Here is a 115,343-nt window from a genome sequence, read left to right on the forward strand (position 1 = left end):
CCTTTTCTTCCTCTCCCGGGATAGTAGCGAAAAAACCCGCGTTGTCCGTTCATTGACGGTGCGGGTTGTGCTCTCAATCTCATTGATTCTGTTGTTGGTCATCGGCTACTACACTGGAGCTATCACCCCAAACGCCGTCATGTAGTCTTTTTACGCCGCCTACAGCCAATAGACAAAGACGTACAGTCCAAGCCATACAAAGTCCACAAAGTGCCAATACCAGGCGACCCCCTCAAAGCCAAAGTGGTCTTTAGGGGTAAAGTGCCCCTTCATACTGCGTAGCAGAATCACTATCAGCATAATGGTCCCCATGGTTACATGGAGCCCGTGGAAACCGGTCAGCATATAGAAAGTGGACCCGTACACTCCCGCCTTGAGGGTGAGACCCAGCTCTTCATAGGCGTGAACATACTCATAGGCCTGGAACCCCAGGAACACCACCCCCAGCAAAACCGTCAGCGCAAGGCCGACCACCAGGTGCCCGCGTCGGTTCGCTTTCAGGCCCCAATGCGCCCAGGTGATGGTTGCACCGCTGGTCAGCAGGATGACGGTGTTTAGCAAGGGGATCCCCAACGGGCCCATCGCTTCCCTGGCGGGGACATAGGATTCATTGTCGGGCAGGTTTAATAGTGGCCAGGCATCCTTGAACCCTTCCCACAACAGGTGTGAAGATGCCAGGTGTCCTTCACCCGCCAACGACGGTATAGCTATGGTGCGTATATAAAATAGCGAGCCGAAAAAGGCGGCAAAGAAGAAAACCTCCGAGGCGATAAACCAGGCCATCGCCTGCCGAAACGATACGCTGACCTGGTCGTTATAACTCCCCGAGCGACCCTCACGAATAACATCACCAAACCAACCCGTAAACAAATAGACCAGTACCGCCAGACCCAACAGGGAGAGTATGGGGCCTGATGACACATCGTTAACGGTTAACACCACTCCAAACAGGGTGACAAAAATCCCAACCACCGCGATGATGGGCCAACGGCTCGGCTCGGGTACAAAGTAATGTTGGTCGCCTGTTGTCATACCGATCTCCTCCCGATTAGCTGCCTTCCGCTCTGGGCTCCAGCGCCGAAGCCTGCTTCAGTTGTGTGCGATCCGTATCCATCAAGGTATAGGATAGGGTAATCACCTTGTACTCTTGGGGTATGTTACGGTCGATGCTGAACCTTAGCCGCATGCGTTTGCTCTCACCGGCATCCAGGGGCTGTTGAGCAAAACAAAAACACTCCACTTTTTTCAGGTACTCACCGGCCTGCCAGGGTGTGACACTGGGGACCGACTGGGTAATCGCATGCTGGTCGCTTAGGTTCGTCACCAGATACTCCATCTCCATCACCTGCCCCGGAAACAGTTGAAGTTTACGGGTCAGTGGCCTGAGCTCGAAGGGGGCTCCGGCATTAACGGTGGCATCAAACTCCATGGTGACCCGGTGCGAGCTATCTACGCCCCCTCTCGTAATCGTCTCTTCGGATACCTGGTTGCTGGCGTTACCCAGGCTATTGATCCCCAGGGCACCGCAAATCAACTGGTACAGGGGAGCCAGGGCAAACCCGAAACCAAACATCCCCACTACTAGCGCTGACAGAAGGGACGCCATCCGAATACGAGGATTGCTTATTAATGAGCGCATAGCCCGTCCACTAGGGTGCCGCTTGACGCAACATAAGCATCAAGGTTGCCAGAGAGATGGAGAGCGCCAGCCCACCCAGCAGTAATGCCAGATGGCGGTTACTTCTCTGCTTGCTTGCGCTCACTTTCCTTGGCTCCATCTACTTGACCTCCGGCGGTGTTTCGAAACTGTGGAAGGGAGGAGGGGAGCTCAGTGTCCACTCTAGGCCTGCCGTGCCAACCCGGGCTCCATCCCAGGGCATGTCACCCGCTGGCTCTCCACCCCGGATAGTCTTGATGATGATATAGAGAAACAACAGGTGCGAGAGGCCAAAGACAAAGGCGCCAATACTGGAGATCATATTAAAGTCAGTAAACTGGATACTGTAGTCGATGATCCGCCTCGGCATCCCCGCCAGACCAGAGAAATGCTGTGGGAAGAAGGTCAGGTTAAAGCCTATGGTGGTCCACCAGAAAAATATCTTGCCCAGCCGTTCGTCATACCGGTGACCCGTCCACTTGGGAAGCCAGTAAAACACACCGGCATAGAGCCCAAACAGTGCTCCCGGTATGAGTGCATAGTGGAAGTGTGCCACCACGAAGTAGGTATCGTGGTACTGCATATCCGCTGGTACCACCGCCAGCATGACGCCAGTTACCCCCGCAAACGAGAACATCACGATAATCGCGATAGCAAACAGCATGGGAGTCTCAAAGGTAAGAGACCCTCGCCACATGGTAAAAATAAAGTTAAACAGCATCAGTCCCACCGGTATGGAGATCAAAATGGTGCCGATCATAAAGTAGGTGGTGACCGCCAACGACATGCCGATGGTGTACTGGTGGTGAGCCCAGACTACCAATCCCAACAGGGTAAGGATGATCATAAAGATCACCAGGGGCTTGTAACCAAACAGCGGTTTGCGGGAGAAGGTAGGGACTATCATCCCCAGCACCCCGATGGAGGGCAGCAGCAGAACATAAACCTCAGGGTGCCCGAAAAACCAGAACAGGTGCTGGAACAGAACCGGGTCCCCCCCCCCTGCGGCATCGAAAAAGCTGGTACCAAAATGGCGATCAAACAGCAGCATGGTGACACCACCGGCCAGTACCGGCATCACCAACACCAGCAGAAAGGCGGTGAGCAGCCAGGCCCAGACAAAGATGGGCATTTTCATCAGGGTCATGCCCGGCGCACGCATATTGAGGATGGTGGTGATGATATTGATCGAGGCCAGGATCGACGAAATCCCGAGAATGTGCAGGGTAAAGATGGCGAGATCCATCGACATACCCGCCTGAATCGACAGGGGAGGGTAGAGCGTCCAGCCGGTATTCACAGGTCCCCCGGTACCGAAGTAAGGCGCCAGCATCGACATGATCAACATCAAGGCCCCGGCCGGAAGCAACCAAAAACTGAGGTTGTTCAACCGGGGCAATGCCATATCAGGTGCACCTATCTGCAAGGGTATCATCCAGTTTGCCATGCCCGCCGCGGCGGGCATCACCAGACCAAATACCATGATCAGGGCGTGGTTGGTCACCAGGTTATTGTAGAGATCAGGATTGAGAATCTGCAGCCCGGGCATAAACAGTTCGGCGCGGATCATCATCGCCATGCCCCCACCGAGAAACAGCATCACCAGCGAAAATATAAGGTACATGGTACCTATATCCTTGTGGTTGGTGCTGAACAACCAGCGCTGAATGCCCGTGGGGACATGGTGGTCCTTGTGGCCTTCCTGCTCCAGTGCAACAGTGCTCATGCTCTTCTCCTCTAACGTGCGGCCTTGACATCGGCCGGCTGTACCAGGTCGCCGCTGTCATTACCCCAGGAGTTACGTTCGTAAGTGATTACCGCGGCGATCTCCAGGTCATTGAGCTGGCTGCCCCAGGCAGACATCGCTGTGCCGGGTTTACCGTTGATAACAATGTCCAGGTGAGGGGCCGGATCACCGGTCGCGATGGGGCTTCCCTGCAGTGCCGGGAAAACACCGGGGATACCGGTACCCGTAGGCTGATGACAAGCGGCACAGGCGCGGTTGTAAATACTCTCGCCACGCGCCATCAGCTCAGCCTTGCTCCACTCTTTTTCTGCGCTGGCTTCGGCCAGCTGCTGAGCCTTTTGCTGCTTTTGCTTGTCTACCCACTGGGTAAACTCCTGCTCACTCACCGCCTTTACCACTATCGGCATGTAGGCGTGACGGGTCCCGCACAGCTCAGCACACTGCCCATAATAGGTTCCCTCCTTCTCTATGATCGCCCAGGTCTCATTGATATAACCGGGTATCGCGTCCTTTTTGGGGGCAACAGAGGGAACCCACCAGTTATGCAGTACATCACTGGAAGTGTGCAAAAAACGTATCCGCTTGTGTGTTGGCAGTACGACCGGGTTATCCACCTCCCGAAGATAACCAGGACTTGATAGATCTTCATTATTGAGGTTGCTGACAAAGCTGATCTCCTGATCCAGGTAGTCGTAAGTCCATTTCCACTGTGACCCGATAATCTTGAGGGTAAGGTCGGCCTCTTCAAAGGTTTCGACATTTTTCAGGGTTTTCGCCCCAGGCCCGGCAATACTCAGATCGATTGCCAGCACCACGATCGGTACCAGCATCCATCCCCAGGTGCCGAAACGGCTGTCATTAAAGGACTGATCCGCAACCGCCCCTTTTGAGCGCCTGAATCGAAAGATGATGATCGCTACCAAGGCTATAACCACCACCATAATGATGGTCGCCACGGTAGTGGTCAGCATGTGAAGATCGAAAATTTCGGCGGTTAAGGGAGAGACCGGCTCAGGAAGATTCATCTTCAGCTCGGCTGATGCATTAAGTGCAACCCCCCCGATGCCTGCCGTCGACAGACGCCAGCGCCAAAGTGCCAGGTTGGGCATATTACCTCGCCTCTTGTTGTCTCCTGCACAATGCGGTCTGCTCTTCCCTGGACGGTGCAGGTGGTTGAGTCCTTGTCGTTATTTTTGTTGTCCACGCCCCCGTGGCAGGTGCCAGATTCCATTGGCACGCCAACTAAGTGAGAACCATTACGCTCGATCCAGTATAGGTACAGGATTTCTGGCAATGCAAAGAATTGGCTAAATTTTACCCCCTTACCCCTATTCTCCCTGTTTCATCTCATTTACAGCACGCTGCACTTCTGTACAGGCGTCGTCTTTTTCGATCCTTTTTTTAATAGTGCGCCGCCTTTTTTGACCCTCGGGTTCAACCTTTTGCCCTTCGTCAATTAAATAGCGGAATCGTCTAAACAGCTCCTTTTCCGCCCCCCCCATTCAGCTACACTCAGGGCTATAACGGCTGGCAACCATGAATTGCCAGCCACCTTGGTGGGTACTGTTGACCGGTAGTAAGACATGGGTGCACTGCGCGCAACGTGCGTACACCGGACAGCAACAGGATCCCGAACATTATTCGCACCGCGACAGCGTCGCCCGAGGGCGATTTAGCTGCCGCCTGTTAAACGGTGAACCTAACCTGGCATCCGTTCACCCTGGGGTATCTGTATGAGTGTTAATGCAATACGAGATCTCATTGCCAACGCATCAAAGCAGGAGGAAGCGAACCACTACCTACAATCCCACCTGGCTTCGCTCAAGAACGGCCTGCACCCGCTATTGGGGCTGGACCATAAAACCGCCAATGAGCACCTACTCGAGTTTTGCACCCGCTACATCAACTATGTTCCTAATTTTATTGAGGTCATGGAACAGGGTGCAAAACGATCCAGGATTGAGTCGGTTATCCTCCCCTTTGTTGATATCGCCAAGGAGTATTTCCTTAACCCATCGCCCGCCATTGCCGGTCATCAGGGGCTGATTGGCCTGATGGATGAAGCCTACCTATGCCACCGCCTGTTTGAAGAAGTTAACGATATGGTATGGAACCGGGGCGGATACCCCATGCTCCCCCTCGACACCAGTCAAGCCAATGTTATCGCGCATGCGATCGTGGGTGAGCCCTTTGCCAATGAGCTTGACGCCCTGGTGATGCAAGCGGTGTCCGGGTTGGCCAGCCGTTTTGAGACGCTGGAACAGGAGCCTCTGGCTGCCTTTTTTGAGGAGAACGCTCGCCAGTGGGAGACCGGGGGGCAGGAGTGGCCCTGCCTTGCCAGTGAGATGGGGCTGGACTTCAAATTGCGCCAGCGCTATTTGAAAGCGATCTAGCCTTTATCCTCGTCGGGTTTGGTACTGGGCACAAAGCGAAGCGGTTGCAGCTCTGCATCCGCTTCCTGTTTGGGGATAACCCGAGTGGGTATTTCGCTGGGCGTCAGGGTCTCCTGTGTGTCGCTGAATCCGCACGCGACACACTCCCTGCGCTCGGGCCGTCCCTCCTCCATAATAACCACCAGGCGATCGACCGCATTACAGGCAGGGCAGGTGGCGCCGGCAATAAAACGCTTTTTAATGGCCATCCTTTACCCCACGATTCCGCTGTGACGCAGCAGTGCATCCACGCTGGGCTCCCGACCTCGAAAGCGCTTGAACAGCTCCATCGGTTCCGCTGAGCCCCCTTGCTGCAGTATTTCCCTCAGGAACGAGCGCCCGGTTTCCGGGTTAAAAATTCCCTCCTCCTCAAAGCGGGAAAAGGCATCCGCCGACAACACTTCCGCCCACTTGTAGCTGTAGTACCCCGCCGCGTAGCCGCCGGCAAAGATATGGCTAAAGCTGTGCTGAAAGCGGTTAAAGGCCGGTGGTACGATCACTGCCACTTCGGCCCGTACCTGGTCAATCACCTGTTGCACATCCAGCCCCGGCTGGTACTGGTGGTGTATCAGGAAGTCGAACAGGGAGAACTCCAACTGGCGCACCATCATCAGCCCCTGCTGGAAGTTACGAGCTGCCAACAGCTTCTCCAGCATTTCGGCTGGCAGCGGCTGACCGGTTTCATAGTGCCCCGAGATCAGCGCCAGTCCCTCTGTTTCCCAGCACCAGTTTTCCATAAACTGACTCGGCAGCTCCACAGCATCCCAGGGTACGCCATTGATGCCCGCCACTGGGGCATAATCTATCCGGGTAAGCAGGTGGTGCAAGCCGTGGCCGAACTCATGGAACAGGGTCGTTACCTCATCATGGGTCAGTAACGCCGGCTTATCGCCAACCGGTCCGTTGAAGTTGCAAACCAAGTAGGCAACCGGGCGCTGCAACTCCCCACTTTCGAGGCGACGTCGCACGCGACACTCATCCATCCAGGCCCCGCCACGTTTATTCTCGCGGGCATAAGGATCGAGATAAAAGTGGCCCACGACTCCGCTCTCATCACTGACCTCATAGAAGCGAACATCCCCATGCCAGGTAGCCACTCCTTGCTGTTGCCTGATCTCTATCCCATAGAGGCGCTTGACCACCTCGAACATCCCCGCAATCACTTGCTCGGCGGGAAAGTAGGGTCTCAGCTCCTCCTGCGAGATCGAATAGGTATGCTGCTTCAGCTTTTCGCTGTAGTAGCTAATATCCCAGGCTTCGAGCTCCGACTGGCCGTGGTGCTCCCTGGCAAACGCCCTTAGTGCCTCCAGCTCCTGCTGCGCTACCGGCCTGGTGCGCCCCGCAAGATCCCTTAGGAAGTCGATCACCTGTTGGGGATGCTGGGCCATTTTGGTGGCCAATGAGAGCTCCGCGTAGTCCTTAAACTCAAGCAACTCTGCCAGTTCATGACGTAATGCCAAAATCTCGTTGATCAGCTCGCTATTATCCCACTGCCCGGCATGGGGGCCCTGCTCCGAGGCACGGGTCGCATAGGCGGTGTACACCTCTTTGCGCAGTTCGCGGTTATCACAATAGGTCATCACCGGCAGGTAAGAGGGGAACTCCAGGTTTAGCAGGTAACCGTCAAACCCCTTAGCCTTGGCTGCCTGGGCTGCGGCCTGCAGTGCAGATTCAGGCATGCCCGCCAGCGCCTCAGCGGAGTCAACCTGCTTGCTCCAGGCCTGGGTCGCATCCAGAACGTTCTCGGAAAACTTACTGGTCAACTCCGAGAGCCGCTTTTTCAACTCTCCGTACCGCTTCTGCTTGGCCGGTTCCAGGGCGATTCCCGACAGGCGAAAATCACGCAAGGCATTGTTGATCACCTTTTGCTGTGCGCCGTCCAATGCTCCAAAGTCCGCCCGCTGGGACAGGTTGTAGTAGGCCTCATAGAGCGCTCTGTTTTGTCCCATCTCCGTAGAGTATTCCGACAGGAGGGGTAAGCAGGCGTTATAAGCCTCCCGCAACTCAGGGGAGTTGACGACCGAGTTCATGTGGCTCACCGGAGACCAGGCCTGGCCCAGCCGATCGTCGATCGACTCCAGGGGAGCCACCAGATTGGTCCAATCGGGCTCAGGGTTGTTCTGCAGCAGGGCGTTTATCGCGCTGCGGCTCTCCTCCAGCAATTGGCGAATCGCTGGCTCAGCATGATGCGCTTCAATACGGTCAAATGGGGGCAGGGTATGCGACTGCAGCAGAGGATTGCTCATCAAAGGTTCCTGATCAGGTGAGAGGGTGCTGCCCCTGAAGGCGGCTCACTATACAATGGGTTTCCCAACCTCTCTTTTCAATGGGTACTAGCGACATGAGTTCATCCATCCGCTCCTTCCAGCAATCGACTCCACAACTCGGGGAAGCGGTCTATGTTGACCCCACCGCCGTGGTACTGGGAGATGTCACCCTGGGCGACGACTGTTCGGTATGGCCCATGGTGGTTATCCGCGGTGACATGCACCGTATCCGGGTCGGCCAACGCTGCAGCATCCAGGATGGTTCGGTACTTCACATTACCCATGCCGGCCCCTTCGATCCGGAAGGCTTCCCCCTGACTCTGGGCAATGACGTTACCGTGGGCCATCAAGCTACCCTGCACGGCTGCACCATCGGCGACGAGGTGCTGATCGGCATGGGGGCGATGGTGATGGATGGCGCCGTGGTCGAGTCCCGGGTGGTGGTCGGCGCCGGCAGCCTGGTGCCGCCGGGAAAACGACTGCAAAGCGGCTACCTCTATGTGGGCCGTCCTGCCAAAGCGGTACGGCCTCTCAGTGAGAAGGAGCTGGCCTACTTTTGTTACACCGCGGCTAACTACGTCAAGCTCAAGAATAGCTATCTGGAAGAGCTGGCACCCTAGCCAAGAGGGGACTGGCCGATGCCCTTAGGCGACCGGCCAGATGCGGCATCAGGGCATCAACACCAGGCGAGTGTCGGTGCGGGATAGCGCTTTTACTGACTTACCTTCATTACCGATACCGCGCAGGATGCGTACGCCATCGTCGACCACCGCCATCAGGCGCTGCAGGCTGTCTGCTTCCACGTAGAAGATGGTGTCCTGTGCGCCCAGCACCGTATGGGCGCAGATAATCTCAGGGTTCTTGGACAGCAGCCGCTCGCTGATATCCAGTGCGCTGGCAATATTGATATCAGCAAAGATCCAGGCGGCAGTCTTGGTCGGGTGACCGTGCTTCTCGGCCGTCAGCTGCTGCCCGTGGCACTGCAGGGAGAGGCAGGTTTGGGTGTGAGAGATGGGGTTGAACTTCGCTTCGATCAGCTCCGATGCCTTTTGGGTAATCACCTCCCGCATCGCATCAATATTGTCCGCTTCGCCGTAACAGATCAGGTCGGTGGGGCCAATCAGGCAGTGAACCAACTTGATCTCATCGATCTTCAGCAACTCTTCACGAATCTTATGGACGTCGTTGTCACCGGCATCTACCAGAATGAAAAAACCCAGTTTGGAATCCACAACCATGCTCCTGTTGTCTATGGAGAGTAAAATGGAGGGGCTTAGAGACCCCACCTGAGGAGCACCTGCCCTGTGGCCCATAATAGCAGGATGCCCCTCGAATTTATTGTCTTTTATCATGTCCTGCGCCCATCTACAGGGCACAAAACTGCCTAGGTTTGACCCATCTCTGCCCGTAGGGCGGCCAGCACCGGTTGGGTATCTGGGCGGACACCGCGCCACAGGTAGAAGGCCTCGGCCGCCTGCTCCACCAGCATACCCAGCCCATCGATGCAGTCTTTGGCCCCCTTCGATTTAGCCCACCGGTTAAAGGCGGTGGGCTCGGCACCGTACATCATGTCGTAACAGTGGGTATGGCCTGCGACGACCCCAGGCGGCAGCGGAGGCACCTCGCCCTCCAGGCTTGCGGACGTCGCATTAATAATCAGGTCAAAGGCTCCCCTGAGCGCCTCGAAGGAGGAGGCCTCCACCACACCAAAAGGGGAAAAGAGCTCCACCAGCTCCTGTGCCCTGGCCAGTGTTCGATTGGCAACCACCAATTTCGCCGGCCCCTCGGCGAGCAGGGGTTGAAGCACCCCCCGTGCCGCGCCACCGGCCCCCAGCAACAGCACCCGCTTGGCGTTGATAAGGAGCCGCTGGTTCTGCACCAGGTCGGTCACCAGGCCGCAACCATCGGTGTTATCCCCCACCAGTACGCCGCCTTCCATCCACAGCGTATTCACCGCGCCCGCCAACTGGGCACGCTCGCTTAAGCGACCGGACAGCTGCCAGGCGCGCTGTTTAAAGGGAACCGTAATATTGAGCCCCTTACCCTGCTTGAAAAAGTGCTCCAGGGCCTGCTCGAAATCCCCCTCATCCACTCGCAGGGCACGGTATTCGATCTGCTGCCCGGTCTGCTCGGCAAACTGGCGATGAATCCTGGGGGATTTGCTATGGGCAATGGGGTTGCCCATGACCGCGTACTGGTCCGGACTATCCATCATTGACCCCCAGCCAATCCCTGGGCTGGATGAAATCGGCGATCTCTGATTCCCGGCTACCGGGCTCGGGGGCCCAGTTATAGTCCCATCGTACCTGTGGCGGCATCGACATCAGTATCGATTCGGTGCGCCCGCCCGACTGCAGTCCAAACAGGGTGCCTCGATCAAATACCAGGTTGAACTCAACGTAGCGGCCCCGCCGATAACACTGGAACGCCTTTTGTTGATCGTCGAAGGCTAGCCCGCGTCGCCGTTCGACGATCGGCAGGTAAGCCGGCAAATAAGCATCTCCAACCGCTTGCATCAGGGCAAAGCTGTGGTCAAATCCCCGCTCGTTGTAGTCATCGAAGAACAGGCCTCCCACCCCGCGGTGCTCATCACGATGCCGCAGGTAGAAGTAGTCATCGCACTGCTGTTTGAAACGCGGGTAGATCTCCGAGCCAAAGGGTTCACAGGCTGCGCGCGCGGTTCGATGCCAATGCACACAGTCCTCTTCGAAAGGGTAGTAGGGGGTCAAGTCAAACCCGCCACCGAACCACCAGAGCGGCTCCATACCCGGTTTCTCGGCGATGAAAAACCGAACATTCGCATGGGAGGTGGGCACAAAAGGGTTATCAGGGTGCATCACCAGCGAGACCCCCATCGCCTGAAAGCCGGAGCCTGCCAGATCGGGGCGCAGCGCGGTTGCTGAGGGGGGAAGGCGATCGCCAAACACGTGGGAAAAATTGACCCCGCCTTTTTCAAACAGCGAGCCACCGGCAATGACCCGGGTTCGGCCTCCGCCCCCGGCTTCACGCTGCCAGCTCTCCTCAACAAAAGTGGCATCGGGTTCCAGGGCCTGCAACTGGTTGCAGATACGGTCCTGTAGCCCCATCAGGTACTGCTTTACCTGCTGAGTGTGGTCGGCTTGGCTCACCCTAATCTCCTTAGTCGTCAGGCGGGCCGCAACTCTCGCCCGCTGATTAGCTCGCGGATCCGCGAGGGTCCTCGCTGACCTCCCAGCGGCCCAGGCACCACCGCACCCAACTGATCCGCAAACTGGTAGCGCACTTGCCAGTCGTAACGCATGGGGGGGCAGCCTGCCCGATTGGCTGATGTCGACACCAGAGGCCCACCAAAGGCTTCGCAGAGCGCCGCCACTACCGGATGGGCACTGACCCGAACAGCAACACTGCTGTGCTCCCCCCGGACCCAGGCGGGCACCCACTGCTCGGGGTCTTCGATGACCCAGGTATTTGGGCCCGGCCAGCTGCTCTCGAGCTGTGCCCGTTGCTCTCGGGTCAGCGATCGCAACAGGGGTTCTATCTGCTCACAGCTGCAAGCCACCAGAATCAGCCCCTTTTGCCAGGGCCGCTGTTTCAGGCGCAGCACCCGCCCCACAGCCTGGGGGTTCCAGGGGTCACATCCGAACCCCCATACCCCTTCGGTGGGGTAGGCAATGACCTCCCCTGCCTGCAGCGCTGCCACGGCAGGCGCCCAGCGCCACCTCATTTAGGCGAGCGTTTCCTGCAGGGCCTCATTCTTTGCAAGCACCTCGTCGGCGTTGGCTTTGCGATCCCCTCGAAGGCGCTCCGCCAGATCGGGGTCCTGCAGGGCGATGATCTGCGCGGCCAGGTAACCGGCGTTCTTGGCACCCGCTTTACCAATGGCAACGGTCGCTACCGGAATTCCGCCAGGCATCTGCGCGGTCGACAGCAGCGCATCCATGCCGTTGAGGGGGCCAGCATCGATGGGAACACCAATCACCGGCTTGATGGTCAAAGAGGCAACAACCCCCGCCAGGTGAGCCGCCATGCCTGCGCACGCAATAAAGGCGGCACAACCACGCTGGTCGGCACCCTTAACGTACTCGTGGGTGGCATCGGGGGTACGGTGGGCCGAGTGCACACGCACCTCAACACCAACGTTAAGTTTTTTCAGTACATCGATTGCGGCCTGTACCTTGGGCAGATCCGAGTCGGATCCCATCAAAATAGCGACAAAGGGCTTGCTCATAGGAGGGTCTCAGTCAGGTGGAGGAAAGTGGGCGAAAATTAACCCAGACCCCGTCCAGTTGCAAGCTGGTTTAACCCCGCCGTCGTTGATAGCCGCCGGCAACCCTCTCGACCCAGCCCTCGAGCTCCAACTGCTGAAGTGAGGTCATTAACTCCGTCACTGTTCTACAGCTGCGTACCACCAGCAGGTCAAGGCAACAGGGTTCGAAGTCCAGCAACTCAATCAATGACCGCTGCTCCGGGGCCAGGGCCGCCTTCAACTGCACACCGCCCCCTGGTGCAGCCGAAGATTCTCCCTTTCGGTATTTATCCGCCAGTGGCTGCAAAAATTGCGGGGCCAATGCCGCCACCACCTCTTCGCTACTTTCAACCAAACAGGCGCCGTCCCGTATCAGGCGATGGCAGCCTGCGCTTTTACCTTGCCGAATGGACCCTGGCACTGCAAACACTTCACGCCCCTGTTCCAGGGCGAGTTGGGCCGTCAGCAATGAGCCGCTCGGCACGGCCGCCTCCACCACCAACACCCCCAGGCTAAGTCCGCTGATGATACGGTTGCGGCGGGGAAAATTCCCCGGCCGCGGTGCCATCCCCAAAGGAAATTCCGACACCAGTGCTCCTCCCCCCGCCAACACAGTCTCCCTGAGTTGGCGATTTTGGGCCGGGTAGCAGCGATCTATGCCCGTACCCAACACAGCCAGCGTTGGCTGCTGGGCACGCACAGAGCCTTCGTGGGCCTGACTATCGATTCCCCTGGCAAAACCGCTGGTCACTGTTAAGCCACTGAGCGCTAACTGATAGGCCATTTCGTACGCCATCTCTCCGCCCTGGCGGGTGCAGTGCCGGGAGCCCACGAGCGCTATCTGAGGGCTTTGCAGCAAGCTGGCATCTCCTTCCACATAAAGCAGGGGAGGCGGATCATGGAGTTCGGCGAGTAACGGGGGGTAGGCTTCATCCTCAGCACTGAGCAGATGGCATCCTGCCTGCTCGCTCCACCCCTCTATACGACACAGCTGGCGGTTGGCATAGTCCCAAAACGCCCCCCTGCCTCTATGCCACTGGCTGAGTGCAGTTTGGGTTGGCTCAGGCAGCCACCTAAGGGTTCCAATGCTGTCTGGCTTCAGGAGCGCGTCGGGGTGCTTAATTTGATCCAGCAGCTGCCGGCTCCTAATCGGACCCAGCGCCGGTAGTAGATGAAGTAAGAGCCAGGGACGCAGTTGCTCCCAGCGGGGCAGGCAAGTTTCCATTGATCATCCTTGATCGTTGGCCAGCTAATAAAAAAGGCTGCCGAAGCAGCCTTTTCAGTTTAGCCGGTATCAAGGATTTTCCAACCGGTCCCCTACCATCAGCGGCTCATTGGTTTCCAGAATAATGCCGAAGCTGACCTTTTCAAAACTGCGGTACACCATTAATAAACCTACCCTGTGCTCAGGAAGGGTCAACTGCTGTTTGCGCTTTTCGTCGACAACGGTCAGGTTGCGGTTGATGGCCAGTACATTACCAGGCTGGATACCGTCGCGCTCACCGAGGTTGACCAGCACGTTATCGTACAGCCCGATCTGGCTAATGCCTCCCGATACCGCCAGGATCTCACCCTCCACACGCTGTCCGGGAGCGCTGGGGAAGAAGGTGGAGTCAATACGACGCTCCTCGCTCTCGAGCAACCGGTCGCCAGAACGAATCTCTCTATCACTGCGCGTCACCCGCAAAGTGGCGATATCGCCCTCTATCTGCTTCACATCGACGGCACCCAAATCAACAGCCATCACCCCCAGAACCTCGCGGGTGGAAGGGTCAACAATGACATCACCCTGGCGGTATACGCCGTAGGCGGGGGCGTTAGCCTCAAAACTGCCCCGCGCATAGATCTGGTCATCCACTCCACTGATTACCTTATCCTGGGCAGCTGCCACAATGTAGGGAGCACGCTCCAGCTCTTCGAGTGAACTGACCACCCGGCTGCGCTTAAGCAGGCTGTTGATCTTGTCGAGTGGAATCGCGGGGATCACGGAATCGATCGGCGTCGAGCGTACCTTGGGGCTCAACTTAATGGTACGGCTGGCCTCTCCCCTGGAGGAGAGGGTCAAACGTGGCCGGCCATCGATATAGACTAGGCTGATCACATCACCGGGGTAGATCAGGTGAGGGTTATCGATCTGTGGGTTGGCGTGCCAGATTTCCGGCCACAACCAGGGAGTATTAAGGAAGGTGTTGGAGATATCCCAGAGGGTGTCTCCCTTGACGACGGTGTAGGTGTCTGGGTGCCCGTTTTTGATCGGACCCTCAGCGGCGATCGCAGACCAGCTCATCAGGCAGAGCAGGGCAGCCCCCAGCAGCGATTTCCTCATGGTATACCTTCCCTATATGGTGTCTTGCGTACGCACAATAATCATTTATTCAGTAGCCGACTATAGCCCAAGCGGCCTGTTTTTGCAGTTAATGGGCCGCGAATCAAGTCACAGACCTAAACATTAATCCCATATTGTTCATAATCTTAGCAGCACCTTTTACATTATTACTACAACAAACTGGTGTTTTTCTGTGCGCAGCTATTGAACCCCTCTAGCAATTGTCAAGCCGACAGCATGGGCATAAAATTGCGTACCAAGCCTCTCTCGCCGGTGCAGCCTCCCCCCACCGGTGCCCACCCAACTACTGAACCTGACGATTCTATGGCACTACTCGACATTCTTGAATTCCCGGATCCGCGCCTGCGCACCGAAGCCAAGCCGGTCACCAGCGTTGACTCCAGCATCAAAAAGCTCGCCGCCGACATGCTTGAAACCATGTACGCGGCTCCCGGCATCGGCCTCGCCGCCACCCAGGTCAACGTTCACCTGCGGGTGATCGTAGTGGATGTCAGCGAGGAGGGTAATGCCCCCCACATACTGATCAATCCGGTCATCACCCCCATCGGTGATGAGCTGGAGGAGAGCCAGGAAGGGTGCCTCTCCGTGCCCGGGTATTATGAAACGGTCCAGCGACCGGAACGGATTCGGGTCGAGGCCCTGGATGGAGAAGGTGTCCCCTTCACACTGGAGTGCGATGGCCTGATGGCGGTCTGCATCCAGCACGAAGTTGACCACCTCAACGGAAAGCTGTTTGTGGATTACATCTCTCCCCTCAAGCGCAACCGAATCCGCAAGAAGCTTGAAAAATCCCACCGTACAGCTACCCGCTAAGGCCTGCCACTCATGAGTCGATCCCCCCTCCGCATCCTGTTTGCCGGCACGCCGGACTTTGCCGCCCATCACCTGCAGGTCCTGATCGACAGCCCCCATGAGGTGGTTGGAGCTTACACCCAGCCTGACCGACCCGCCGGGCGCGGGCGCAAGCTGACCCCCAGCCCGGTCAAAGCGCTGGCCATTCAGCACGGGATTCCAGTGGAGCAGCCCCTGAGCCTGAAGTCCACAGAGGCTCAGGCCACCCTCTCCGCCTTCAATGCCGACCTGATGGTGGTGGTGGCCTATGGCCTGCTGCTTCCCCAGGCGGTGCTGGATGCTCCACGTCTCGGCTGCATCAATGTTCACGCCTCCCTGCTGCCTCGCTGGCGTGGCGCCGCTCCGATCCAGCGCGCCATCGCCGCCGGCGACCTGGAAAGCGGTGTGACTATCATGCAGATGGATGCCGGGCTCGACACCGGCGATATGCTGGTTACCGTTGCCTGTCCAATACTCCCCACCGACACTGCCAGCGACCTCCACGATCGCCTTCAGGAGATCGGGGGACCCGCCCTGCTGGAGGCGATTGATGAGCTGTCCAGTGGATCAACCCGCCCACAACCGCAAGATAGCCAGCTCGCCAATTACGCCCATAAACTCCACAAAAGCGAAGCCGAACTGGATTTCACCCAACCAGCCGAGCTGCTGGCCCGGCAGGTACGCGCCTTCAACCCCTGGCCGGTCAGCTACTGCTTGCTTGACGGGGAGCGGGTACGAATCTGGGAGGCCCAGCCCCTGGGGCTGGTCCCCTCGGCAGCCCCAGGCACGATTCTGGCGAGCAGTGCCGGTGGTATCGATGTGGCCTGTGGTGAAGGGGCACTGCGCCTTCTAACCCTTCAGTTTCCCGGAGCCAAATCGATGGCGGCCAGGGACCTGTTGAACAGCCGCGCCACCCAGCTCGCCCCCCAGCGACGATTCGGCTGATTCATGAGCCGCCCCGTCCGCGCCCAGGCCGCGCTCGCCCTGCAACAGGTCCTCACCCACGGGCGCTCCTTGAGCCAGGTACTCCCCGAGGCATTGTCCGAGGTTGACCCTGGCCAGCAGCCGCTTCTCAGCGAGCTCTGTTACGGGACCTGCCGCTGGTTTTTTACCCTCCGCTCCAGCCTCTCAATCCTCCTCGACACCCCACTGCGGGAAAAGGATTCCGATATTGAGGCGCTCCTGCTGCTGGGCCTTTACCAACTCCGCAGCCTCAAGATTCCGGCCCATGCCGTATTGAGCGAAACCGTAGCGGCCTGTACACAGCTCGACAAAGCCTGGGCCCGCAAATTGGTCAATGCGGTATTGCGACGTTACCAGCGTGAGTCAGCGATCATCGAGGAGCAGCTTACGGGCAGCGAGGTTCCCGCTACCGCTCACCCCAAATGGATGATCAAGCAGTGGCAGCGGGACTGGGCCGAGCAGTGGCGGGCTATCGCTGACGCCAATAACCAGCGCCCCCCAATGACCCTGCGGGTTAACGCCCTGCGTGGATCCTGCACTGATTACCTTAAGCAACTCGACCAGATGGGTATCGGGGCCCACAGCTGTCTCTTCAGCCCCAGCGCCATTACCCTCGATGCCCCCTGCGATCCGCTGGGACTGCCTGGTTTTACCGAGGGCGCATCGAGCGTACAGGACGAGGCGGCTCAACTATCGGGTTTTTTACTGCACCTATCCCCAGGCCATAAGGTGCTGGACGCCTGCGCGGCGCCCGGTGGCAAAAGCGGCCACCTGCTTGAAACTGAGCCGGCTATCCAGCTGACCAGTCTTGAGGTTGACCCGACTCGCGCCCAACGCATCACACAGAATCTGGAGCGCCTTCAACTCAACGCCAGGCTGATCGTGGGCGATGCAACCCGGCCCGATCAATGGTGGGATGGACAGCTTTATGATCGCATCCTGCTCGATGCCCCCTGCAGCGGAACCGGTGTTATACGCCGCCACCCGGATATCAAGGTGCTACGCCGGCGAGAGGATATCCCCCAACTGGTCGCGCTCCAGCAGCAGATCATAGAAGCGGTATGGCCGCTGCTGAAGGAGGGGGGGCTGCTGCTCTACGCGACCTGCTCCACCTTCAAGGCCGAAAACAGCGATCAGGTGGAAGGGTTCCTGCAGCGGTACAGGGAGGCTGAGGAGATCACCATCGAGGCCCCCTGGGGCATCGCCTGCCAGCGGGGGCGGCAACTGCTACCCCAGCCCGGTGGGCACGATGGTTTTTACTACGCGTTGCTGCGCAAGGGGCCAGCCCTGAGTTAGCGATTGCTTACTCTTCTTGCATACCACCAAGCAGTTGTTATGCTTGCGGCAGTGGATCGATCAGCTAGATACGGACAACAACAAGGTTACAGACGGCAGCATGAAGATCATTATTCTGGGCGCGGGTCAGGTCGGTGGTACCCTGGCGGAGAATCTGGCCAGTGAAGAGAATGACATCACAGTGGTCGACACCGACCCGGATCGCTTGCGGGAGCTACAGGATCGACTCGATATCCGCACCATCGAAGGCAAGGCCTCCTTCCCTTCGGTTTTACGCCGCGCTGGGGCGGATGATGCCGATATGCTGGTCGCAGTCACCAACAGCGATGAAGTCAACATGATCGCCTGCCAGGTGGGATTCTCGCTGTTTCGTACCCCCACCAAAATTGCCCGTATCCGCCAGCCCGACTACCTCAAACGCCCGGAGCTGTTCGAGAAGGACGCCTGTCCGGTGGATGTGATCATCAGCCCCGAGCAAGTGGTTACCCACTATGTTAAACGGCTTATCGAGCAGCCCGGGGCGCTGCAGGTTCTCGACTTTGCCGAGGGCAGGGTACAGCTGGTCGCCGTCAGGGCCTACTATGGAGGCCCACTGGTGGGTCAGGAGCTGCGCTATATTCGCGAGCACATGCCCTCGGTGGATACCCGGGTAGCGGCCATATTCCGTCGCGGCAAATCGATCACCCCTGAAGGCTCCACCGTGATTGAGGCGGACGACGAAGTTTTCTTCATCGCCGCCAGTCGGCATATTCGGGATGTAATGAGTGAACTTCGCCGCCTCGATAACGTCTACAGCCGCATCATTATCGCTGGCGGTGGCAACATCGGTGAACGTCTGGCCCGCTCCATCGAGGATCGCTACAACGTCAAGCTGATTGAACGCAATATGGAGCGTTGCCATCAACTGGCGCAAACCCTCAATAACACCCTGGTATTCCACGGCAGTGCCTCCGACAAGGAGCTGCTGGTCTCAGAAAACATTGAAGAAACCGATGTGTTCTGTGCGCTGACCAATGACGACGAAGCCAATGTCATGTCTGCCATGCTCGCCAAGCGACTCGGTGCCCGCAAGGTAATGGCGTTGATCAGTAACCCCGCTTACGTCGATCTGGTCCAGGGTGGCGAGATCGACATCGCCATCTCCCCCCAACAGGCCACCATCGGTAGCCTGTTAACCCATGTTCGCCGCGGTGATGTGGTCAATGTTCACTCCCTGCGCCGGGGGGCCGCCGAGGCCATTGAGGCGATCGCCCATGGCGACCAAAACTCCTCCAAGGTGGTTGGGCGTACGATTGGCGAGGTCAAGCTCCCCCTGGGAACCACTATAGGTGCTATTGTGCGCAACGAAGAGGTTCTCATCGCCCACGATCACATCCGCATCGAATCCGAGGATCACGTTATCCTGTTTCTGGTGGACAAAAAACGGATTCGTGAGGTCGAGCAGCTGTTCCAGGTCGGCTTGACCTTCTTCTAACGGACTTCCGCATGCATTTTTCCGTCATCCTGCGCATCCTTGGTTTACTGCTCATGCTGTTCAGTTTGAGCATGCTCCCGCCCCTGTTTATTGGCTGGATCTATAACGACAGTCACCTCGAGGCCTTCGGCTACGCCTTTGTGATTACTCTGGTCACCGGCTTCCTCATCTGGGCGCCGGTGTTTCGTGTCCGCCAGGAGCTGCGGACCCGAGACGGTTTTCTGGTGACCGTGCTCTTCTGGGCTGTACTGAGCGGGTTTGGGGCCCTGCCATTTATGCTGCACGAGCATCCGGCCATCAATGTGGTCGACGCGGTTTTCGAGTCGATGTCGGGACTCACTACCACAGGAGCCACCATCCTCACCAACATTGACGAGCTCCCCAAATCGATTCTGTTCTACCGCCAGCAGCTGCAGTGGCTGGGGGGAATGGGGATCATCGTACTGGCGGTTGCCGTGCTGCCGATGCTGGGCATTGGTGGCATGCAGCTTTACCGCGCGGAAACCCCGGGACCGGTCAAGGACGCCAAGCTCACCCCACGCATTACCGAAACCGCCAAGGCCCTCTGGTACATCTACCTCAGCCTCACCGTCACCTGTGCCCTGGCGTACTGGGCAGCAGGGATGGATCTGTTTGACGCCGTCGGCCACAGTTTTTCCACCATCGCGATCGGGGGGTTTTCTACCCATGATGACAGTATTGGTTACTTTAACAGCCCGCTGATTGACGCCATTGCCGTCGTATTTATGCTGATCGCAGGCATCAACTTCTCCCTCCACTTCTTCGCCTGGCGGCACCGCCAGCTGGGGCACTACTTCAAGGACCCCGAGGTCCAGGCTTACTTCATCATTCTCGGGGGGGTCTCCCTTATTGCCATGCTGGTGCTCAGTGTGACGGGTACCTACAGCCTGGGCAAGTCGGTTCAATATGGCGTATTCGAGGTGGTCTCCATCGCTACCACAACCGGTTTTAGCACCAGTAATTTTTCGGTCTGGCCCACCTTTCTTGCGTACCTGCTGTTCCTGACCAGTTTCGCCGGTGCCTGTGCCGGCTCCACCGGGGGAGGGATGAAGGTGATCCGGGTGCTACTGATCTACCGCCAGGCGATCCGTGAGGTGACCCGCCTGCTTCATCCCAACGCCATCATTCCGATCAAGCTGGGACGCAAAGCGGTCCCTGATCGGGTGGGTGAAGCGGTCTGGGGATTCTTCTCCGCCTACGTATTCATTTTTATCCTGCTGTTTCTTGCCCTGATCGCGACCGGGCTCGATCTGCCAACCGCCTTCTCCACAGTGGCCTCCTGTATGAACAACCTCGGCCCCGCCCTGGGCGATGCCTCACTGACCTATGCCGAGCTACCCGACAGCTCCAAATGGATCCTCAGCTTCGCCATGCTACTGGGCCGCCTTGAAATATTCACCCTTCTGGTACTATTTACCCCGATGTTCTGGCGTCGATAGGAGTGCCGCACCATGGATAAGTGGGACCAAAAATACCAGCAGGCTCAGTCGGCGGGGGAGGCCTGCGAACTGCTGGCCAACAACCTGCATCTTTTGCCGCCTCAGGGGAGCGCCCTGGACCTGGCCTGCGGCCTCGGTGCCAATGCCCTGTTACTGCATCAGCAGGGCTTGAGTGTAGAGGCCTGGGACCTTTCGGCTGTTGCCCTTGGCCGCCTCGATGAGTTTTCCGCCGGCCTTATCAGCACACGCCGGATTGACCTTGAAGTGGATACCCCACCGCTTCTCAATTTTGACGTGATAGTGGTTGCTCACTATCTATATCGGCCTGTATGCCACTGGATTCAGTCAGCCCTTAACCCCGGGGGTGTACTTTTTTTTCAAACCTGGCACCAGCATAAGCGTTCCCCCAAGGGCCCATCCAACCCGGAGTACCTGTTGGCTCCCGGTGAGTTGCTTCGCCTGTTTCCACAGCTTGAGGTCAGATTCTACCGAGAGGAGGACCGCTGTGGTGATCTCAGTCGCGGCCAGCGCGACTTCGCTCAACTGATTGCGCAGAAACCCGCCGTTTAAATCTGTCGCCTTTTACGCGTCCCTCGTTTCATCATGCAAGGGTTTCCCCGCTGGCCTTGCAACTGACGCCCATTGCTCTATGATTTTCCACTCACTTCTCCCCCAAGGACCTGTCATGGAATATATTGTTTACCTTTCTGGCGAGATTCATACCGATTGGCGCGAGCAGATTCGAGAAGGGGTCGCTGAAGCCAACCTTCCAATCACTTTCTACTCACCGGTGACTCACCACGAGTCCAGCGATGAGGTGGGCGTGGAGATTCTCGGAGAGGAGGATAAGCCCTTCTGGAAGGATCACAAATCCAGCAAAATCAACGCAATTCGCACCAATAGCATGCTGCAACAGGCCGATATCGTGGTGGTCCGCTTTGGCGACAAGTACAAGCAGTGGAACGCCGCTTTCGATGCCGGCCAGGCAGTGGCCATGGGCAAGCAGCTGATCGTTATGCACGCTCCCGAGCTGACCCACCCCCTGAAAGAGGTCGACGCCCAGGCCATGGCCGTGACCGAAACCCCACAGCAGGTGGTTGAGATACTCAAGTACATCAGCCAACCCTGAACCCCCTTGCGGGATCGCCAGCGATCCCGCTCTCCCCTGAAATGCCCACTGCGCCTGTATTTCCCCTGAGGTAACAGGGTATAATTCGCCCCATTTTTCGCCACTCTTACCCCGCTGGGTGAAGAGTTCCAAGAGCTGATTGGGGAACTACCGTGTCCAACCAAACGACACCCGATGCACGTACCTTTCAGGGGTTGATCCTGACCCTGCAAAACTACTGGGCTAAACAGGGCTGTGTTGTCCTGCAGCCCCTCGATATGGAGGTGGGTGCCGGCACCTTCCATCCTGCCACTTTCCTGCGCGCGATTGGTCCCGAGCGCTGGAGTGCCGCGTACGTTCAGCCAAGTCGTCGTCCTACGGACGGGCGCTACGGTGAAAACCCCAACCGTCTTCAGCACTACTACCAGTTCCAGGTGGTGATCAAGCCCTCTCCCGATGCGATCCAGGAGCTCTACCTCGGCTCGTTGCGAGAGCTGGGCATCGACCCGCTTGTACACGACATCCGCTTTGTCGAGGACAACTGGGAGTCTCCCACCCTTGGTGCCTGGGGGCTTGGCTGGGAGGTCTGGCTCAACGGCATGGAGGTCACCCAGTTTACCTACTTCCAGCAAGCCGGTGGCCTGGAGTGCTACCCGGTCACCGGTGAGATCACCTACGGTCTCGAGCGGATCGCGATGTACCTGCAGGGCGTAGACAGCGTCTACGACCTGGTTTGGACCGATGGCCCTCTGGGTAAGGTGACCTACGGTGATGTGTTTCACCAGAACGAGGTGGAGATGTCCACCTTCAACTTTGAGCACGCCAATACCGACGAGCTGTTCCGCCAGTTTGACTTTTTTGAGCAGCAGAGTGAAAAGCTGGTTGGTGACAACCTGCCGCTGCCCGCCTACGAATACGTGCTAAAAGCCTCTCATACCTTCAACCTCCTGGATGCCCGTCACGCCATATCCGTTACTGAACGCCAGCGCTTTATCCTGCGTGTACGTACTCTGGCACGTGCGGTGGCCCAGAGCTATTTTGAGACCCGCCACAAACTCGGTTTCCCCCTCGCCGATGAGGTGCTGCGTGATGAAGTGATGTCCAAGCTTGCCAGTGCGCAGGAGGAGAAGTAATGATGTCTGCACAGGATTTTCTGGTTGAGCTGGGTACCGAAGAGCTTCCTCCCAAGTCCCTGAAAGCGTTATCCACCGCCTTTAGCAGTGGAATTTTAGAGGGCCTAAAACAGGCCGGTCTCAGCTTTGACAGCAGCCAGAGCTACGCGGCTCCCCGTCGTCTTGCACTCCTGGTTCGCGGCCTTAGCAGCCAACAGCCAGACCAGTCGGTAGAGCGCAAGGGCCCGGCCCTGCAGGCTGCCTTTGACCAGCAGGGTAATCCTACCCCTGCTGCACAGGGTTTCGCTCGCTCCTGTGGGGTTGAGGTTACCGATCTCCAGACTCTCGAGCAGGGCAAGGGAGCCTGGCTGGTTTACCGCTCTGTCACACCCGGCCAGCAAACCCGCAACCTGTTACCCGGCATTATCGATCAATCGCTGGCTCAGCTCCCCATCCCCAAGCGCATGCGCTGGGGTAGCCGTCGTACCGAGTTTGTTCGACCTGCCCACTGGCTTGTCATGCTGTACGGTGACGAAGTGGTTGATTGCGAGTTGCTTGGGATTACCGCTGGCCGACACAGCCGGGGTCACCGTTTCCACTATAACGACTCCATCGCCATCGAGTCTCCCAGCCGTTACGCAGAGCAACTTCACACCCCAGGCTATGTCATCGCTGATTTCGAGCAGCGCCAACAGCTGGTCGCCCAGCAGGTTGAGTCCACTGCCCAACAAGTAGGGGGAGTAGCGGTCATTGGTGCCGATTTACTCGATGAGGTCACTGCGCTGGTTGAGTGGCCAGTCGCGCTGATGGGGCGCTTCGATGAAGACTTCCTCAAGGTTCCCGCTGAGTCCCTGATCTCCTCCATGAAGGAACACCAGAAATATTTCCATCTGCTTGATGCTGAGGGCAATCTTATGCCCCACTTCATTACCCTCAGCAATATTGAGAGCAAGGATCCGTCACAGGTAATCAGCGGTAACGAAAAAGTGATCCGCCCACGCCTATCCGACGCCAAGTTTTTCTACGATACCGACCTCAAGAGCAGCCTTGCCAGCAAGCGCGATCGCCTCAAGCCGGTGGTTTTCCAGGCCAAGCTTGGGAGTCTTTACGACAAAACCGTGCGTATCGGCTCTATCGCTGCCCAGATCGCGCACCTGATTGGTGCCGATGCCCACCATGCCCGTCGCGCAGGCGAACTGAGTAAAGCCGACCTCAACTCGGAGATGGTGCTGGAATTTGCGGACCTGCAAGGCACCATGGGTCAGTACTATGCGCGCCATGATGGCGAGCACGCCGATGTTTGCGCTGCCCAGTTTGAGCAGTACCTTCCCCGTTTCTCCGGCGACCAGTTGCCCTCCACACTCACAGGCTGCTGTGTTTCTCTGGCTGACAAGCTGGACAGTCTGGTGGGTATCTTTGGCATCGGCCAACCCCCGTCAGGTAATCGCGACCCTTTTGCACTGCGTCGTGCGACCCTCGGTGTATTGCGCATCCTCGTCGAGAAGCAACTGCCCATCGACCTGCGCCCCGTTCTCTACCACTGCGTCGAAGCGTATCAGCAAACCGGAGTCCAGCTACCGCTCGACTCCACTGTGGATAACACTGTCGATAAACTTGTGGACAGCATTCTTGAGTTTATGCTCGAGCGCTTCCGTGCCTGGTATCAGGACCAGAATATAGGGGTCGAGGTTTTTCTTGCCGTACGTGCCCTCTCACCCTCCAGCCCTTTGGAGTTCGATCAACGGGTCCAGGCGGTGAACCACTTCCGTTCACTGGATGCCGCTGAAGCTCTGGCGGCAGCCAACAAGCGGGTTTCCAACCTGTTGGCTAAGGCCGACAGCAACCACTTGCAGGCCGATGTCGACCCGGATCTGTTGGAGGAGGGGGCCGAGAGAGCACTTTACGACGCTTTGTTGGCCAAGCAGGCTGGCGTTGCTCCGCTCTTGCGTGAGAGTAATTATCAACAGGTTCTTGTCAGCTTGTCTGAACTCAAGGAGCCTGTGGACTCTTTCTTTGACGCGGTGCTGGTTAATGCCGAAGATCCTGCTGTCCGTAGCAATCGCCACAGCCTCTTGCGACAACTCCGAAACCTCTTCCTGGAGGTTGCGGATATCTCTCTCCTCTGAACACAGAGCTCCCGTCCAAGGCGTTTCCATGGCACTGATAATTCTGGATCGAGATGGCGTCATCAATGAGGATTCTGACGCCTACGTCAAATCCCTGGAGGAGTGGATTCCCATTCCCGGTAGCATTGATGCCATTGCCCGCCTCAGCCAGGCAGGTCATCAAGTCGCCATAGCCACCAATCAGTCAGGCCTCGGACGCGGGCTGTTTCCTCAATCCGCACTGGATGCGATGCACCAACGGCTTAACCAGTTAGTTACCTCTGCCGGCGGTTGCATCGCCTATATCGCCTATTGCCCCCATGCTCCTGAAGCAGGCTGCCAATGCCGCAAACCCGCAACCGGACTGATCGAACAGATCGAGGAGGTCCTCGGTGTCAGCGCCAGGGGTAGCTATCTTGTTGGGGACTCCCTGAGGGACCTCCAAGCCGGCGTTAGTAAGGGCGCACTTCCTGTCCTGGTTCGAACCGGTAAGGGGGAGAGGACTTTGGGCAAAGGGGATCCCCTGTTGGAACAGGCCCTGGTTTACGATAGCCTAGATGCTTTTACCACGGACCTGTTAGCAAAGGAGCGCCTCTGAATATGGTCGCCGTCGTACGTACCGGTCTCTTCTATCTCTTACTGGCCCTTTGGACCCTGTTTATCTCCTGCGTTGTCATCCTATTTGCCTGGATGGTTACCCGAGATAAACGTCACCATCGCTTTGTCCAGCCTTATGGACGCGGCGTAATGCGTTTGTGCTCCTGGATCTGTGGTGTCCACTACCGGGTCCGTGGTCGCGAACACATACCCGCGGTATCCGCCGTGGTGGCTGCCAATCACCAGAGTACCTGGGAGACCTTCTTCCTGCAGACCCTGCTGACCCCCCAGGCCCAGGTGGTTAAGAAGGAGCTGATGTCGATCCCTTTTTTCGGTTGGGCCTTCCACCTGCTCTGTGCGATCCCCATTGATCGTAGCAACCCCAAGAAAGCGCTGATCAAGATCATACAGGAGAGCAGCCAGTACCTGACCCAGGGCTTTTGGGTGCTGGTGTTTCCCGAAGGAACCCGTCGCCCGGTTGGCTCACCAGGTCGCTTTACACAAGGCGCTGCGGCCATGGCCACGCGAGCCAATAAGCCCATTCTGCCAATTGCCCACAATGCGGGTCGCTGCTGGCCGGGGAGGGCGTGGATTAAGCACCCGGGCATCATCGATGTTGTGATCGGTCCACTCATCTCCATCGAAGGTAAAAGCAGCAAGCAGATTACCACCGAAGCCGAACATTGGATCCATACCACCCTGGCTGAAATTGACCCCCCTTCGGTGTCCATGGTTGAACCCACCAGCGAGACGACCGCCTCTTAACTGAGTATTTACATCACATCTCTTCTAGCTAATCAGGTTAGTTGTCGCACACTTACCTCTAATACTGCGATATATAGATGTGAATAAAAAAAGAGCCGCACTCTTAACAAGAGGCGGCTCTTTTTGTTGCGGGGCTGTAATAGCCCCTGTTTACCTTGTAAATAACCAAGATAAGTGGAAAAAGTTGGCGTTGTTTTTTATCCGCTTTTCCAAAATTGATGACGAATTTATGTACAGAATTTGTCAGTAAAAATGGTTTATTCCAGACAAAATCTCAACTCTTTGGTAATTTTAAGGAAAAACATCGCTTTAGGTAGTGCTCCCCTTAAGACCCTGCGCAGGTCACGTAGCAGGTGGTACTTAAAATGGGTGCCCCTCAGTTAGTTGAAAATCTCATCAAGGTCATGGCTCTAATTTGGGGGGAAAGGTCAATAGCTGTAATCTTTTTTGATCAGGGTGAATATTGTGCAACTATTGACCTTTGTACCGCCTTTTTATCAAAATAGTGGTAGGCCAAATCAGGGATAAGACATGTACGACCAAGACAAGAGCCGAGCGATAAAAAACCTCTTACAAGAGAAAGAAGAAATTAATGCGCACATAAAAAACAACTCTCTAGAAGTACATGAACTAAAAAATGAGTTTGCGCGGCTAATCGATCTAGAGCTCAGCCTGTCTGAGCTAGGTTATAAACCTCCGCAAGGTGAACCGCTGGACTTAGATATACCAATAGATTCGATACTCAGACTGAGACCATTTCCACGCAGCTGGGAAAAGCCAGAGCACCGTGAGCTACTCCGGGCTGAGCACCCATACCCAGCTCACTTGCTTGATCTTAAAGATGTGTTGAATGAGGTTGAAGGCGAATACCCTGAAGCTAAGGCAGAGCTAGATGACCTGTATGCAGCAGCGCTTGGACACGAATCCAGGGGGAGGGAACCTTTGGAAATTGGGAAGTATCCATCATCTTGGTATAGGCCGGAGAACCGAAAGTTATTACAGAAGTTCTCTCCAAGCATGCACGACTTACTAAACCTACTCGAAGAGAGTAGGCTAACTAATGATGAATAATAAATATTTGTTCATGGCCGTGCTTTAAAACTTATATTAGTCTATTTAACTTCTTATTCAGTGCGCATAATGTTCAGATCAAGGTTACATTATATACTTACGAGACAATTATCATCACTTGTATGATATTGACGGTACCATAAGGATTTTAAAGCTAATATTATTTACTTGTCATGTCAAAAAACATATAACCAGATAAACTTAGACTAACCGCTAGGATAATAAGCACTGCTACTATCAGCTTCGTGAGTTTGGCATCGCTCCTATCTATACTCTCCTTGATCAATTCAGATTTTTCTTCTATTTGGCTTGAGATTGATGATAGGTTTGCGTTAAAACTCTCAGTAGATTTCGTGAATAAATCTACTGATCTTTCTAGATCTCTTTGAAGAGCCCCCTTCAAGGATGCCATTTGCTCCTTTGTACCATCATATGAAGACTTAACAATCTTATCTAGCTCGAGATTCTTATCTACAATTTCATAGAGGGGGCCATTAAGCTTTACAAAGGCATTTAATGCTTCTGTAAGACCATCCGCTGATTCGTGAATCTTGGTTTTTGACTCTTTCAGGTTTTCTAATATTTTATTAATATCAGACAAAGCCTTCTCGGATTCGTCATATAAGCTCATACAAACTCCTACTAACTTTTTTCAGCTTTTTATCTACGTTATTCAATAGCATAAGCGTTAATTCATCACTACCTATGGATCGAATATAAGCATCTAGCTCTTTATCTGATTTTATTTTCATAGCAATTGACTTTGAAATAAAATCCCATTTTTTTGAATTAAACAGCATTGATAGCTCTTTAAGGCATACGTAGTAATCATTGCCTGGTAACTTAATCTTTCTATAACTCTCTAAACACTCGATTAATTTTTCAGGATTACTTTCTTTATCTACATGAAATAAAAGAATTTCATTTATGAGCCTTAACCCCATATCATTAGGATAGGACTCGATATAACGTCTTAGAGAAAATATTCGTTTCTTTATCTTTTCGGATGACATCTTTAGCAAAGAGCTACCTGCGCCGGAAAGGTAACTTAGTATTGATGTGTAGTCGCTACCAGAACTTACCACATCGGAAAGTGAGTCGTTTATAGAGTCTATAGCGAAATAAGATTCCAGATTTTCTCTAAAAGCATCAGAGCTTTTTTCTTTGTATTCATTACAGGCTATTAAAAGTGTTTTAAGTGACTCAATCCTACTCCTAACACGTGTATCAAGATGGTACTCTATAACAAAATTCGCCAGCCTATATATCCCTTCAATCCAATCATCCATGGAGTTTGTATTATCAATTTCCTCTTGCGTTAAACCATAGCCATTTGGCCTTTTATCTGACGCAGTAAGTCTTCGTACAATCTCATTATGATCGGCTATTGAGTACATCTTGTAATCAACAAGATAAATACCCTTAGCAAAATCTTCTACTGTCCAGTCCTCTATGATTCCTATCTGGTATAGCCTATATAAAGCCAATTCAACTATTTCTGGCTTAGCATAAAATTTTTCAGACACGATTTCACTTTGCCCATCATCTTTATAAGCCAGATAATGAACAATCATTTTTATAACATCAGGAACACGATAGTTATCTGAAATACTGGACTTAATAAAAAAATGGTGCGTTGAAAGATCACCACCACCATGCTTTAAATTAAGTTTTGTAAAACTTTTGAAATTATCGTAATTAAAAAATCTATCATAGGCATAGTCTTCAGGTTTTTTATATAAGACATAACACTCGGAGTCAGTCCTATCCCTTCCAGCTCTTCCAGCCTCTTGATATAAAGACTCTATGGACTGTGGTAATCCTGCGTGTATTGTCGTATAGACATTTTTTTTGTTAACACCCATACCAAATGCCTTTGTCGCAACCAGCAATCCAATCTTATTATTCTTGAAGTCTCTCTGTGTCATTAATTTTTCAACTTCAAAGTTTTTTGAAACATGGTTTTTAGGCTTTTTCCCGGTAAAAATTCCTATGCTTTTGTAATAACCAGAGCCCCCAATAAAAAGTTGATACGCTCCTTTAGGGCCATCCACATAGGATGTAAACACTATACCAGCTCGATCCTCACTTATTTCCTCTCGGCTAACTTTAACGTTTAATAACTCATGCACTTTATAAAACGGATCACACTCTAACACCTTGAAGTGTAAGTTCTTCCTTTCATATCTAGACAATGTTTTAACATTATCATCATCGATTTTGAATTCATCTTGAATATCACGCAATACTTTGTTTGAAGCTGTTGCTGTCAAACAAAGTATTGGTACTTCGTTTGCTATATTATTCAGTGTGTGGGGGAGGGTTAGGTAGGATGTTCTAAAGTCATGTCCCCACTCAGACATACAGTGGACTTCATCAACTACCACCAAAGATAAAAGACCCTGAGCATGGAGAGAACTTATAGCTTCTCTAAAGTTCGATATCTGAAGCCGCTCTGGACTTACAAATAGAAACCTGACTTGACCTTTACCCACTCTTCTTAATATTTTTTCTTTCTCTTTGGTATCAGTGTCAGAGTCAATACATGCCGACCTATGGAATCCTATGAAGTTCAGCTCTTGCACCTGATCCCTCATTAGGGACTTTATCGGGCATATCACTAAAGTTAATCCAGAGTACAAAATTGCAGGCAGTTGATAACATAGAGACTTTCCACCACCAGTAGGTAGAATTCCTATTGTATCTTCTCTTTGTAAAACGTTTTCTATGATATCTATTTGTCCGCCATTGAACTGTTCATATCCAAATATCTCTTTTAACAGGCCATTCAGATTTAGCTCTTCGATTTTTATATTATCTGTAGAGCTTGAGTAGCTAGAATCAAAGTAATCTTTCCCAGTAGCACCTACTGCATTATTTTCTGGAAAATGATCAAACTGATCAGTTCTACATGTAATTACATTCTTAGGATAAAAAGTGTCATCAACTCTTTTAGAGAGCGACACATCAATCTTAAATACTGGATTTACACAATTTATGTTTAGCTTAGGAAGATTTCTGCTTTTATCTATCAGTGAAACCCAGTTCAATAGATCTTGTATAGCTATATTGCAATATCTAACATCTATTTCAGTATCAAACCACAGACTCCATTGATCGTCACTCAGTGAAATCATTTTCCTACCAAGCATCTCGATAACTATTGCTTGCACTCTGTATATTATTGAGTAAACCAGGTTAGAGTGCTTAGAATCAGAATCCTGTAGCTTTTTATAGCTTCCAACGATTTTGGTACTGGATAAATGTTGCCTAACCTCTCTTGCAATCTCTTCAATTCTATTTTTATTTTTAAGAACTGTTGTAGATATTCTAACTGTCTTTATTTGATGCTTGCTTAGCAGCCTATCCCTAGCCTTATCTTTTTGATAGTTAACTACTCCCTGATGCTGCTCCCCATCGACTTCTATTACTAAATTTCCAATTGGTAGAAAGAAATCAACACGCTCTTTATCAAAGCGATCCGCCTCGGGATCATCTACTATGTCTGTTATCAGCGTTTCGGGCTTGAATAAGGTGTGTAAAAACGAAAACTCACCTAGCATTTTACACAACCCATCTTCATAAAACTTCATGGCAGGGTTGTATCCAGTATCACTACCAAGAATAGTATTTCCCCAGTTTAGCTTCGAATTAAAATCAATATGGATGCTTGCCCTGTCTGATAGTTTCACCCCCATCTCAGCTAGCTTACTTTTCAAAAAGTTAGAAGGTGAGGTCGGACTACCTCTAAAGTGGATATTGAATAGAGTTGATGCAATTGCTGAGAACTCAGCTTTTTCGCTTAAGCCTTTTATCAAGAAGTTATAGTGGCTTCTTACATAATTTCCTGTGTGAAATACATCCATTCTGAATTACTTTTATCTATATCGAATTTCCGTAAGGGGTGAAGGCTCTGGATGTGCTCTCCTAAGGCAGGATAATATCCACCCATCCTTTTTTGGTTATATTACTTTCTATCTCTTATTCACCTAAGTATCAATCTTTTTGATGCACGTACGTACTACTTCATTCTTTACATAGACATACTGCCTTCCACCATCGATAGCTGGCCCTGATACCGGCTTAACGCCTCTCTCCTCTAGCATCCTGACAAGCTTACCGGGAGAAGTCTTATGCTCTTTGCTGAGGTCTCTTGCCCAGACATAACGCCTCTTAAAGGCTTCTAGCTCTTTTCTTCGTACCATCAGCCCAAGACGCCCCTGGTCTGTTGCTTCGATGACTCCTCGCCTTACCAAGTGATAGGCTACTTCTTGCTTTACTCGCAGCTCTTGCGCTAACTCAGGGATAGAGAGCAATCCTTTCGCCATCAGTAGGCTTCGAAGGGTGTCCACATTCACCAGGAGGTTTTCCGCCAGGCCCATCTTATCCAATGACTTCCTCCCATAGGGTAGGGCGCCCTTAATCATCATCATTAGCACTTCTACAAGCCCTGTTTGCTTTGGTAGATAGTACCTGGCTATCTCGTTCAGGTTTTTCAGCCTACCTGTATCTACCAGCCGCTTGGCGTCCACCTCCAGCCTGCACCTAAAGGCTTCCAGCTCTTCTGGCTCGATGACCCAGGGTTTACCTGGTCTTGGTGAGACTCCTTTGATGAGACCCGCCCTAAGCAGTTTCCTCACACACGCCTTTGGCAGCCCAATGATCTTTCCAGCTCTTTTAAGGTCAACGCCAGCTCTCAGACCCAGGATTTTTCCCTCTTGCCCGGCCTCTACGGTAATCTGCCTGTTTCCTGAGGGAAGCGTCCTGACACTTCCCACCAGTTTTTCCTCCCTGATCAGTCCCACCAAACGCTTCATCGATAGACCTACGCGCCTGGAGAGTTCAGTACCACTAACAAACCTTGGATTACCCTGTTGCTGTCTGTGCAGTGATGGGCTCTTTCTATCGATGATCTCTGGCCACCTTCGCGTGATTGCATGATCTAAAGCATCGATCGCGAACTTAAACTCCGGATCTTTCAGCTCTCTGTGCATTGCGAGATAGATGAAGCCCACTTGGCGCTTTATGCAGCGGTTCTTGAGACCGCTTAACCTTGCAGCAAACAACTCTTCCAGGCTAATAGGCCAGTTCTCGAAGACATAGTTAGCGCTTACTAATATTTTCGCTGCACACTCAGTCCTGGTTTTAATGGGTGATTTCCGTGGCAGGGGATTTCCTACAAACGCATGGTATGAGCCCAACAGCATGATCAGCTTTTGCAGCTGATCGGCATTCAAACTGCCTAAAAGCCATGATGTCTGGTTAGTGTTAGTTAACACCAACTTATCTGAGAGCAGCTGCTGTAGTTGTAATGCTCGCGTCTCTCTATCAAGTAGACCGGGTGTGACTCTAAAAGGTAGGCTCCCATCCAGTATTGCCTGTGGTCGAACCCCAATGTCACTCAATCGTACGTGGTGACGATCACAATATGGTAGGAGTGCATAATCCCATGCTTCCCTGTGGTACCTGGCTTCTTGTAGGCATACCGGACAATACCTGTAGTTTGATCTCAACACATATCGATCGCTACAGCGTTGCTTCAAACCTCTAAGATAATCAACGCAATGGCCTGGCAGGTTGGCGATCAACAGATCCCACACACTTAGCGCTGCATCTACCCGCCAACTCACTATCGCAACCATTTGGGCGGGCGAGAAAAACCCATTGCTTAATGAAAGCCGCCAGCAATACCCCCGAAAGCTTTCGTCCTCATGGGGTGCTGGACGGCTGTTCATACTCAGCTCAGTGTTCATGGCTGCTACGCCGCCTTTAGCTCCTGTGACAGACACTCGACAAACTGCAGGCTCTGTTCCCCCCAAAAGGGGAAATACCGCATCGGGTACCTTCTTCGCCTACTTTTGACAGCCTCAATCGACGGAGCACCTGTGCTCAGCATCATTGCCGTATCTATACAGCTGATAAGAGATGGGCCCGAGAAATTACCTCTCTCTTCCTTCGCCAGGCGGGCCTCCAACACCGCCTGCATCTTACACACCTCATCATATCCAAAAAGGTCGTACTGCCTTCGATCCCTAGTCGTTCTGCTGGCTTCTACACCTGGAGGCATGAGCTTTTCTGCCTCATAGTCGACCGGTATTAACGGGCACTGATGTTCCAGACATAACGGCAGCCAACCGATACTCCACTTCGCCAGCATATAGCCCTTCTCTTTGAAGCAAGCCGGGCAATACATTTCATGCTTATGCAAGTGATGGCTCGGAATCAGCATTGCACCATAGTGGTGTTCCCAAGAGCCCCGTGCACTTGACAGCAATCTCAGCTTTTGAAGGTGCCCCCTTCGGTATCCAATGACTTCAGCGATATCATCGTCACAAAGCTCATGCGCACTGATATTTCTGCTCTTCCACCAGATCTCTTTAAACAACCCAACGGAAGGGTACCCATTCACTTCGGCAAGCCGCCTTACATAACAGTTGATACTTTGTCCCTCATAGGGGAAAGGGTAAATGTTAATGCTCATGCCCATTAGCCCTCCTCGTAAAACGGCTCACCAAAGCGAGTGAGCGGTTCATGGTTAAAGGACGAACTGAATGGGTTTCTATCAAGGGATACCTCAGCCCATATCTTTAGCTTAAACGCTTCTTCAAAGTGTGAGACTTTAAGCCCTTTACCTCTGTCCTCAGCAGATAACCGTACGGCTTCAGCAGTAATAGTGACCATATGGGCGATGAGCCCGTTTGTGGCATAGTGCAACTGCTCCAAAAACTTTGTATCCTCAATGATCCTGCAGTCCTTCCTATACCCAGACGATTCGATCAGCGTATACAAAACAGCCTGAAACTCTTCCATACTCGCCTTACTCTCCAGGTTCCACCCACTAATACTGTGAGTTTCGGAAAATCGTCGTTTTAGTTGAGAGTTCGAATCCAGCAACCTGGTGAGGATAGGTAGGCCGACCATAACGATTGAAACTTTCGTCTCATTCATTAGCCATTTAAGCCAGTCAGCAAGCTCCCTATGCTGCTTTTGTGTTCCTCGCTCAACCATTTCCTGACTTTCATCAATAATCAGAATACGTGTTTTACAGTTTATAATTTGGATTAACAGTATCTTGCTAATATCACGCGTGGTGGCATTTCTAGGGTAGTGCGCTCCCATTGCATCAAGTATCACCATACCCGTTGAAATAATCCCGGGCCTTGGCGGAATAGAAAAAATTACTACTGGTCTTTCGACATAGGTACCTTTGTCTATGGGTTGAAAGTTTTCACCAACAGCTTCTATCATGGTTGTTTTACCGCCCCCCGAAGGCGCCTTTATCGTCATACCAAACGAATTGCTCGTCTGAGTACAAACGGTTTCATGCAATCTACAAACAGCATCATAGGCGGCTTTATAAGAACTAAAATTAAGACGTGCTCTGTGAATGACCTGAGCCATTTCATTTGATTGATTAGTTGTCATACCGCCTCCACTTTTTTAATATCTGATAACTTCTTACTCTCTATCACAGGTTTTATTTTTCCCCGATTCCGTTTTGAAATTCCAATAGGCTGCGTTCCGGTTAATTTTTCACTATCACCGGCTGCCGCTTTTTTCTTCCTGGTACCGCTCGTCTTCCTCTTTGAGCTCTTCGCCTTACGCTCCATATCCTGTAGATCCTTTTGTGCTCTTAACAGGATCTGCTCCGACAACTTCTCTTCTTGCCTTCTTTTACTCAATGCAGACTTTCTTACTTCCTGATGGCTTTTTAGATTTTTTACTTTTTCGATGTATGTTGTATAAGTGCATGGCACATCGATTGTGTTTGTTGTACCCGGAACAACAACCCGAACAAGTCTGAGGTCTTCCTCATCAACAAATACGTCAACCTGAAAAGCTAACCCTTTTTCGCGCATGATCCCCATCAGCTCTTTTGAGTTATATTTCAAGCCTTCAATCGAAATGCCATCTTTTTGAATTGTTCTTTGTTTTATTATCCACAACAGCTCATCTATCTCCGTTATGCTATTCGGCAATCTTATTATTTTCTGTGACAACTTATTTCCCTGCCAGCAAGTCAAAGGTGACTCACCAAGTGCCTTATGAACTCGAGTGTGGTATACATCTACAACCCACTTATGAATCATTACGTTCACCTGGGATAGGGTATAAATCGCTTCTTTTTTGCTTTTGTAATCGCCACACTTGCTGTAGTTGCTAAATGTGGTTCCCCGCTTACTGTGAAATAACCCTTCATTAAGACTTCTGAAAAACCTTTCCACTCTACCTTTGAGTTGCGGGCTGCCTTTTGGCAGATAAACGATCTCGCCCAGATGACCCATTACCCTCTGAACCTCTGATGCGTGTAAGTCCCGTCCGTTATCTGTAATAACCTGGTCAGGCATGCCCATACACGGCCATTCAGACTCAATGTTCACCCCTTTTAAATGTTTGACGTAGTCCTTACTTAAAACCATATTCCGATACGCTTTGACTACTGATCTTGCTGATGGAGTACTCATGGACAGAAAGAGCCCAACTACCATTCTCGACTTCTTATCAAGGAACACTGTAAGCCACGGCCTTCCTAAGACCTCTTTTGTGTCCTCATCTATCACGTTGATATCAAGCTGTGTATGATCCAATTCCACAGCCTCCATGAGATATGTTGCCTCAACCACTGGTACACCACTTGGAAAAGCTCGTTTTGCAGCTAACCAGCCCTCATGTTTAACCTTCTTGTCAAAGGCTGAGTGCGTGGATAGCCACCTGTACATTGTTGATAACGAAGGCACGCTACACCCCCTGTATCTTTCTTTGTCGGCTTTTTCTAGCGTCATAAGAACTGGGATGTGTGTTACTGGGACTTTATTTTGCTTCCAGTAGTGTTTTTCAGTGACCAGGTTGAATAGCTCCCGCGTCAGCTCATCCTGGTGATTTTTTTCTATGTTTTCAGGATTGGTTTTTGACCGGGTACGTGGACGGCGATCCAAGCTCAATACATTGTCTTTTGATGCCCTAATCCGGGCATGCCAGCGTCTGACTGAGCTTAGCGAAGGCACACCTTTTGACTCACTGAACGGATCTTCTTTTTTTGCATGCTCAGCTATTTTTTCCAACTGATTATCTATACCTTTGATCACCGATCCATCGGGATTTGAAATTGCATTTACATACCCTTTTTTCCGCAGAATATCTTTCTTGCGTTCATCGCTTAGCAGCAACATTTTACTTTCTGATAGGTCATACCCATTTTTTTCCATCACATCCAGCGCTTGCCTTTCAAATACAAGCTCGCCTTTCGCGAAGTAATGTGATAGCTCATCATAACTTAACGATACCTCTATCCCGCTTTCTGGCTGGCACACAGTAACTCGATTGGCACTCAGCAGATTTTTATCAATCACATACTTTTCCCCTTTCAGCGCTATCGGGGTATCACGCACTAATGAATTGAACATCTCGGTCACCCTCCATGTATGTTAATTCTGTTGTTTCCTTGATTTCTCTATTCCAATCAAAGCCAAGCAGTTGTGCCGCCATCATTTCCATCACAACCTCCCAGCCAAGCTTCTTCGACAGCTCGCCGAAGGTTGTTTTTTGCTTGGGTAGCAACGCACACAGCTCCTCAAGCGTTCGTCGTCTCGTTGTATGCACTAATTTCAAGCGACAGGTATTAGCCACGCCTACATTACTCAGCGGCAACTCCTCCTCCGTCAGCACGAAAAACTGATACCCTTGCTTATTCAGGTACTCACCTATGGCCTTGTGCTTCACCTTGATTTCTTCTTTCTCAGCCTCCCGCTTAGGCTTTATTTCCAGATAAACCACCGCTCCGGAGCTCAAAACAATCTGGAAGTCCGGGTAATAGGTAATGGTCTTATTCCACATAGGAACCCTGAACTTTCCTGCCTCCTCAAGGATTTCTACTACATCGCTGCACCGCCACAGGTATAACCCCCAGTGGTACTGAAGCCTGGATTCAAGGGCTGATACCCTCGGATCATTGTTTAGTTTCGTCAGCACTCGAGTTGTCAGCCTGCTTACAGACATAACCTTGCGCCCGCTGTGCTGTTCGTGTGTTTGTATTGCCACCAGTTCTTCCTCAATTGATCAGCTTCAATGACCTAAATTCGAGACAAAGGGGCCCTATGTGCGTGCCGACATTTTTTTCAGCACTCACTGTTCGATTCAAACTTGACCGGAGAAGAGGGGGGCAGGATACTTTGACTGTCGATCGAGGTAGTCCTGCTACTTCTTCATCTGGGTCAGCTGTGTTTCAGAAAAGGCCCGTTTGTCTTATGTCTTCATGATCATCTCACTCTGTTTGAATTTTGATCAGCATCTACAACATCTAGATCCTGCGTTTAAAAAAATCAACTTCTTATAAATCATTGACTTACGATTAATTTATCGCTTATTAACCACCTCCTTCTCTCTTTCTACCTACCCTCTATAACCATCGACCTACTCCAAACCGGACAAGTGTCTGAATTTTTTCTTCTTTTTTTTCCTTTCCTGATTTCATTGCCTCCCCTTAATTTTTTATATAATAATTAGCGCTTATCTGATTAATTTATAACCAAAAGCGATATACTCCGAAATACTCTAACCCTCTTACCCTCTATAACTACCGGGTGAGGTTAAACCGGACAGCCTAGGCCAATAATTTCATTGCGCCGTACGGTTTTTTGTTCTGTTTCACTTTGGGGAGGGAGGGGAGGGGGGTGTCTTCAACTGACCATAAAAAGAATAAGGATCGAGCCCTTATGCCTACAACCACTCAAGACCTTATTGATCAGCTAGCTGCTGTAGCCTCAAATCCTGCGGTTTCCACAAAAGCTATACAGCTGACCAAGAAATACCTGGGTCAGATGATCTATACCAGCGGAGAGGAGGTTCAGATCGCTGAGGATGCGCTTCAAACGGTCTTAGTTAAGGCCCTAATAGCCATCAAAAAAGGCACTTCATCTCTGCTGGACAGCGAAAACCCCAAAGACAGCGACGCCTTCCGCTCTGAGGTAGAAAAGTACATCATCAAAGGGGTTAAAAATTACCTCAAGACACGAGCTGCTCGGTGGTCTGTAGATAAGCACTCGAAATCAACATCTACGACCGACGCCAACGCTCAACCCAGCAGCACAAAAAGTGGGCTAAAGAGTGTTGCTGCTAGAGCACGCCACCCGATTCTTTCAGACAGTCCGCACGCATCTGAATTCTGGGATTCTCGTTTGAGTACCGCTTTCGATTCAGGTGATGATGACTTAGAGTCAGTTCAATCCTACCTGGAGAAGGTGGGGCTCTCATCCGATGAGATAGATGTAATCCTTGGAAAGCTCGCTGGCAAAACCTTTGTTGAGATGGCAGAAGATCTGGGTGGGTCGCAAGACAAGTATCGAAAGATCTATAGTCGTGCGCTTAAGAAGGCAGGCATCCCAGTGGATTAGTAGAGCGTTAACGCCATAACAGGGGAGGGGGGGTCAGCAAACTTGGCTGGGATAGGACTAGGACAAACTTGATAAAAGTGCAGCCAAGCGGTCAGTTAATACCGACGGCTTGGCTGCTTACCCACCCCTATCCCTAAACGCAAGGCCACGTTTCGGCTAATCAGTTGCCCTTTCGCCTAGCCCTCTATAGAGCAATGGGCTTGCACTCCGTAGTGTGTTTGATTGCGCCGTGGCAGCGAACTGGCTGGTCACGGGGCATCCCTTTCGGTATCAAACAGAGACGGTTTCCCGCCGGTATGAGCGTTTGGGTGCTCAAATCCCCATGGGGGGACTGCCTAAGCTACCAAGCAGCAGGGTATTCTTCAATACCATCCACATCAAACCCATGGTTCAGTAGTTCCTTCCGTATCAAAAATGGAAGTATAAACTGATCTACAACGTGGTCTTTCAAGCGTGTTTTTCGATACTCATCAATAAACTCAAGCAGCCCAGCCACATCAGTTTGCTCGTGAACTACCGAATACCACGAAGCACTCTCGTCACAATTTTCAAATTCAAACCTATTCCCATTTTGTTCTGTGCCTTTAATCCGACTCTGAACTACTACCCGAAAAGCGTTATTCCCTTGAAAATGAACCACGAGTTTTTGAACTGGTATTTTTTTAACCAACTGATGGTGATATCGGCGTGCTTCGCAGAAGGCGTGTGAAAACACCACCTTGCCCTCTACCCGATAAAACTGTTTGTTTTCTTCTTCACTCCACGACCAGTAGAGCTTAAAGCTATTGCGGCGGATCTTGTGCCCATAAAGCTCTAGCAATGGGCGAAGTCGCTCTTCATTCCCATTTTTAGCCCCTGAATTCCAAGCACTGACTACTGACTGTTTGGTTCGACACTTATCTGCAATCTGACTTTGCGTCCACCCATCATTTAGCGCCATACGCACTAACTGCTTAGTCTGCTTGAAGAGCTTACCCCTGGTTTTTTTCCCTGTTTCTGTTTCCATGCATGTCCCTATCGGTTGGGAGGGAAGCTCCCTCCCAACCGTTTCAGTCTACTTCTTACCACCTCGGGAATGATTTTGAGGATTCATCTGTGCTCCTCTATTCCCCTGATTTCGGTCGTAGGTCTTGTTGGTTCCAGCCGTACCTTTATTGGAGTTACGGATATCTGCATTGTGGTTGGGTTGCTTTGGCATCGTTAGGCTCCTTTTGTGCTAGATGTCAAAAGCAATCCTAGCCAAGTGGGCAAACCCTGCAATTGATCGTTTAGTGATATTTCTTGATATTCAATGATATTTTCTCCTGAACCACAAATACTCGTTTTTTGTATAGCTAACAGGGGGACACCCCCACCCAGGTCTCACCTCCTGGCTTCACCCAGCTGTTCCCTCAACCAACGCAGCATCATAGTCTGTACTTCTTTTGCCACCTCCGTACTGCCTAGGTATTTCATAGACATCTCTTGCTGCGTATCCATCCGCTCGATCACTGCCTCATCCATAGCGCGAGGGAAATCCCCGTTCATCACGGCAGCATCGGTGTTGTTATGAACCTGATCCATCACGGCCTTGTTCTCACTCATCTTTGTGGCCATGCCATTCCACCAATCAAGTCCATCCCCTTGAGTAATATCTATCCCCATTAACTCATTGATCTTGGACAGTATCTGCGACAGCAGATCTTTCTCCTGCTCCCGGGCCGTGGCGGTACCCACTCCAGTGATGCCGCTGAGGTACTCGCCATGCTCCTCCCGTAGCTTGAGATCCTGGGTGCGCTTGTACTTGAGGTTGTAGTGGCTCAGCACCACCGAGGAGAGGTCGATCTCATCCTCCTCAATCACCTCCTGATGCAGCAGGGGCAACAGGTGGCGGCAGAACACGTTCATCTGCTCCAGCGTGCTGTCGTCGAAGGGGACGATCTGGGAGATAAACTCATAGAAGCGAATAAAGCTCTGCACATCCTTCTTGAACAGGTCGAGGGAGTTACGGTTCTCTTCAGCCTCTTTCACACAGCGCTCGGCGTTGACCTTTTCTGTCTCACTACCGACCCGGGCCGCCTCCTTCATTTGCGCCCGCGCTTCCCGCAGGGTTTCGTTGGCATGGCGGTAGCGGTGAACAAAGCGATCCACCGAGGGTTTGATATAGCCGGTCAGCGCATGGGCGCCGCGCTTTGGGTCAAAGTAGGCATCGGCAAGGGCCACCACTTCGTGCCAGTTGATGATGCTGTTATCCCGCAGCTTGTGGAACAGGTCATAGACCAGGTTGGGGTCGGATACCTGATCCAGCTCGGCCACTTCATAATAGGGCTGAAACTCCCCCAGTATATCCTCGGGCTCGTTGACGAAATCCAGCACGTAGGTGCTCTCCTTGCCGGGATAGGTACGGTTGAGTCGTGACAAGGTCTGGATGCAGTCGACACCGGTCAGCTTCTTGTCGACGTACATGGCGCACAGCTTGGGCTGGTCGAAACCGGTCTGGAACTTATTGGCCACCAGCATCAACTGGTAGTCGTCGGTATCGAACGCCTTGCGCATATCCCGCCCCTTGAGGCCGGGGTTCATGTTCTTTTCGGTAAAGGGCTCGGGCCCACTCTCCTTGTCGATCACTTCTCCCGAAAACGCCACCATGGCGGCCAGTTTTTCGTAGCCCTTCTCCCGAATGTACTTATCGAACGCCAGCTTGTAGCGCACCGCCTCCTTACGGCTGGAGGTCACCACCATCGCCTTGGCTTCTCCAGCCAGCAATGGGCTGATGTTGCTGCGGAAGTGTTCAACGATCACCTGCACCTTCTGGCCGATGTTGTGGGGATGCAGCCGTATCCAGGTGTTGAGACGGGTTTTGGCTTTTTTGGAGTCAACCTCCTGGTCAGCGGCCTCGGTGGTCATCGCCAACCGGTAGGCCATCGAATAGCTGGTGTAGTTCTTTAGCACATCGAGGATAAAGCCCTCCTCGATCGCCTGACGCATGGAGTACACATGGAACGCTCGGGGCGGGTTGTCGTTGCTGGCCACCACCGTTGGGTCGTCAGGACGCCCGAACAGCTCCAGGGTCTTGGCCTTTGGGGTGGCGGTGAAAGCAAAGTAGCTGATCCGGTCGGAACCGCCCCGGGCCGCCAGGGTGGCGTTCATCACATCCTCGGCGGAGAGTTCCCGTTCGTCGTTCTGCTCTTCGGCCATCAACACCTGACGCAGCTTGCGAGCGGTACTGCCGGTCTGGCTGGAGTGGGCCTCATCGGCAATCACGGCGAAGGTTCTCTCCTTCAGGCCTGAGCTCTCCTGGATCGCTGTCAGCACATTGGGAAAGGTCTGGATCGTGACGATAATGATCGGCGTCCCGCTGGCCAGCGCCTCCGTCAGCTGGGCCGATTTACTGCCGTCACCCTCTTCACGGTTGATACGGCTCACCACGCCACTGGCATGCTCAAACTGGGAGATGGTCTCCTGCAGCTGGTTGTCCAGTACGGTGCGGTCGGTAATCACAATGACCGAGTTGAACAGCTTCTCACCTGCCGCATCGCACAGGCTGGAAGCCTGGTGCGCCAGCCAGGCGATGGAGTTGGACTTGCCCGACCCCGCCGAATGCTGGATCAGGTACTTCTTCCCGGTGCCCTCCATCTTGGCCGCGTCCAACAGCTTTTGCACCACGGCCCACTGGTGGTAGCGGGGGAAGATCATGGTTTCTTTGGTTTTGATCCGCCCCAGCTCGTCGAAGCTCTCCTTCTGCTCCAGGTGTACATAGCGGTGCAGGATCTTGAGCAGGTTGTCGCGCTGGAACAGCTCACGCCAGAGGTACTCGGTGGCATAGCCATCCTCGGGCTGGTCATTGCCTGCCCCCCCCGCCTTGGTGCCCCGGTTGAACGGCAGGAAAAAGGTGTCCTTACCCGCCAGTTTGGTGGTCATGGCCACTTCAAACTGGTTCACTGCAAAATGCACGATAGCCCCGCGCTTGAACTTCAGCAGCGGCTCGTCCTTGCCATTCGTCCTGGGCTTGCGATCGTAGCGGTACTGTTTCTTGGCGTTCTCCAGGCTCTGCTTGAAGCAGGACTTCAATTCCAGCGTTGCCACCGGCAGCCCGTTGAGAAACAGGGCCAGATCGATCCGTCCCAGATTACCCTCATGGGGGCTGTAGATCAGTTCCGGCACCACCCGCAGGCGGTTGGCGCGGTAACGCTCCGATAACTCCGGGTTCAGCTCATGGTCGGGCTTGAAGGTGGCGACCTTGAGACGCACCCCACGGTCTTCGATCTGGTTACGCAACAGCCAAAGCGTGCCCTTGCGATCGAGACCCCGTACCGCCGCATTGAGCAGATGCTTCTCCGGTTCACTGCCGTAGATCTTGCAGAACTTCTGCCAGTTATCGGGCTGAGTGGCCTGTACATAAGCGATCAGGTCTTCCGGGTAGAGCGCCCGCTCGCGGTCATAGCCGTGGGTATTGCCCACCAACCAGCCCTGCGCCTCCAGCTCGGCAATGATGTGGTTCTGGAAGGTCAACTCCAGGGCTTTGGCATCACTCATAGGACAACCCTTTACTTAAACTCGACAATTTGACGCTCTTTAAGCAGTGCTTTGTACTCCTCGACCACCGCTTCCACGGCATCCGACGAACCCAAACGTGAAATGGGCACATCATGTCGAAAAACAAAGCCTCCCTGATTGAGCATGCACTGTCCACCGCTCTTATCGGGCCAGCTATTTTTTCCGTAGAGGTTCCACCATCCATCGCTCTCCTCGTAGCTTGTAGCCGCTTTATAGGCGTACAGCTGTAATCGAGTTTCGGTGGCATCCGTTTCGTCTGGAATATCCATGACATCCCAGTTTATTTTTTTGTCGGTAAACGCCTGGGAAAGACCACTGTCAGTGACCAGCCGAACAACCAGCATCCACCCTTCGGGAACGACTGAATCTTTATCGTTCACCTGCGCGCTAAGAAAAAAGAAATTGGAGTCGACCAACGGCGAATAATCCCATGTCCAACGCGTAAACGCGTTGGACTTGCCACCTGTGGGTGTAGAGTGGAAAACAGGCCGCCAGTAGTAGTAAGCGCACTCAAGCTGGTTTGCGATACTCTCGATAATTGGCAACACCCGCTGGTGATACGCCACCAATAAACGCTGCGCTTTGCGAACATCACCCATGGCCGCATTTAATGCTTCAGACTCCATAATCTCTCCTTGTCATAACCCGTTACTGCGACTCTTCATCTTTTTAATGGCGGTAAAACTGGCATCCGCTATTGGCGAGTAGTGCTGGAGAGCGTCCCAGCCTGGGAAGTGCTCGCCTGACCGCCTTTTTTGCTCAATACCCTTTCGCCACTCTCCCCATATCGGACGTTGCAACCCTTCAAAATCATCCAAACCGGGTAGAGCTTTGAAGTCCGCACGGCTTCCCACAACGGGCTTCTTCTTATCACCCATCGAAAGCCCCCAGCCTGCCAGGCACTTGGCCTCTGCAACCCCGCGCAAACGGCTATCACAAAGGTCAGCAATCTTAAACTCGCGGTATTGAACGGCATAGAGCTCCAGTGCGGAGAGGATGTCACCCAGTACCACTGAGTCTGCCTTCGTCATCGGGCCGTCGCTTCTGAGAAGCCGGTCGATACCCTTCGCGATACTGATCCAGTCCGACGCAAATAAAGGGACTGATCGAGAAATCTTCTCATCCTCTTCCAGCCGTACCGCTAAACCGGCTATCAACTCTTGGTTATGGCTGGGGTCACCCCCTACCGCCCAGAAAATCAAGTCTCCGAGCCAGTAGTCCTCGGGCAACGCCTCCAACTCTCGGTACCACTGTTCAGCGTGCTGCAAGCCATCTCTTGGGCGCTTCACCTCGACCACCACCTTCAGGCCCTCAAAGTGAAGAATCAGGTCTGGCTCCACCTGGTTCTGGATGGTCGAGCTGAAACGTGGCCAGAATTCAACACCGGATAGGGTGCTCAAAGCAGTGGAAATATCAGGCAAAAAGGTTTCGAGCAGTAACTGCAAGGTGGGTTCGGAGAGATAGGGTAAGCGCGAAAACACCGCCGCCGTGATCATATCCTCACGCTCTTTGTAAACCTGACGCAGAGGGATCGACTCCTCCTTAACCAGGATGCGACCAGCTTTATTATTGATAATGGCGTGCAGCATGACGCTATCCCTGTTGGTAACTGCGCTCGATCAGCGGCTTGGCTTTTTCCAAATCTTCCGCAGTGCGGATCGTCAGCTCAAGATCGCCGGTACCCCAGTGGCCGATCTCACGCATGTCGCGGGAAAAGCCTTCCTCCAGATCTACATCGGTTGGAGAAAGTGCCAGCATCAGGATGATCTTCGGGTTGCTCTTAGCGTTGAGGGTGATGCAGGCGAAGTTGCGGATACGTTTGAACGCTGTGTAGAGCTTCAGCTCCTTACGCTGCACTTCATCACCCAGGCTATCGGCATAGTCACACAACTCGTCGTAGAGCGCTTTAAGCGGTGCAGGAGCGACCTCAAGGGCGGCCTTGTGAGTCCAATCCCACTTCGCACCAGGCACCGGCTCCGCGTTATGACTGGCTGCTACCACCGCCTCGTGCCCGCTGGCCGTCTGTGCATTAACCAGATCTAGCAGCAGCAGATCCTCTCCAAAGTAGCGGTAGCGCACCAGTTCGATGTTGCGGTTGATCTGCTGTACCGCGTGCTCGTCGTATTTGTTGAAGTCGCTGGCGATGCAGATCAGCCGGGTGCCGCTCCACTCGATCGCCTCGGCGGTCTCCTTACCGAACGTCTCCATCACCAGCCAGCGGAACTCGGCCTGATGATCCAGCAGCCAGTCGAGGTAGAACAGCCCCTGGTTAATCACGTTCTCGTTGCTGTGGCGCTTGTACTCGATGATCACCGGGCAGCCGTTCTCATCCAGCCCCAGACTGTCGATGCGCCCCTTATGGGTCTTGCCGGTGCTGTATTCGGTGGCGAGGAAGCGCACACCGAGGAACACCTCCATCTGCCCCTCGATCAGCGCTTGCAGCTCTTTCTCAAGTTTGGCGGTGCGGCTCGGCAGCGCCTCTGCCTGCTCGCCGTTAAAGCGATAGAGTTTGGCGTCGCTCATGTAGCTGCCTCCCTAACGGGAAGAGGCCACCGAGGTCGATTACTCCGAACAATGTCAGCTAATGATTTTAATCTTGGGGAATTCTGATCCATTTTTTCACCCTTCGAGAATCTCGTTTCTCACTTGCTTGGCGACCTCATCCAACTCCGGCGGATATATCGTATCCCTATGATAACCGTGCGCTCTCAATTCGCTCACCATCGCTGGAATCGCCCGACTATCCACTCGAACACTGTAAAGCCGGTTTTTCAGGTACTTGTTCTTTTCCAAAGGAACGAAACCTTTCGAGCTCTTTTCAACGTGCTTGAACACGGAGAAACGACCTTTCTGCGCTCTGATCCTAGGGATCGTGAACTCAGTCTCGAACAACTTCGTTCTAGTTCCTACGAAGGGGCGGGCCTTGTTGTTCTGCTCGATATAGTCCTCAGCGTCCGGACACATCATCCATATCACTGGATCAGAGTCATTGTGCTGTTCAGCTGTCTCCAGTGCGAACCACAGGGCGACCTTTGGGTTCTTCGTCCAGTCGAGAAGCCTAGTAGGAAGGCCATGGTGCTGTGCCACCACCAGCCAGTCCCAGTCGTTAGTGGGAATCAAGTGTAGAGAATCTTTTGCCTTCTCTTTAAAGCTCGAAAAGAGCTTGTCTTCTCTCTCCAGCACTCGTGAATTGTTAGACAATCGAGATAACCCAGGGAGCAGCGGCCAAGGCTTCCGTTGCCCTCTGAACAGAACGTGATCAGTCTTCCGTCGGGTGGCTTTAGCCCACGCTAGAAGCTCCTTGATACTACTAACCGTCTCTTTCCCTGAACTATGCACTAGGCCGCTCCCACTCACGTAAGTCGATCTTGCCGGTAACGGCGGCGGAGACCAGGGCGGTGCGTCGTTCTTTCATTAGCTCGATAGCTCTCACCGCGTGATCAATCAGCCTTCCGAACTGCCGGTCTTGTTCCGTACAGTACTTGATGATCGCCTCCTGCTCCTTCTCTGGTGGAACGCACACTTTCATCTGCCTGACAGAGTTGAGTGAAAGGTTGTAAATCGTGGTTCCAGTAACCTCTGTGTCAAAGTAGTGACTCACCTCATCACTGCGGAGGTAAGCCATTAGGAAACGACGGTTGAGTGGCTGTTTGCAGTTTATGTAACAAGCGCTCTTACCGAGGATGACCGGCTCTCCATTGTAGAGAGCTAGATTGCCAACTGTCCCATTGATCGACATGAGGGCAGATGAGTTGTCCAGCGGGATATGATGCTTGTGGTACTCGCTTTCTGGAACTTCCTTGCTTGTTGGGCCGAGCTTGATCGCCCCATTGGAAAGGTTATTGCCATTGACGAAGTAATAGCCGGTGCCGTCCTCATACACAGGTGTAGAATGCAACCCGTCTCCTATCCGCGAGGTTACGTACAGTAGCTTGGGCAGACCCCAATGCTCCGGCACCTCCCCCAGCCACTCGACGCCGGAGTCCTTCATCGGCGCGTCGGGGTTGAGGCCCTTGGTGACGGCGTGGGAGATCACCGCCTGCCGCTTCTCCTTGAGCAGTTCGATCAGCCGCTGCTGCCTGGCGATCAGGGCGTCGATGCGGGCGGTTTCGTAGTCGAGGAAGGCGGCTATGGTGCGTTGTTCTGTAAGCGAAGGTAGAAGTATCGAAACACCACTGAAGGTCTCAGGGTAAAGGCGTAACCGGGAGTCTATAACTCCTGTCGATAACGTCTTGAAGTGACCAGTGTACAGACTCGTCCTTAACAGGTAGTGCATGTAGTTCGGCCATGCCTTCCGGGGATCAAACCGGAAGACTGAGTAAGCCGGACTAACAATACCGTCGTAGCCGGATACTCCGAGACCTGTCTTCCACGCAAGCATGATGTTCATTACTAAGTCATCTGTTTCGCACTTCTTGTATCCCACGAGCGACTCAGCCCGAGATAGATGCTCCCCTTCGCCGATGGCCTCTTGGCGCGGCTTAACCCCGTAGTACTCAGAGACCGAGAGAAGTTGCTCTTCGCCAAGCTCTGACCGTTCGTTCACCTCTCGGAAAACATACTTTCCGCGCAACGTTTTCCAACCGTCTGGGATAGGGCCCAGCCAAGGTTTGCCAGAATCAGTGTAATCTGGATATGGTTGATACCCCCCTGTCACGAGTGCACCTCCGCCAGCAGCTCCATGATCTCCCGGCTCACCGCGTCCAGATCGGCATCGATCTCCTCCAGTGAACGTGGCGGCTGGTACTGGTAGAAGTGGCGGTTGAAGGGGATCTCGTATCCGACGATGCCTACCTGCCCGTCCTTGTCATCACGCTTGTTCTCGTCGATCCAGGCGTCCGGCACATGGGGCAGCACTTCGCGGGCGAAGTAATCGTGGATGTTCTCCCCCAGCGGGACGTTCTCGTTGTCGCGCAGATCGGGGTTGGCTTCAAGTTGGCCTTTGGTTTTGCAGATCTCTGCCTCGTCATCCTGCTCGCCCATATGCTTGCAGATCAACTTGAACGCCGGGGCGGGTAGCTTGATGCTCCCCAGCAGCGCGCCGAGCTGCTTTTTGAAGGTGGCTCGTGACAGCAGCTTGCTGTCGGCAAAGCGGCTTAGGGCGTGGAGGATTGCAGACTGTAGGGTTTGATCCAGTCTGTCCCATGTTTTGTCGGCCTGCATCGCCGCGATCCGCTCTTGGTCGTGGGGGTAGAACGCCGGTTTCAGGGGTCGCTCCACGGTGATGCGGCGGTAACCGAAGTCGGTGGTGTTGAACAGCTTGGCGATACCGCCGGCTTCCAGCTCCGCCATATCGTAACGGCTGTAAAGGCCGACGATCTTGTCCAGTGCCTCGTCGTTGAGGAACTTGCGCTTGGAGCCAAGGGACTTGCGCATCGGGCTGTGCATATCGCTGGCGTTGATCAGCAGCACCTTGCCCTTACGCTCCGTTGGCTTGTGGTTGGAGAGCACCCAGATATAGGTGGCGATGCCGGTGTTGTAGAACATATCGGTCGGCAGCGCGACTATGGCATCCAGCAGATCCTGCTCCAAAATGTAACGGCGGATCTCGCTCTCGCCACTGCCCGCACCGCCGGTAAACAGCGGCGAGCCGTTCAGGATAATGCCGATGCGTGAGCCCGGAACTTCAGGGGTACTGCCACGCATTTTTGAGATCAGGTGCATCAGGAACAGCAGGGAGCCGTCCGACACCCGTGGCAGGCCGGGCCCGAAGCGCCCCTCGAAGCCCTGGTGCTGGTGTTCGTCCTTGACGGTCTTCTCCACCTTCTTCCAGTCCACACCGAAGGGCGGGTTGGAGAGGCAGTAGTCAAAACGCTCGCCGCGCAACTGATCCTGGGACAGGGTGTTGCCCAGCTTGATGTTGGAGATCTCCTGCCCCTTGATCAGCATGTCTGCCTTACAGATGGCGTAGGACTCGGGGTTGAGCTCCTGGCCGAAGGTGGCAAGGCGCGCATGTTCGTTCAGTTCGTGCAGGTACTCCATGCCGCAGGAGAGGAAGCCGCCCGTGCCCGCCGTCGGATCGTAAATAGAGCGCACCACGCCGGGCTTGGTGAGTGCATCGTCGTCGGTGGCGAATACCAGGGAGGTGGTCAGGCGCACGATATCACGCGGGGTAAAGTGTTCCCCGGCGGTCTCGTTGGAGCTTTCCGCGAAACGGCGGATCAGGTCTTCGAACACCAGCCCCATGTGGTAGTTGTCCACCGCTTCCGGTGACAGGTCAAAGTGGGCGAACTTCTGCACCACCTTGTAGAGCAGGTCGGCATCTTCCAGCTTGGCCAGGCTGCCCTCGAAGCTGAACTGCTCGAAGATCTCCCGCGCATCGTTGGAGAAGGCTCTCACGTAGCTGTCGAGGTTATCCAGGGTATGGGTTTCACCCAGGCGGGCGAGATCCAGCCGCGAGCTGTTGTAAAACGCCTGTCCCGCCGCGTTCAGCAGCAGTTTATGGCGCGCCTCCTCCGGCATCGAACGGGTGGTCTCCACCATGGCCAGCACCTTCTCCTTATTCGGTGCCAGCACACACTCGAGACGACGCAACACGGTGAAGGGCAGTATGATGCGACCATACTGGGACTGCTTGAAATCACCGCGCAACAGATCGGCCACTGACCAGATCAGACCAGCCAGAGAAGAGGTTTGGGTATTCATCGAAGCAACAGGCTCCCTAGCCCCTGGGGGGCATTGGTTTCAATGACAGAGTGCCATGAACAGCAATCAAATAGGTTTAAGCCATCCTATAGGATAAGCGTCTGCAGTTGAATTGGTGTAAATCAAGAGGATAACCGTGAGCTGTGGGGGGGCTTACCCCATACTTCATTGGGCTAAAACCATACTTCACTGAACTAAACCGATACTTCACTGAACTAAATCCATACTTCACTGAACTAAATCCATACTTCACTGAACTTAGCCAAAAGCGGATCCTAATAAAATCAACGACTTACAAAACCAGCCATTGTCACCCATCCCACCTGAGCGGGATTATGTTCAGTGACGAACGGTTTTTGAGTGAAGTTCAGGGAAAATCTCTGACTTAAAGGTGTTTTTTTCCCAGACTGCCTGAAGCCCTTCCTTGGGCATTCCTTGGCTACCGGCCAAGGGGCAGCTCGGCATCATCGGTTGGATCTATCGTGCGGGTCTTTTGATCACAAAGAGCCTCCGGGGGAGGGCTTTCTCACCGCTGGTAATTTCCCAATCCCCTCCTCAGGTGGCGACTTTCTCACCGGTGATAATTTCCCAAGCTCCTTTCTCCGGAGGGGGCGTGTCCCACGCGTGGAATTTCATAGCCTACCCTCAATGAGCTCTTTATCGGTACCATCGCGCATTGGGGGGCGAGTACTGTTTTTAGGGGCCCAGGGGGTCTTGGAGGTGAAAAATGACCTTGAAAAACATCAAACCTGATAAACAAATGGCACTGATGCTAGCCAAGAATCAGCTCGCTGAGCTGGTACATGACGCTGTAGCCCTTGAGGGAATCCTCTTCACCCTGCCTGAAATCCAAATGCTCATGAACGGCCACACCGTGGGCGGCCACCCCTTAAGCGACCAACAGATAGCGATCAACCAGGCGAACGCGTGGGGCTATCTTTTTGATGCGATTGAAAATGGATGGTTTGACCTGTCTGCTCGGTTCGCTAAGGATCTGCATTCGATCGCAGGCAAAGAGGAGGCGCTTACCTGGGGTGACTATCGGCACGGTGGAGTGACCATTTCAGGTACCGAGTATCTGCCGCCAGAGCCCGAGGAGCTGCCAGCGCTCTTTGAGCTAATGGTCGCCGGTGCCCTGCAGATCTCCGATCCGTATGACCGCGCCATTTTTGTTTTTCTCGAGATGGCTAGAAGCCAGTTTTTCTATGATGTAAACAAACGCATGGGGCGGTTTATGATGAACGGCGTGCTGCTTGCAAATGGCTACCCTGTGATTAACGTCCCGGCCAAGCGACGAGAGGAGTTTGACGCGCTGATGCTTACCTTTTATGGCTCCGGTTATAAAGCGCCCATGGGCGCCTTTTTGCGCTCTTGCATCGACCCTCGCGCTGTGGGGGTCATGTCAGGGTGTCCGAATGGATCCTGATGTAAAGGCAACACAAAGATTGCTTTTGTAGGGAAATGCAACAAATATGATGCTTTTTAGGGAGGGAAGATGCACGGTTCACTTCTTGAGCAGATCAAAAAACGCCGAAAATCCCGTGGGTTACGGCAGGAGGATCTGGCCTTGTCGATCGGGATGAGTCGCCAGCAGTTTCAGAGGACTGAAGCGGGGGGCAACCCGCGCCTGGACACTCTCGAGCTCATCGCAGCCGGTTTGCAGTGTGAACTCCTGCTCGTCCCGAGGCCGTTGGTGGATGCAGTAGGTCAGCTGGAAAGGGGTGAGCTGATCTACGAGACGGTGGAGGATCCCTGGGGGGAGTTTTTGGCTGACTGTGAAGACGATGACGATGGCTGATCGCTGCACTTTCCCTTGGATTTTTGGCGGGTACTTTTTAAAAGGCCTGCAGCCCGGTGGTGGGGTTCGTGGAGCTCCCTCTTTTAGTGTCAAAAAAAGGGGGGGAAAGGGGGAGGCTCTGCTGGTGGGCCAAACCAAAAAGGGTAGGATTGTTTTACCAACCCGACCTTTTTTGGTTAAATATTAGCCAACAAAAACTTTCAAAATAATATAACTACCTGATTTTATTGACTATTACTTTTCCATTTATCGTGAGAACCTACAGTAGGGGATAAACGCCAGATGGCTGAAGCTATTAATAAAATAAAGGATCGAGCGATAACAGAGTATCCTGTGTCCACCCAATTATTTTTACCAATCAGATCTCATCTGAAAACCTGCGTTTTGCATTTTCATAGTCTTCTTCGGTCTTGTAGCTTGCCCGCAGTTTTTTATCGAATTCGCTATAGTCCATATCATCAACATACATTTTTACAAACGTTTCAGCATCAACCGGCTTATTTTTTTCTTTGGTCACACCCGCATAAGTCTCTTTTGTGTTTGTTTTTTTCTTTTTCATTTTATTCCCCTCAACTCAAAACCCTACAAACCCTGTATGTTTCTCACTATAAACCACAGCAGGATGTATGCCCACCCATCGAATGCCAAATCAGCCCTATCGCTTACCTTTTAAGTACATTTGGTTTTAACCATAAAGACCATGCTCCATAACAATCCATCGACTTTTCCTACTGGATCTACTCCCCAGCTTGAACCAGGCCATTCAAGGGCAGTTCGTGAGCTGCAGGGGAGGGCATCTATTCTTTTTTACCTGCATGGCTTCTTTTACTCAGTCACAAAAAAGGGTCGGATTGTTTTACCAATCCGACCCTTTTTGGTCAAAAACCAACCACCAAAAACTTAGAAATACATCTAACTATCTGATTTTATTAGTTATTGTATTTCCATTTATCGTGAGAATTTTCCATTTATCGTGAGAACCTACAACCTCAGGTGTTATACGTCGAGGTTAGCAACCGAGAGGGCATTGGTTTCGATAAACTCTCGCCGGGGTTCCACCTGATCTCCCATCAGGGTAGTGAAGATCTGGTCTGCGGCGATCGCATCCTCGATGGTCACCCTCAGCATGCGGCGGCTTTCCGGGTCCATGGTGGTCTCCCACAGCTGTTCCGGGTTCATCTCACCCAGCCCCTTGTAGCGCTGGATGTTATGGCGCTTGGTTGAGTCATTCATCAGCCAGTTGAGACCCGACTCAAAGCTTTCGATCGGCTGCTTTCGCTCTCCTTTAATGATAAAGGCACCCTCTTCAAGCAGGCTGTTGAGTCGCTCACCCAATCCAACCATGGACTGATAATCCCTGGACTCAAAAAACTCGATTGACAGGTTATAGCTTGTATCAACGCCGTGATGCAGCTGGGTAATGGCGGGCAACCAGACGTTGTATTCCCGATTCTCTACCGCGGTGATGGTTGATGACCTTCCTGCCAACTCTACCTCGGCCACTCGAGCCGCCAGTTTTTCGCACCAGGCACTCACCTTGGCCTGATCCTTGAGATCGGCAGGCTCCAGTCGGTCCATATAAACCAACTGACCCAGTACCGTCTCTGGATAGACGCGAGAGAGGCGGGCAACGACCCCCTCAATCCGCCTGAACTCCTGTACCAACTCCTGCAAGGCAAGGCCACTGATGCCGGGGGCGTCTTCATTAACGTGCAAGGCTGCATTTTCCAGCGCAGCCTGTGTCAAGTATGCGGTCAGCGCCTCATCATCCTTCAGGTACTGCTCCTGTTTCCCTCGCTTAATTTTGTAGAGGGGAGGCTGGGCAATGTAGATGTAGCCGTTCTCGATCAGCTCAGGCATCTGGCGGAAGAAGAAGGTCAACAGCAGGGTACGGATATGGGATCCATCCACATCCGCATCAGTCATGATAATGATGTTGTGATAGCGAAGCTTTTCGATATTGAATTCACTTCGCCCGATACCGCAGCCCAATGCAGTAATCAGGGTACCGACTTCTGCGGAGGAGAGCATTTTGTCGAAGCGCGCTTTCTCTACGTTCAGGATTTTACCCTTCAGCGGCAGTATCGCCTGTGTTTTACGATTTCTACCCTGTTTTGCGGACCCCCCCGCAGAGTCACCCTCCACTATGTAGAGTTCAGAGAGGGCAGGGTCTTTCTCCTGGCAATCTGCCAGCTTTCCAGGCAAGCCAGCGATGTCCAGAGCCCCTTTTCGCCGAGTCATCTCTCGCGCTTTGCGAGCAGCCTCACGGGCCCGGGCTGCATCCAGCATTTTCCCGACTACCATCTTGGCATCCTGGGGGTTTTCCAACAGATAATCGGAGAAGCTGGTATTCATCTCCTGCTCTACCGCTGTCTTGACCTCAGAGGAGACCAGCTTGTCTTTGGTTTGGCTCGAAAACTTAGGGTCGGGGACCTTCACCGAGACGATGGCGGTTAATCCCTCACGTGCATCATCGCCGGAGGTATTTACCTTCTGTTTTTTAAGAATCCCCTCTTTTTCGATGTAGCTATTCAGGCTGCGAGTCAATGCCGCCCTAAAGCCAGCCAAGTGGGTTCCCCCATCCCGCTGGGGGATGTTATTGGTAAAGCAGTAGATGTTCTCCTGGAAGCTGTCATTCCACTGCAGCGCAACCTCAACCCCGACACCGTCTTCGCGCTGGGTGCTGAAGTGAAAGACCTCGTTGATGGAGGCTTTGTTCTTATTGAGGTATTCGACAAAGGCCCTAAGCCCACCGTCATAGTGAAATAACTCCTCTTTAGCGCTTCGCTCATCAATCAAGCGGATCGCCACACCGGAGTTCAGGAAGGAAAGTTCCCGCAGACGCTTGGCCAGAATATCAAAGCTGAAGGCGATATTGTTAAAGGTCTCTTCAGACGGGTAGAAGTGCACTTCGGTACCCGACTCATCGGTTTCACCGACTATCGCCAGTGGAGCCTGGGGAACACCGTGAGTGTAGATCTGCTGGTACACCTTTCCTTTACGCCTTACGGTTAGGCGAAGCTCTCTGGAGAGGGCGTTTACCACGGAAACCCCCACGCCATGCAAGCCGCCCGACACCTTATAGGTGTTGTCATCAAACTTACCGCCTGCGTGCAGTACAGTCATGATCACCTCAGCCGCAGACACACCCTCTTCGGCATGAATATCGACCGGAATGCCCCGGCCATTATCCTTAACGCTGACTGACTCATCGGCGTGGATGATGACCCGAATCTCGCTACAATGACCCGCCAGGGCTTCGTCGATGGAGTTATCGACTATTTCGAAAACCATATGGTGGAGTCCAGTCCCGTCATCGGTATCCCCGATGTACATTCCTGGCCGCTTCCTTACCGCATCCAATCCCTTTAGAACCTTGATATTCGATGCATCGTAGCTTTGTTCAGTCATTCAAGACTCCTAATGTGAACCCCGCCTTATGGCTGGGCTAACTCAACTATGTTTCCATGTTTCACGTGAAACATTTTTCGAACAGCATTGGTGGGCCAGGCGCCCTCCAATGTATCGGATTCAATGCAGGTGACAAACACCTGACATTCCAATGCCACTAACTCGTGACACAGTATGGTTCGATGCTCACGGTCTAGCTCTGCCGCAAGATCATCCACCAAAAAAACACTGTTCGTGGCCGGTGAATGGTCACGAAATAATCTGGCTTGTGCCAACTTAAGAGCACAAACCAGAAGCTTCTGCTGTCCCCTTGATAACCTTTCAACCGCGTTATCACGACCAATCCGGACCGATAGATCCGCTCGATGAGGACCGGTTTGGGTGAACCCAAGTTTGGAGTCACGATCGACCTGCTGATCAAGCTGGTCAATAAAGGGCGTTTTAGCATCCCAACCGCGGGTATAGGAGAGCGAAAGATGTTCTCCCTCTAGCCCTAACTCAAAACGGTCTACCAGGTCTCTTACCACCGGTGCCAGCAGTGAGAAATAGGACTGACGCATCTGATCAATATGCTCGGCATTACGAGCCAGCTCTGCGTTCCATACAAGCAGCTGAGATGGATCAATTTTACCATGTCTGAGGAGATGATTGCGCTGTTTTAATGCGGACTGGTACTGACGCCAACACCCAAGAAACTGATGTTCCACGTGAAACACACCCCAATCAATAAACTGACGACGCGGTTTTGAACCACCAGTCAACAGGGTGAAGCTATCAGGTGTAATAAGTTGAACAGGGAGGGTAGTCGCCAGAGTAGCCGCTGAGCGCTGATGGATTCCGTTGATTTTGAGCTCACCGCCGCCATCGATGGTTCGCTTTACACCAAGACGGTGGGGCATCCCTTGGGATAGAAGCTCGCCAAAAACGACACAATCGGTGGAGCCGGTCTGGATGATGGGCTTGAGTTTTGTACTTCGGAAGGAGCGTGCAGTACCAAGCAGGTGGATAGCTTCAAGAAGGGAAGTTTTGCCACTACCATTCTCACCCAGAATGATGTTGATACGGGGTGAGGGTTCTAGCTGCGCTTCCGCGAGGTTACGCAGCTGAAGAACCCGTATACGGGAGAGAGACATTATGGATAAGGGGAGGGTACGGGAGACCTTACAACCTCATCGGCATCACAACATAGAGAGAGTCACCCTCATCAGCCTCCTGAAGCAAGGCACTACTATTGGGGTCGGAAAGGGTGAACTTAACATTATCACCAGTTAAAACGGAGAGAACGTCGAGCACGTAACTGACATTAAAGCCGATCTCAAGGCTTGCTCCCTGATAGTTAACCGATACCTCCTCCTGTGCCTCCTCCTGCTCAGGGTTATTGGCGGTCAGGGTGAGGCTACCATCAGTTAGCACCAGACGTATACCGCGGTATTTCTCGTTGGAAAGAATAGCGGTACGATTAAAAGCCTGGCGCAGCATCTGACGATCTCCGACAACCTCCTTATCCCCCCCCTTGGGCAGTACACGGTCGTAGTCGGGAAACTTGCCATCGACCAGTTTGGAGGTAAAGGTAAAGGAGCCGGTATTGGCGCGAATATGGTTAGCACCCAAAGAAAGAGATACCGCCTGGGCCCCCTCGGTAAGTAGACGCGCTAACTCCATAATACCTTTACGCGGTACGATGACCTGGTGCTTGTCCTGTACTGAACTGTCAGCATCAACCGTACAAAGCGCCAGACGATGGCCATCGGTAGCAACAGCGCGCAAGCTGCCCTGGTTAATCTCAAGAAGTAACCCGTTGAGATAGTAGCGAACATCCTGCTGGGCCATGGCAAAGCCAGTCCGGTCGATGAGACGACGGAGTTTTTGCTGCTCAATGGTGAATTTGAGAGAGTCTGGACTTTCCTCAACACTAGGAAATTCTGTAGCCGGTAACGTAGACAGAGAGAAACGGCTACGACCCGACTTAAGAATGAGCTTTTGGTCATCAAGGGCCAACTCAATGAGCGCACTGTCAGGAAGCGCCTTACAGATATCCATCAATTTGCGTGCAGGTACCGTGATCTCGCCCTCATCTGCGGGGTGCTCAAGCTCTACGCGGCCTACCAACTCGACCTCAAGATCCGTCCCGGTCAAAGAGAGTTGATTGCCCTCGACAACCAGCAAGACATTGGAAAGAACCGGCAGCGTCTGGCGACGCTCAACCACCCCGGCCACCAACTGCAGGGGTCTGATAAGTGCTTCACGGCTAATGGTCAGTTTCATAGTTTTTCTCTGTTCTATCCCGGTACAAAGTAGTTTAGTGGTAAAGCCTGTTGCGCTTCAGTGAGTGGTAGTGACATTGGAGGATGCCGCTAGGTGGTCAGGGAGCGTAATAGATTCTTGTAATCTTCGCGTATCTCGCTATCAGATTCGGTAAGCTCTTTAACTTTACGGCACGCGTGCAAAACCGTCGTATGATCACGCCCCCCAAAGGCATCACCGATCTCCGGGAGGCTGTGATTGGTTACCTCCTTGGAGAGTGCCATGGCAACCTGACGAGGACGGGCAACAGAGCGGCTCCGGCGCTTTGAGAGAAGGTCCGAAATCTTGATCTTATAGTATTCTGCTACCGTCCGCTGGATGTTGTCGATACTGACCTGTTTCTCCTGAAGGGCAATCAGGTCTTTCAAACTTTCGCGAATGAGCTCAACAGAGATATCACGCCCCATAAATCTGGCGCTGGCAATGACCCGCTTGAGAGCTCCCTCCAGGTCACGAACATTGGAGCGAATACGCTGGGCTATAAAGAAAGCGGAGTCATGGGGGAGCTCGATCTGAACCTGCTCGGCTTTTTTCATCAGAATCGCGACCCGTGTTTCCAGTTCAGGGGGCTCAACGGCTACGGTCAGGCCCCAGCCGAAACGTGACTTGAGACGCTCTTCCAACCCGTTGATCTCCTTGGGGTAGCGGTCGCAGGTAAGGATCATCTGTTGGCCACCCTCGAGCAGGGCATTAAAGGTGTGAAAAAACTCTTCCTGAGAGCGCTCCTTGTTGGCAAAAAACTGAATATCATCAATCAGGAGGGCATCTACGGAGCGGTAGAAACGTTTAAAATCGTTGATGGCGTTAAGCTGAAGCGCTTTAACCATATCGGCAACGAAGCGTTCCGAAGTAACGAATATGACCTTGGCATTGGGGTTCAGGTCGACAATATGGTTACCAACGGCATGCATCAGGTGAGTCTTACCCAAGCCCACGCCACCATAAAGAAAAAGAGGGTTGTAGGCCGCACCGGGGTTTTCAGCAACCTGGCGCGCAGCCGCAAGGGCTAGCTGATTGGATTTACCCTCAACAAAGCTGTTGAAGACAAAAGAGGTGTTAAGAGAGCTGTTATGCTTTATTCCACCCTCGACTTCGACCACACGCTTCTTGGCAGGAGGGACTATCTCCGCAACGGCCACAGGACTAGGAGCTGAGGGAGGGATGGCGGCTGCGTGAGAAGATGAGGGGGAGGATGCGAGTTCGGGCGTGCCACGGGAATGGGCCTGAACACGAGTGCGATACCCTTCGGTACGCTCTCCACGATCGATCGGCACTCCACCGGTGTGCCCGCCCCTGGAGGAAAAATTGGGTGCACGATCAGCGACCCGCATCAAAACTTCCGGCGGGGTATCGGTGCCCAGTTGGGCAACCACTTCACGAATACGCCCCAGGAACTTGTCGCTAACCCATTCAAGAACAAACCGGTTAGGGGCCAACAGGGTAATAACGTTATTCTCAGCCTCGACCTTCAGGGGGCGAATCCAGGTATTAAACTGCTGGGCAGGAAGCTCGTTTTGCAAAACAGCAAGGCTTTGCTGCCATAGATTTATAGGCACAATTGATTCAGCTCCAGTGGGTGGTGGTTGGGCAGGCCAAGGCTGTTAATAATACCTCTAAAAAAGACAGTTATCCACACACAAAACGGGGGGAGGTATAGAAAACAAGGACCTTTAGTTATATTTTTCAGTATGTTAGAAACTTATAAAGCAACAAGGGGGGAATAAGCAGGGTGTGGGTAACTTTGTGAATAACTAAACGGTGGCAGAGCCGGAATAAGAGCAATAACACCTCTATATATTGGGTTATTCAGAGGTTTAGACACTAGATGTAGATAGCTTAAAAAATGCCCTGCATTAACCCTCTAAACCATTGACGCATTGGGGCAAATTCCCTAGAATTGCGCGTCCTCAAGTGGGGTCTCAGCCTCATCCGAGTTTAACCCCGTAAGTTTACAGGTAACTGAATCATGAAAAGAACCTTTCAACCCAGCGTCCTGAAGCGCGCACGTGCCCACGGTTTCCGTGCTCGTATGGCAACCAAAAACGGCCGCCTGGTTATCAAGCGCCGCAGAGCCAAGGGCCGCAAGCAGCTCACAGCTTAAGCTGAGTGTCTGCCATAACTGGCAACAGTAAAGGATTTGATCGTAGACGGCGCCTGTTAAAGGCAGCTGACTACAAGCAGGTTTTCGACGGCGCCGAGTTCAAGGTTTCGCATTCCCATATGCTGATCCTGGCTCGGCGCAGTGCTATTGATCATCCACGAGTGGGACTGGTCATCGCTAAAAAAAATATTCGGCTGGCGGTCACCCGCAACCGGGTAAAGCGCCTGATTCGAGAGTCCTTTCGACACCAGCAGGCTGATCTTGGTGGGCTGGATATCGTTGTCCTGGCCCGCAAGGGGTTAGGTGAGCAGGAAAACCGGATAATCTCGGACCTGCTTAACCGACTGTGGCAAAAGCTACAGAAAAAGAGTGTCCAAGCTCACCCTTGTGAAGCCAAAAAAAAGACGTGTTGATCACGTCTTTTTTTATGGGCCAAAGCACCATCCGCTCGTCATTCACGGCTATTTTTGGCGTGCCACTATCGTGGGGGGGTGGAAAGGCAACAATATCACGTATAATGCTGCCTTTCCGCCGCGTCTCAACGACACACAGCGGCCACTACTCACCCATTAAACGGCTAGTATTCCATGGATTTGCAAAGAACTATCCTTGTCGTCGCCTTGGCGGTTGTCGGTTACCTGCTGATACTGCAGTGGAACAACGACTATAACCAGCCCTCCAACGCACCGGCTGAATCAACCACCCTCAGCAGCCCGGCCCTGCCAGCCTCCGCGAAGCAGCCCAGTGCTAACAGCTCAGATGCCCCACAGGCAATGGATGCCGCTACCCCAGCAGCTCCAGTAGACCAGCCTAAGGCCGCGACCGGTCAGCTGGTCACGCTGACCAGCGATGTCCTGGAGATCGAAATCGATCCGCGCGGAGGCGATATTGTTAAGACCGCTCTGCTCGCCTATCCTCGGCACAAAGAGACGCCGGACCAGCCCTTTGTACTGCTCGAACGGACACAACAGCGTACCTTCGTTGCACAGAGCGGATTGACGGGGCGAGATGGTCCTGACCGAAATGGACACCCGCTCTACAGTAGCGAGAAGACCAGCTACTCACTTGAAGAGGGCCAGGACTCTCTGGTAGTTGACCTCACGTTGGTCGAGGATGGAGTCACCATCACCAAACGCTATACGCTGACTCGAGGCCAGTACGACATCGAGGTAGAACACCTGGTCGACAACGGTACGGACCGCAACTGGCAGGCAAATTTCTATGCTCAGCTAAAGCGTGACAGCTCCGGCGATCCCAGCAACCAGGGATCAGCAACAAGCTTTAGCACCTACATTGGCGCCGCAGTCAGAACCGCTGACGAGCCCTACCACAAGCTCAGCTTCGATGACTTCAGCAGCAAGCCCTTCAAGGAGACGCTGACCGGCGGCTACGCAGCCATCCTCCAGCACTACTTTGTTGCGGCCTGGGTACCGGATGCGAACAGCTCGCACACTTACCAGACCCGCACCGCATCGAGTGGTGACAACATTATCGGGCTGGTTGACGGCGCCATGGTGCTGGAACCGGGCCAGAAGGGGAGTGTAAGCGCCAAGCTTTACGCAGGTCCAAAACTGCAGGACCGACTGGAGGCCCTCTCCCCTGGTCTTGAATTGACCGTGGACTACGGGATCCTCTGGTTCATTGCCCAGCCCCTGTTCGTGATCCTGACCTTTATCCACTCCTTTGTTGGTAACTGGGGTTGGGCAATCATCCTCCTAACCGTAATGGTAAAAGCGGTCTTCTACCCACTTTCTGCAGCCAGCTACCGCTCGATGGCCAATATGCGTCGCGTCTCCCCCATGCTGGCCAAGCTCAAGGAGCAGTTTGGTGACGACCGCCAGAAGATGAGCCAGGCGATGATGGAGCTCTATCGCAAGGAGAAGATCAACCCGCTGGGGGGCTGCCTGCCGATACTGGTACAGATGCCTGTCTTCATCGCCCTCTATTGGACGCTGCTAGAGAGTGTTGAGCTGCGCCAGGCTCCCTTTATGCTGTGGATCGATGACCTGTCACAGATGGACCCCTACTTCATCCTGCCGTTGATCATGGGTGCCTCGATGTTTGTCCAGCAACAGCTGAACCCGACCCCCCCCGATCCCATTCAGGCACGGGTCATGAAGATGATGCCGGTGATCTTCACCTTCTTCTTCCTCTGGTTCCCATCCGGACTGGTCATCTACTGGGTTGTTAACAACCTGCTCTCTATTCTCCAGCAATGGATGATTACACGACAGATTGAGGCGCAGGCAGCAGCCCGCTAGGTAGTCACTGGAAAACCCAATAAAAGGCCTTAATACTTTACGTTTTAAGGCCTTTTTTTATGAATTAAGTTTGAGAAAAAAAACGGTCAAGCCATGCTTGATCATAAAGCTACAAGGTAAAAAAACGATGAACACTCACCAGCAAAAGAAAGAGACCATAACTGCGATTGCGACAGCACCTGGCAGGGGTGGGGTGGGTATCGTTCGGGTGTCAGGCCCCCTGGCAGAACAGATTGCCGAAAAGATCTGCTTGAAGAGGTTAAAGCCAAGACATGCGCACTACGAGTCCTTCCACGACAGCCGGGGGCAGGTGCTGGATCAGGGCATTGCGCTTCTTTTCAAGGGACCAAACTCCTTTACCGGAGAGGATGTAGTCGAGTTTCAGGCCCATGGAGGCCCTGTCATCCTTGACCTGCTACTGGCCACCACACTGCAGGAGGGGGCACGCCAGGCCAGGCCAGGGGAATTTTCCGAGCGCGCCTTCCTCAACGATAAGATTGACCTGACCCAGGCAGAAGCGATTGCCGACCTTATAAATAGCTCCTCGGAGCAGGCGGCACGCTCAGCGCTGCGTTCCTTGCAGGGTGATTTTTCCTCCCTTATTAACCAGCTGGTCGAACAGCTGATACAGCTCAGGATCTACGTTGAAGCCGCCATCGACTTTCCGGAGGAGGAGATCGACTTTCTGGCTGACGGCAAGGTAGCCAAAGACTTAAAGGACCTGGAGCGGGAGCTAGGATCAATTATCAAAAAGGCAGGGCAAGGAGCAATCCTGCGCGAGGGTATGACAGTAGTGATCGCAGGGCGCCCTAATGCCGGCAAATCCAGTCTCCTCAACGCCCTGTCAGGCCGTGAGAGTGCCATCGTCACTGATATCGCAGGAACCACCCGGGACCTGCTGAGGGAGCAGATTCATATCGATGGCATGCCCCTGCATATTGTGGATACTGCTGGCCTCAGGGAGAGCGACGATGCCGTTGAGCAGATAGGGGTGACCCGTGCGCTATCGGAGATAGAAAAGGCCGACCGGGTATTGCTGATGGTAGACGCCACCACTACCGGAGCCAGGACGGCACAGGAGGCCTGGCCGGAGTTTATCGATCTGCTACCCGATGCCAGCAAGCTGACCCTCATACGCAACAAAATCGATCAGAGCGGCGAAGAGCCCGGCGTTGAGGATACCCACGAGGGAACGCTGGTTCGCCTCTGTGCAACCGACCACCGGGGCATCGATGGACTACGTCAGCACCTGAAGCAGTGCATTGGCTTCGAAGGCACCACCGAAGGCAGCTTTATGGCGCGTCGGCGTCACCTCGAATCGCTGTCAAAAGCAGCGGTGGCGCTCACCAACGGGCGAATGCAACTGGAGGTGATGGGGGCAGGTGAGCTCCTGGCTGAGGACCTCAAGTCGGCTCAACAGGCGTTGGGGGAGATTACCGGGAGCTTTAGCTCCGATGATCTTTTGGGGCGGATTTTTTCCAGTTTCTGTATCGGAAAGTGACCTCTGTCGGGGCGCGGGAACCCTGTGGGTAACCCCGGTATCACTTCCCCGGGTAATCTGTGGATAAAAGCGCTTGTGAATAACCCGGCTTTTATCCACACCTTACCCCCCGTCCTCCCCCAACATACTGAGCCAAACATAACAGCCTTTGGATAGGTTTAACCATCTGAAAAATATAACATTAGTGCGCTTACCCACAGAAAACTGCCTCACCATATATAACAACATCATTAAAAAACACATATATAAAATACTTAAATATTCACTACAGATAGATCTTGGGCTGTTAATAAAAAAGATTCTTTTTTAGCCACTAGCCTTTATACTTATGCCCCCCAAAAATCTCTCAATCGATTCCTTGGCCATCGTTCGCCAAAAGGTGGAGCCCGTGGATTATCCCTCTCGCTATGGCGTAATAGTCGTTGGTGGCGGCCATGCCGGTACCGAAGCGGCCCTTGCGTCCGCCCGTATGGGCGTTAAAACCCTGCTGATTACCCATAATGTCGAAACCCTGGGACAGATGTCCTGCAACCCGGCAATCGGCGGAATCGGCAAGAGTCATCTCGTCAAGGAGATCGATGCACTCGGGGGGGGCATGGCCGTGGCTACCGACCGAGGTGGGATCCAGTTCCGGGTATTGAACTCGCGCAAGGGCCCGGCGGTCCGTGCCACACGCGCGCAGGCGGACCGTGTGCTCTACAAGGCGGCTATACGCACTCTTCTTGAGAACCAGCCCAACCTCGAGATCTTCCAGCAAGCGGTCGACGACCTCATCCTTGAGCAGGAGACCGTGGTGGGCGTTGTCACCCAGATGGGATTACGTTTTTTTGCTGACTCGGTGGTGTTAACGGCTGGTACCTTTCTGGGCGGTGTGATTCATATTGGACTGCAAAACCACAGTGGGGGACGGGCGGGTGACCCCCCCTCGACCACCCTCGCCAAACGCCTGCGGGAGCTCCCGTTCCGCGTTGAGCGGCTGAAGACAGGAACACCGCCTCGCATCGATGCGCGCTCGGTCGACTTTTCCGTGATGACCGAACAGCCCGGGGACACCCCGACACCGGTAATGTCCTTCATGGGCTCTGTCGACCAGCACCCCAGGCAGATCAGTTGCTATATCACGCACACCAATGAACAGACCCACGACATCATTCGTGCGGGACTCGACCGCTCACCCATGTATACCGGCGTGATTGAAGGGGTGGGCCCAAGGTACTGCCCGTCGATCGAGGACAAGATCAACCGTTTTGCCGATAAAAACAGCCACCAGGTGTTTGTCGAGCCTGAGGGACTGACCACCCACGAGCTTTACCCCAACGGTATCTCGACCAGCTTGCCTTTCGATGTTCAGCTCAAGCTGGTGCGCTCGATTCGTGGCTTTGAGCAGGCCCACATCGTGCGTCCCGGCTACGCGATCGAGTATGACTACTTTGACCCCAGGGATCTAAAGCCCTCGCTGGAGAGTAAGTTCCTGCAGGGTATCTTCTTTGCTGGCCAGATTAACGGTACCACCGGTTACGAGGAGGCGGGAGCCCAGGGTCTTCTGGCCGGCCTCAACGCGGCTCGCCGAAGCCAGCAGCGTGAGGCCTGGTGTCCGCGGCGGGATGAGGCGTATCTGGGGGTACTGGTCGACGACCTGATCACCAACGGCACCAGCGAACCCTACCGAATGTTTACCAGCCGGGCGGAGTATCGACTTGTGCTTCGTGAAGATAACGCAGATCTGCGGCTCACTGAAAAGGGGCGCGAGCTGGGGCTGGTGGACGATCTGCGTTGGGCGCGCTTTGAGCAGAAGCGCGAGGGGATTGCGCGAGAGCAGCAACGCCTTTCCGAGACCTGGGTACAGCCGGGTTCCGCTGCGGCTAAAGCGATTGACCCCCTGTTGGAAAAACCGATGACCCACGAGTACAGCCTGCTGGAGCTGCTGCGCCGGCCGCAGTTAAGTTACGCGCAGCTGACCGAGGCAACCGGTGTCGGGGAGGAGGATCCACAGGTGTGCGAACAGGTGGAGATCCAGACCAAGTACCAGGGCTATATTGATCGCCAGGCAGAAGAGATTGAACGTCTGCGCAACCATGAGCAGACCCTGCTACCGGCCGACCTGGACTACCGGGCGATTGATGGGCTCTCCAACGAAATCCGGCAAAAGCTGAGTGATAACCGCCCCGATACGCTGGGGCGTGCATCGCGTATCGCCGGGGTGACGCCCGCCGCAATCTCTTTGTTGCTGATCCACCTCAAAAAGCGTTCACTGATCAGGAAGCAGGCCTAATGGTTACCGACGCACTGGCCGGTGATTTTGCCCGCGGGATTGAGAAGATGGGACTTAGCCTGGATGGGGCAGCCCAGCAAAAATTACTGGAGTACCTGCGCTTGCTGGCGAAGTGGAATCGCGCCTATAACCTCACCGCTGTACGTAATATCGAGGATATGCTACCGCGCCACTTGCTGGATAGCTTGAGTGTGAGCCCTTACTTAGTGGGTGATCGTGTGCTGGATGTTGGCACCGGTCCAGGCTTGCCCGGTATCCCACTTTCGATCACTTATCCTGAACGGCAATTTACGTTGCTCGACAGTAATGGTAAAAAAACAAGGTTTCTGCATCAGGCCGTGGTTGAATTGAAGTTGACCAATATCCGTGTTTGCCAGAGCCGGATTGAGGCCTTTGTCGATGCCGAACCCTTCGATGCCATCCTCTCCAGGGCTTTTAGCACCCTGCTCGATATGGTCAAAGGCTGCTACGAACTGTGCGCAGCCGGGGGGTATTTTCTGGCGATGAAAGGGGTCTACCCCCAGCAGGAGCTGGAGGAGTTGCTGCAGCATTACCCGCAGCTTGAGGTGGAGTCTGTGCTTCCCCTCAACGTACCGGAAAGCGAAGGTGAACGGCACCTGGTGGTGTTACGAAAGCCGAGCGCGTAAAACAGGGGCATCATGGTGGGCAAGATACTAGCAGTAACCAATCAGAAGGGTGGGGTAGGCAAGACCACAACCTGTATTAACCTGGCAGCGTCACTGGTCGCGACCAAACGGCGGGTGCTGTTGGTTGATCTTGACCCCCAGGGCAATGCCACCATGGGAAGCGGGGTGGCAAAGAATGAGCTGGAGCGCTCTGTTTATGACGTACTGATCGGTGAGTGTGAAATCGAGCGTGCCATTCAGGCGACCGAGCAGGCGGGCTACGACATACTGCCTGCCAATGGAGACCTGACCGCCGCCGAAGTGGAGCTGCTCGACCTAAGCTCAAAAGAGAAGCGCCTGGCTTATGCGCTGCGCAAGGTGCAGGACAACTACGATTTTATTTTGATCGACTGCCCTCCATCGCTGAATATGCTCACCGTTAATGCGTTGGCCGCAGCCAACGGGGTGGTGATTCCGATGCAGTGCGAATACTACGCCCTCGAGGGGTTGAGTGCGCTGATCGATACCATTGGGCGTATTACTGAGGTGCTCAACCCCGGGCTGGAGATCGAGGGGCTGCTGCGGACCATGTATGATCCGCGTAACGGCCTCACCAACGACGTATCGGCTCAGCTCACCCAACACTTCGGTGACCGGGTCTACCGTACCGTGATACCGCGCAATGTTCGACTCGCCGAGGCCCCCAGTCATGGCTTGCCCGCCATGGTCTACGACAAGCAGTCGAAAGGTGCTCTGGCGTATCTGGCGCTGGCGGGGGAGTTGATCAGGAAACAGGAAAAACCCAGGCAAGCGATCTCCGCTTGATGGCACAGGACTAAGTGAGCAAATACGTATGGCGGTGAAAAAGCGAGGATTGGGGCGGGGCTTGGATGCGCTGCTGGCGGGGAGTGCCCTGCCCAAGGCAGAGGGCGAGTCGGCTACGAAAGCCTCTACGGACGGAAAGCTGGCCCAGATCCCGGTTGAGTTTATTCAACGAGGCAAGTACCAGCCACGCCGCGATATGCAGCCTGAGGCCCTGGAGGAGCTGGCCAACTCAATCAAGGCGCAAGGGGTAATGCAGCCGATCGTGATTCGCCCCATCGGCGTGGACCGCTACGAGATTATCGCCGGAGAGCGGCGTTGGCGCGCAGCCCAGAAAGCAAGCTTGGATCGAATTCCTGCGATCATCCGGGACGTGCCCGATGAGGCAGCGATCGCGATGGCGCTGATAGAGAATATCCAGCGCGAAGACCTCAACCCGGTCGAGGAGGCGTTGGCGCTGCAGAGACTGCAGGAGGAGTTCGAGCTCACCCAGCAGCAGGTGGCCGATGCGGTGGGTAAATCCCGCACCACGGTGACCAACCTGTTGCGGTTGATTGGCCTCAACCCCGAGGTAAGAACCATGTTGGAACATGGTGACCTGGAGATGGGCCATGCCAGAGCCATGCTGACCCTGAACGAAACGCAACAACTGGAAGCGGCCCGAGAAGTAGTGGCACGAGCCTTGTCGGTTCGCCAGACCGAAGCCCTGATCCGCAAGCTTCAGCAGCAAGCAAGCAGCCCGAAACCGGAACAGGCCGTGAACCCTGACATTCGGAACCTTCAGGACTCTCTGTCGGAGCGACTGGGAGCCGCGGTGCGAATCGACCACAGTGCCCGCGGCAAGGGGAAACTGGTAATCCAATACAACAACCTGGATGAGCTGGACGGTATTCTTGCTCATATCAAATAGTCTAATTGACCCCTTCGGGGGTACTTACAAAAAGCGGGAAGGGGTTGGTTGCTGAAAAAACCATCAAACTATATGTAGTGTTTAGGTGGGTAGTGTTACCCATATCTAGCTATATGTACGCTTAGTTTCGGTTTCGCAGCTTATTGTTTTTACAGTAAAAAAAGGCCTTTTCGCCACAGGCTTTTTTCTGGCAGCCCCCCCTGATGGCTATTGAATGAGGGGGGCATTCCCCCTATAATCACCGACGCTTTGAATCAGGGTAACGTGCCCGGTCTCTAAAAAAGGCGATCCAGGGGCAATGGTGAGGGTGAGCTGACGTGAAGAAATCCGTATCTCACATCACTCGATCGCCCCTGTACAGATTATTGGCGTTGCAATTGATCGTAACGCTGTCGATGGGGATGCTCTTTTCCCTGCAGAGCTTTGAAGCAGCCTATTCCGCGCTGCTGGGCGGTATGGTCTTCATGCTTCCCAATGCGCTTTTGATTTATAAGACCTTTATCTCCGTCAGGGTAGGGTCGGTACGAAAAATAACCAACTCGATGTACGTTGGTGAAGCAGTGAAGTTTGGTTTAACAGCGATACTTTTTGCGGCTGTGTTTGCGTTTATCACACCGCTCTATGCACCCTCGCTGTTTATAACCTTCTTTGTTGTGCTGATGATCAACAGTCTGTCGCCGCTATTGAGTGGGCGACTGAACGACAGTTAATAACGTTTGAGACCAAGGTATGGCAACTGAAATTACCGCATCGTCGTATATTCAACACCACCTCACCAACCTGACCTATGGCAAGCTCCCCGCGGGCTATGAACGAGCCGATGGCAGTGTGCTTTCCGATAGCCTCTGGACCATGGCCGCCTCCGGTAAGGAAGCAGCCGATATGGGATTCTGGGCGCTGAACCTGGACAGTATGGGTATCTCCATCCTCCTGGGAGCCGTTTTCTACTGGATGTTCCGCAGTGTTGCCAAAAAAGCCACCTCGGGTGTGCCAACCGGGATGCAGAACCTGGTGGAGACGGTGGTCGAGTTTGTGCAAAGTAACGTCAGCAGTATGTTCCCCTACAAGAACCCGATGGTGGCACCAATGGCTCTCACCATTCTGGTGTGGGTGTTCTTTATGAACCTGATGGACCTGATAGCGATTGACCTGATCCCCGAGATCGCAAAGATCATCGGTGTGACCGTATTTGGTGCCGATGCGCATCACGTCTACTTCAAGATTGTGCCCTCGACCGATCCCAACATTACCCTTGGGATGGCGGCCTGTGTCTTTATCCTGATCCTCTTCTACAGCTTCCGTGAGAAGGGCATTGGTGGATTTATGGGTGAGCTTTGCCTGCACCCCTTTAGCAGCAAGAACATAGCACTTCAGGCGTTTTTTGTGCCGATTAACTTTGTCCTGGAGTTCGTCAACCTGATCGCCAAGCCGGTATCACTGGGTTTGCGACTGTTTGGCAATATGTACGCTGGTGAGATGATCTTTATCCTGATCGCTCTGATGTTCAGCGGTGGCTTCCTGATGGGAGTATTCGGCGGCAGTCTCCAGCTGGTCTGGGCGCTGTTCCACATTCTGATCATCTCTCTGCAGGCGTTTATCTTTATGGTTCTCACTATCGTGTACATGAGCATGGCTTATGACACGGGTGAAGATCACTAAAGCGTTTTCTTTTTAATAACCAACCTTAGTAAATCTGGAGATAAAACAGTGACTGAAGCAACTGCTCTGTTAGTAATCGCAAGTGGCATCCTGATGGGTCTGGGCGCTGTAGGTGCGGCTATTGGTGTAGGTATCCTGGGTTCCAAGTTCCTGGAAGGTGGTGCTCGCCAACCAGAACTGATCCCCATGCTGCGTGCTCAATTCTTTATCGTTATGGGTCTTGTTGACGCTGTTCCTATGATCGGTGTCGGTCTGGGTATGTACATCCTGTTCGTACTGGCTGGCTAAGTAGAAACACCACGACATCAATTCCAATTAACGGAGAAGCGGTGTGAATTTTAATCTAACGTTTATCGGCCAGATGATTGCGTTTGGCGTATTCGTTTATCTGGTCATGAAATATGTTTGGCCACCAATCCTGGCGGCGATGGAAGAGCGTAAGAAGTCCATCGCCGAAGGGTTGAGTGCTGCCGAGCGTGCTTCACGTGATCTTGATCTGGCTAAGAAAAAAGCCAGTAAAGAGCTGCGTGATGCCAAGCAGCAAGCTGCTGAGTTGATTGACCAGGCGAACAAGCGCTCCAACCAAATCATTGATGAGGCCAAAGAACAGGCCCGTTTAGAGGGTGATCGATTGCTTGCTGCTGCTCGTTCAGAAATTGAGCAGGAGAAGAATCGACTTAAGGAAGCGCTTCGTGCAGAAGTGGCAGCCATTGCTGTTGCTGGTGCTGAGAAGATTCTGCAGTCCTCTATCGACGCGAATGCTCACAGTGAGATGCTCGATAAACTCGCTAAAGAACTTTGATAGGGGTTAATCATGGCAGAGTTAACGACAGTAGCCAGGCCCTACGCTAAGGCAGCGTTTGAGGCAGCCCAGGATTCGGGTGATCTCGACCTTTGGGCCGGGATGCTCCAGCTGGGTGCTGCAGTAGCCAAAGATGACTCCATGAAATTGTTTCTGGATTATCCGGCACTGAGTCGTGAACAGAAGGCCGCCGCTTTCGTGGATGTCTGCGAAGGCAAACTGAATGAAGAAGCTAAAAACTTGTTCACGGTAATGGCCGAAAACAACCGTCTGGGTTTGTTGCCTGAGGTTTCAGCACTGTTTGAAAACTTCAAGGCTCAGCAGGAGAAGCAGATCGACGTCAAGGTCGAGACCGCTTTTGATATGAGCGATAAGCAACAATCTGCCCTGGCACAAGCATTGAGCAAAAAACTGGATCGCAAGGTAAACCTGAGCAGCGAAACCCACGCCGAACTGATTGGTGGTGTAGTGATTCGCGCGGCTGATCTGGTCATCGATGCATCTGTTCGCAGCAAAATCTCGAAACTAGCCGAGGCGATTAACTCCTAATCGAATTAGGATTTGAGGATAAAGGCATGCAGCAACTAAATCCCGCTGAAATCAGCGAAATTATCAAGAAGCGTATCGAGAAGCTCGATATCACTTCTGAGGCCCGTAACGAGGGCACCATTGTCAGCGTATCCGACGGTATCGTGCGGATCCACGGCCTGGCAGACGTAATGTACGGCGAAATGATCGAGTTCGATGGCGGCCTGTACGGTATGGCCATGAACCTTGAGCGTGACTCGGTCGGTGCCGTAATCCTGGGTGATTATGAGCCGTTGGTAGAGGGCGGAACCGCTCGTTGCACCGGTCGTATCCTCGAAGTACCGGTTGGCCCTGAGCTGCTCGGACGCGTGGTGGACACCCTGGGTAATCCTGTCGATGGAAAAGGTGCTATTGACACTGAGTTAACCTCACCGGTTGAAAAGGTTGCTCCTGGTGTAATTGCCCGTCAGTCCGTTGATGAGCCGGTACAGACGGGTCTTAAGGCGATCGACTCCATGATCCCGATCGGTCGTGGCCAGCGTGAGCTGATCATCGGTGACCGTCAGGTGGGTAAGTCCGCTGTTGCGATCGATACCATCATCAACCAGAAAGGCACCGGTATTAAGTGTGTCTACGTTGCCATCGGCCAGAAGCAGTCTTCTATCGCCAACGTGGTGCGTAAGCTGGAAGAGCACGGTGCGATGGAGCACACCATTGTGGTCAACGCGGGTGCCGCTGACACCGCTGCCCTGCAGTACCTGGCACCTTTCGCCGGTTGCTCCATGGGTGAGTACTTCCGTGACCGTGGTGAAGATGCCCTGATTATCTACGATGACCTGACCAAGCAGGCTTGGGCCTACCGTCAGATCTCCCTGCTGCTGAAGCGTCCTCCCGGACGTGAGGCCTACCCCGGTGACGTATTCTACCTCCACTCCCGTCTGCTCGAGCGTGCCGCTCGTGTCAACGCTGAGTACGTAGAGCAGTTCACCAACGGTGAAGTGAAAGGCAAAACCGGCTCGTTGACCGCCCTGCCGATCATCGAGACCCAGGCCGGTGACGTATCTGCGTTCGTACCGACCAACGTAATCTCCATCACCGACGGCCAGATCTTCCTCGAAGCAGACCTGTTCAACTCCGGTATCCGTCCTGCGATCAACCCCGGTATCTCCGTATCCCGCGTCGGTGGTGCAGCACAGACCAAGGTCATCAAGAAGCTCAGTGGTGGTATTCGTACCGCTCTGTCCCAGTACCGTGAGCTGGCGGCTTTCGCCCAGTTCGCCTCTGACCTTGATGAAGCAACCCGCTCTCAGCTGGAGCACGGTGAGCGTGTAACCGAGCTGATGAAGCAGAAGCAGTACTCTCCGATGAACATCGCCGAGATGGCTGTCAGTCTTTTTGCTGCGGAAAAGGGTTACCTGAAGGACGTTGAACTCAACAAAGTTCTGGATTTCGAATCCGCTCTGATCGCTTACGCTGACAGCGAGTACGCTGAGCTAATGGCAAAAGTGGGGCAGAGTGGTGATTACAACGACGAGATCGAGAACACCTTGAAAGAGATGCTGGAGAAATTCAAGGCAACTCAAACCTGGTAACAAGAGAAAGGCCAGTCGTACTAACGGCTGGCTTTTCCGTACTACCTCCGGGTAGTGCCAGCAACCAGATAAAGGTGAGATATGGCAGTCGGAAAAGAGATACGTACACAGATAGGTAGCATTAAAAATACGCAGAAAATCACGGGCGCCATGCAGATGGTGGCCGCGAGTAAGATGCGTAAAGCTCAAAATCGTATGGAAGCCAGCCGCCCTTACGCAAAGCGTATTCGTGAAGTGGTTGGTCATGTTGCAAACTCGTCACCCGAGTACCAGCATGCCTACATGAAAGAGCGGGAAGCCAAGCGCGTCGGATACATCATTGTATCCACCGATCGCGGCTTGTGTGGTGGCCTGAACATCAATGTGTTCAAGCACACAATCAAGTCGATGAAGAGCTGGTCCGACCAGGGTGTGGCGGTTGATATCTGTGTCATCGGTAAAAAAGCGGGAGCGTTTTTCCGCCATTACGGCGGGAACGTTGTTGCCGCGGTCAGTGATCTGGGTGACCAACCCAATATCGCGGATCTGATTGGTGCCGTTAAGGTGATGCTCGATGCCTACGATGAGGGCAAGATCGACCGTTTGTTCCTGGTGTACAGCAATTTTGTAAACACCATGACCCAGCAGCCGGTTGATGAGCAGCTGTTGCCTTTGCCAGCGGACGATGATGAGGCCCTGAAGCATCATTGGGACTATATCTATGAGCCCGATGCCAAGGAGCTGCTGGACGGTCTGTTGATCCGCTATATCGAGTCACAGGTTTACCAGGCTGTGGTGGAAAATGGCGCTTGTGAACAGTCTGCGCGTATGGTGGCGATGAAGAGCGCGACCGACAACGCCGGTGAGCTCATCGATAAACTGCAACTGGTTTATAACAAGGCTCGTCAGGCTGCGATTACCCAAGAAATTTCTGAGATTGTAAGTGGTGCGGCGGCCGTTTAAGGCGTCGATGACCAACGAGTATTTATAGAGGATCCTACTTATGAGTAGCGGACGTATTGTACAGATCATCGGTGCCGTGATCGACGTGGAGTTCCCCCGCGACAGCGTACCCAAGGTGTTTGACGCCTTGAAGGTAGAGGGGAAAGAGACCACTCTCGAGGTTCAACAGCAGTTGGGCGACGGTATCGTGCGCTCCATCGCCATGGGCTCTACTGAAGGGTTGAGCCGTGGCCTGAGCGTTTCCAGCACCAATGCACCGATCATGGTACCCGTAGGGATTGAAACCCTCGGCCGTATCATGGATGTGTTGGGTAACCCCATCGACGAGCGTGGTGACATCGGCGAGAAGGAGCGTTCCTCCATTCACCGTGCCGCGCCTACCTATGCCGAGCAGTCAGCTTCTGCTGACCTGCTGGAAACCGGCATCAAGGTAATCGACCTGGTTTGCCCCTTTGCCAAGGGGGGTAAGGTCGGACTGTTCGGTGGTGCCGGTGTAGGTAAAACCGTAAACATGATGGAGCTGATCAACAACATCGCCCTGAAGCACTCCGGTCTGTCCGTGTTTGCAGGGGTAGGTGAGCGTACTCGTGAGGGTAACGACTTCTACCACGAGATGCAGGAAGCTGGCGTTGTTAACCTTGAGAAGCCTGAAGAGTCCAAGGTAGCGATGGTTTACGGCCAGATGAACGAGCCCCCAGGAAACCGTCTGCGTGTGGCCCTGACCGGCCTGACCATGGCAGAGAAGTTCCGTGACGAGGGTAAGGACGTACTGCTGTTCGTCGATAACATCTATCGTTATACCCTGGCCGGTACCGAGGTATCTGCACTGTTGGGTCGTATGCCCTCTGCAGTAGGTTACCAGCCGACTCTGGCTGAAGAGATGGGTCGTCTGCAGGAGCGTATTACCTCCACCAAGACCGGTTCTATCACCTCTATCCAGGCGGTATACGTACCGGCGGATGACTTGACTGACCCCTCTCCTGCAACCACCTTCTCCCACCTCGATGCGACCGTGGTACTTAGCCGTGACATCGCTGCCAAGGGTATTTACCCGGCGATCGATCCGCTGGACTCCACCTCGCGTCAGCTCGACCCGCTGGTGATCGGCCAGGAGCACTACGAAGTGGCCCGTGGCGTTCAGGGTACCCTGCAGCGCTACAAGGAGTTGAAGGATATTATCGCGATCCTGGGTATGGACGAGCTGTCAGAAGAGGATAAGCTGACCGTAGCCCGTGCCCGTAAGATCGAGCGTTTCCTCTCTCAGCCATTCTTCGTAGCGGAAGTATTCACCGGCTCTCCCGGTAAGTACGTTTCCCTGAAGGACACCATCGCTGGCTTCAAGGGCTTGCTTTCCGGTGAGTACGATAACCTGCCCGAGCAGGCGTTCTACATGGTTGGCTCCATCGATGAAGCCATCGAGAAAGCCAAGAAGCTGTAAGTTGTGGATGGCGGTTACTCCGGTATCCGCCATAATGGTTAAACCGACAAGAGGCAAATAACGATGGCAATGACTGTACATTGTGACATCGTCAGCGCTGAAACGGCGATCTTCTCCGGTCTGGTGGAGACGGTTATCGCCTATGGTAGCGAAGGTGAACTGGGGGTAACTCCGGGTCACGCGCCCCTGCTGACCGGCTTGAAGCCGGGTCCTATCCGGATCATCAAGCAAAACGGCGAAGAGGAGATCTACTTCATCTCCGGTGGCTACCTGGAAGTGCAGCCGAACAACGTTAAGGTGTTGGCTGACACCGCTTTACGTGCCGACGATATGAATGAGGCCGCGGCCGAAGAGGCCAAGCGGGAAGCTGAGCAGGCGCTCGCTAACCAAAGCTCGGAGCTGGACTACTCCCGCGCTGCGGCACAGTTAGCAGAAGCCAGTGCGCAGCTGCGAACCCTCAGGCAGATCCGTGATAAAATCCGCAAATAATCGCGGGCCTGAATATGCTGTACCTAAGGGCAGTCTGCGGACTGCCCTTTTTTCATTTACAGGGCCTCATTTAAACACTTTTTGATACACAGGTTGGGTGCATGCGCGTCGACATTGTAATCCTGGCGGCCGGTCAGGGAAGCCGTATGAAATCTTCGCTGCCCAAGGTGCTGCATGGCATCGCGGGTAAACCAATGGTCCAGCATGTGATCGAGCGAGCTGAGGAGTGCGTGGCACATTTTGGCTCGGGTAGAATTCATGTAGTCGTGGGCCATGGCGGCGATCAGGTTAAGCAGCGCCTTTGTGCCCTCGATCTCTCCTGGGTAGAGCAGAGTGAGCAGAAGGGGACCGGTCACGCAGTGGCCCAGGCCCTGCCCGAGATAGCGGGTGCTGATCGGGTGCTGGTACTCTATGGCGACGTTCCCCTTACCAGCTCGTCCTCCCTTATAGAATTGGTGAGCTCGCTGGATCAGGCCCCCCTGGCCCTCTTGACCGTTGCTCTGGACAATCCGGCCGGCTATGGCCGTATTATCCGTAACCAACAAGGGGGGGTAACCGCCATTGTGGAGCACAAGGATGCATCTCCCGAGCAGCTCCTAGTCAATGAGGTCAATACGGGCATCCTGGCCACCACTGCCGCTAATCTTCAGCGCTGGCTGCCGGCCCTCAGGGCCGACAATGCACAGGGGGAGTATTACCTTACCGACACCGTTGCGATGGCGGTAGCCGAGGGTGAGCAGGTAGTGGCCTGTAACGCGCCCGTTGAGCAGGAGGTTCAAGGGGTCAACAACCGTCAGCAGCTGGCGGATCTGGAGCGCTGGTATCAGCGACGACAAGCTGAACGACTGATGGCAGAGGGGGCTACACTGATGGATCCCGCACGCATGGATGTGCGTGGTCATCTCTCGGTGGGGCAGGATGTTGTTATTGATGTGAACTGCGTCTTCGAAGGGGAGGTAACCCTGGAGGATGGTGTCATTATTGGCCCAAACTGTGTCATCAACGGCAGCCGAATTGGCAGAGGCAGCCACATCAAGGCCAACTCGGTGCTCGAGCAGGCGCTGGTAGGTGAATGCTGCGAGGTGGGTCCCTTTGCACGGCTGCGGCCAGGAACCCAACTGGCAGCCAAAGCCAAGATCGGTAACTTTGTCGAAACCAAGAAGGCGATTGTCGGTAAGGGCAGCAAAATCAACCACCTGAGCTACGTTGGCGATGCCGAACTGGGTGAGGCGGTAAATGTGGGTGCCGGCACCATTACCTGTAATTACGATGGTGTTAACAAGTTTAAAACCCAGATAAAGAGCGGCGCTTTTATCGGCTCCAACACCTCCCTGGTGGCACCGGTAACGGTAGGTGAGGGGGCAACTACAGGGGCGGGGTCCACTATCACCAAGTCGGTGGAGGATGGAGAGCTGGCCGTGGCCCGTGGCCGGCAACGAAACCTGTCGGGCTGGCAACGGCCGGTCAAACAGGAAAGCAAAACCACTGGGGAATAAAGAAGGAAACGGTTATGTGCGGAATTGTTGGGGCGGTTGCCCAGAGAGATGTGGCGGATATCCTGCTCGAGGGTCTCAAACGTCTCGAGTATCGTGGTTATGACTCTGCCGGTGTCGCTATTGTGGACGGGCAGGGTAATATGCAGCGGGTACGACGCCTTGGTAAGGTGTCGGAGTTGGCAGAGGCACTGCTGGCGCATCCCCTGAGCGGAGGAAGTGGTATTGCCCATACTCGATGGGCGACACATGGTGTACCCAGCGAAAACAACGCCCACCCTCACGTTTCCTGTGGCGATCTGGCCATTGTCCATAACGGCATCATCGAAAACCACGAAGTGCTGCGTGATGAGCTGAGCAGGGATGGCTATAAGTTTACCTCCGAAACCGATACTGAGGTAATGGCACATCTGATTCACCGCGAGCTATCAAAAAATGAGGATTTGTTGTCTTCAGTCCTCGCAGCGGTCAATCAGCTTGAAGGTGCTTATGGCACAGTAGTGATGGATCGTCGTGATCCCAGCCGGCTCGTAGCTGCCAGGTCTGGAAGCCCACTGGTGGTGGGGTTGGGGATCGGTGAAAACTTTCTTGCATCCGACCAGTTGGCGCTGCTGCCGGTCACACGCCGCTTTCTTTTTTTGGAAGAAGGCGATGTCTGTGAGATGACCCGCACTAAAGTCGATATTTACGATCGCAGCGGAACGCGGGTGGAGCGTAGGGTGATCGAAAGCGACCTGGATCACGATGCGGGAGACAAGGGGCAATATCGCCATTACATGCTCAAGGAGATCCACGAGCAGCCGAGTGCTGTCCGCAATACGCTTGAAGATCGCCTGACCGATAGGAGGGTAATTATCGAGTCCTTTGGTGAGAAGGCCGCCGACATTTTTTCTAAAGTAAAAAATGTTCAGATTATTGCCTGTGGCACCAGTTATCACGCCGGCATGGTGGCGCGCTACTGGTTCGAGTCGGTAGCGGGAGTCCAGTGTAATGTTGAGATAGCCTCGGAATTCCGATATCGGAAAAGTTTTGTGCCGGACAATAGCCTTTTTGTCACTATTTCCCAGTCCGGAGAAACTGCCGATACCCTTGCGGCCCTGCGTCTGGCCAAGGAGTCCGGTTATATGGCGTCACTGACGTTGTGCAATGTTCCCGGCTCATCCCTGGTGCGAGAGTCGGACTTGGCGTTCATGACGCGTGCTGGCGCCGAGATTGGTGTGGCCTCGACCAAAGCCTTTACCACCCAGCTGGTGTCGCTGCTGATGCTTGTTGCCGCCATCGGTCGGTACAACGATCTCAGCGAGGAGAGTGAGGCGAAACTGGTCAAGTCCCTGCGTTCACTGCCCTCGGTGATCGAAAGTGCGCTCTGCCTGAGCGACGATATCGAAACCATGGCTGAGGCTTTCTCCGACAAACATCATAGCCTGTTCCTCGGGCGCGGGAGCCAGTACCCGATCGCCATGGAGGGGGCCCTGAAACTGAAGGAGATCTCCTATATCCACGCTGAGGCCTACGCGGCTGGCGAGCTCAAGCATGGACCGCTGGCACTGATCGACAACAGCATGCCGGTAGTGGTGGTGGCCCCCAACAATGAGTTGCTGGAAAAACTCAAATCCAACATGGAAGAGGTGAGGGCGCGTGGCGGTTTGCTCTATGTGTTTGCCGACAGCGATGCCCGCCTGATGCAGGGGAATAATGTTGAGGTGCTGACCCTGAACCGGGTGGATGACTTGATCGCCCCGATCGTCTACACCATCCCGTTGCAGTTGCTCTCCTACTTTGTCGCCATCATCAAAGGCACGGATGTCGACCAGCCACGCAACCTCGCCAAGTCGGTCACGGTAGAATAGCCCCCCCACGAAAATGAGCCCGCCAGCAGGTCTGGCGGGCTTTTCAGCATGATAAAGAAACAGTGAAGAGCTCGGTGGATTGGCCAGCAGCTCACCTAAGCCACAAGTTTCGACACCTCTATCAGTATCTCTGGTACCACAATAGTGCGTATCACGGTGACGCACGCTTCAAGCCCGGCGAGGTGTAGCGTAGGGCGGAGAGCGTCTGTGGGAAAACGCAGAAATAAAATGACAGCCATAAAAAATGGCTATTGGCACTCTAGGGGGGGGGCACCGTGCCATTAATGACCACTAACCAAGGGTTCCTGCATATGATGGGTAGTCGGCGGCAGAGAGCAAGAAGCTGTTCCGTGCGAAAGGTGGTTTGGCGTAAAGGACCCTTAGCGAACTAAACGAAACGTTAGACGCCGCTGATCAACTTGCCAGCTACGCATTTCTAACTCCCGAAAGCAGACACCATGCCCCTTCAATATATATGACGCCCCTGCGACAGGGCCGACGCCACCTTAGGTAGCCTGACTCTCCATTGCGTAATTATGTTGATGTCTAAAGATTAGACTTGAAAGTATTTCCTCGTCCCGTTATTCTTAATTGAATGTTTATTTAAATTAAGAGAAACACCATGCCTAAGGTCGGAATGCCGGAGGTCCGAAAACCACAATTGATTAACGCCACCATGGAAGCGATTAACGATGTTGGGCTTCATAAGGCGAGTGTGGCTATGATAGCCCGCTATGCGGGCGTTTCGCCGGCAATTATCAACCACTATTTCGGTGGCAAGGACGAGTTGCTGGAAGAGACGATGCGTGCGGTACTGCAGGATCTGTCAATTGCGGTCCAAGAGGAGCTGAAGTCTGTTCCCTCCGATGATGTCGTTGCTCGCATCATCGCTATCGTTAATGGTAATTTCGCCTCAAATCAAATTGACGACAAAGTGGTCAAAACCTGGCTGACATTCTGGTCATTAGCCATGCATAAACCGGCCCTGCACCGGCTCCAGCACGTCAACGAAAAACGCCTGTTATCACACCTGCGGCGCGAGCTAAAAAAAGTGGTCAATGTCGATGAAGCTGCATTCATCGCCAGAGGCGTTGCCGCGCTGATCGACGGTATCTGGCTGCGCGGCGCGCTGTCGCCAGACGGCATCAACCGAACTGAGGCGCGCGCAGTCATTCTCGATTACCTGCAACGCCGCTTGCCAGCCGAGCTATGGCACTAGGCGCATAGCCTGTCCGCCTCAATCCGATTTTCAACAGCTATACGAGTTCACCTATCACTATGCTGCAACATTACATCAGCGGTGGTTATCTTAACCGCCCCGCCACCGAGACCTTTACCAGCACCAACCCTGCCACCGGAGAGACGATCACGACCGTGGCCCAGGCCGATGCGGCAGTGATTGAACTGGCGCACAAGAGCGCCGTAGAGGGCCAGCAGCGCTGGGCGTCCATGAGTGGTCCCGAACGCGCTGCAGTGATGCAGCGAGCCGCCGCCTTGTTGCGCGAACGAAACACAGAGCTTGCTTTGCTGGAGGTCAAGGACACTGGTAAGCCCTATCAGGAAGCCGTGGCCGTCGATATCCTCAGTGGTGCCGAGGTGATCGATTACTACGCAGGACTTGCGGACAAGATTCAGGGCGAATACCAGGACCTCGGGGGTAGCAATTTCTTCTACAGTCGCCGAGAGCCACTCGGGGTCTGCGCCGGCATCGGGGCGTGGAACTACCCAATTCAGATTGCCTGCTGGAAATCCGCTCCGGCACTGGCCGCCGGCAATGCGATGATCTTCAAACCATCGGAAGAAACCCCGTTGACCGCCGCCAAACTGGCTGAAATCTACACCGAAGCGGGGCTACCGGATGGGGTCTTCAACGTTGTCCAGGGCGATGCACGTACCGGCGAAATGCTGACCGGTCATCCTGGTATCGCCAAAGTCTCATTTACCGGCGAGTGCAACACCGGCAAGCGGGTGATGGCGGATTCAGCGTCGAGCCTTAAGCAGGTCACCATGGAGCTGGGCGGCAAGTCGCCGCTGGTTATCTTCGACGACTGCGAACTCGATCGCGCAGTCACTGGTGCCATGTTGGCCAACTTTTATACCCAGGGTGAAGTGTGCACCCACGGCACCCGCGTATTTGTCCATGATTCGCTCTACGACCCGTTCGTGGCCGCGCTGAAAAAGCGTACAGAGAGGCTGATTGTGGGCGACCCGACCGATCCTGCCACGCAGGTCGGTGCTCTGATCTCAGAGCAACACCTAGAAAAAGTGATGGGCTACATCAACGCTGCCAAAGCTGCGGGAGCTACCCTGCTCTGCGGCGGCGAACGCGCCAGTGGTAACGGCCTTGAAAAAGGCGCTTTCGTCATGCCGACCGTATTTGTCGACTGTGATGACAGCATGCCGCAGGTAACCGACGAAGTATTCGGTCCGGTCATGTCGGTGCTGCGTTTCAGCGATGAAGCGGAGGTAATCGCACGCGCTAACGCCACAGACTACGGCCTGGCCGCGGGCGTTTTTACCCGCGATATCAGTCGCGCCCATCGCGTAATCAATCAACTTCAGGCCGGTATCTGCTGGATTAACACCTGGGGGGCGTCACCTGCGCAGATGCCGGTGGGCGGCTACAAGGCCTCTGGCATTGGCCGCGAAAACGGCATCGAAAGCCTTTACCAGTATACCCAGACCAAGAGCGTTTACGTTGAGCTGGGCGAACTGGAATCGCCCTATTAACGGCGCTGGATAAAGGGACGCAATCAATGAATCAGTGTTACGACTATGTCATCGTTGGTGCAGGATCAGCCGGTTGTGTGCTGGCCGACCGCCTGACAGAGGATGGACAAAACAGTGTGTTGCTGCTGGAAAACGGCGGCAGCGACCGCAGCATCTTTGTGCAGATGCCTACGGCGCTATCTTATCCGATGAACACGGAACGCCTGTGCTGGCAGTTCCATAGCGAACAGGAACCTGGGCTTGAGGGTCGCTCGCTGCACACCCCTCGCGGTCGCACGCTGGGCGGATCCTCGTCCATCAACGGTATGGTTTATGTGCGCGGACACGCCTGCGATTTCGACCAATGGCAGCAAGCCGGTGCCGAAGGCTGGGACTATCAGCACTGCTTACCCTACTTCAAGCGCGCCGAGACCTGGGAAGGCGGCGCCGATGACTACCGCGGAGGCGAAGGTCCAGTCGGCACCTGCAACGGCAACGGTATGCGCCTGAACCCGCTTTACCAGGCGTTTATCAACGCCGGTAAGGACGCCGGGTATCCGGAAACCAAGGACTACAACGGTTATCAACAAGAGGGGTTCAGCCCCATGCACATGACCGTTAAAGATGGCGTGCGCAGCTCCACCGCCAATGCCTACCTGCGGCGAGCGATGCGGCGGCCAAACCTGACCCTGGTCACCGGGGTGCTGGTACGAAAAGTCACTACCCGCGGCAGCGGCGATCAGATCACCGCCACCGGCGTCGAGTTTGAAAAGCGCGGTACCATCCAGCAGGTCAAAGCCAACCAGGAAGTGGTGCTATCGGCAGGTTCGGTTGGGTCACCGCAATTGCTTCAGCTGTCGGGTATCGGTCCGCGTCCGGTGCTTGAAGCCGCAGGGGTACCCGTGGTTAAAGAGTTGCCCGGCGTGGGGGAAAACCTGCAAGACCACCTCGAGGTCTACTTCCAGTACCAGTGCACTCAGCCGGTAAGCCTCAACAGCAAACTCGGTTTGATCAGCAAAGGGCTGATCGGTGCGCGCTGGCTGCTGTTCAAAGATGGCCTGGGTGCGACCAACCACTTTGAGTCCTGTGCCTTTATCCGCTCACGCGAAGGGATGAAGTGGCCGGACATTCAGTTCCATTTCCTGCCAGCAGCGATGCGTTACGATGGCCGCGCTGCCTTTGCCGGGCACGGTTTCCAGGTCCATGTCGGCCCCAACAAGCCCAGTAGCCGCGGCAGGATTCAGATTTCAAGCGCCGACCCGTCGGTCCACCCCAGGATTCAGTTCAACTACCTGACGGATCAGCAGGATGTGGAAGACTGGCGCCGCTGTATCCGCCTGACTCGCGAGATTCTCAACCAGCCCTCGCTTGAGCCCTATCGCGGCGATGAAATCCAGCCCGGGACCGACGTACAAAGCGATGATGAGATTGATGCTTGGGTGCGCCAGAACGTAGAAAGCGCCTATCACCCGTCTTGCAGCTGCAAGATGGGTGCGGACGACGACCCCCTGGCTGTGTTAGATCCGAGTTGTAAGGTGCGTGGCGTCAACAGCTTGCGCGTGGTCGATTCCTCGGTCTTCCCAACCATCACCAATGGCAACCTCAATGCCCCCACCATTATGGTGGCGGAAAAAGTTGCCGATCTGATACGCGGCCGCAAACCGCTACCAGCCGCCGATGTTCCGGTCTGGATCCACCCGGATTACCAGCATCAGCAGCGCTAGGTGCAGATACTCTAACCACAACAAAGGACTCAATATGCGATCGATTAAACACACCGCCATCCGTCACCTGGCCACTGCCAGCTTCGCCTTCGGCGCAATCCTTAGCAGCGTCGCACAAGCAGCGGACTGCAGCACTGTTCGTTTCGCTGACGTTGGCTGGACCGATATCACCGCCACCACCGCGGTTGCATCCCAGCTTCTCGAAGGACTGGGCTACACACCGAAGACCCAGCTGCTGTCGGTGCCGGTCACCTACAATTCGTTGGCTGCCGGCGAACTGGATGTGTTTCTAGGTAACTGGATGCCGACCATGGAGGGTGATATCGCCAAGTACCGTGAAGCGGGCACTGTCGAAATCCTCGATGCCAACCTCGAAGGGGCCAAATATACCTTGGCCGTTAACCAGGCAGCCTACGATGGAGGAGTTAAATCCTTTGCTGACCTCGAGCGCTTCAAGAGCAAGTTCCGTGGGCGCATCTATGGCATCGAGCCTGGTAACGATGGTAACCGCCTGATCCAATCGATGATTGATAAAAACGCCTTCGGCCTGGGAGATTTCCGCCTGGTGGAGTCCTCCGAAGCCGGGATGTTGTCTGAAGTTCAGCGCGCCGAACGCCGCAACCAGTGGGTGGTTTTTCTCGGCTGGGCTCCGCATCCGATGAACAGCAACTTCAAAATAGCCTACCTCGACGGGGGGGATGACTGGTTTGGCCCAAACTACGGTGGTGCCACGGTTTACACCAACACTCGCCAGAACTACCGCAGCGAGTGCCCCAATGTCGGCCAATTGCTCGGCAACCTAAAGTTTTCACTGCCCATGGAAAATGAAGTGATGGCCGCCATCCTTGATGATGGTCAACGGCCAGCCGAAGCGGCCAAAGCATGGCTACGCAATAACCCCGAAGCCCTCGCGCCTTGGCTAGAGCGGGTCAAAACGCTGGATGGCAAGCCAGGCCTTGCTGCCGTTCGGGCTCACCTGGCGCTGTAATCAGGTCATTTTGCAGACAGTTTTACCGGGCGCGGGGCTAACTCCTCGCGCCCCCTATCCCACGAGAATGCGACGATGAACTGGATTACCGAACACAAAATCCCGCTTGGCCAGTGGATGGAGCAACTGGTTGACTGGCTGATCGGCAACGCTGCAGCGCTGTTTGATGCCATCGCCATCTCCCTCGAATGGCTGATTCTGGGCCTAACCGACCTGTTACTAAACTGTCCTCCGCTGGCACTGGTCGGTGCTGTCGGTGCCCTCGCCTGGTGGCTACATCGCTCACTGGCTCAAGTGCTCTTCGTGGTGCTAGGGCTGCTGCTGATCGCTAATTTGGGCTACTGGACTGAGATGATCGAAACCCTGGTTCTGGTGCTTATGGCCACCTTCCTGTGTGTGTTGTTCGGCATCCCCATCGGTATTCTGGCAGCCCACTACCCACGCTTTCACGTGGCGATTAGACCGCTGCTGGACCTGATGCAGACCATCCCCACCTTCGTTTACCTGATCCCCACGCTGATTCTGTTCGGCCTGGGCGTGGTTCCGGGTCTGATCTCGACCATTATCTTCGCCATCGCCGCGCCCATCCGCCTCACCGCGCTCGGCGTCAGCAGCGTGCCCGCAGAGCTGCTGGAGGCGGGCCGAGCCTTCGGGGCTACCCGATGGAAGCTGCTGTTGAAGGTCGAACTGCCAGCCGCCATGCCCAGCATCATGGCCGGGATCACCCAGTGCATCATGTTGTCGCTGTCGATGGTGGTGATTTCCGCGCTGGTGGGCGCAGACGGCCTTGGCAAGCCGGTCGTGAGGGCCCTTAACACCGTCAATATATCTCAGGGGTTCGAGGCCGGCCTGGCCATCGTTCTGGTCGCCATCATTCTCGACCGCCTCTGTAAACAACGTGACACCAAGGAGAGCACAGGATGAACATGATCGACATTAGCCACCTTGACGTGGTGTTTGGCGACCAGCAGACCGAAGCCCTTGCGCTATTGGATCAGGGACTCACCCGCCAGGAGGTGATCGACCAAAGCGGTGCCGTTGTCGGCGTACAGAACGCCAATCTGCAGGTACGCGAAGGAGAAATCTGCGTCTTGATGGGCCTGTCAGGCTCTGGCAAATCGAGCCTGTTGCGCACCGTTAACGGCTTGAACAGGATCAGCCGCGGCAGCCTTAAACTCCGCGACGGCGAGCAGCAGATTGAAATGGCCAACTGCGATGCCCGCACGCTGCGACAACTGCGCACCCACCGGATCTCCATGGTATTTCAGAAGTTTGCCCTTATGCCCTGGCTCTCGGTGCTCGATAACGTTGCGTTTGGGCTGGAAATGAAAGGAATGAATAAAAAAGATCGCCACCGCCAGGCAATGGAGAAACTGGAGATGGTCAGCCTCGACCAGTGGGCGCACCATCGTCCGCATGAGCTGTCCGGAGGCATGCAGCAGCGTGTCGGTCTCGCTCGCGCGTTCGCCATGGATAGCGATATCCTACTGATGGACGAACCGTTCTCAGCCCTCGACCCGCTGATTCGCGCCCAGCTGCAAGATGAGCTCATTGAGTTACAACGCAACCTTAACAAGACCATTCTCTTTGTGAGCCACGATTTGGATGAGGCCCTCAAGATCGGTTCGCACATTGCCATCATGGAATCAGCCAAAATAATCCAGCATGGCAAGCCCGAAGAGATCGTGCTCAACCCGGAAAACAGCTACGTCGAGGACTTCGTCGCCCACACTAATCCGCTCAATGTGCTAGGCGGCAAAACCCTAATGACGCCAGCTGAAAAACTGGAAAAACAGGGTGACCGTCTGCTGCTTAATAGTGAACGATACTGGGTCGAACTAGAGCAAGGTCGCATCGCGCGGTGCGGCCGTGCTGACAGCATCATACAGTCAGCTCGTAACAACAGCGGCGCCCAAGGAACGTCGCGTGGCCAGTTCTCTATAGCCTCATCGAATATCTCGATGCGAGAAGCAATTCAACTACGTTATGACAGCCGGCTGCCGGTGCTTCTGGAAGATGAAGGCCAGTTTGTCGGTGTCCTTAACGACGCCAATTTCTACTACGGGCTGCTCGGCAAGCATTTCGTTGCTGACTGAGAGGCGCTCCCGGCAATCACAAGCAACAAGTTGTCGAATATAGCCGTGAAGGATTGGTACCCGTGATGGGCATAGGCTCTGCTGAAAAGTGTGCGCTTTGGGGTTTCTGACTGGCTAACCCTCCTCTTAATATCAGCGGTCTCTAACAGGTCGAAATGGGCACGAAGGGGACCGTCAGGTGAACACCATCACCACGCAACAGGGCGATGGGGCAAAGGTATCGCATGGCGGATCGCGCTGATGCTGCCGAAAGTAAAAGCGCTGCTCAAGCATCGCTGGATCACCAAGCATGAGTTGGACTACTACCAGTCGCAGCCTGCGATCAGCGGTCGAGCATGCTATTGGTTACCAACTCTATTATTAGACTACAACCCGGCCAGCCGGCCGGTCGATCAAGACGAATTTGAGGGACCGCTTAGTGCACATCAGGGGGTTGTTCTTCCGTTGTCGGCCCTGTGAACCCAGTGCCTCGAGCATAGAAGGCGTCAATGGTTAGTAAAGCATGTGACAGCCTCTATACTCGAAGGGGAGGGTCTCGCGGGCCGCACAGGCTTACTGCGTAGAATAAACGCCTCAGGACCAGGGTAAGGACCTACAACGCAATGGATCAGCCATACATCAAGCCCGAAACCAGGGTACAGATCGACCTTCGACACGCGCTGCTGATGCTGGCAAGGGCACTGGACTACGTTGGAATTGATGATATTAACCATGGTCACCGAGTCGGCTATATGGCCTACGAGTGCGCGAAGCGACTGGGCTGGCCGGAGCAGAAGCAGGAGTTTACCTACTTCGCGGGCCTGATTCACGACTGCGGGGTGTCGACCACCAAGGAGCATCTTGACCTGCTGGAGTGCCTGGAGCCGGAAAGCAGTGAAGCACACTGCATCCGCGGTTATGAGGCGCTGATCGGCTGCTCGGTTTTGGCCGATTTTGCCGAGGTGGTGCGGTATCACCACACCCCCTGGGTTAGGCTCAGGGAGCTGGATCTGGACCCTGATACCCGGGATATCGCCGCCCTGATCTTCCTGGCCGATCGCCTCGACTTTTTAAGAGCACGTTACCTCAACGGCCAGCATCCGGACATTGTGACCATCTATGAATCAGCGATCGGCGAAAACATATTGTCGAATGCCGGTGAGATCTTTCATCCCGAGCTGGCCAACAGCATGGTGGAGCTGATCAACCTCGATGGCTTCTGGTACACCATGGAGGCCAATGCCATCGAACAGATAGGAACGGGCTTTAGCTACGGCAGCCACTACGACCGCCAGCTCGTCATGGATGAGGTGATCGAGCTGGCGCGCTTTCTGGCCCACATAGTGGATGCCAAAAGTCCTCTGACCTACCAGCACTCGGAAAAGGTAGCGATATTGGCGAAGGCGATTGCTGAAGAGGCGGGGGTAGAGGCCCAGCGTTTGGAACAGGTCTACATAGCTGGGTTGCTCCACGACATCGGCAAGCTCAGGACGCCCGATCAGATTTTGCACAAGAAGGGCAGCCTGGATGCGCGTGAGTACTCGCAGATAAAACGCCACACCGTGGATACACGAGAAACCCTCAGAAGTTTCTTCCCCGATTCAAAAATCGGCGAATGGGCGGCCAACCACCACGAGCGGATCGACGGCTCCGGCTACCCCTTCCGGTTAAAGGGGGAGCAGATCGATCTGGAGTCGCGCATCATCGCCATTGCGGATATCTTCCAGGCGTTGGCACAAAAGCGACCCTACAAGGGACGTCTGTCGGTGGAGGAGATCCTGGCAATCCTGCAGCCATTGGCCGACGAGGGTAAGGTCGACGCCGACATTGTCGACCTGCTTCGGGGTAAGGCCGCTGACTACTACCGGATTGCTATTGAGGACTTGCATACCACACGCAACCCCATCGCCTAGTGCCGTAGTTTACCGGTAAGGCCAGCACCAGGGCGGCACTAGAAATGGCTTATCCAGCTTAAGGTGGCGGTTTCTGAGCCAGGGTTTTCCTCCCCCAGGTCCGCGTTCGAGATGTGGCCAAACTCGGCGCGAACCGCCTGCCGTGAGGAGAGTTGGTAGCTGATGCTTATACGTGAGTAAAACTCAATATCATAGCCAAGCTCGTTGCGTTCGGCCCCCTGGTGGTAATAACCGAGCCCGGTCGCTACCCCCCAATGCCATTTTTGCGCGAGGCTAAACTCCTTGTGCCCTCCTATGCCGAGGTAATAACCACTTCGCTCAAGGGCAAAACCCACCAGGGCAGGGCGTATCGACCAGATCGACTGAACAGCAGGCCCCTCGAGCATGACAGAAAGCATACCGGTGGTACCCGACCCGAGTGGATCAAAGACACCCGCGCCCACTGCCAGTCGATAATCTTCCGCGCTAGCAGAGGGAGCGGGCACCGATAGCAATAGAGCACCTAACGTGGAAGCGGTTCTGACAAATCCCATGGAGAAGACCCGGAGTGAGCAACGGTGTTTTTGAAATACCTTACAAGAGTTAAGCGGCAAGAACAACGCAGCCAAACACGAGGGCAGTGCATCTTATAGGGTGAGCGCGCATAATAACGGCAACCATCAGCTCGAGGAGGTTGAAGTGAGTCATTCCGCGCCAGATAACGGGGGGCGTCCCAGTTTTGCCGATGTCTACATGGGCTTTGCCTATCAAATTGCCGAGCGCTCCACCTGTCATCGACTGAATGTAGGGACGGTCATTACCAGTACCGATTACCGTAAGGTGTTTGCGGTAGGCTATAACGGTAACGCGTCGGGGTTGCACAACCACTGTGACAGCGATACCCCCGGCTCCTGCGGCTGTCTCCACTCGGAGGAGAACGGGGTTATCAACTGCGATGCCCCGCGCCACTATGAAAAGTTTGTCTTTGTCACCCACCTGCCTTGTCGTATGTGCGCCAAGCGGCTGATCAATCTTGGTGGCGTAAAGCGGGTCTACTACGCCGAAGACTACCGCCTGCGGGATTCCATCGAGCTCTTTGCCGAAGTGGGGATCGCGGTGGAGCACTTGCCTCTGAAGCGCAACCCAGCGGAGCAGGCACTGTTTCGACTGGCTGAGATTGCCTACCAGCACGAGGTGGTGGCGGGCGAGGGCAACCCGCTAGGGGAGCCAACCCAAAGCGACCCCGAATGGGTGTCCAGACGGGTAAGCCAGTGGTTGGCCGAAACCAGGTAGTCTGTTGATAAGTGTGTGATTAACCTCTGGATAGAATGTTCGGCGGTGGCGTGCCCCCTTACCCTGAGGCGACAGCGCCATCCGCTGTAGGCATGGTTTTTGGCTGCCTGAAGCGAGTCGCCTCGGACCAATCACCAGTGGTAAGGATTGTGAATAAGTCTGTGGGCGGGTTGTGAATAGCCTGTGCGATAGCGGTGGGCAATAGCCCCGGCATCCTGGCTAGCGGGGGCGGCGTGCCCCCTTGCCGGCCCCTTTTCCTGCTCCCCTGCGGGGCCCCTTGGAGGCGTTGGTGCCTGCGCCCCGCTTCGCGGCCGGAGCGCCCTGGGGGGGCAGGCCGGTGTGCTGGGTTAGAGCACGCTGGGTGCGAGGCTCGCTTCGGCGCAGGCTCTTATGGCGCTCCCGGGAGGGCATCTCGGCAGGGACCAGATGGGTCTTACCGCGACCGATCAGGTGCGCCTTGCCCATATTGCGCAGCGCCTCGCGCAGCAGCGGCCAGTTATCCGGATCGTGGTAGCGCAGCAACGCCTTGTGCAGCCGGCGCTGGTTTTTGCTGCGCGCGCTGTAAACCCCCTCGCTCTTGTAGCCCACCTTTTTCAGCGGGTTACGCTCGCTGTGGTACATGGCGGTCGCATAGGCCATGGGCGAGGGGTAGAAATTTTGTACCTGGTCGACGCGGAACTTGTTCTCCTTCAGCCATAGCGCAAGGTTGAGCATATCCTCATCGGTGCAGCCCGGGTGGGCGGCGATAAAGTAGGGGATCAGGTACTGCTCCTTACCCGCTTCCTTGGAGAAGTGGTCGAACATCTCCTTGAAGCGGTAGTAGGTGCCCATCCCCGGCTTCATCATCTTCGACAGAGTGCCGGTCTCGGTGTGTTCGGGGGCAATCTTGAGATAGCCGCCGACATGGTGCTGGACCAGCTCCTTCACGTACTCCGGATCCTCCACCGCCAGGTCGTAGCGCAGACCCGAACTGATGGCAATGCGCTTGATACCCGGCAAGGCACGGGCTTTCCGATAGAGCTGGGTGGTCGGGCTATGGTCGGTAATCAGGTTTTTGCAAATGCCTGGATAAACACAGGAAGGGCGACGACAGCTGTCGCGGATCTCGTCGCTCTTGCAGTTAAGTTGGTACATATTGGCCGTCGGCCCGCCAAGATCGGAGATGGTGCCGGTAAAGCCGGGAGCCACGTCTCGGATCTTCTCAATCTCACCCAGAATCGAGGCCTCGGAACGGCTCTGGATGATGCGGCCCTCGTGTTCGGTGATGGAGCAGAAGGTGCAACCCCCAAAGCAGCCGCGCATGATATTGACCGAAAAACGGATCATCTCATAGGCGGGGATGCGGGCATCGCCGTAGCTGGGGTGCGGTACCCGCTGGTAGGGCAGGTCAAACACGCCGTCGAGCTCGTCGGTTTCGAGGGGGATGGGGGGCGGGTTGATCCACAGGTACTGCTGGCCGTGCATCTGCAGCAGCGGGCGCGCATTACCGGGATTGGTCTCGCGGTGAAACACCCGTGAGCTGTGGGCGTAGAGGACCGGATCGTTGCGCACCTTTTCGAAGGAGGGCAGGCGGATATAGGAGCGCTCAGGGTCGGTGTTGTGGGCTCCGGGGTCGATGAGGTGAATCACCTGGGGTTCAGGCTCGGTTGTTCCCTCGCAGCTGCCCTCGGGGTCACTGTCGTTACCGTAGTGGTAAGGGTGGGGGTGGGCGTCGATAGGCCCCGGTTGGTCGATGCGGGTGGAGTCAAGCTCGAGCCAGCCTTCGGGCAGCGCCTTGCGCTTATAGGCGGTACCGCGGATGTTGGTGATCTGGTCGATGGTTTCGCCATTGGCGAGACGGTGGGCCACTTCGGCGATGGCGCGCTCGGCGTTTCCGTACAGCAGCAGGTCGGCGGTGGAGTCGATCAGTACAGAGCGGCGAACGCTGTCGGACCAGTAATCGTAATGGGCCAGGCGGCGCAGGCTGGCCTCGATACCGCCGATCACCACCGGTACCTGCTTGTAGGCCTCCTTGCAGCGCTGGGAGTAGACGGTGACCGCACGGTCGGGCCGCTTGCCGCCTTCATCGCCCGGAGTATAGGCGTCATCGTGGCGCAGCCGGCGGTCGGCGGTGTAGCGGTTGATCATGGAGTCCATGTTGCCGGCGGTGACGCCGAAAAAGAGGTTGGGCTCCCCCAGCGCCATAAAGGGCTCCTTGGAGCGCCAGTCGGGCTGGGCAATAATACCAACCCGAAACCCCTGGGATTCCAGGTAGCGGCCGATCACCGCCATGCCGAAGCTGGGGTGGTCGACGTAGGCGTCACCCGTGACGATGATGATGTCGCAACTGTCCCACCCCAGCTGCTCCATCTCGGCGCGGGACATGGGTAGGAAGGGGGCAGTGCCAAAGCACTCCGCCCAATATTTACGGTAGGAGAAGAGGGGAGTAACGGCAGTCATGGTCAGGTTCCGGCAAGCAAGCCGGGCATTGTACCATTTTTAGCCAATCTGTAACCGGGTTAGCCACCCGGCCAGGGAAACTTCACCACCCCCCTCAGGGGGCGGGGAGAGCAGAAGCCGGCGAAAGCCGGCTTTAACGAGAGATCAGATCGCGATCCAGGTGGCCTTGAGCTCTGTGTACTTGTCGAAAGCGTGGATCGACTTGTCGCGACCGTTGCCGGACTGCTTGAAGCCCCCGAAGGGTGCCGTCATGTCGCCGCCGTCGTACTGGTTAACCCATACGGAGCCGGCACGGAGCGCTTTTGCGGCCCGGTGGGCCTTGCTCAGGTTACTGGTCCAGACCGCCGCTGCCAGACCGTAGTCGGTGTCATTGGCGATCTCGATCGCCTGCTCCAGGCTGTCAAAGCCGATACAAGAGAGAACGGGTCCGAAGATCTCCTCGCGGGCGATGCGCATGCTGTTGGTGACACCATTGAATATGGTGGGGGCAACATAGAAGCCGCCGCTCTCCTTGTGCAGTTGTGCACCACCACCACAGACCTGGGCTCCGTCCTCTTTACCCGCCTCGATGTAGCTGAGCACGGTGTTGAGCTGGGTCTGGTCCACCACTGCACCAATATTGGTATTGGGGTCCAGTGGGTTGCCGGGTTGCCAGGCTTTCATCTCCTCGGCCACCATGGCAACAAACTCTTCGCGAATGCTCTCCTCGACTAGCAGGCGGGAGCCGGCGGTGCACACCTCACCCTGATTGAAGCAGATGGCAGAGGCGGCGGCCCTTGCCGCTTCGCGCAGGTCGGGGGCGTCGGCGAATACGATGTTGGGACTCTTGCCACCGGCCTCCAGCCATACCCGCTTCATGTTGGATTCGCCGGCGTAGATCATCAGCTGCTTGGCGGTGCGGGTGGAGCCGGTGAAGACCATGCAATCCACATCCATATGCAGCGCCAGTGCTTTGCCCACGGTGTGGCCGAAGCCGGGCAACACGTTGAGAACCCCTTTCGGAATGCCGGCCTCTACCGCCAGCTGGGCCACGCGAATGGCCGTCAGCGGTGACTTCTCGGAGGGCTTGAGCACAATGCTGTTGCCGGTGGCAAGGGCGGGCCCCAGCTTCCAGCAGGCCATCAGCAAGGGGAAGTTCCAGGGCACGATAGCGCCGACCACGCCGATCGCCTCACGGGTCACCATACCGATCTGGTCCTCAGCGGTGGGGGCCAGTTCGTCGTAGACCTTGTCGATCGCTTCACCATTCCAGCGAATGCTGTTGGCGGCAGCGGCGATATCGATGCTCAGGGAGTCGGAGATCGGCTTACCCATATCCAGGGTTTCGAGCAGCGCCAGCTCGTGCTGGTGCTCAAGAATCAGGTCGGCAAAGCGGATCAGCACCTGCTTGCGCCTGGCGGGTGCCAAGCGCGACCAAACGCCGCTGTTGAAGGTGGCGCGAGCGTTGGCTACGGCGATATCAGCATCGGCGCTGTCGCAGGAGGCGATCTTGCCCAGCAGGCGGCCGTCGATGGGGCTGATGCAGTCAAAGGTTTCGCCGGAGCGGGCATCCCGGTACTCACCATCTATATAGGCGCGTCCTTCGATGGAGACGGTGGTGGCCAGCTGCTGCCAATAGGCGAGGGTTCTCTGTTGGGTCATGGGGGGCTCCTTGGGTGCGCCAAGCCTGAATCCACTGCACAGTGGCGATCGCAGGCACAGTCGATGTGTCAATTATTTTGTAAGGGGTGAGGTTATCGCCCAAAATTTGAAAAACCATACCACTGATGACAGGTATTTCAAAATATTTAACAATAAAGAGGAATAAACCCCCTAAAAATCCATTGGTTTGCTTCAATGTTTGATTTATTTGACATATGATGTGGAAAATTTCACCACGGACCGGCGTTGTACAGCACCACCGTGGGCACTGAAAACATCGACAGGAAGCTGCCAAACATGAACGATAAAACCAACAGTCTCGACGCATTCTGGATGCCCTTTACTGCTAATCGCCAGTTTAAGGCGGCCCCACGCATTCTCACAGAAGCCAAGGGGATGTATTACAAGGCCGATGATGGACGTGAAATTCTTGATGGCACCGCCGGGCTCTGGTGCTGCAACGCCGGCCATAGCCGCGAGCAGATTACCGAGGCGGTTTCCCGCCAGATCGCCAAGCTGGATTATGCCCCCCCCTTCCAGATGGGACACCCTCTGCCGTTTGAGCTGGCCGAGCGCCTGACGCAGCACAGCCCTGAGGGACTTAACCGGGTCTTCTTTACCAACTCCGGCTCCGAGTCGGTGGATACAGCATTAAAAATCGCGATCGCCTACCACCGCCTGCGTGGGCAGGGTACCCGCCAGCGCCTGGTGGGTCGTGAAAAGGGCTACCACGGTGTTGGCTTTGGAGGCATATCCGTTGGTGGGCTGGTGAACAACCGTAAGTTCTTTGGCTCCCTTCTGAACGGTGTGGACCATCTCCCCCACACTCTCAATATCAAGGCTAACGCGTTCACTAAAGGGTTGCCTGAAAACGGAGCCGAGCTGGCCAACGAGCTGGAGAACATTGTTGCCCTGCACGATGCCTCCTGCATCGCTGCCGTGATTGTTGAGCCCTTCGCAGGCTCCGCCGGGGTGGTGCTGCCGCCCGAAGGCTACCTCAAGCGGTTGCGTGAGATCTGTACCAAGCACGGCATCCTGCTGATTTTCGACGAGGTGATCAGTGGCTATGGCCGTATCGGCGACGCTTTCGCGGCCAACCGCTTCGGGGTCAAGCCTGACATCATCACCACTGCCAAGGGGCTCACCAACGGTGCCATCCCGATGGGAGCGGTCTTTGTCAGCGACGACATCTACAACACCTTTATGGACGGTCCCGAGGGGATTGAGCTGTTCCACGGCTATACCTACTCTGGCCATCCGGTGGCCGCCGCCGCAGGCCTGGCAACGCTTGATATCTACGAGCAGGAGGGTCTGTTCTCCCGTGCACTGGAGCTGGAGTCCTACTGGCAGGAGGCGGTACATAGCCTGAAAGGCGAGCCCAACATCATCGATATCCGCAATATTGGGCTGGTGGCCGGTATCGAGTTTGCTCCCTCCGAGGCGGGGGTTGGCAAGCGTGGATACGAGGTGTTCCTGAACTGCTTCGAGCAGGGTTGCTTGGTGCGAGCCACCGGTGACATCATCGCCATGTCACCCCCGCTGATTATCGAGAAGCCACAGATTGATCGCCTGGTGGAGAGCATCGCCAAGGCGGCTCGAGCCGTAAGCTAACGCACTATTGGCTAATTACCCTAAAGCCACTGCACCTTCGGGGCAGTGGCTTTCTTATACCGCGCTATTCATTTTCAGCCCGGTAGCCGATACGGAAACACCCCCAGTGGCGTCCCTTCAGTTGGATAGGGACCGACAGGTCGTGCATCACCTCCCCGGTGTCGCGCTTGTAAGTTTGCAGCAGGCAGGGGGTGGTGTTCTTGGCGCATCGCTGGCCGGTGCGGTCACCAAAAATGCGCTTGGTGCGGTTGTTCAGCAGGTCTTTTTCATAATCACCACTCAGCGGCTGTGTGTAGCGCTTGTTGTGGGTGCCGAAATAACCCTGATTGTCAGTGGCACCGGCGTAGGCCAGCTCCTCCATCCGCTCCAGGATCGGCTCCTGTATGGGCGGTAGCACCCGATCTGTGTAATCGTCGAAGCGGGTGGTGAACTTCTGTGGGTTGGTGCCCTGAACTGGCTGGTAGTTTCGGTCAAAGAGGTCGTCCAGGTTGACCAGCCCCTTGTCCATATCGCTCTCGAAGCGGGTGACGATGGCCTGGGCCGCCAACTCTGCTTCGGACCGTACCTGACTGTGCAATGACTGAACCCCCAACTCCATCAGGTTGGCATGAAGCTGCTCGGCGACATCGGATAACTCCAGTGCCCGCCCGGATACCTGGTCGACACTGCCTTCGGTGTGGTGCAGGTGGCTGCGAACCGACTCGATAGCGCTGCCAATGCCATCGACTTCGGTCTTATTGGCGGTGGCACCCTCGGAGATAGAGATGGACTGCTCCTGCATGCGCTCCACCATGGAGTGTATATTATGGAGCTGGTCGGCGACGGCCTGGTTTTTGGTTTCCGATTGGCCGATGGCGCTGCCCAGGTTTCCCATGGTTTCGACCGCTTGGTGAATATCCTGGCTGATGCTGGTGATCATCACACCGATCTCGTTGGTGGCCGCCGACGTTTTCTGGGCCAGGTTGCGTACCTCATCAGCCACCACCGCAAAACCTCGCCCCTGCTCGCCGGCGCGGGCCGCCTCAATGGCAGCGTTGAGAGCAAGCAGGTTAGTCTGCTCAGCAATACCACTGATGACAGTGGTGATCTGCTGGATCTGGTTGGACTTGGTTTCCAGGCTGGAGACAAAACGGGCGGTCTCCTGAGCCTTGGCGCTGGTTTCGCGCATCTGTTGCATCGCCTGGTCAATCGCCTCCTGCCCCGCTGCACTGGAGCCAAGGGTTTCATGGCCAAGTTGTGCCGCCTCGTCAGCGGAAAGCTTGACCTGGTTGGCGTTGTCCTGAATGCGGCTGGCCGCCTCGGCGATCCCCTCAATATCCCCCACTTCAGCATGGATCTTGGTAGTGATGGTGTCGGACTGGTGGGAGACCTCGGCGGCGGCGATGGCGATCTGGCTGCTGCGGGACTCCAGACTTTGAAGACGACTCTTGAGTGTTTCAAGAGCAACCAGAATGGGCGAGCTATCGTCGTTGGCAGGAGCGGGCGGAGATTTTCCTTGCAACGTGGCGAGCGTATAGTCGAGCACGATTTTGGATGATTGTGATGTCACTCGACTGAGTATGGTGAGGGTAATCACGGCAGCGCCAGCGACGGCCACCAATAATGAGGCGGTATCGGGTAGAACGGTATTACTGGCCAATCCAAGTAGTAATCCGCTCGTGGTGCCGATGACTACTGAAGCCAGTTTGGGCAAATAAACAGGTGGGGTCGTCACAGAATTTACCTTTTATCAATGTAGGGTGGTTGAGCTGTTTGGCTGCCAGAATAGATTTGTCGGCTTGGTTTAAATAATATTTAGAATTAAGCAATATATAATTGATGTGTCAACTTAAGGGTGGGTGAGCCCCTTGCACAACGCCCTGTCACCAGTGTTTAATAGCGGCGAGCTTCAGTACGCGGGTGTAGTTCAATGGTAGAACGGCAGCTTCCCAAGCTGCATACGAGGGTTCGATTCCCTTCACCCGCTCCATTTTCCCTGCCTTGATCCCGATACCATCCAGCACCATAGCCGGAATGCGCAACTTTCGGGTGGCTAGAGGGTGCAGGAGGCTTCACACTGCCCTCTGTGCCTCTCAACCGGATCACTCCGATGACTCCCGCCAGCCTTCTCACCTTGTTCTGCTTGCCGCCATCTGGGGAGGCTCCTTCCTGTTTATGCGCATGGCCGCCCCGGTGGTGGTGGCCGTATGGCTGATCGAGTCACGGGAGGGGTTGGCGGCGCTTTTTGTATTGCAGGTGGCCTTGTTGAGCCGCCACCGGTTGCAGTGGCGGTGCCACTGGCGTCATTACCTGAAGTGAGGATAACTTTTTCCGCGGTGGAGCCGGGACTATGAATAAGGTCGATGAGGTAGGCAGCCGACAGCATTACCGAGTGGTGGCACGAGCGATCGATTATCTTCAGGCCCACGCCGACCAGCCGCCTTCGCTGGAGGCCCTGGCGCAGGCGGTGCACATGAGTCCCCACCACCTGCAACGGGTCTTTACCCGCTGGGCGGGAATCTCCCCAAAACGATTTATGCAGTATCTCAGCAAGGAGCGCGCCATCCGGGCGTTACGAGAGACCGATGATCTGCTCAGCGCCAGCGAGGCGGCAGGGCTCTCGAGCCCGGGCCGCCTGCACGACCTGATGGTCAGCTGCGAGGCGATGACCCCCGCCGAAGTTCGCGCGGCGGGCGCCGGGGTGGAGTTGAGTTACGGGCTGGCCCCTACCCCCTTTGGCGAGGCGCTGCTGGGGTGGACAGCGAGGGGGGTCTGCTACCTGGCCTTTGTGGATGAGGATCGCTCCAGTCGCCTGCAGGAGCTGGCCACACTCTGGAGGGGTGCGCAGCGGAGCGAGGACGGAGCCGGTGCCCTCGAACTGGTAGGGCGTATCTTCCCCACGCAAGGGCAGCCGGAACCTTTGCGCCTGCTTCTGCGTGGTACCAATTTCCAGATCAAGGTATGGGAGGCGCTACTGCGTTGCGACAGCTCGCATCCGATCAGCTATGGCCAGCTGGCCACACGTATCGGTTCCCCGCGCGCGCAGCGCGCCGTAGGTAGCGCGCTGGCGGCCAACACCATAGGCTACCTGATCCCCTGCCATCGTGTGATCCGTGAATCCGGCGAGCTGGGGAGCTACCGCTGGGGGGTGACCCGAAAACGGGCAATGCTGATGCGCGAAGCGCTGGAGCGGGACTTCAGCGGCTAGGAGAGGCTGCATAAAGAGTCTGCACATAGCCTTTCGAAGCTGGCTTTATCAACGGCTTTGGCGAAGAGGTACCCCTGGCCGTATTGGCAACCGGCCTTGCTCAGGTAGCTGAGTTGCTCCTCATTCTCAATCCCTTCAGCCACCACCTTAAGGTCAAGGGTGTGGGCCAGGAGCAGAATAACCTCGACGATGGAGCCGTCCTCCTCGCTCTGGTGCATATGCCGGATAAATTCGCGGTCTATTTTGAGAGTATCGACCGGTAAGCGCTTTAGGTAGCTGAGGGAGGAGTAACCGGTGCCGAAGTCATCCATGGCCAACTGGCACCCCAGCGCTTTGAGTGCATTGAGGTTGGCCACAGAGCCCTCCAGGTCGCCAATCACTGCGCTTTCGGTAATCTCTAGTTGCAGCTTGCGTGGGTCGATGGGGTGCTGTAACAGCAGTGCCTTGATGTGATCCACCAGGCTGGCATCGTGGAGTTGGCGACCGGAGAGGTTAATCGACAGCTCCAGATCCGGGTGGGTCGTGCTCCACTGCTCCAGGGTAATCACGGCCTGCTCCACAACCCAGCGATCGATCTGCTGAATCAGGTTGGACTCTTCGGCCAGGGGAATAAACTCGTCGGGTGGGATCAGGGTACCATCCCCGGCAAACCAGCGGATCAGCCCTTCGGCGCCATAAATGCGTAGGCTCTCCAGGTCCACCTTGGGCTGAAAGTAGAGCTGGAACTCATGGTTACGAACGGCGAGTTGAATGCGCGTTTTCATCAGTTGCCGCTGCTGCAGTTGGTGGTCCAGTTCCCGGGAGTAGAAGGAATAGCAGCGGCGCCCCAATGACTTGGCCTGGTACATCGCGGTATCCGCGTGCTTGACGAGCTCCGAGACGCTTTCTCCGTCATCAGGGTAGCGTGCGATGCCGATGCTGGCCCCCACTTCGAACTCCTGGTTACTGAGGATCACGGGTTGCTGGGCCAGCTCAATCAGCTCCACGGCCAGCTGGGCGAGACCCTCATCACTGGCGCCGCAGGCAATGACCGTAAACTCATCTCCGCCAAGGCGGGCGAGGGTGTCGGTGTCGCGGATACGGCTGGAAAAACGCTGCGCAACCTCCTTGAGCAGTTGATCACCGGCCGCGTGACCCAGCGTGTCATTGACGACCTTGAACTCATCCAGATCGATAAACAGCAGACCGAATGAGCGCATTTCCCGGCGCGCCGATTTGAGCTCGAACTCGATTCGATCCTCAAAAAAACGTCGGTTACTCAGACCTGTGAGGGTATCGAAATGGGCCAGCTTTTGCAGTTGGCGCTCGGCTTGTTTTTTGCTGGAGATGTCCTGGAAAACGTACACAATGCATTCGTTGCCAGGCTCCAATCCGCTCACCGAGGTAATCGTCAACCAGGCTGGGAAGTCGGCCTTCTGGCGGTGGCGGATGTAGACCTCTCCGCTCCAGCTGTTGCCTTCGGCGGTAAGGCGTTTGATCTCGCTGATCGAAAGGGCAAAGATGCCGCCTGAAATAAGGGCATGGTAGGGGGTCCCGATCACCTCTTGCCGACTTAAACCGGTGATTTCGGTGAAGGCGGGGTTGATGTCAAAAATAATACCCTCGCCATCAACGTGGGTGATCGCCTCATCCATGCTTTCGAAGGTACGCCGGGCAATCTCCAGTGACGCCAGGGGCCTGAGCAGTGCCCTGCCGAGGATGAAGTAAAGGAGCAGGATGAAGAGGAGCGAGATAGCGGCCATCTGAGCAATCTCAACCAGCAGGACCTCCTGCAACTGCTGACGGTGAAGCCGGGTGTCGAAAAACAGCTCCACTTTACCAATGGTCATACTGCCGTTGCGGATAGGCGCGGTGAGTTTACGGTCAGCTGCGAGCTGGAGAGAGCGGCGCTGATCGCTTTGATAGGCCAGGATCCCCTGCTCGGGGAGGTTGGTTTTACCCATGTAAATATGACCAAACCGCCCGTAGACGATGATGCCGATCAGGTAGGGGTCGGTCAGTTCAGAATCCAGCACAGAGGCTGCGTACTCCTCGGAATAGGCGCGCTCGCTGGAGCGACGGTAGATCTCCCATACCGATGGGTTTACCGCGGAGGCGATACGCTGGGAAATACGGGTAAAGCGTCCCATCAGGTCGCGCTCGAAGGACTGGTGGGCATAGTACAGTCGAGCGGCGCCAAACAGCGACATGACCAGCACCGTGATGATCACCAGAATCAGGGCTAACCGCCCCGACAGGCGGCCGCTGGCGTTATGGGGCGGTTTTATCATAGGGCCCAAACACCTGGTAGTAATCGTCGTAGGTCGCCTTGAACGCACGCTTACTGTCAATCAGGCGGGCGCTGAACTCATCGCGATTCCGGTATCGCTCAAGCACGGTGTTGGAGGCGGTACGCCAGCGCTCGATATCTTCGGGGCTCCATTGGGTGAGGCGGGTGCCGTTGTTGCGAAATAGGCCCAGGGCTTCGATGTCCTTCACTTTTGAATGCAGGGTGGTGGTCAGGGTGTAGGCCTGGATTGCCGTTTCAAGAATGGTCTGTAGATCAGGCGGGAGCTGGTTATAAGCCTGCTGGTTAATCAAAAAATCCGATAGCACCGATGGTTGCCAGATAGCGGGCACAATCGCGAAGGGGCTGAGGTGGCCCAGTTGCAGATCCCAGGCGCCTCCGGTCGTGGTCCATTCAACGGCATCCAGCTCACCTTTGCTGAGTGCCGGGCGGATCTCTTCCGGTACCAGGGGGATAGCAAAGCTGCCGGAGGCTTCGGCCAATACCTCACTGGGTAACCCGGGGCCGATTCTCACCCGCTTACCTTTCATATCAGCGAGCCCGCGTATGGGCTCTCGAGACAGCAAACCAAACTCCATCCCCGGCCACCAGGCGGGCCTCCACAGGATGCCCTTGCTGTTGGACAGCTCGTTGGCCAGCTTGGTCCCCTCGCCGGAAAAGAAGAACATCATGGAGGCGTCGATGTTCATAAAGTCGAAGGGGCCTGCATTCATGACAGCCCAGGCGGGGTGCTGGGCCGACCACCAGTTGGGCCACCCGTTGCCCATTTCAATATCGCCTTCTGCCACCGCAGTGAAGATGTCGGGCCCACTGGCAAGGGCACCGGGTCCGCCGGGGTGGGGGGTGATCTGCAGGCGCCCATTGCTCATTTTGGCCACCCGCTCGGTGAACAGCAGCAACTCCTGGTAATCGAGGGTGGTTTCGAGGGCGTGGGACTGCAGCCGCCACTGGTATTGATCCGGCTGCCGCTGCTGATCACAACCAATGATGGCAAACAAAAAAAACATCAACACAAGCCGTCGAAGCATTTTCGAGGGGGTCCACTCCATAACAAACTCCTTATACTCCACCCGAGTATAGGGGGTGATCGACAGAGGAGGCTACATCCTGGCAGACGGCTGCTAAAAGGTGGTCCTTTGCCACCTGGAGTTCAAGCCCACCTCGATCTGTCGAGCAGATGAGCTAAGGGGCTGCAGGAAGTCAAGAGTCCGGACAAGCACGGGCTCAATGCTTGGGGTAGTAACAAGGGGTGGAACAGTGAGGGGGTCAGTCATCGGGTGTTCGGCTTCTTAATTGCGACAGCCCTGCCGCGATAAGGAGTACGGCCAGCAGGATAAGGCTGATAGCAAACTGGTGTTCCATGGCTGCTTCGCCAAAATGCGCCAGCAGAAAGCTGGCTGGGAGGATGCCGATGGCGGTGGCGAGCAGAAAACGAGGGTAGCTCAGCGCGGTGATTCCAGCTGCGTAACTGACCAGATCGAAGGAGACAAAAGGGACCAACCGGGAGGCCATAACCAGCCACATCAGACGGCGCTGGTCCCCTAGTTTCCACTGGGGGAAACGCTGCTCAATCCATTGCTGAGCGGCCTGATAGCCCAAAACCCGAGCGATAGTAAAGGCTATCGATGCGCCCACAAGGGAGCCGATAAAAATATAGAGGGTGCCCGCTAAATGGCCATAGAGCGCCCCGGACACCATCGCGATGGGGGCACTGGGGAGTGGGCTGAAGACAATAGCAATAGCCATTGTGGCGACGATGATGAGGGGGCCGGTGGGTCCGGCATCGCGTACCAGCTGAAGTATTCTGCCGCTGTGGTACCAACTGCTAGCGCTGCCAAAGTGATCGAGCCATCCCCAGATGGCAAAGGCCAGAATCACCAACAGCAGCATTGTGAGGCGCAGTGGTCTGGACCAGCCGTTGGTTACTGCCATGATTGTCTCCTGGGGAGTAGGGCGCTGGACGGTTGAGGGGGGAGGCCAGGACATCGCACCGCCTTAGCGGTTATGGGTGCGTTGCCAGGCCTGGTAGCCCTCGTCGGGCCATAGGCTCTGAAACCAGGCGATAATTGATTCCACCTGCTCCTCGTCTAGGGTTTGACGCCAGGCGGGCATACGACCGTTGGTGCCGTTAAGGATCATCTCCTTGAGTATCGGCAGTGGGTGGTGCCAGGCGTGGGCACTGCCATTGAGTGGGGGGGGAGGATAGAAGCCCTGGGCGTCGGGGCGGGTCCAGGCGGGGGTGGCTTCGGCCCGCACTCCGTGACAGCTGGCGCAGTGGCGGGCATAAAGTACAGCCCCTTCGTCCACCTGCTGTTGGCTGTACCAGCGACCGGTACGGCTGTCCTCATGCAGTGGGTCAAACTCGAGAACAGTGGCGAGGATCAGGCTGCCCGCCATTAACCCCAGCAGCACCAGCCAGAGGCGATTGGTACGGAAGCCGGGTTGGGCGGACATCTACTGAATACCCGCGCGGTGCTGGTGTTTGCGTACGTAGGCAACGATGTGCGCCGCGTCTTTTGGCGTGACCTCTGGCACGGGCTCCATGTCGCCAAACTGCCAGTGGTGAGCCTGGGTGCCAAATTTAATCGCGCGGTAGAACGCAAGATCGCTGTGGTGTCCCGGTTTGTAGTAGTCATGCAGCAAGGGGGGGCCTTTGAGGTCGACACCCTGCAACTGCCTGCCGTGGCACTGAGAGCAGTATTGCTGGTAGAGCCCGCGGCCACTGTCAGCTGAGGCGACAAAATCGGTGGGTGGAAGTCCCTGCCCTGCCAGTCGCTCCTCTTCGTTGGGAAAGCTGCAGCCCCCCAGAATCAGGACGGTGATGAGTAGCCATACGGGCTTCATTGAAAAACTCCTGTATCTGGAATCGCTCATGGCGAGGTTATTTTAGATGCCACAACAAGCCGGTCGATGCGCCATCAGTGGTGACCATCATGGGCATCACCCTGCATGGTATGTGGGGCGGAGAAACTGCCATGAAACGCTTGATGAATATAGGTCAGAACGCTCCATCGCTCCGCTTCGCTGAGCACTTCTTTGAAGGAGGGCATGGCTGAGTCAGCGGATGCAAAGGGCTCCACCAGGCCGCCTTCGGAGACGCGCCAGAACAGGTACTGGTCACCCTCACCGGGTGCGGTATGAAAATGGTTGGTGAGGTCGGCAGGCGGATGTTTAAGGCTTTTTGCGAGGGGGCCGTTCCCCTTGCCGTCGAAGCCGTGGCACGACAGGCAATTATCGCGGTAGAGCACCATGCCCTGTTTCGCGATCGCAAAGCTACTCCACTGGCTGAACACTTTGTCACTGTATGCTGTCGGAGGCTCGACCCAGAAATCATGCATATGACCGCCCGCACCATGATCCATAGCTTCCATCGACATGGAGGATGAATCGACGTTGTCCAGCTTCATGCCATCCATGCTCATATCGTCCATGCTCAAGCCCTCCATCGAGAGTTCAGAAGAGACTTTATCGTCACCGTGACCACCGTGGTGATTACCGCTGGCTAAAGAGCCTGTGGAGGCCAGCAACAGAGTTGCCGCCAGCATTGTTAGAGAGTTAGAAATCATTTTTCCTCCTGCTAGGAGGCCACGGATTGTGGTCCGTGGCCGGTTGATGGGTCGGTGGGTTACTGGTAGTTGACGCCGCCGAAGTGCTTTTTGCCGTCGGCAGTCATAAACAGCACCATCAACTGGTGCTTACTACCGGGCTTGAGGTCATAGCCGGTGACGTACCAGTCACCCACTTTCTGTAGGGGTTTGCTCTGGTCCTTGCCATCCGGGAACACCACCTTGGAGTTGGCGCGAATGTTTCCCAGCGATTTACCCTGGGATTCGACCTTGATCATCAGGTTGTGGCTGCCGCCATACTGCATTCCCTGGTTAGCGGCCATCACGTGGAAGCTGACGCTGTAGCCATCGATATCTCGTTTCTCCAGGAACATCTTGCTGGCACTGCTGCCATGGCCCATAGCGGCGTGGCCGTTGTCCTGCGCGGCATTTGCATAAATTGGGCTGGTCAGTGCCAGGGTAGTCAGGCTGGTAGCCAGGAACAGTTGGGTGAGTTTCATTTTGATCTCCTTGGGAGTAAGAGGGAGTAAGCCTCCCGTCTGTTTAGCGAGTTGGAAAGTACGTTTCATGGCGTTGTGTCGGTGTGGCCTTCAGCCGCCTCCTGAATGGGGTCGTGGGCCTTACGGCGGCGCTCTTTCAGTTGCAGCACCAGTCCATAGATCACCGGTAGTACGACCAGGCAGAGCAGGGTGACGCTGATCATGCCGCCGATCATGGGGGCAGCGATGCGCTGCATCACGCCTGAGCCTGAGCCTGAGCTCCACATAATGGGCAGCAAGCCGGCGATTACGGTGACGGAGGTCATGGCGATGGGGCGTACCCGCTCCGACGTGCCCTCCAGCACAGCACGGCGCAGCTCGCCGCTGGTAAGGCGGGCACCTGTAGCGCCCTTGCTACGACGCTTCGCTGCCACAGCCTGGTCAATAAAGGTGAGTACCAGCACGCCAATTTCCGCGGCTACCCCTGCCAGGGCAATAAAGCCGACTGCGACAGCGACCGACAGGTTGAAACCGAGCCAGTGCACCAGCCAGATTCCCCCCACCAGGCCGAAGGGGATCGACAGCATTACCACCAGAGGTGCACTGATATTGCGGAAGTTGAGGTAGAGCAGCAGGAAGATAATCATCAGGGTGGCCGGGATGACGATCTTGAGACGCTCGGCGGCTCGCTCCATATATTCATACTGGCCCGACCAGCTGATGGTATAACCGGGCGGCACGGTCACCTGCTCGGATACCGCTTTTTTGGCCTCACGTACATAGCCGCCAATGTCAGAGACGTAGATATCCACATAGATCCAAGAGGAGAGACGAGCATCCTCGCTCTTGATGCCAGGCGGCCCCCGGCGTAGCTCCAGCTCGGCCAGCTGCGTCAATGGAATCTGGGCACCACCTGGGGTGGGGACCAGCACCCGTTTGAGCGAGTCAATATCGTCACGTAACTCACGCGGGTAGCGGATATTAACCGGATAGCGCTCGAGCCCTTCCACCGTACGCGTCACATTCATGCCACCGATGGCGGTCTGAATCACCTCCTGTACCTCCCCGGTGGTGAGTCCATAACGCGCCGCTTCTGTACGGTTTATGGTGAAGTCCAGGTAATAGCCACCCACGGCACGGTCGCCAAAGGCGGTCAGGGTGCCAGATACCCCACGAACCACCTGTTCGATCTCCAGTACCATCTCCTCCAGTTTGGCGAGGCTGGGGCCGCTGACCTTGATCCCCACTGGGGTTTTGATACCGGTCGAGAGCATATCGATACGGGTTTTGATGGGCATGGTCCAGGCGTTGGCAAGCCCCGGGAACTTGATGGCCTGGTCCATCTCGTTCATCAGCTCCTGGGTCGTCTTGTCGGGGTCAGGCCACAGCTCCTTGGGTTTGAGCTTGATGGTGGTTTCCAGCATGCTCAGTGGCGCGGGGTCCGTGGCGGTATCGGCTCTACCCGCTTTGCCGAAGACCCGTTCCACCTCAGGGAAGCTGGCGAGGATCTTGTCGGTTTGTTGGAGCAGCTCCTTGACCTTGGTGATGGAGACCCCGGGGTAGGTGGTGGGCATATACAAGATATCCCCCTCATCCAGTGGAGGCATAAATTCGGTACCCAGTTTGCTGATGGGATAAGCGGTAACCACAACCACCAGGCTCGCCAACACGATCGTGATCCAGCGCCAGCGGATGGCGGCACCCAGCAGGGGAGCATGCAGCCAGTGCAAAACACGGTTTACCGGATTGCGGGATTCGGGCAGGATTTTTCCGCGGATCAGGTATCCCATCAAAACAGGAATCAGGGTGACCGATAGAATAGCAGCCGCGGCCATGGCGTAGGTTTTGGTGAATGCCAGCGGGCCGAACATCCGGCCCTCCTGTGCCTGCAGGGTAAACACCGGCAGGAAGGAGACGGTAATGATCAGCAATGAGAAGAACAGGGCGGGCCCTACCTCCCGGGCCGAATCGGCAATGGTCATCCAGCGCTCGTTGTCGGTGAGCTCTCGCTGCAAGCGATCATGGGCCTGTTCGAGGTGCTTGTGGGCATTCTCGATCATGACGATGGCCCCATCGACCATGGCCCCTATGGCGATCGCGATTCCCCCTAACGACATGATGTTGGCGTTGATCCCCTGCCACTGCATCACCATAAACGCCATCAGGATACCGATGGGCAAGGTGATGATAGCCACCAGTGCCGAACGCACATGCAGCAGGAAGAGGATGCAGACGATGGAGACCACGATGGACTCTTCAATCAACTTGAAGCTGAGGTTATCGACGGCGCGCTGGATCAGGTCACCGCGATCGTAGACCGGAATGATCTCGACCCCTTCGGGGAGACCGGGCTTGAGTTGCTCGAGTTTCTCCTTGACCGCTTTGATGGTGGCCTGTGCATTTTCGCCGTAGCGCATGACGATGATGCCGCCAACGGTTTCTCCCTCGCCATCCAGTTCAGCAACGCCTCGCCGTAGCTCGGGTCCCAGTTGCACATGGGCAATATCTTTCAGCCGCAGGGGTGTTCCCTCCGGCGTACTGCCAAGCGGAATCTCTTCCAAGTCGGAGAGGGTACGAATATAGCCCAGGCCACGCACCATGTACTCGGTTTCGGCCATCTCCACCAGGCGCCCACCGACGTCGTTGTTGGAGCGCTTGATGGCGGCTTTTACCCGCGATAGCGGGACTTTATAACGCGCCATCAGGTGCGGGTCGACCTCCACCTGATACTGCTTTATGTGGCCTCCAATGCTGGCCACCTCCGATACACCGGGCACGGTTTGCAACTGGTAACGCAGGTACCAGTCCTGAATCGAGCGCAGCTCAGACAGGTCGTGACGGCCACTGCGATCGACCAGCGCGTACTCGTAGACCCAGCCGACGCCAGTGGCGTCCGGTCCGAGCACGGGCTGGACGGTGTCGGGCAGGCGGCTGGCAGCGTAGTTGAGCTGCTCAAGCACCCGCGAGCGGGCCCAGTACATGTCGGTACCGTCTTCGAAGATGATGTACACAAAGGAGTAACCAAAAAAGGAGTAACCCCGTACCACTTTGGCATAGGGAACCCCTAGCATGGCTGTGGTAAGGGGGTAGGTGACCTGGTCCTCCACCACCTGTGGTGCCTGCCCCGGGAACTCAGTAAATACGATAACCTGCACATCCGAAAGATCTGGGATGGCGTCGAGGGGGGTCTTCTTGACCGCCCAGATCCCGGCGGCGATCAGCAGCGCAGTGGCGATCAACACCAGAAAGCGGTTGCGCAGTGAGCCGTTGATAACACCATTAATCATGTTGCATCACTCCGGCATCTTTCGTTGCATCAGGCTCCATGCTCATGCCTTCCATGCTCATGTCGTCGGTACTCATGCCTTCCATGCTCATGTCGTCGGTACTCATGCCTTCCGTGCTCATACCGTCCATGCTCATGTCGTCGGTACTCATGCCTTCCATGCTCATACCGTCCATGCTCATGTCGTCCATCGACAGCCCACCCATGGAGAGTTCATCCGAGGAGGTGGCCTCCTCCGGAGTCGATGCACCCACATTTTTCGAAGCCTCCATCATCTTGGCCGTTGCTTCGCGCAGTTTGGACTCGGAATCGATCAGGAACAGCGCGGAGCTGACCACGGTCTCACCGGCTTTAAGCCCGGAGGTGATCTCAACCCAGCCATCGCTGCTGTAGCCCAGCTCAACCTGACGGGGTTCGAACTTGCCTTCGCCGCGCACTACAAATACCTGCTCCCGGGAGCCGGAGCGGACAATGGCATTACTCGGCACGACCAGGGCTTGCTTACGGGTGCTGGCGCCAATCGTGACACTGGCAAACATATCGGGCTTGAGCAGCCCCTGGGGGTTATCGAACTCCAGCCGTACCTTTACGGTTCGAGTCGATGCTTCAGCGTAGGGGTAGATATAGGCGACGGTACCGGTGAAGCTATGATTGCCCAAGCCGGTGATCTCCATGGATCCTGAATCCCCGACCGAAATCCAGGGCAGTTCATACTCGTACACATCGGCCAGTAGCCACACCTTGCTCAGGTCGGCGAGCATATACATTTCTGTGCTGGGTTTGATGTACTGGCCTTCCCGGGCACCGATGTCCAGAACCACTCCATCGAACGGAGATTCGATCGCTACTGCACGCTGTACCTGACGGCTCTGGCGCAGTTTGGCAATCTCATGGGGTGGCATATCCAGCAAGCGAAGGCGCTGTTCGGAGCTCGAGACCATCTCTTCGGCACCGCGGCGGATATCCTCAAAGGGGCTGTCCGCCAGAGCGTTCAGGTTATCCAGTGCCAGCAGGTACTCCTGTTGGCTAGTGACCAACTGGGGAGAGTATAGGCTAAGTAGGTCATCACCTTTGCGAACGGCGTTTCCGATGCGGGAGACCCACTGTTTCTCGACCCAGCCTTCGGTGCGTGGGTGCAGCCGCGACATGCGACTCTCATCGACGGTGATGCGACCACTGGCGCGGACGCTGCGCACCAGATCTCTCTGCTCTACTTTAACGGTGCGAACGCCGATATTCTGTACCATGACCGGGTCGATCTTGACGGTGCCGGTGGGCTCATCGTTACCCCCCTCTTCATCGGCAAAAACCGGGATGTAATCCATGCCCATCTCATCCTGCGCCGGAACCGGTGAGGTAATGGCCGGGTTCATTGGATTACGATAAAAAAGCGGTTTTCTGTCGGCGGCGGGCTTTTCCGGATACACCGGGATGTAGTCCATGCCCATCTCATCCTTGGCGGGAACCGGGGAGGTAATGGCCGGATTCATTGGGTTGCGATAGAACAGCGGGCGCGGGCTATTGTCCGCGCTATCGTGCCCAGCCGTACCGGTCGCCGGTGGCACCAGCAGGTGCTGAAACTGGGCAGCCCCAATGCCGATACCCACGCCAATCGCGAGCGCTATGCTTGCACCAAAAAGAGCCTTATTCATGGGGGCGTTCTCCGTTTTCGGGGATTAGTTGAGAGGCTCCGCCGGTGGCGGCATAGAGAGTTGCCAGCGCCTGCTGGCCTTCGCTAAGGGTTTTCCAATACTGCACCTGCACACGGTTTGCCATCAGTTGGGCCTGAATCAGGGCAGAGAAATCCACCTTGTTCACCTGATATCCGGAGAGCATCGAGGCCACCGTTTGCTGGGACTGGGGGATGATCCCTCTGAGCAGCAGTAGCTGCTGCTCCTGCGCCCGCTGGTAGTCGGACGCGGCTTGAACTACCTCGGAACGGGTGTTGAGCTGGGTGACATAGAGCGCTTCCTGCCGGCTGATCAGCTCCTGGCCTCGCTGGCTGATCGCCTTGTGCTGTTTGGAGCCGGCGTAGATCGGTAGCTTGATACCGATGTTAAAGGATAAAAAATCGGCCCGGTCAGCCCCGTTGGGGGCGTCCTGTCGATAACCGTAGGCACCCCCCAGGCTGATATCGGGTCTTAAAGCGACTTCGGCTTGGGCCCGACGATCAGCAGCGGCCTCAACCAGCTTTTGCTGTTGGCGAATGGCCGGACGTTGCTCAAGAGCCGTCTCAATGAGCTGAGAGAGGGGAGGGAGGGCGACCGTGACCGGCTGTTGGTCAAGATCCACGCCAATGGTGGCTTCCGCAGCCTGGGCAAGCAGGGCATTCAGTTGAGCCGAGAGGATTCGTCGCTGGTTTTGCAGTGACAGTTGCAGGGAGAGCTGGTTGGAGAGCTCCAGTTGCGCTTGCAAGGTGTCCTGTTGCAGCCCCTGCCCAACCCGGTAACGGCTCTGGGCAATACGGTTGAACTCGCGCAACCGCAGCAAGTTTTCATCGGTGACCGCGAGTGAGCGCTCAACAAAATAAAGTCCCCACCAGGTGCGGCTAACGTCGCGCCGCAGCATGTTTCGAGCCTCGTCGAGCTCTGCAGCCGTTGCTCTCGCTTGGTGCTGGGCTGCGGACGAAGCGAGCTCACGGGCTTTCAGCCAGGGGAGCGCCTGGCTAAAAGAGACCTGCATCTGCGTCATGGGCTCCTGGTCGAGGTCAAAGGTATCGGTCGGGACATTCAGCATACCCAGCGTGAGGGTGGGGTCTGGCAGTGCGCCAACCTGGTCGGGCACCTCAAGCGCGGCCCGATAGCGGGCCTCTATCTCGCTCAGTCTGGGGCTCATTTCCAGTGCGCGTTGTAGCGCCTGATCGAGGGTCAAGTCCTGGGCGTAGGCTGGGGAGAGGGAGGATCCCAAAAGCCCTAGCGCCAGCACCAGGCGGGGTAATACTCGCATTGATACACTCCGTTATGGGCAGAGAGATTCTTAGCTGGGGTGTAGGCGCAGCATCGCATCTGCCGGGGTCAACATTCAGTTGTTGAGAAAGGCCAGGGTTACCAGCGAAACAGCTGGTGGCACTGGGAACCTATAAGCGCAGGACGCAGAGGGTGTAGAACAGGGGGGGAGGAGAAAAATCGGCGCTGGCGGGGAGCGGCTGGTTAATGCAGCTGGAGGACCCTATTTTTGCAGCCGGGTTGATAGCGGCCACATAAAGAGGGGAGTCGCCGTCATCGAACTTGGTGAGTTTATTAAGCTTTGTGTTGCTGGCGGAGAGGCTGTTGGGGCAGTGGTTGTCCCAGCACTGCTCTTCAATTCCTGAATCCGGGCTAGCTTCCTTTAACTGCAGGCAATGCCCCTGGTGGGACTCATCCGGCAGAGCCACGGTGGTGGTTATCGCTATCTGGCTTTCGCTATTCTGGGCATGGGGCAGCGCCATGGCTGCCGAGCAGTTGCCAACAAACACAAGCAACGCCAACATCAGGCCGAGCAGGCGGCGGCCTTGAGCTGATGTTTTCATCACTGTGTGCAGATAAAACATAAAATGTAATCATTCCTTGAGTACGGCGATTCTATACGCAGTCTGACGCGGCTATCAACAACCTAATGAGTCAGCATGAAAGTATATTGGTGGTTGGACCCTTCCGGTACCGCAGGGTTCAGTTTCTCAAGCGCAGTATTTTGGGCGCCATAATGGTAGTCTGAGATCTTATTGTTCCTCAGACAGCTAGCCGCTTATGACCCACTCCCCCCTTGACCACTACCGCAAAGCCTGGGTGTTCCGCCACCGCGAGATGCCTGTGCAGGAAGCGGAGCTGCAGCAGATAACCCCCTTGGGGGAGGCCCGCAGCCTGCAGCTGTGGCAACAGCATGTGAGCCGCCAGAGCCAGCACCCGGAGCAGTTTGGTGGCGACGACTGGGCCGCTGCTGCCCAGACCTGGCAAGAGGAGGGGCAGTGGCAGGAGCGTTGGGAAAGCGATCAGGCTGATTTGCCAGAGGAGCTGCTGGAGGCCCTCGACTGGGCAGACAATACGGTGGTCTATTTCTGCTACCACAGCCGTGATGTGATCGAGACCAACTGGGGGGTCTTCAGGCGCCACTGGAAAAACTTCCTCTTCTTCGACGAGGGACCGCTGCTGCTGGGCAAGCGCCGAGCGCAGGTAGTGCAGTTTCACGAGGATGGCCGTTACAGCCTGGGAGTGCGGCCGCAGTAGCCTTTGCCTGCCCATCTGGGGCACCATGGGTTGATCGATATGCTGACGAGGGAACCCTGTGCTAAGCCATCAACCGCAAGCGGATTATGAACAGCTGTGGAGAGACTTTCGCTGGCCCTCATCGACCGCCTACAACATCGGCGTGGATGTGTGCGATCGCTGGGCCAACAGCGATCCCGAACGCATTGCCCTGATCCATAAACTCCCCGGCGGAGGGTTGGAGGAGGTCAGCTTTGGGCAATTGAAGGAGCGCTCAAATCGACTCGCCAACCTGCTGACCCGGCTTGGGATCGGGGAGGGGGACCGGGTGGCGGTACTGCTGGGGCAGTGTCCGGAAACCGCCTTTAGCCACATCGCGATCTATAAGATGGCGGCTATCGCCGTCCCTCTGTTTTCGCTGTTTGAACGGGATGCCCTGCTCTATCGCCTTAACGACTCAGGCTGCCGTGCGGTGGTGACCGACCGCATCGGGGCCGCCAAGCTGGCTGCGATCCGCGAACAGTTGCCGGCCCTGGAGCAGGTACTGGTGGTTGATGAAGTAGTAACCGATGAGCTTGACCTGCGTCAGGCGATGGCCCTGGAGTCCGATCAGTTCGAGCCGGTGGTCACCGGCGGGGAGACCCCGGCATTGATCATCTACACCTCGGGTACCACCGGTCAGCCTAAAGGGGCGCTGCATGGACATCAGGTGTTGCTGGGCCACCTGCCCGGGGTGGAATTGTCCCACAACTTTTTCCCGCAGCCGGGTGATCGGATCTGGACCCCTGCCGACTGGGCCTGGATCGGGGGTCTCTACGATGTCCTGCTGCCTGCCCTGCACCACGGGGTCACCGTGGTCGCGCACCGTATGCCGAAGTTTGACCCCGAGGGTGCGCTGCAGCTGATCGCCGACTTCGAGATACGCAATCTCTTTATGCCGCCCACGGCCCTCAAGCTGCTGCGCACTCTGGGAGAGATCAGGGGGCGCTGGGCGCTGTCGCTGCGCACCATCGCCAGCGGCGGTGAACCGCTGGGAGAGGAGCTGTTGCAGTGGGCCGAACAGCAGCTGGGGGTGAGAATCAACGAGTTTTACGGGCAGACCGAGTGCAACATGATCGTCTCCAACTGTGAGGCGCTGATGCCGATCCGGGCCGGCTCGATGGGACGCCCCGCGCCGGGGCACCGGCTGGCGGTGGTGGATCCCGAGGGCCAGCCGCTGGGGGTGGGTGAGGTGGGGGTCGTGGCCGTCAAGCGACCGGACCCGGTGATGTTCCTCGGCTACTGGAACAACGAGCCGGCGACCCGGGCCAGGTTTGTCGGTGATTGGATGTTGACCGGGGACCTGGCTTACCAGGATGCCCAGGGCTACCTCTATTTCCAGGCCCGCGACGATGACCTGATCACCAGCGCGGGCTATCGCTTTGGGCCGGGTGAAATTGAAAACTGCCTGTTGTCCCACCCGGCGGTGCGCATGGTGGCGGTGGTGGGTAAGGCGGACCCCCTGCGAACCCAGATCGTAAAGGCGTTTGTGGTGCTGAATCGGGGGTATAGCGGCGATACCGAGCTGGTATCGGCACTGCAGGCCCATGTAAAAACGCGACTGGCGCCCCACGAATACCCCCGTGAAGTGGCCTTTGTGGAGAGCCTGCCGATGACGGTGACCGGCAAGATCATCCGTCGAGCACTGCGGGAGTGACCCCTGAAATCAAGAGCCGAGTGCTAGTGAGCACTTACCCAGGGATTTGAATCCCCCTGCCGGGCGGCGACCCGCTGGTTGCGGGTGCGCTCCCAGTCGCTCACCGGGTAGCGACGATGCCACTCCTCCAGCAGTCGGCGCTGGGCGGGGCTCATGCTGAGTCCATACTTCTGGTGCATATAGAGGCTGATGCGGGCGATCTCACCCCGCACCGCCTCCGGAGGCTCTACCTTGCGCGCCTTGAAATCCACCTTGAAATCGCAGCGCCCATAACGCTGCGGGGAGGGTCCCAGCAGGGAAAAGCGGAAGTTGGAGCGGTCGCCGTTGATCTCGCCGATCGCCGGCACCAGGTTGTGCAGGTCGGCCTCCATGCGATTGAACACCGGATCCTGGCGACAGCCTTTGCGCCCCCCCTCCTGCCAGCACTGGCGTTGGTGGCCCAGTGTCCAGGCGGGCACCACATGTTCCCACTCGATCCGTTCGGCACGCCGGGGCTGTTTGCGCACCTGGTAGCCGCAAGAGGCGAGGTCCGGAACCAGCTTCTTACCCTGGGTCTGGTAGCGGCAGTTGCAGTAGAAGCTGCTGGGATTGTCGGCATAGATTTCGCGGGCCTCGCGCTTGGCGGCGCTGAAGGTGTCCGCGGCGAGCAGCAGGCTGGGGGAGAACAGGAACAGACACAACAGGGTGCGCAAAGGGGGCATCGGCAGACTCAACACAGCACAGGGGAAAGAACGCACGGAGCGACGCAGTGGGGTGATTATCCGCTGTGCCAGCGGCGCTGTAAATTGGCTCGGGGCCGTTGAGTGAAAACCAGACTGGGAAGGGGAGCGTGACGTAGTCGTTGTCGTCGCCGGGCACCGTGGAGTAGGCCAGGGATAAAAAGAGAGTGAACAGTGGAAAAGCCGCAATGGCGGATTCCATCCCAGGATCGGGTCGGCTTTTTAGGGTGAAAATACTGGCGTGGTTACGCGCCTCTGTTATTCGGGCACCGCATAGGGCGGGCGCGCTTACACCCACCCTGAATGCCAACCGGGACAGAGGACGGTATGATGGACTCCCCGAGCAGGAGAGAGCAGATGACCCAGTGTTGCAAAAAACCAGCGCCGCAACGCGCATCAATACGCTGCAGTGCTTGCGGTGGTGCGTTACAGGCGGTGGAGGCAAGGACCCTGCTGCATCTGTTGCGGGCCCCCTTCAACCAGGCGCTGGTTGAACAGGGCTACTATTTTTGTGCCAACGCCGACTGCGACCGGGTATACCAGGGGGAGGATGGTTGCGGCTATTCGCGAGAGCAGCTGCGGCTTGAGGTGGGGCAAAAGTCGAGAGACCCCAAGCGTATGCTTTGCTACTGCTTTGATATTAATCTGGAGCGAGTGATGGCCGAGCGCGCGCAGTGCGGGGAAAGCGCCAGCCGGGCTTTTGTGGTGGAGCAGACCGGACAGGGGCGCTGCGCCTGCGAGAT

Annotated in this window: 101 protein-coding genes, 1 tRNA gene and 1 pseudogene (2 of these 103 running past the window's edge); 53 read left to right on the plus strand and 50 right to left on the minus strand. The window is 55.2% G+C overall.

Annotated features, from left to right (window positions below):
- A protein-coding gene (locus D0544_RS11885) for a twin transmembrane helix small protein (RefSeq protein WP_125016419.1) crosses the window boundary here: on the plus strand, positions 1–145 show its 3' portion. It extends 62 nt beyond the left edge of the window; the window shows 145 of its 207 coding nt (coding positions 63–207); its start codon lies beyond the left edge, outside the window; it ends in the stop codon at positions 143–145.
- Between the two features lie 14 nt (positions 146–159).
- On the opposite strand, the gene D0544_RS11890 is transcribed toward D0544_RS11885, so the two are convergent.
- From D0544_RS11890 to coxB, 4 genes are all read right to left on the minus strand, one after another.
- Positions 160–1,032, minus strand: a complete 873-nt coding sequence (locus D0544_RS11890; protein ID WP_125016421.1) for a cytochrome c oxidase subunit 3 — start codon at positions 1,030–1,032, stop codon at positions 160–162.
- A gap of 16 nt (positions 1,033–1,048) precedes the next feature.
- Complete coding sequence (locus D0544_RS11895) at positions 1,049–1,639, minus strand: cytochrome c oxidase assembly protein (protein ID WP_125016423.1); 591 nt, start codon at positions 1,637–1,639, stop codon at positions 1,049–1,051.
- Positions 1,640–1,778: 139 nt separating this feature from the next.
- The gene (locus D0544_RS11900; RefSeq protein WP_125016425.1) at positions 1,779–3,383 is read right to left on the minus strand and encodes a cytochrome c oxidase subunit I; all 1,605 of its coding nucleotides are present in this window, start codon (positions 3,381–3,383) and stop codon (positions 1,779–1,781) included.
- An 11-nt stretch (positions 3,384–3,394) separates the two neighbouring features.
- Positions 3,395–4,513: a cytochrome c oxidase subunit II gene (gene coxB / locus D0544_RS11905; protein ID WP_125016427.1), complete on the minus strand. Its 1,119-nt coding sequence runs from the start codon at positions 4,511–4,513 to the stop codon at positions 3,395–3,397.
- A gap of 624 nt (positions 4,514–5,137) precedes the next feature.
- Here coxB and D0544_RS11910 point away from each other — a divergent pair.
- A complete protein-coding gene (locus D0544_RS11910; protein ID WP_125016429.1) occupies positions 5,138–5,797 on the plus strand; it encodes a hypothetical protein in 660 nt (219 codons plus the stop codon).
- Here D0544_RS11910 and D0544_RS11915 read toward each other — a convergent pair.
- Together D0544_RS11915 and prlC are read right to left on the minus strand one after the other, a co-directional pair.
- The gene (locus tag D0544_RS11915) at positions 5,794–6,045 is read right to left on the minus strand and encodes a YheV family putative zinc ribbon protein (protein WP_125016430.1); all 252 of its coding nucleotides are present in this window, start codon (positions 6,043–6,045) and stop codon (positions 5,794–5,796) included. The genes D0544_RS11910 and D0544_RS11915 overlap by 4 nt on opposite strands.
- Before the next feature lie 3 nt (positions 6,046–6,048).
- Positions 6,049–8,082: an oligopeptidase A gene (prlC, locus tag D0544_RS11920; RefSeq protein ID WP_125016432.1), complete on the minus strand. Its 2,034-nt coding sequence runs from the start codon at positions 8,080–8,082 to the stop codon at positions 6,049–6,051.
- A gap of 95 nt (positions 8,083–8,177) precedes the next feature.
- Between prlC and D0544_RS11925 the strand changes: the two genes are divergently transcribed.
- Positions 8,178–8,723, plus strand: a complete 546-nt coding sequence (locus tag D0544_RS11925) for a gamma carbonic anhydrase family protein (protein WP_125016434.1) — start codon at positions 8,178–8,180, stop codon at positions 8,721–8,723.
- Between the two features lie 48 nt (positions 8,724–8,771).
- On the opposite strand, the gene D0544_RS11930 is transcribed toward D0544_RS11925, so the two are convergent.
- The 7 genes from D0544_RS11930 to D0544_RS11960 all read right to left on the minus strand — a co-directional run bounded on the left by D0544_RS11930 (position 8,772) and on the right by D0544_RS11960 (position 14,654).
- Positions 8,772–9,335 (minus strand): hypothetical protein, encoded by a 564-nt coding sequence (locus tag D0544_RS11930; protein WP_125016436.1) that lies wholly within the window; start codon positions 9,333–9,335, stop codon positions 8,772–8,774.
- A gap of 152 nt (positions 9,336–9,487) precedes the next feature.
- Complete coding sequence (aroE, locus tag D0544_RS11935) at positions 9,488–10,315, minus strand: shikimate dehydrogenase (protein ID WP_125018260.1); 828 nt, start codon at positions 10,313–10,315, stop codon at positions 9,488–9,490.
- Positions 10,308–11,189: an oxygen-dependent coproporphyrinogen oxidase gene (hemF, locus tag D0544_RS11940; RefSeq protein WP_125018263.1), complete on the minus strand. Its 882-nt coding sequence runs from the start codon at positions 11,187–11,189 to the stop codon at positions 10,308–10,310. The genes aroE and hemF overlap by 8 nt, the downstream gene beginning before the upstream one ends.
- Positions 11,190–11,248: 59 nt before the next feature.
- Entirely contained in the window at positions 11,249–11,806 is a 558-nt protein-coding gene (gene tsaC / locus D0544_RS11945) for an L-threonylcarbamoyladenylate synthase type 1 TsaC (protein WP_125016438.1), read from the minus strand.
- Entirely contained in the window at positions 11,807–12,310 is a 504-nt protein-coding gene (gene purE, locus D0544_RS11950; RefSeq protein ID WP_125016440.1) for a 5-(carboxyamino)imidazole ribonucleotide mutase, read from the minus strand.
- A gap of 70 nt (positions 12,311–12,380) precedes the next feature.
- Entirely contained in the window at positions 12,381–13,553 is a 1,173-nt protein-coding gene (gene dprA, locus D0544_RS11955; protein ID WP_125016442.1) for a DNA-processing protein DprA, read from the minus strand.
- Between the two features lie 69 nt (positions 13,554–13,622).
- On the minus strand, positions 13,623–14,654 hold the full coding sequence (locus D0544_RS11960) for a LysM peptidoglycan-binding domain-containing protein (protein WP_125016444.1): 1,032 nt from the start codon (positions 14,652–14,654) through the stop codon (positions 13,623–13,625).
- A gap of 324 nt (positions 14,655–14,978) precedes the next feature.
- Here D0544_RS11960 and def point away from each other — a divergent pair, with 324 nt between their 5' ends.
- The 12 genes from def (at position 14,979) to D0544_RS12020 (ending at position 27,457) form a co-directional block, all read left to right on the plus strand.
- Positions 14,979–15,488: a peptide deformylase gene (gene def, locus D0544_RS11965; RefSeq protein WP_125016446.1), complete on the plus strand. Its 510-nt coding sequence runs from the start codon at positions 14,979–14,981 to the stop codon at positions 15,486–15,488.
- 12 nt (positions 15,489–15,500) lie between these two features.
- Positions 15,501–16,451, plus strand: coding sequence for a methionyl-tRNA formyltransferase (gene fmt / locus D0544_RS11970; RefSeq protein ID WP_125016448.1), 951 nt, complete (start codon positions 15,501–15,503; stop codon positions 16,449–16,451).
- 3 nt (positions 16,452–16,454) lie between these two features.
- Entirely contained in the window at positions 16,455–17,765 is a 1,311-nt protein-coding gene (rsmB, locus tag D0544_RS11975; RefSeq protein ID WP_125016450.1) for a 16S rRNA (cytosine(967)-C(5))-methyltransferase RsmB, read from the plus strand.
- Positions 17,766–17,865: 100 nt separating this feature from the next.
- Entirely contained in the window at positions 17,866–19,239 is a 1,374-nt protein-coding gene (trkA, locus tag D0544_RS11980) for a Trk system potassium transporter TrkA (RefSeq protein ID WP_125016452.1), read from the plus strand.
- 11 nt (positions 19,240–19,250) lie between these two features.
- Positions 19,251–20,699 carry a TrkH family potassium uptake protein gene (locus tag D0544_RS11985; protein ID WP_125016453.1) on the plus strand — a complete coding sequence of 483 codons (1,449 nt, stop codon included), beginning with the start codon at positions 19,251–19,253 and terminating at the stop codon, positions 20,697–20,699.
- A gap of 12 nt (positions 20,700–20,711) precedes the next feature.
- Positions 20,712–21,269, plus strand: coding sequence for a class I SAM-dependent methyltransferase (locus tag D0544_RS11990; RefSeq protein ID WP_125016455.1), 558 nt, complete (start codon positions 20,712–20,714; stop codon positions 21,267–21,269).
- Positions 21,270–21,384: 115 nt separating this feature from the next.
- Positions 21,385–21,828, plus strand: a complete 444-nt coding sequence (locus D0544_RS11995) for a YtoQ family protein (protein WP_125016457.1) — start codon at positions 21,385–21,387, stop codon at positions 21,826–21,828.
- 152 nt (positions 21,829–21,980) lie between these two features.
- Positions 21,981–22,940 carry a glycine--tRNA ligase subunit alpha gene (glyQ, locus tag D0544_RS12000; protein ID WP_125016459.1) on the plus strand — a complete coding sequence of 320 codons (960 nt, stop codon included), beginning with the start codon at positions 21,981–21,983 and terminating at the stop codon, positions 22,938–22,940.
- Positions 22,941–22,942: 2 nt separating this feature from the next.
- Entirely contained in the window at positions 22,943–25,045 is a 2,103-nt protein-coding gene (gene glyS / locus D0544_RS12005) for a glycine--tRNA ligase subunit beta (RefSeq protein WP_125018265.1), read from the plus strand.
- Positions 25,046–25,073: 28 nt separating this feature from the next.
- Positions 25,074–25,622 (plus strand): D-glycero-beta-D-manno-heptose 1,7-bisphosphate 7-phosphatase, encoded by a 549-nt coding sequence (gene gmhB, locus D0544_RS12010; RefSeq protein ID WP_125016461.1) that lies wholly within the window; start codon positions 25,074–25,076, stop codon positions 25,620–25,622.
- 2 nt (positions 25,623–25,624) lie between these two features.
- The gene (locus D0544_RS12015) at positions 25,625–26,386 is read left to right on the plus strand and encodes a lysophospholipid acyltransferase family protein (protein WP_125016463.1); all 762 of its coding nucleotides are present in this window, start codon (positions 25,625–25,627) and stop codon (positions 26,384–26,386) included.
- Between the two features lie 531 nt (positions 26,387–26,917).
- Positions 26,918–27,457, plus strand: a complete 540-nt coding sequence (locus D0544_RS12020) for a hypothetical protein (protein ID WP_125016465.1) — start codon at positions 26,918–26,920, stop codon at positions 27,455–27,457.
- A gap of 160 nt (positions 27,458–27,617) precedes the next feature.
- Here the strand turns inward: D0544_RS12020 and D0544_RS12025 are convergent, their stop codons facing one another.
- From D0544_RS12025 to D0544_RS12055, 8 genes and pseudogenes are all read right to left on the minus strand, one after another.
- Complete coding sequence (locus D0544_RS12025) at positions 27,618–28,088, minus strand: hypothetical protein (protein WP_125016467.1); 471 nt, start codon at positions 28,086–28,088, stop codon at positions 27,618–27,620.
- Positions 28,075–31,323 carry a RecQ family ATP-dependent DNA helicase gene (locus D0544_RS12030; protein WP_125016469.1) on the minus strand — a complete coding sequence of 1,083 codons (3,249 nt, stop codon included), beginning with the start codon at positions 31,321–31,323 and terminating at the stop codon, positions 28,075–28,077. Before D0544_RS12030 ends, D0544_RS12025 begins: the two co-directional genes overlap by 14 nt.
- Before the next feature lie 123 nt (positions 31,324–31,446).
- A complete protein-coding gene (locus D0544_RS12035) occupies positions 31,447–32,664 on the minus strand; it encodes a helix-turn-helix domain-containing protein (protein ID WP_243647330.1) in 1,218 nt (405 codons plus the stop codon).
- Positions 32,665–32,871: 207 nt separating this feature from the next.
- Positions 32,872–33,210, minus strand: a pseudogene (locus tag D0544_RS17490) (TniQ family protein); the annotation flags it as partial.
- Between the two features lie 5 nt (positions 33,211–33,215).
- Positions 33,216–33,938, minus strand: a complete 723-nt coding sequence (locus D0544_RS12040) for a TniQ family protein (protein WP_164880917.1) — start codon at positions 33,936–33,938, stop codon at positions 33,216–33,218.
- A gap of 5 nt (positions 33,939–33,943) precedes the next feature.
- Positions 33,944–34,882, minus strand: a complete 939-nt coding sequence (locus D0544_RS12045; protein ID WP_125016475.1) for a TniB family NTP-binding protein — start codon at positions 34,880–34,882, stop codon at positions 33,944–33,946.
- Positions 34,879–36,861, minus strand: a complete 1,983-nt coding sequence (locus D0544_RS12050; RefSeq protein ID WP_125016476.1) for a Mu transposase C-terminal domain-containing protein — start codon at positions 36,859–36,861, stop codon at positions 34,879–34,881. The genes D0544_RS12045 and D0544_RS12050 overlap by 4 nt, the downstream gene beginning before the upstream one ends.
- Positions 36,839–37,495 (minus strand): TnsA endonuclease N-terminal domain-containing protein, encoded by a 657-nt coding sequence (locus tag D0544_RS12055; RefSeq protein ID WP_125016478.1) that lies wholly within the window; start codon positions 37,493–37,495, stop codon positions 36,839–36,841. The genes D0544_RS12050 and D0544_RS12055 overlap by 23 nt, the downstream gene beginning before the upstream one ends.
- A gap of 632 nt (positions 37,496–38,127) precedes the next feature.
- Here D0544_RS12055 and D0544_RS12060 point away from each other — a divergent pair.
- Entirely contained in the window at positions 38,128–38,847 is a 720-nt protein-coding gene (locus D0544_RS12060) for a hypothetical protein (RefSeq protein WP_125016480.1), read from the plus strand.
- 340 nt (positions 38,848–39,187) lie between these two features.
- Here the strand turns inward: D0544_RS12060 and D0544_RS12065 are convergent, their stop codons facing one another.
- The 8 genes from D0544_RS12065 to D0544_RS12100 all read right to left on the minus strand — a co-directional run bounded on the left by D0544_RS12065 (position 39,188) and on the right by D0544_RS12100 (position 50,028).
- Positions 39,188–39,853, minus strand: coding sequence for a helix-turn-helix domain-containing protein (locus D0544_RS12065; protein ID WP_125016482.1), 666 nt, complete (start codon positions 39,851–39,853; stop codon positions 39,188–39,190).
- A gap of 356 nt (positions 39,854–40,209) precedes the next feature.
- On the minus strand, positions 40,210–43,362 hold the full coding sequence (locus D0544_RS12070; protein ID WP_125016484.1) for a type I restriction endonuclease subunit R: 3,153 nt from the start codon (positions 43,360–43,362) through the stop codon (positions 40,210–40,212).
- 11 nt (positions 43,363–43,373) lie between these two features.
- A complete protein-coding gene (locus D0544_RS12075) occupies positions 43,374–44,009 on the minus strand; it encodes a hypothetical protein (RefSeq protein ID WP_125016486.1) in 636 nt (211 codons plus the stop codon).
- Between the two features lie 12 nt (positions 44,010–44,021).
- Positions 44,022–44,972, minus strand: coding sequence for a hypothetical protein (locus D0544_RS12080; RefSeq protein ID WP_125016488.1), 951 nt, complete (start codon positions 44,970–44,972; stop codon positions 44,022–44,024).
- Positions 44,973–44,976: 4 nt separating this feature from the next.
- On the minus strand, positions 44,977–45,906 hold the full coding sequence (locus D0544_RS12085) for a DUF5655 domain-containing protein (protein WP_125016489.1): 930 nt from the start codon (positions 45,904–45,906) through the stop codon (positions 44,977–44,979).
- A 96-nt stretch (positions 45,907–46,002) separates the two neighbouring features.
- Positions 46,003–46,740 carry an FRG domain-containing protein gene (locus D0544_RS12090; RefSeq protein ID WP_125016491.1) on the minus strand — a complete coding sequence of 246 codons (738 nt, stop codon included), beginning with the start codon at positions 46,738–46,740 and terminating at the stop codon, positions 46,003–46,005.
- The gene (locus D0544_RS12095; protein WP_125016493.1) at positions 46,715–47,929 is read right to left on the minus strand and encodes a restriction endonuclease subunit S; all 1,215 of its coding nucleotides are present in this window, start codon (positions 47,927–47,929) and stop codon (positions 46,715–46,717) included. Before D0544_RS12095 ends, D0544_RS12090 begins: the two co-directional genes overlap by 26 nt.
- A gap of 107 nt (positions 47,930–48,036) precedes the next feature.
- Complete coding sequence (locus tag D0544_RS12100) at positions 48,037–50,028, minus strand: type I restriction-modification system subunit M (protein WP_125016495.1); 1,992 nt, start codon at positions 50,026–50,028, stop codon at positions 48,037–48,039.
- A 727-nt stretch (positions 50,029–50,755) separates the two neighbouring features.
- Here D0544_RS12100 and D0544_RS12105 point away from each other — a divergent pair.
- Positions 50,756–51,454, plus strand: a complete 699-nt coding sequence (locus D0544_RS12105; RefSeq protein WP_125016497.1) for a Fic family protein — start codon at positions 50,756–50,758, stop codon at positions 51,452–51,454.
- 69 nt (positions 51,455–51,523) lie between these two features.
- Positions 51,524–51,826, plus strand: a complete 303-nt coding sequence (locus D0544_RS12110; protein WP_125016499.1) for a helix-turn-helix transcriptional regulator — start codon at positions 51,524–51,526, stop codon at positions 51,824–51,826.
- A 358-nt stretch (positions 51,827–52,184) separates the two neighbouring features.
- Here D0544_RS12110 and D0544_RS12115 read toward each other — a convergent pair whose 3' ends face one another.
- From D0544_RS12115 to dnaA, 5 genes are all read right to left on the minus strand, one after another.
- Positions 52,185–52,385: a hypothetical protein gene (locus tag D0544_RS12115; RefSeq protein ID WP_125016501.1), complete on the minus strand. Its 201-nt coding sequence runs from the start codon at positions 52,383–52,385 to the stop codon at positions 52,185–52,187.
- 437 nt (positions 52,386–52,822) lie between these two features.
- Positions 52,823–55,237 carry a DNA topoisomerase (ATP-hydrolyzing) subunit B gene (gyrB, locus tag D0544_RS12120; protein ID WP_125016503.1) on the minus strand — a complete coding sequence of 805 codons (2,415 nt, stop codon included), beginning with the start codon at positions 55,235–55,237 and terminating at the stop codon, positions 52,823–52,825.
- Between the two features lie 26 nt (positions 55,238–55,263).
- A complete protein-coding gene (gene recF / locus D0544_RS12125; protein ID WP_125016505.1) occupies positions 55,264–56,370 on the minus strand; it encodes a DNA replication/repair protein RecF in 1,107 nt (368 codons plus the stop codon).
- A gap of 28 nt (positions 56,371–56,398) precedes the next feature.
- The gene (gene dnaN / locus D0544_RS12130) at positions 56,399–57,502 is read right to left on the minus strand and encodes a DNA polymerase III subunit beta (protein WP_125016507.1); all 1,104 of its coding nucleotides are present in this window, start codon (positions 57,500–57,502) and stop codon (positions 56,399–56,401) included.
- An 89-nt stretch (positions 57,503–57,591) separates the two neighbouring features.
- Positions 57,592–59,097: a chromosomal replication initiator protein DnaA gene (gene dnaA / locus D0544_RS12135; RefSeq protein WP_125016509.1), complete on the minus strand. Its 1,506-nt coding sequence runs from the start codon at positions 59,095–59,097 to the stop codon at positions 57,592–57,594.
- Positions 59,098–59,507: 410 nt separating this feature from the next.
- Between dnaA and rpmH the strand changes: the two genes are divergently transcribed.
- The 27 genes from rpmH (at position 59,508) to D0544_RS12270 (ending at position 88,236) form a co-directional block, all read left to right on the plus strand.
- Positions 59,508–59,642: a 50S ribosomal protein L34 gene (rpmH, locus tag D0544_RS12140; protein WP_125016511.1), complete on the plus strand. Its 135-nt coding sequence runs from the start codon at positions 59,508–59,510 to the stop codon at positions 59,640–59,642.
- Positions 59,643–59,647: 5 nt separating this feature from the next.
- A complete protein-coding gene (gene rnpA / locus D0544_RS12145) occupies positions 59,648–60,055 on the plus strand; it encodes a ribonuclease P protein component (protein WP_243647332.1) in 408 nt (135 codons plus the stop codon).
- 174 nt (positions 60,056–60,229) lie between these two features.
- The gene (yidC, locus tag D0544_RS12150; protein ID WP_125016513.1) at positions 60,230–61,903 is read left to right on the plus strand and encodes a membrane protein insertase YidC; all 1,674 of its coding nucleotides are present in this window, start codon (positions 60,230–60,232) and stop codon (positions 61,901–61,903) included.
- 127 nt (positions 61,904–62,030) lie between these two features.
- Entirely contained in the window at positions 62,031–63,404 is a 1,374-nt protein-coding gene (gene mnmE / locus D0544_RS12155; protein WP_125016515.1) for a tRNA uridine-5-carboxymethylaminomethyl(34) synthesis GTPase MnmE, read from the plus strand.
- A 388-nt stretch (positions 63,405–63,792) separates the two neighbouring features.
- Positions 63,793–65,676, plus strand: a complete 1,884-nt coding sequence (gene mnmG / locus D0544_RS12160; protein ID WP_125016517.1) for a tRNA uridine-5-carboxymethylaminomethyl(34) synthesis enzyme MnmG — start codon at positions 63,793–63,795, stop codon at positions 65,674–65,676.
- Positions 65,676–66,323, plus strand: a complete 648-nt coding sequence (gene rsmG, locus D0544_RS12165; protein WP_125016519.1) for a 16S rRNA (guanine(527)-N(7))-methyltransferase RsmG — start codon at positions 65,676–65,678, stop codon at positions 66,321–66,323. The genes mnmG and rsmG overlap by 1 nt, the downstream gene beginning before the upstream one ends.
- A gap of 15 nt (positions 66,324–66,338) precedes the next feature.
- Positions 66,339–67,127, plus strand: coding sequence for a ParA family protein (locus D0544_RS12170; RefSeq protein ID WP_125018271.1), 789 nt, complete (start codon positions 66,339–66,341; stop codon positions 67,125–67,127).
- 34 nt (positions 67,128–67,161) lie between these two features.
- On the plus strand, positions 67,162–68,034 hold the full coding sequence (locus D0544_RS12175; RefSeq protein WP_481147844.1) for a ParB/RepB/Spo0J family partition protein: 873 nt from the start codon (positions 67,162–67,164) through the stop codon (positions 68,032–68,034).
- Between the two features lie 317 nt (positions 68,035–68,351).
- The gene (locus D0544_RS12180; protein ID WP_125016523.1) at positions 68,352–68,744 is read left to right on the plus strand and encodes an ATP synthase subunit I; all 393 of its coding nucleotides are present in this window, start codon (positions 68,352–68,354) and stop codon (positions 68,742–68,744) included.
- Positions 68,745–68,763: 19 nt separating this feature from the next.
- A complete protein-coding gene (gene atpB / locus D0544_RS12185) occupies positions 68,764–69,693 on the plus strand; it encodes a F0F1 ATP synthase subunit A (RefSeq protein ID WP_125016525.1) in 930 nt (309 codons plus the stop codon).
- Between the two features lie 48 nt (positions 69,694–69,741).
- Positions 69,742–69,981 carry a F0F1 ATP synthase subunit C gene (gene atpE, locus D0544_RS12190; RefSeq protein ID WP_125016526.1) on the plus strand — a complete coding sequence of 80 codons (240 nt, stop codon included), beginning with the start codon at positions 69,742–69,744 and terminating at the stop codon, positions 69,979–69,981.
- Between the two features lie 43 nt (positions 69,982–70,024).
- Positions 70,025–70,495, plus strand: coding sequence for a F0F1 ATP synthase subunit B (locus tag D0544_RS12195; RefSeq protein WP_125016528.1), 471 nt, complete (start codon positions 70,025–70,027; stop codon positions 70,493–70,495).
- A 12-nt stretch (positions 70,496–70,507) separates the two neighbouring features.
- Entirely contained in the window at positions 70,508–71,044 is a 537-nt protein-coding gene (locus D0544_RS12200; protein WP_125016530.1) for a F0F1 ATP synthase subunit delta, read from the plus strand.
- 26 nt (positions 71,045–71,070) lie between these two features.
- On the plus strand, positions 71,071–72,615 hold the full coding sequence (gene atpA, locus D0544_RS12205; RefSeq protein WP_125016532.1) for a F0F1 ATP synthase subunit alpha: 1,545 nt from the start codon (positions 71,071–71,073) through the stop codon (positions 72,613–72,615).
- Positions 72,616–72,696: 81 nt separating this feature from the next.
- Positions 72,697–73,557, plus strand: coding sequence for a F0F1 ATP synthase subunit gamma (gene atpG, locus D0544_RS12210; protein WP_125016534.1), 861 nt, complete (start codon positions 72,697–72,699; stop codon positions 73,555–73,557).
- Positions 73,558–73,597: 40 nt separating this feature from the next.
- On the plus strand, positions 73,598–74,995 hold the full coding sequence (atpD, locus tag D0544_RS12215; protein WP_125016536.1) for a F0F1 ATP synthase subunit beta: 1,398 nt from the start codon (positions 73,598–73,600) through the stop codon (positions 74,993–74,995).
- A gap of 63 nt (positions 74,996–75,058) precedes the next feature.
- Positions 75,059–75,484 (plus strand): F0F1 ATP synthase subunit epsilon, encoded by a 426-nt coding sequence (locus tag D0544_RS12220; RefSeq protein ID WP_125016538.1) that lies wholly within the window; start codon positions 75,059–75,061, stop codon positions 75,482–75,484.
- Positions 75,485–75,585: 101 nt separating this feature from the next.
- Positions 75,586–76,980: a bifunctional UDP-N-acetylglucosamine diphosphorylase/glucosamine-1-phosphate N-acetyltransferase GlmU gene (gene glmU / locus D0544_RS12225; protein ID WP_125016540.1), complete on the plus strand. Its 1,395-nt coding sequence runs from the start codon at positions 75,586–75,588 to the stop codon at positions 76,978–76,980.
- 14 nt (positions 76,981–76,994) lie between these two features.
- The gene (gene glmS / locus D0544_RS12230; RefSeq protein WP_125016542.1) at positions 76,995–78,827 is read left to right on the plus strand and encodes a glutamine--fructose-6-phosphate transaminase (isomerizing); all 1,833 of its coding nucleotides are present in this window, start codon (positions 76,995–76,997) and stop codon (positions 78,825–78,827) included.
- A gap of 622 nt (positions 78,828–79,449) precedes the next feature.
- A complete protein-coding gene (gene betI / locus D0544_RS12235; protein WP_125016544.1) occupies positions 79,450–80,046 on the plus strand; it encodes a transcriptional regulator BetI in 597 nt (198 codons plus the stop codon).
- A 53-nt stretch (positions 80,047–80,099) separates the two neighbouring features.
- Positions 80,100–81,557: a betaine-aldehyde dehydrogenase gene (gene betB / locus D0544_RS12240; RefSeq protein WP_125016545.1), complete on the plus strand. Its 1,458-nt coding sequence runs from the start codon at positions 80,100–80,102 to the stop codon at positions 81,555–81,557.
- Between the two features lie 26 nt (positions 81,558–81,583).
- Entirely contained in the window at positions 81,584–83,260 is a 1,677-nt protein-coding gene (gene betA / locus D0544_RS12245) for a choline dehydrogenase (protein ID WP_125016547.1), read from the plus strand.
- A gap of 34 nt (positions 83,261–83,294) precedes the next feature.
- Positions 83,295–84,248: a choline ABC transporter substrate-binding protein gene (locus D0544_RS12250; protein WP_125016549.1), complete on the plus strand. Its 954-nt coding sequence runs from the start codon at positions 83,295–83,297 to the stop codon at positions 84,246–84,248.
- A 75-nt stretch (positions 84,249–84,323) separates the two neighbouring features.
- Positions 84,324–85,172 (plus strand): choline ABC transporter permease subunit, encoded by an 849-nt coding sequence (gene choW, locus D0544_RS12255; protein WP_125016551.1) that lies wholly within the window; start codon positions 84,324–84,326, stop codon positions 85,170–85,172.
- Positions 85,169–86,344: a choline ABC transporter ATP-binding protein gene (choV, locus tag D0544_RS12260; RefSeq protein WP_125016553.1), complete on the plus strand. Its 1,176-nt coding sequence runs from the start codon at positions 85,169–85,171 to the stop codon at positions 86,342–86,344. Before choW ends, choV begins: the two co-directional genes overlap by 4 nt.
- Positions 86,345–86,584: 240 nt before the next feature.
- A complete protein-coding gene (locus D0544_RS12265; protein WP_125016555.1) occupies positions 86,585–86,803 on the plus strand; it encodes a hypothetical protein in 219 nt (72 codons plus the stop codon).
- Positions 86,804–86,946: 143 nt separating this feature from the next.
- On the plus strand, positions 86,947–88,236 hold the full coding sequence (locus D0544_RS12270) for an HD-GYP domain-containing protein (RefSeq protein WP_125016557.1): 1,290 nt from the start codon (positions 86,947–86,949) through the stop codon (positions 88,234–88,236).
- Between the two features lie 38 nt (positions 88,237–88,274).
- Here D0544_RS12270 and D0544_RS12275 read toward each other — a convergent pair whose 3' ends face one another.
- Entirely contained in the window at positions 88,275–88,769 is a 495-nt protein-coding gene (locus D0544_RS12275; RefSeq protein WP_125016559.1) for an acyloxyacyl hydrolase, read from the minus strand.
- Between the two features lie 145 nt (positions 88,770–88,914).
- On the opposite strand from D0544_RS12275, the gene D0544_RS12280 reads away from it, so the two are divergent.
- Entirely contained in the window at positions 88,915–89,508 is a 594-nt protein-coding gene (locus D0544_RS12280; protein ID WP_125016561.1) for a deoxycytidylate deaminase, read from the plus strand.
- Positions 89,509–89,727: 219 nt separating this feature from the next.
- On the opposite strand, the gene D0544_RS12285 is transcribed toward D0544_RS12280, so the two are convergent.
- Both D0544_RS12285 and D0544_RS12290 read right to left on the minus strand, forming a co-directional pair.
- Complete coding sequence (locus tag D0544_RS12285) at positions 89,728–91,947, minus strand: YgiQ family radical SAM protein (RefSeq protein ID WP_125016563.1); 2,220 nt, start codon at positions 91,945–91,947, stop codon at positions 89,728–89,730.
- A 144-nt stretch (positions 91,948–92,091) separates the two neighbouring features.
- Positions 92,092–93,588: an aldehyde dehydrogenase gene (locus tag D0544_RS12290; protein WP_125016565.1), complete on the minus strand. Its 1,497-nt coding sequence runs from the start codon at positions 93,586–93,588 to the stop codon at positions 92,092–92,094.
- Positions 93,589–93,885: 297 nt separating this feature from the next.
- Between D0544_RS12290 and aptA the strand changes: the two genes are divergently transcribed.
- Positions 93,886–95,199 carry an omega-aminotransferase AptA gene (gene aptA / locus D0544_RS12295; protein WP_125016567.1) on the plus strand — a complete coding sequence of 438 codons (1,314 nt, stop codon included), beginning with the start codon at positions 93,886–93,888 and terminating at the stop codon, positions 95,197–95,199.
- Between the two features lie 64 nt (positions 95,200–95,263).
- Here the strand turns inward: aptA and D0544_RS12300 are convergent, their stop codons facing one another.
- Positions 95,264–96,376: a methyl-accepting chemotaxis protein gene (locus D0544_RS12300; RefSeq protein ID WP_424220789.1), complete on the minus strand. Its 1,113-nt coding sequence runs from the start codon at positions 96,374–96,376 to the stop codon at positions 95,264–95,266.
- A gap of 718 nt (positions 96,377–97,094) precedes the next feature.
- Here D0544_RS12300 and D0544_RS12305 point away from each other — a divergent pair.
- From D0544_RS12305 to D0544_RS12310, 3 genes are all read left to right on the plus strand, one after another.
- Positions 97,095–97,168 (plus strand) — tRNA-Gly (locus D0544_RS12305).
- 185 nt (positions 97,169–97,353) lie between these two features.
- Complete coding sequence (locus tag D0544_RS17190; RefSeq protein ID WP_164880920.1) at positions 97,354–97,497, plus strand: hypothetical protein; 144 nt, start codon at positions 97,354–97,356, stop codon at positions 97,495–97,497.
- 31 nt (positions 97,498–97,528) lie between these two features.
- Positions 97,529–98,386, plus strand: coding sequence for a methylated-DNA--[protein]-cysteine S-methyltransferase (locus tag D0544_RS12310; RefSeq protein ID WP_125016572.1), 858 nt, complete (start codon positions 97,529–97,531; stop codon positions 98,384–98,386).
- Here the strand turns inward: D0544_RS12310 and D0544_RS12315 are convergent.
- The 11 genes from D0544_RS12315 to D0544_RS12365 all read right to left on the minus strand — a co-directional run bounded on the left by D0544_RS12315 (position 98,383) and on the right by D0544_RS12365 (position 111,512).
- Complete coding sequence (locus tag D0544_RS12315) at positions 98,383–100,656, minus strand: putative bifunctional diguanylate cyclase/phosphodiesterase (protein WP_125016574.1); 2,274 nt, start codon at positions 100,654–100,656, stop codon at positions 98,383–98,385. The two genes, D0544_RS12310 and D0544_RS12315, sit on opposite strands and share 4 nt — an antisense overlap.
- Positions 100,637–101,722: a TRAP transporter substrate-binding protein DctP gene (gene dctP / locus D0544_RS12320; protein ID WP_125016575.1), complete on the minus strand. Its 1,086-nt coding sequence runs from the start codon at positions 101,720–101,722 to the stop codon at positions 100,637–100,639. The genes D0544_RS12315 and dctP overlap by 20 nt, the downstream gene beginning before the upstream one ends.
- A 217-nt stretch (positions 101,723–101,939) precedes the next feature.
- A complete protein-coding gene (locus D0544_RS12325; protein WP_207905871.1) occupies positions 101,940–102,605 on the minus strand; it encodes a TVP38/TMEM64 family protein in 666 nt (221 codons plus the stop codon).
- Between the two features lie 63 nt (positions 102,606–102,668).
- The gene (locus D0544_RS12330; RefSeq protein ID WP_125016578.1) at positions 102,669–103,127 is read right to left on the minus strand and encodes a c-type cytochrome; all 459 of its coding nucleotides are present in this window, start codon (positions 103,125–103,127) and stop codon (positions 102,669–102,671) included.
- Positions 103,128–103,517 (minus strand): c-type cytochrome, encoded by a 390-nt coding sequence (locus tag D0544_RS12335; protein WP_164880921.1) that lies wholly within the window; start codon positions 103,515–103,517, stop codon positions 103,128–103,130.
- A gap of 74 nt (positions 103,518–103,591) precedes the next feature.
- Entirely contained in the window at positions 103,592–104,239 is a 648-nt protein-coding gene (locus D0544_RS12340; RefSeq protein ID WP_125016582.1) for a c-type cytochrome, read from the minus strand.
- A gap of 59 nt (positions 104,240–104,298) precedes the next feature.
- Positions 104,299–104,739: a hypothetical protein gene (locus tag D0544_RS12345; RefSeq protein WP_125016584.1), complete on the minus strand. Its 441-nt coding sequence runs from the start codon at positions 104,737–104,739 to the stop codon at positions 104,299–104,301.
- Between the two features lie 65 nt (positions 104,740–104,804).
- On the minus strand, positions 104,805–108,005 hold the full coding sequence (locus tag D0544_RS12350; RefSeq protein ID WP_125016586.1) for an efflux RND transporter permease subunit: 3,201 nt from the start codon (positions 108,003–108,005) through the stop codon (positions 104,805–104,807).
- On the minus strand, positions 107,998–109,656 hold the full coding sequence (locus D0544_RS12355) for an efflux RND transporter periplasmic adaptor subunit (RefSeq protein ID WP_125016588.1): 1,659 nt from the start codon (positions 109,654–109,656) through the stop codon (positions 107,998–108,000). The genes D0544_RS12350 and D0544_RS12355 overlap by 8 nt, the downstream gene beginning before the upstream one ends.
- Positions 109,649–110,950 carry a TolC family protein gene (locus tag D0544_RS12360; RefSeq protein ID WP_125016590.1) on the minus strand — a complete coding sequence of 434 codons (1,302 nt, stop codon included), beginning with the start codon at positions 110,948–110,950 and terminating at the stop codon, positions 109,649–109,651. The genes D0544_RS12355 and D0544_RS12360 overlap by 8 nt, the downstream gene beginning before the upstream one ends.
- 130 nt (positions 110,951–111,080) lie before the next feature.
- Positions 111,081–111,512 (minus strand): hypothetical protein, encoded by a 432-nt coding sequence (locus D0544_RS12365; protein ID WP_125016592.1) that lies wholly within the window; start codon positions 111,510–111,512, stop codon positions 111,081–111,083.
- Between the two features lie 217 nt (positions 111,513–111,729).
- On the opposite strand from D0544_RS12365, the gene D0544_RS12370 reads away from it, so the two are divergent.
- Entirely contained in the window at positions 111,730–112,206 is a 477-nt protein-coding gene (locus D0544_RS12370) for a DUF2947 domain-containing protein (protein ID WP_125016594.1), read from the plus strand.
- Positions 112,207–112,264: 58 nt separating this feature from the next.
- Positions 112,265–113,881, plus strand: coding sequence for an acyl-CoA synthetase (locus D0544_RS12375; RefSeq protein WP_125016595.1), 1,617 nt, complete (start codon positions 112,265–112,267; stop codon positions 113,879–113,881).
- Between the two features lie 23 nt (positions 113,882–113,904).
- Here the strand turns inward: D0544_RS12375 and D0544_RS12380 are convergent, their stop codons facing one another.
- Positions 113,905–114,582 carry an endonuclease gene (locus D0544_RS12380; protein WP_125016597.1) on the minus strand — a complete coding sequence of 226 codons (678 nt, stop codon included), beginning with the start codon at positions 114,580–114,582 and terminating at the stop codon, positions 113,905–113,907.
- A 375-nt stretch (positions 114,583–114,957) separates the two neighbouring features.
- Between D0544_RS12380 and D0544_RS12385 the strand changes: the two genes are divergently transcribed.
- Positions 114,958–115,343 carry the 5' portion of a putative iron-sulfur cluster-binding metallochaperone gene (locus D0544_RS12385; protein ID WP_125016599.1) on the plus strand. The gene runs 46 nt beyond the window's last position, so the window shows 386 of its 432 coding nt (coding positions 1–386); it begins with the start codon at positions 114,958–114,960; the stop codon falls past the right edge of the window.

The organism is Aestuariirhabdus litorea (assembly GCF_003864255.1).
Taxonomy (GTDB): domain Bacteria; phylum Pseudomonadota; class Gammaproteobacteria; order Pseudomonadales; family Aestuariirhabdaceae; genus Aestuariirhabdus; species Aestuariirhabdus litorea.

Excerpts from the sequence above, each read along its gene's own strand:
- D0544_RS12100 (WP_125016495.1), bottom strand. The coding sequence starts at position 50,028 with ATGAATACCCAAACCTCTTCTCTGGCTGGTCTGATCTGGTCAGTGGCC.
- D0544_RS12250 (WP_125016549.1), top strand. The coding sequence starts at position 83,295 with ATGCGATCGATTAAACACACCGCCATCCGTCACCTGGCCACTGCCAGC.
- gmhB (WP_125016461.1), top strand. The coding sequence starts at position 25,074 with ATGGCACTGATAATTCTGGATCGAGATGGCGTCATCAATGAGGATTCT.
- D0544_RS11925 (WP_125016434.1), top strand. The coding sequence starts at position 8,178 with ATGAGTTCATCCATCCGCTCCTTCCAGCAATCGACTCCACAACTCGGG.
- D0544_RS12290 (WP_125016565.1), bottom strand. The coding sequence starts at position 93,588 with ATGACCCAACAGAGAACCCTCGCCTATTGGCAGCAGCTGGCCACCACC.
- D0544_RS12115 (WP_125016501.1), bottom strand. The coding sequence starts at position 52,385 with ATGAAAAAGAAAAAAACAAACACAAAAGAGACTTATGCGGGTGTGACC.
- D0544_RS12075 (WP_125016486.1), bottom strand. The coding sequence starts at position 44,009 with ATGGAGTCTGAAGCATTAAATGCGGCCATGGGTGATGTTCGCAAAGCG.
- rsmB (WP_125016450.1), top strand. The coding sequence starts at position 16,455 with ATGAGCCGCCCCGTCCGCGCCCAGGCCGCGCTCGCCCTGCAACAGGTC.
- D0544_RS11985 (WP_125016453.1), top strand. The coding sequence starts at position 19,251 with ATGCATTTTTCCGTCATCCTGCGCATCCTTGGTTTACTGCTCATGCTG.
- dnaN (WP_125016507.1), bottom strand. The coding sequence starts at position 57,502 with ATGAAACTGACCATTAGCCGTGAAGCACTTATCAGACCCCTGCAGTTG.
- dctP (WP_125016575.1), bottom strand. The coding sequence starts at position 101,722 with ATGGAGTGGACCCCCTCGAAAATGCTTCGACGGCTTGTGTTGATGTTT.
- yidC (WP_125016513.1), top strand. The coding sequence starts at position 60,230 with ATGGATTTGCAAAGAACTATCCTTGTCGTCGCCTTGGCGGTTGTCGGT.
- D0544_RS12300 (WP_424220789.1), bottom strand. The coding sequence starts at position 96,376 with ATGCAACAGATGCGCGAAACCAGCGCCAAGGCTCAGGAGACCGCCCGT.
- D0544_RS12265 (WP_125016555.1), top strand. The coding sequence starts at position 86,585 with ATGCTGCCGAAAGTAAAAGCGCTGCTCAAGCATCGCTGGATCACCAAG.
- D0544_RS12015 (WP_125016463.1), top strand. The coding sequence starts at position 25,625 with ATGGTCGCCGTCGTACGTACCGGTCTCTTCTATCTCTTACTGGCCCTT.
- atpB (WP_125016525.1), top strand. The coding sequence starts at position 68,764 with ATGGCAACTGAAATTACCGCATCGTCGTATATTCAACACCACCTCACC.
- D0544_RS12360 (WP_125016590.1), bottom strand. The coding sequence starts at position 110,950 with ATGCGAGTATTACCCCGCCTGGTGCTGGCGCTAGGGCTTTTGGGATCC.
- D0544_RS12105 (WP_125016497.1), top strand. The coding sequence starts at position 50,756 with ATGACCTTGAAAAACATCAAACCTGATAAACAAATGGCACTGATGCTA.
- D0544_RS12350 (WP_125016586.1), bottom strand. The coding sequence starts at position 108,005 with ATGATTAATGGTGTTATCAACGGCTCACTGCGCAACCGCTTTCTGGTG.
- D0544_RS12085 (WP_125016489.1), bottom strand. The coding sequence starts at position 45,906 with ATGAGCGACGCCAAACTCTATCGCTTTAACGGCGAGCAGGCAGAGGCG.
- D0544_RS12050 (WP_125016476.1), bottom strand. The coding sequence starts at position 36,861 with ATGTTCAATTCATTAGTGCGTGATACCCCGATAGCGCTGAAAGGGGAA.
- D0544_RS12035 (WP_243647330.1), bottom strand. The coding sequence starts at position 32,664 with ATGCTGTTGGGCTCATACCATGCGTTTGTAGGAAATCCCCTGCCACGG.
- atpG (WP_125016534.1), top strand. The coding sequence starts at position 72,697 with ATGGCAGTCGGAAAAGAGATACGTACACAGATAGGTAGCATTAAAAAT.
- D0544_RS12110 (WP_125016499.1), top strand. The coding sequence starts at position 51,524 with ATGCACGGTTCACTTCTTGAGCAGATCAAAAAACGCCGAAAATCCCGT.
- D0544_RS12040 (WP_164880917.1), bottom strand. The coding sequence starts at position 33,938 with ATGAGCATTAACATTTACCCTTTCCCCTATGAGGGACAAAGTATCAAC.
- choW (WP_125016551.1), top strand. The coding sequence starts at position 84,324 with ATGAACTGGATTACCGAACACAAAATCCCGCTTGGCCAGTGGATGGAG.
- D0544_RS12355 (WP_125016588.1), bottom strand. The coding sequence starts at position 109,656 with ATGAATAAGGCTCTTTTTGGTGCAAGCATAGCGCTCGCGATTGGCGTG.
- D0544_RS12345 (WP_125016584.1), bottom strand. The coding sequence starts at position 104,739 with ATGAAACTCACCCAACTGTTCCTGGCTACCAGCCTGACTACCCTGGCA.
- gyrB (WP_125016503.1), bottom strand. The coding sequence starts at position 55,237 with ATGACTGAACAAAGCTACGATGCATCGAATATCAAGGTTCTAAAGGGA.
- D0544_RS12030 (WP_125016469.1), bottom strand. The coding sequence starts at position 31,323 with ATGGATGTATTTCACACAGGAAATTATGTAAGAAGCCACTATAACTTC.
- betI (WP_125016544.1), top strand. The coding sequence starts at position 79,450 with ATGCCTAAGGTCGGAATGCCGGAGGTCCGAAAACCACAATTGATTAAC.
- D0544_RS12310 (WP_125016572.1), top strand. The coding sequence starts at position 97,529 with ATGAATAAGGTCGATGAGGTAGGCAGCCGACAGCATTACCGAGTGGTG.
- D0544_RS12285 (WP_125016563.1), bottom strand. The coding sequence starts at position 91,947 with ATGACTGCCGTTACTCCCCTCTTCTCCTACCGTAAATATTGGGCGGAG.
- purE (WP_125016440.1), bottom strand. The coding sequence starts at position 12,310 with ATGAGCAAGCCCTTTGTCGCTATTTTGATGGGATCCGACTCGGATCTG.
- D0544_RS12380 (WP_125016597.1), bottom strand. The coding sequence starts at position 114,582 with ATGCCCCCTTTGCGCACCCTGTTGTGTCTGTTCCTGTTCTCCCCCAGC.
- D0544_RS11900 (WP_125016425.1), bottom strand. The coding sequence starts at position 3,383 with ATGAGCACTGTTGCACTGGAGCAGGAAGGCCACAAGGACCACCATGTC.
- recF (WP_125016505.1), bottom strand. The coding sequence starts at position 56,370 with ATGTCTCTCTCCCGTATACGGGTTCTTCAGCTGCGTAACCTCGCGGAA.
- fmt (WP_125016448.1), top strand. The coding sequence starts at position 15,501 with ATGAGTCGATCCCCCCTCCGCATCCTGTTTGCCGGCACGCCGGACTTT.
- rsmG (WP_125016519.1), top strand. The coding sequence starts at position 65,676 with ATGGTTACCGACGCACTGGCCGGTGATTTTGCCCGCGGGATTGAGAAG.
- D0544_RS11990 (WP_125016455.1), top strand. The coding sequence starts at position 20,712 with ATGGATAAGTGGGACCAAAAATACCAGCAGGCTCAGTCGGCGGGGGAG.
- aroE (WP_125018260.1), bottom strand. The coding sequence starts at position 10,315 with ATGGATAGTCCGGACCAGTACGCGGTCATGGGCAACCCCATTGCCCAT.
- D0544_RS11960 (WP_125016444.1), bottom strand. The coding sequence starts at position 14,654 with ATGAGGAAATCGCTGCTGGGGGCTGCCCTGCTCTGCCTGATGAGCTGG.
- D0544_RS12330 (WP_125016578.1), bottom strand. The coding sequence starts at position 103,127 with ATGTCCGCCCAACCCGGCTTCCGTACCAATCGCCTCTGGCTGGTGCTG.
- D0544_RS11895 (WP_125016423.1), bottom strand. The coding sequence starts at position 1,639 with ATGCGCTCATTAATAAGCAATCCTCGTATTCGGATGGCGTCCCTTCTG.
- atpD (WP_125016536.1), top strand. The coding sequence starts at position 73,598 with ATGAGTAGCGGACGTATTGTACAGATCATCGGTGCCGTGATCGACGTG.
- D0544_RS12070 (WP_125016484.1), bottom strand. The coding sequence starts at position 43,362 with ATGAGTGATGCCAAAGCCCTGGAGTTGACCTTCCAGAACCACATCATT.
- D0544_RS12340 (WP_125016582.1), bottom strand. The coding sequence starts at position 104,239 with ATGATTTCTAACTCTCTAACAATGCTGGCGGCAACTCTGTTGCTGGCC.
- glmU (WP_125016540.1), top strand. The coding sequence starts at position 75,586 with ATGCGCGTCGACATTGTAATCCTGGCGGCCGGTCAGGGAAGCCGTATG.
- D0544_RS12200 (WP_125016530.1), top strand. The coding sequence starts at position 70,508 with ATGGCAGAGTTAACGACAGTAGCCAGGCCCTACGCTAAGGCAGCGTTT.
- trkA (WP_125016452.1), top strand. The coding sequence starts at position 17,866 with ATGAAGATCATTATTCTGGGCGCGGGTCAGGTCGGTGGTACCCTGGCG.
- D0544_RS11915 (WP_125016430.1), bottom strand. The coding sequence starts at position 6,045 with ATGGCCATTAAAAAGCGTTTTATTGCCGGCGCCACCTGCCCTGCCTGT.
- dprA (WP_125016442.1), bottom strand. The coding sequence starts at position 13,553 with ATGGAAACTTGCCTGCCCCGCTGGGAGCAACTGCGTCCCTGGCTCTTA.
- choV (WP_125016553.1), top strand. The coding sequence starts at position 85,169 with ATGAACATGATCGACATTAGCCACCTTGACGTGGTGTTTGGCGACCAG.
- D0544_RS12220 (WP_125016538.1), top strand. The coding sequence starts at position 75,059 with ATGGCAATGACTGTACATTGTGACATCGTCAGCGCTGAAACGGCGATC.
- prlC (WP_125016432.1), bottom strand. The coding sequence starts at position 8,082 with ATGAGCAATCCTCTGCTGCAGTCGCATACCCTGCCCCCATTTGACCGT.
- D0544_RS12275 (WP_125016559.1), bottom strand. The coding sequence starts at position 88,769 with ATGGGATTTGTCAGAACCGCTTCCACGTTAGGTGCTCTATTGCTATCG.
- D0544_RS11995 (WP_125016457.1), top strand. The coding sequence starts at position 21,385 with ATGGAATATATTGTTTACCTTTCTGGCGAGATTCATACCGATTGGCGC.
- mnmE (WP_125016515.1), top strand. The coding sequence starts at position 62,031 with ATGAACACTCACCAGCAAAAGAAAGAGACCATAACTGCGATTGCGACA.
- D0544_RS12325 (WP_207905871.1), bottom strand. The coding sequence starts at position 102,605 with ATGGCAGTAACCAACGGCTGGTCCAGACCACTGCGCCTCACAATGCTG.
- D0544_RS11890 (WP_125016421.1), bottom strand. The coding sequence starts at position 1,032 with ATGACAACAGGCGACCAACATTACTTTGTACCCGAGCCGAGCCGTTGG.
- glyS (WP_125018265.1), top strand. The coding sequence starts at position 22,943 with ATGTCTGCACAGGATTTTCTGGTTGAGCTGGGTACCGAAGAGCTTCCT.
- D0544_RS17190 (WP_164880920.1), top strand. The coding sequence starts at position 97,354 with ATGCGCATGGCCGCCCCGGTGGTGGTGGCCGTATGGCTGATCGAGTCA.
- hemF (WP_125018263.1), bottom strand. The coding sequence starts at position 11,189 with ATGGGGCTACAGGACCGTATCTGCAACCAGTTGCAGGCCCTGGAACCC.
- D0544_RS12270 (WP_125016557.1), top strand. The coding sequence starts at position 86,947 with ATGGATCAGCCATACATCAAGCCCGAAACCAGGGTACAGATCGACCTT.
- D0544_RS12025 (WP_125016467.1), bottom strand. The coding sequence starts at position 28,088 with ATGAGCTTATATGACGAATCCGAGAAGGCTTTGTCTGATATTAATAAA.
- tsaC (WP_125016438.1), bottom strand. The coding sequence starts at position 11,806 with ATGAGGTGGCGCTGGGCGCCTGCCGTGGCAGCGCTGCAGGCAGGGGAG.
- D0544_RS12080 (WP_125016488.1), bottom strand. The coding sequence starts at position 44,972 with ATGCTGCACGCCATTATCAATAATAAAGCTGGTCGCATCCTGGTTAAG.
- D0544_RS12020 (WP_125016465.1), top strand. The coding sequence starts at position 26,918 with ATGTACGACCAAGACAAGAGCCGAGCGATAAAAAACCTCTTACAAGAG.
- D0544_RS11910 (WP_125016429.1), top strand. The coding sequence starts at position 5,138 with ATGAGTGTTAATGCAATACGAGATCTCATTGCCAACGCATCAAAGCAG.
- glmS (WP_125016542.1), top strand. The coding sequence starts at position 76,995 with ATGTGCGGAATTGTTGGGGCGGTTGCCCAGAGAGATGTGGCGGATATC.
- D0544_RS12335 (WP_164880921.1), bottom strand. The coding sequence starts at position 103,517 with ATGAAGCCCGTATGGCTACTCATCACCGTCCTGATTCTGGGGGGCTGC.
- D0544_RS12370 (WP_125016594.1), top strand. The coding sequence starts at position 111,730 with ATGACCCACTCCCCCCTTGACCACTACCGCAAAGCCTGGGTGTTCCGC.
- def (WP_125016446.1), top strand. The coding sequence starts at position 14,979 with ATGGCACTACTCGACATTCTTGAATTCCCGGATCCGCGCCTGCGCACC.
- betA (WP_125016547.1), top strand. The coding sequence starts at position 81,584 with ATGAATCAGTGTTACGACTATGTCATCGTTGGTGCAGGATCAGCCGGT.
- coxB (WP_125016427.1), bottom strand. The coding sequence starts at position 4,513 with ATGCCCAACCTGGCACTTTGGCGCTGGCGTCTGTCGACGGCAGGCATC.
- atpA (WP_125016532.1), top strand. The coding sequence starts at position 71,071 with ATGCAGCAACTAAATCCCGCTGAAATCAGCGAAATTATCAAGAAGCGT.
- rpmH (WP_125016511.1), top strand. The coding sequence starts at position 59,508 with ATGAAAAGAACCTTTCAACCCAGCGTCCTGAAGCGCGCACGTGCCCAC.
- D0544_RS12315 (WP_125016574.1), bottom strand. The coding sequence starts at position 100,656 with ATGATAAAACCGCCCCATAACGCCAGCGGCCGCCTGTCGGGGCGGTTA.
- aptA (WP_125016567.1), top strand. The coding sequence starts at position 93,886 with ATGAACGATAAAACCAACAGTCTCGACGCATTCTGGATGCCCTTTACT.
- D0544_RS12365 (WP_125016592.1), bottom strand. The coding sequence starts at position 111,512 with ATGAAAACATCAGCTCAAGGCCGCCGCCTGCTCGGCCTGATGTTGGCG.
- D0544_RS12065 (WP_125016482.1), bottom strand. The coding sequence starts at position 39,853 with ATGGAAACAGAAACAGGGAAAAAAACCAGGGGTAAGCTCTTCAAGCAG.
- D0544_RS12045 (WP_125016475.1), bottom strand. The coding sequence starts at position 34,882 with ATGACAACTAATCAATCAAATGAAATGGCTCAGGTCATTCACAGAGCA.